The organism is Streptomyces sp. NPDC016640 (genome assembly GCF_043076215.1).
Classification (GTDB): domain Bacteria; phylum Actinomycetota; class Actinomycetes; order Streptomycetales; family Streptomycetaceae; genus Streptomyces.
In genome coordinates, this window is sequence record NZ_JBIBRG010000002.1 from 319,778 (window position 1) to 435,120 (window position 115,343).

The 115,343-nt window shown below is 72.7% G+C and carries 88 protein-coding genes, 2 tRNA genes and 1 pseudogene (2 of these 91 running past the window's edge); 61 read left to right on the plus strand and 30 right to left on the minus strand.

What is annotated here, in order from left to right:
* From ACF07S_RS05065 to ACF07S_RS05115, 11 genes are all read right to left on the minus strand, one after another.
* Window positions 1-1,169: the 5' portion of an FHA domain-containing protein gene (locus ACF07S_RS05065; protein ID WP_391973456.1), read on the minus strand. Its footprint begins 178 nt before the window's first position; only the first 1,169 of its 1,347 coding nucleotides appear in the window; its start codon is at window positions 1,167-1,169; its stop codon lies beyond the left edge, outside the window.
* An 83-nt stretch (window positions 1,170-1,252) separates the two neighbouring features.
* On the minus strand, window positions 1,253-2,599 hold the full coding sequence (locus tag ACF07S_RS05070; RefSeq protein WP_391962213.1) for a VWA domain-containing protein: 1,347 nt from the start codon (window positions 2,597-2,599) through the stop codon (window positions 1,253-1,255).
* Window positions 2,600-2,709: 110 nt separating this feature from the next.
* Window positions 2,710-4,323 (minus strand): PP2C family serine/threonine-protein phosphatase, encoded by a 1,614-nt coding sequence (locus ACF07S_RS05075; RefSeq protein WP_391973457.1) that lies wholly within the window; start codon window positions 4,321-4,323, stop codon window positions 2,710-2,712.
* A gap of 3 nt (window positions 4,324-4,326) precedes the next feature.
* On the minus strand, window positions 4,327-6,921 hold the full coding sequence (locus ACF07S_RS05080) for a tetratricopeptide repeat protein (protein ID WP_391973458.1): 2,595 nt from the start codon (window positions 6,919-6,921) through the stop codon (window positions 4,327-4,329).
* Entirely contained in the window at window positions 6,918-8,279 is a 1,362-nt protein-coding gene (locus ACF07S_RS05085) for a hypothetical protein (RefSeq protein ID WP_391973459.1), read from the minus strand. The genes ACF07S_RS05080 and ACF07S_RS05085 overlap by 4 nt, the downstream gene beginning before the upstream one ends.
* A 105-nt stretch (window positions 8,280-8,384) precedes the next feature.
* Entirely contained in the window at window positions 8,385-9,458 is a 1,074-nt protein-coding gene (locus tag ACF07S_RS05090) for a glutamate ABC transporter substrate-binding protein (protein WP_391973460.1), read from the minus strand.
* Window positions 9,459-9,493: 35 nt separating this feature from the next.
* Window positions 9,494-10,942, minus strand: a complete 1,449-nt coding sequence (locus ACF07S_RS05095) for a hypothetical protein (RefSeq protein ID WP_391973461.1) — start codon at window positions 10,940-10,942, stop codon at window positions 9,494-9,496.
* Between the two features lie 246 nt (window positions 10,943-11,188).
* A complete protein-coding gene (locus ACF07S_RS05100) occupies window positions 11,189-12,160 on the minus strand; it encodes an N-acetylglucosamine kinase (protein WP_391973462.1) in 972 nt (323 codons plus the stop codon).
* Window positions 12,151-13,416 (minus strand): 6-phospho-beta-glucosidase, encoded by a 1,266-nt coding sequence (locus ACF07S_RS05105; RefSeq protein ID WP_391962206.1) that lies wholly within the window; start codon window positions 13,414-13,416, stop codon window positions 12,151-12,153. Before ACF07S_RS05105 ends, ACF07S_RS05100 begins: the two co-directional genes overlap by 10 nt.
* A gap of 70 nt (window positions 13,417-13,486) precedes the next feature.
* Window positions 13,487-14,737 (minus strand): ROK family transcriptional regulator, encoded by a 1,251-nt coding sequence (locus ACF07S_RS05110; RefSeq protein WP_391973604.1) that lies wholly within the window; start codon window positions 14,735-14,737, stop codon window positions 13,487-13,489.
* A 301-nt stretch (window positions 14,738-15,038) separates the two neighbouring features.
* Window positions 15,039-16,124 (minus strand): mechanosensitive ion channel family protein, encoded by a 1,086-nt coding sequence (locus tag ACF07S_RS05115; protein WP_391973463.1) that lies wholly within the window; start codon window positions 16,122-16,124, stop codon window positions 15,039-15,041.
* A gap of 314 nt (window positions 16,125-16,438) precedes the next feature.
* On the opposite strand from ACF07S_RS05115, the gene ACF07S_RS05120 reads away from it, so the two are divergent.
* A complete protein-coding gene (locus tag ACF07S_RS05120) occupies window positions 16,439-16,975 on the plus strand; it encodes an HNH endonuclease (protein WP_391962203.1) in 537 nt (178 codons plus the stop codon).
* A gap of 399 nt (window positions 16,976-17,374) precedes the next feature.
* Here the strand turns inward: ACF07S_RS05120 and ACF07S_RS05125 are convergent, their stop codons facing one another.
* Window positions 17,375-20,326: a beta-N-acetylglucosaminidase domain-containing protein gene (locus ACF07S_RS05125; protein WP_391973464.1), complete on the minus strand. Its 2,952-nt coding sequence runs from the start codon at window positions 20,324-20,326 to the stop codon at window positions 17,375-17,377.
* 308 nt (window positions 20,327-20,634) lie between these two features.
* Here ACF07S_RS05125 and ACF07S_RS05130 point away from each other — a divergent pair, with 308 nt between their 5' ends.
* From ACF07S_RS05130 to ACF07S_RS05140, 3 genes are all read left to right on the plus strand, one after another.
* The gene (locus ACF07S_RS05130; protein WP_391962201.1) at window positions 20,635-20,910 is read left to right on the plus strand and encodes a hypothetical protein; all 276 of its coding nucleotides are present in this window, start codon (window positions 20,635-20,637) and stop codon (window positions 20,908-20,910) included.
* Between the two features lies 1 nt (window position 20,911).
* The gene (gene malQ / locus ACF07S_RS05135; RefSeq protein ID WP_391973465.1) at window positions 20,912-22,972 is read left to right on the plus strand and encodes a 4-alpha-glucanotransferase; all 2,061 of its coding nucleotides are present in this window, start codon (window positions 20,912-20,914) and stop codon (window positions 22,970-22,972) included.
* Window positions 22,973-23,066: 94 nt separating this feature from the next.
* Window positions 23,067-23,342, plus strand: coding sequence for a hypothetical protein (locus tag ACF07S_RS05140; protein ID WP_391962199.1), 276 nt, complete (start codon window positions 23,067-23,069; stop codon window positions 23,340-23,342).
* 113 nt (window positions 23,343-23,455) lie between these two features.
* Here the strand turns inward: ACF07S_RS05140 and ACF07S_RS05145 are convergent, their stop codons facing one another.
* The gene (locus ACF07S_RS05145) at window positions 23,456-23,965 is read right to left on the minus strand and encodes a MarR family winged helix-turn-helix transcriptional regulator (RefSeq protein ID WP_391962198.1); all 510 of its coding nucleotides are present in this window, start codon (window positions 23,963-23,965) and stop codon (window positions 23,456-23,458) included.
* Window positions 23,966-24,256: 291 nt separating this feature from the next.
* Between ACF07S_RS05145 and ACF07S_RS05150 the strand changes: the two genes are divergently transcribed.
* Window positions 24,257-25,786 (plus strand): PQQ-dependent sugar dehydrogenase, encoded by a 1,530-nt coding sequence (locus ACF07S_RS05150; protein ID WP_391973466.1) that lies wholly within the window; start codon window positions 24,257-24,259, stop codon window positions 25,784-25,786.
* A gap of 69 nt (window positions 25,787-25,855) precedes the next feature.
* Here ACF07S_RS05150 and ACF07S_RS05155 read toward each other — a convergent pair.
* Window positions 25,856-26,260: pseudogene (locus tag ACF07S_RS05155) on the minus strand (ATP-binding protein); the annotation flags it as partial.
* A 229-nt stretch (window positions 26,261-26,489) separates the two neighbouring features.
* Here ACF07S_RS05155 and ACF07S_RS05160 point away from each other — a divergent pair.
* Together ACF07S_RS05160 and ACF07S_RS05165 are read left to right on the plus strand one after the other, a co-directional pair.
* Window positions 26,490-27,341 carry a helix-turn-helix domain-containing protein gene (locus tag ACF07S_RS05160; protein ID WP_391973467.1) on the plus strand — a complete coding sequence of 284 codons (852 nt, stop codon included), beginning with the start codon at window positions 26,490-26,492 and terminating at the stop codon, window positions 27,339-27,341.
* 8 nt (window positions 27,342-27,349) lie between these two features.
* The gene (locus ACF07S_RS05165) at window positions 27,350-27,550 is read left to right on the plus strand and encodes a DUF397 domain-containing protein (RefSeq protein WP_391973468.1); all 201 of its coding nucleotides are present in this window, start codon (window positions 27,350-27,352) and stop codon (window positions 27,548-27,550) included.
* 31 nt (window positions 27,551-27,581) lie between these two features.
* On the opposite strand, the gene pepN (ACF07S_RS05170) is transcribed toward ACF07S_RS05165, so the two are convergent.
* Window positions 27,582-30,164 (minus strand): aminopeptidase N, encoded by a 2,583-nt coding sequence (gene pepN, locus ACF07S_RS05170; RefSeq protein WP_391973469.1) that lies wholly within the window; start codon window positions 30,162-30,164, stop codon window positions 27,582-27,584.
* Window positions 30,165-30,445: 281 nt separating this feature from the next.
* Between pepN (ACF07S_RS05170) and ACF07S_RS05175 the strand changes: the two genes are divergently transcribed.
* Window positions 30,446-30,676, plus strand: a complete 231-nt coding sequence (locus tag ACF07S_RS05175; RefSeq protein ID WP_391962193.1) for a ribbon-helix-helix domain-containing protein — start codon at window positions 30,446-30,448, stop codon at window positions 30,674-30,676.
* Window positions 30,663-31,010: a type II toxin-antitoxin system PemK/MazF family toxin gene (locus tag ACF07S_RS05180; RefSeq protein ID WP_391962192.1), complete on the plus strand. Its 348-nt coding sequence runs from the start codon at window positions 30,663-30,665 to the stop codon at window positions 31,008-31,010. The genes ACF07S_RS05175 and ACF07S_RS05180 overlap by 14 nt, the downstream gene beginning before the upstream one ends.
* 60 nt (window positions 31,011-31,070) lie before the next feature.
* On the opposite strand, the gene ACF07S_RS05185 is transcribed toward ACF07S_RS05180, so the two are convergent.
* A complete protein-coding gene (locus ACF07S_RS05185; RefSeq protein WP_391962191.1) occupies window positions 31,071-32,087 on the minus strand; it encodes an aspartate-semialdehyde dehydrogenase in 1,017 nt (338 codons plus the stop codon).
* Between the two features lie 335 nt (window positions 32,088-32,422).
* Between ACF07S_RS05185 and ACF07S_RS05190 the strand changes: the two genes are divergently transcribed.
* Window positions 32,423-32,956 carry an RNA polymerase sigma factor gene (locus tag ACF07S_RS05190; protein ID WP_391973470.1) on the plus strand — a complete coding sequence of 178 codons (534 nt, stop codon included), beginning with the start codon at window positions 32,423-32,425 and terminating at the stop codon, window positions 32,954-32,956.
* A 1-nt stretch (window position 32,957) separates the two neighbouring features.
* Complete coding sequence (locus ACF07S_RS05195) at window positions 32,958-33,824, plus strand: hypothetical protein (protein WP_391973471.1); 867 nt, start codon at window positions 32,958-32,960, stop codon at window positions 33,822-33,824.
* Between the two features lie 57 nt (window positions 33,825-33,881).
* Here the strand turns inward: ACF07S_RS05195 and ACF07S_RS05200 are convergent, their stop codons facing one another.
* Both ACF07S_RS05200 and ACF07S_RS05205 read right to left on the minus strand, forming a co-directional pair.
* Complete coding sequence (locus ACF07S_RS05200; protein WP_391973472.1) at window positions 33,882-37,184, minus strand: S8 family serine peptidase; 3,303 nt, start codon at window positions 37,182-37,184, stop codon at window positions 33,882-33,884.
* Window positions 37,185-37,538: 354 nt separating this feature from the next.
* Window positions 37,539-38,087 carry a CGNR zinc finger domain-containing protein gene (locus tag ACF07S_RS05205; protein WP_391973473.1) on the minus strand — a complete coding sequence of 183 codons (549 nt, stop codon included), beginning with the start codon at window positions 38,085-38,087 and terminating at the stop codon, window positions 37,539-37,541.
* Window positions 38,088-38,219: 132 nt separating this feature from the next.
* Here ACF07S_RS05205 and ACF07S_RS05210 point away from each other — a divergent pair, with 132 nt between their 5' ends.
* The 4 genes from ACF07S_RS05210 (at window position 38,220) to ACF07S_RS05225 (ending at window position 42,032) form a co-directional block, all read left to right on the plus strand.
* Window positions 38,220-38,663 (plus strand): VOC family protein, encoded by a 444-nt coding sequence (locus ACF07S_RS05210; RefSeq protein WP_391962187.1) that lies wholly within the window; start codon window positions 38,220-38,222, stop codon window positions 38,661-38,663.
* Window positions 38,664-38,665: 2 nt separating this feature from the next.
* Window positions 38,666-39,565, plus strand: a complete 900-nt coding sequence (locus tag ACF07S_RS05215; RefSeq protein WP_391962186.1) for a pyridoxamine 5'-phosphate oxidase family protein — start codon at window positions 38,666-38,668, stop codon at window positions 39,563-39,565.
* A 27-nt stretch (window positions 39,566-39,592) separates the two neighbouring features.
* Window positions 39,593-40,033, plus strand: coding sequence for an NUDIX hydrolase (locus tag ACF07S_RS05220; protein WP_391973474.1), 441 nt, complete (start codon window positions 39,593-39,595; stop codon window positions 40,031-40,033).
* Window positions 40,034-40,271: 238 nt separating this feature from the next.
* A complete protein-coding gene (locus tag ACF07S_RS05225) occupies window positions 40,272-42,032 on the plus strand; it encodes a TIGR03767 family metallophosphoesterase (protein WP_391973475.1) in 1,761 nt (586 codons plus the stop codon).
* Window positions 42,033-42,087: 55 nt separating this feature from the next.
* On the opposite strand, the gene ACF07S_RS05230 is transcribed toward ACF07S_RS05225, so the two are convergent.
* Both ACF07S_RS05230 and pepN (ACF07S_RS05235) read right to left on the minus strand, forming a co-directional pair.
* Window positions 42,088-43,137, minus strand: a complete 1,050-nt coding sequence (locus ACF07S_RS05230; protein WP_391973476.1) for a hypothetical protein — start codon at window positions 43,135-43,137, stop codon at window positions 42,088-42,090.
* 216 nt (window positions 43,138-43,353) lie between these two features.
* On the minus strand, window positions 43,354-45,930 hold the full coding sequence (gene pepN, locus ACF07S_RS05235; RefSeq protein ID WP_391973477.1) for an aminopeptidase N: 2,577 nt from the start codon (window positions 45,928-45,930) through the stop codon (window positions 43,354-43,356).
* Between the two features lie 137 nt (window positions 45,931-46,067).
* Between pepN (ACF07S_RS05235) and ACF07S_RS05240 the strand changes: the two genes are divergently transcribed.
* The gene (locus ACF07S_RS05240; RefSeq protein WP_391973478.1) at window positions 46,068-46,715 is read left to right on the plus strand and encodes a DsbA family protein; all 648 of its coding nucleotides are present in this window, start codon (window positions 46,068-46,070) and stop codon (window positions 46,713-46,715) included.
* A 3-nt stretch (window positions 46,716-46,718) separates the two neighbouring features.
* Here the strand turns inward: ACF07S_RS05240 and ACF07S_RS05245 are convergent, their stop codons facing one another.
* The gene (locus ACF07S_RS05245) at window positions 46,719-46,961 is read right to left on the minus strand and encodes a hypothetical protein (RefSeq protein WP_391973479.1); all 243 of its coding nucleotides are present in this window, start codon (window positions 46,959-46,961) and stop codon (window positions 46,719-46,721) included.
* 237 nt (window positions 46,962-47,198) lie between these two features.
* Window positions 47,199-48,578: an amino acid permease gene (locus ACF07S_RS05250; RefSeq protein ID WP_391973480.1), complete on the minus strand. Its 1,380-nt coding sequence runs from the start codon at window positions 48,576-48,578 to the stop codon at window positions 47,199-47,201.
* A gap of 374 nt (window positions 48,579-48,952) precedes the next feature.
* Between ACF07S_RS05250 and ACF07S_RS05255 the strand changes: the two genes are divergently transcribed.
* Window positions 48,953-49,537, plus strand: coding sequence for a biotin transporter BioY (locus ACF07S_RS05255; RefSeq protein ID WP_391962178.1), 585 nt, complete (start codon window positions 48,953-48,955; stop codon window positions 49,535-49,537).
* 275 nt (window positions 49,538-49,812) lie between these two features.
* On the opposite strand, the gene ACF07S_RS05260 is transcribed toward ACF07S_RS05255, so the two are convergent.
* Window positions 49,813-51,279 (minus strand): amino acid permease, encoded by a 1,467-nt coding sequence (locus ACF07S_RS05260; protein WP_391973481.1) that lies wholly within the window; start codon window positions 51,277-51,279, stop codon window positions 49,813-49,815.
* Window positions 51,280-51,494: 215 nt separating this feature from the next.
* Here ACF07S_RS05260 and ACF07S_RS05265 point away from each other — a divergent pair, with 215 nt between their 5' ends.
* From ACF07S_RS05265 to ACF07S_RS05285, 5 genes are all read left to right on the plus strand, one after another.
* The gene (locus ACF07S_RS05265) at window positions 51,495-51,980 is read left to right on the plus strand and encodes a ribose-5-phosphate isomerase (RefSeq protein ID WP_391962176.1); all 486 of its coding nucleotides are present in this window, start codon (window positions 51,495-51,497) and stop codon (window positions 51,978-51,980) included.
* 45 nt (window positions 51,981-52,025) lie between these two features.
* The gene (locus tag ACF07S_RS05270; protein WP_391962175.1) at window positions 52,026-52,871 is read left to right on the plus strand and encodes an Fpg/Nei family DNA glycosylase; all 846 of its coding nucleotides are present in this window, start codon (window positions 52,026-52,028) and stop codon (window positions 52,869-52,871) included.
* A 525-nt stretch (window positions 52,872-53,396) separates the two neighbouring features.
* Window positions 53,397-54,575 (plus strand): PP2C family protein-serine/threonine phosphatase, encoded by a 1,179-nt coding sequence (locus tag ACF07S_RS05275; RefSeq protein ID WP_391962174.1) that lies wholly within the window; start codon window positions 53,397-53,399, stop codon window positions 54,573-54,575.
* A 26-nt stretch (window positions 54,576-54,601) separates the two neighbouring features.
* Window positions 54,602-55,078, plus strand: a complete 477-nt coding sequence (locus ACF07S_RS05280; protein ID WP_391962173.1) for an HD domain-containing protein — start codon at window positions 54,602-54,604, stop codon at window positions 55,076-55,078.
* A 941-nt stretch (window positions 55,079-56,019) separates the two neighbouring features.
* Entirely contained in the window at window positions 56,020-56,214 is a 195-nt protein-coding gene (locus ACF07S_RS05285) for a hypothetical protein (protein ID WP_145869249.1), read from the plus strand.
* Between the two features lie 85 nt (window positions 56,215-56,299).
* On the opposite strand, the gene ACF07S_RS05290 is transcribed toward ACF07S_RS05285, so the two are convergent.
* Window positions 56,300-56,370, minus strand: a tRNA-Gly gene (locus tag ACF07S_RS05290).
* Window positions 56,371-56,536: 166 nt separating this feature from the next.
* Between ACF07S_RS05290 and ACF07S_RS05295 the strand changes: the two genes are divergently transcribed.
* The 5 genes from ACF07S_RS05295 (at window position 56,537) to clpX (ending at window position 61,403) form a co-directional block, all read left to right on the plus strand.
* Window positions 56,537-56,613, plus strand: a tRNA-Pro gene (locus tag ACF07S_RS05295).
* A gap of 169 nt (window positions 56,614-56,782) precedes the next feature.
* Complete coding sequence (gene tig / locus ACF07S_RS05300; RefSeq protein WP_391962162.1) at window positions 56,783-58,183, plus strand: trigger factor; 1,401 nt, start codon at window positions 56,783-56,785, stop codon at window positions 58,181-58,183.
* Between the two features lie 350 nt (window positions 58,184-58,533).
* Window positions 58,534-59,142, plus strand: a complete 609-nt coding sequence (locus tag ACF07S_RS05305) for an ATP-dependent Clp protease proteolytic subunit (RefSeq protein WP_391962479.1) — start codon at window positions 58,534-58,536, stop codon at window positions 59,140-59,142.
* Between the two features lie 111 nt (window positions 59,143-59,253).
* Complete coding sequence (locus tag ACF07S_RS05310; RefSeq protein ID WP_391962161.1) at window positions 59,254-59,934, plus strand: ATP-dependent Clp protease proteolytic subunit; 681 nt, start codon at window positions 59,254-59,256, stop codon at window positions 59,932-59,934.
* Between the two features lie 182 nt (window positions 59,935-60,116).
* Window positions 60,117-61,403 carry an ATP-dependent Clp protease ATP-binding subunit ClpX gene (clpX, locus tag ACF07S_RS05315; RefSeq protein ID WP_391962160.1) on the plus strand — a complete coding sequence of 429 codons (1,287 nt, stop codon included), beginning with the start codon at window positions 60,117-60,119 and terminating at the stop codon, window positions 61,401-61,403.
* A gap of 68 nt (window positions 61,404-61,471) precedes the next feature.
* On the opposite strand, the gene ACF07S_RS05320 is transcribed toward clpX, so the two are convergent.
* Window positions 61,472-62,425, minus strand: a complete 954-nt coding sequence (locus tag ACF07S_RS05320; protein ID WP_391973482.1) for a hypothetical protein — start codon at window positions 62,423-62,425, stop codon at window positions 61,472-61,474.
* Window positions 62,426-62,563: 138 nt separating this feature from the next.
* Between ACF07S_RS05320 and ACF07S_RS05325 the strand changes: the two genes are divergently transcribed.
* The 12 genes from ACF07S_RS05325 (at window position 62,564) to ACF07S_RS05380 (ending at window position 79,286) form a co-directional block, all read left to right on the plus strand.
* On the plus strand, window positions 62,564-65,188 hold the full coding sequence (locus tag ACF07S_RS05325; protein ID WP_391962158.1) for a valine--tRNA ligase: 2,625 nt from the start codon (window positions 62,564-62,566) through the stop codon (window positions 65,186-65,188).
* Between the two features lie 145 nt (window positions 65,189-65,333).
* Window positions 65,334-66,374 (plus strand): acyltransferase family protein, encoded by a 1,041-nt coding sequence (locus ACF07S_RS05330; protein WP_391973483.1) that lies wholly within the window; start codon window positions 65,334-65,336, stop codon window positions 66,372-66,374.
* Between the two features lie 55 nt (window positions 66,375-66,429).
* Entirely contained in the window at window positions 66,430-67,950 is a 1,521-nt protein-coding gene (locus ACF07S_RS05335; RefSeq protein WP_391973484.1) for a bifunctional folylpolyglutamate synthase/dihydrofolate synthase, read from the plus strand.
* Window positions 67,951-67,956: 6 nt separating this feature from the next.
* Window positions 67,957-68,307, plus strand: a complete 351-nt coding sequence (locus ACF07S_RS05340; RefSeq protein WP_391962155.1) for a DUF4233 domain-containing protein — start codon at window positions 67,957-67,959, stop codon at window positions 68,305-68,307.
* Between the two features lie 65 nt (window positions 68,308-68,372).
* Window positions 68,373-68,786 (plus strand): nucleoside-diphosphate kinase, encoded by a 414-nt coding sequence (ndk, locus tag ACF07S_RS05345; protein ID WP_391962154.1) that lies wholly within the window; start codon window positions 68,373-68,375, stop codon window positions 68,784-68,786.
* A gap of 306 nt (window positions 68,787-69,092) precedes the next feature.
* Entirely contained in the window at window positions 69,093-70,112 is a 1,020-nt protein-coding gene (locus ACF07S_RS05350; protein WP_391962153.1) for a rod shape-determining protein, read from the plus strand.
* A gap of 171 nt (window positions 70,113-70,283) precedes the next feature.
* Entirely contained in the window at window positions 70,284-71,225 is a 942-nt protein-coding gene (mreC, locus tag ACF07S_RS05355; protein WP_391973485.1) for a rod shape-determining protein MreC, read from the plus strand.
* A 14-nt stretch (window positions 71,226-71,239) separates the two neighbouring features.
* Window positions 71,240-71,908 (plus strand): rod shape-determining protein MreD, encoded by a 669-nt coding sequence (mreD, locus tag ACF07S_RS05360; protein ID WP_391962151.1) that lies wholly within the window; start codon window positions 71,240-71,242, stop codon window positions 71,906-71,908.
* A 115-nt stretch (window positions 71,909-72,023) separates the two neighbouring features.
* Window positions 72,024-74,360 (plus strand): penicillin-binding protein 2, encoded by a 2,337-nt coding sequence (gene mrdA, locus ACF07S_RS05365; RefSeq protein ID WP_391973486.1) that lies wholly within the window; start codon window positions 72,024-72,026, stop codon window positions 74,358-74,360.
* Window positions 74,357-75,559, plus strand: a complete 1,203-nt coding sequence (rodA, locus tag ACF07S_RS05370; protein ID WP_391962149.1) for a rod shape-determining protein RodA — start codon at window positions 74,357-74,359, stop codon at window positions 75,557-75,559. Before mrdA ends, rodA begins: the two co-directional genes overlap by 4 nt.
* Window positions 75,560-75,631: 72 nt before the next feature.
* Window positions 75,632-77,212, plus strand: coding sequence for a CHAD domain-containing protein (locus ACF07S_RS05375; protein ID WP_391962148.1), 1,581 nt, complete (start codon window positions 75,632-75,634; stop codon window positions 77,210-77,212).
* Window positions 77,213-77,312: 100 nt separating this feature from the next.
* Window positions 77,313-79,286, plus strand: a complete 1,974-nt coding sequence (locus tag ACF07S_RS05380) for a TIGR03960 family B12-binding radical SAM protein (protein WP_391973487.1) — start codon at window positions 77,313-77,315, stop codon at window positions 79,284-79,286.
* Between the two features lie 340 nt (window positions 79,287-79,626).
* On the opposite strand, the gene ACF07S_RS05385 is transcribed toward ACF07S_RS05380, so the two are convergent.
* Window positions 79,627-80,409 carry a DUF2637 domain-containing protein gene (locus ACF07S_RS05385; RefSeq protein WP_391962146.1) on the minus strand — a complete coding sequence of 261 codons (783 nt, stop codon included), beginning with the start codon at window positions 80,407-80,409 and terminating at the stop codon, window positions 79,627-79,629.
* 550 nt (window positions 80,410-80,959) lie between these two features.
* On the opposite strand from ACF07S_RS05385, the gene ACF07S_RS05390 reads away from it, so the two are divergent.
* The 8 genes from ACF07S_RS05390 to ACF07S_RS05425 all read left to right on the plus strand — a co-directional run bounded on the left by ACF07S_RS05390 (window position 80,960) and on the right by ACF07S_RS05425 (window position 93,806).
* Window positions 80,960-81,310 (plus strand): hypothetical protein, encoded by a 351-nt coding sequence (locus ACF07S_RS05390; RefSeq protein WP_391973488.1) that lies wholly within the window; start codon window positions 80,960-80,962, stop codon window positions 81,308-81,310.
* Between the two features lie 48 nt (window positions 81,311-81,358).
* Entirely contained in the window at window positions 81,359-82,135 is a 777-nt protein-coding gene (locus tag ACF07S_RS05395) for a TIGR03936 family radical SAM-associated protein (protein ID WP_391973489.1), read from the plus strand.
* A 261-nt stretch (window positions 82,136-82,396) separates the two neighbouring features.
* Window positions 82,397-86,683 (plus strand): Rne/Rng family ribonuclease, encoded by a 4,287-nt coding sequence (locus ACF07S_RS05400; RefSeq protein WP_391973490.1) that lies wholly within the window; start codon window positions 82,397-82,399, stop codon window positions 86,681-86,683.
* A gap of 494 nt (window positions 86,684-87,177) precedes the next feature.
* On the plus strand, window positions 87,178-88,293 hold the full coding sequence (locus ACF07S_RS05405; protein WP_391962142.1) for a DegT/DnrJ/EryC1/StrS family aminotransferase: 1,116 nt from the start codon (window positions 87,178-87,180) through the stop codon (window positions 88,291-88,293).
* Window positions 88,290-89,315, plus strand: a complete 1,026-nt coding sequence (locus ACF07S_RS05410) for a Gfo/Idh/MocA family protein (protein ID WP_391962141.1) — start codon at window positions 88,290-88,292, stop codon at window positions 89,313-89,315. Before ACF07S_RS05405 ends, ACF07S_RS05410 begins: the two co-directional genes overlap by 4 nt.
* Window positions 89,305-90,888 (plus strand): glycosyltransferase family 4 protein, encoded by a 1,584-nt coding sequence (locus ACF07S_RS05415; RefSeq protein WP_391962140.1) that lies wholly within the window; start codon window positions 89,305-89,307, stop codon window positions 90,886-90,888. Before ACF07S_RS05410 ends, ACF07S_RS05415 begins: the two co-directional genes overlap by 11 nt.
* Window positions 90,885-92,513 (plus strand): glycosyltransferase family 2 protein, encoded by a 1,629-nt coding sequence (locus tag ACF07S_RS05420; RefSeq protein WP_391962139.1) that lies wholly within the window; start codon window positions 90,885-90,887, stop codon window positions 92,511-92,513. The genes ACF07S_RS05415 and ACF07S_RS05420 overlap by 4 nt, the downstream gene beginning before the upstream one ends.
* Before the next feature lie 9 nt (window positions 92,514-92,522).
* Window positions 92,523-93,806 carry a nucleotide sugar dehydrogenase gene (locus tag ACF07S_RS05425; RefSeq protein ID WP_391973491.1) on the plus strand — a complete coding sequence of 428 codons (1,284 nt, stop codon included), beginning with the start codon at window positions 92,523-92,525 and terminating at the stop codon, window positions 93,804-93,806.
* Window positions 93,807-93,860: 54 nt separating this feature from the next.
* Here ACF07S_RS05425 and ACF07S_RS05430 read toward each other — a convergent pair whose 3' ends face one another.
* Entirely contained in the window at window positions 93,861-94,463 is a 603-nt protein-coding gene (locus ACF07S_RS05430; RefSeq protein WP_391962137.1) for an acyltransferase, read from the minus strand.
* A gap of 298 nt (window positions 94,464-94,761) precedes the next feature.
* Between ACF07S_RS05430 and rplU the strand changes: the two genes are divergently transcribed.
* The 7 genes from rplU to ACF07S_RS05465 all read left to right on the plus strand — a co-directional run bounded on the left by rplU (window position 94,762) and on the right by ACF07S_RS05465 (window position 104,554).
* A complete protein-coding gene (gene rplU / locus ACF07S_RS05435; protein ID WP_030217740.1) occupies window positions 94,762-95,082 on the plus strand; it encodes a 50S ribosomal protein L21 in 321 nt (106 codons plus the stop codon).
* A 14-nt stretch (window positions 95,083-95,096) separates the two neighbouring features.
* Window positions 95,097-95,351: a 50S ribosomal protein L27 gene (rpmA, locus tag ACF07S_RS05440; protein ID WP_356315084.1), complete on the plus strand. Its 255-nt coding sequence runs from the start codon at window positions 95,097-95,099 to the stop codon at window positions 95,349-95,351.
* Between the two features lie 112 nt (window positions 95,352-95,463).
* Window positions 95,464-96,900: a GTPase ObgE gene (gene obgE, locus ACF07S_RS05445; protein WP_391962136.1), complete on the plus strand. Its 1,437-nt coding sequence runs from the start codon at window positions 95,464-95,466 to the stop codon at window positions 96,898-96,900.
* A gap of 195 nt (window positions 96,901-97,095) precedes the next feature.
* A complete protein-coding gene (locus ACF07S_RS05450) occupies window positions 97,096-98,646 on the plus strand; it encodes an alkaline phosphatase D family protein (RefSeq protein ID WP_391973492.1) in 1,551 nt (516 codons plus the stop codon).
* A 708-nt stretch (window positions 98,647-99,354) separates the two neighbouring features.
* Window positions 99,355-100,851 carry a D-ribitol-5-phosphate cytidylyltransferase gene (locus ACF07S_RS05455; protein WP_391962134.1) on the plus strand — a complete coding sequence of 499 codons (1,497 nt, stop codon included), beginning with the start codon at window positions 99,355-99,357 and terminating at the stop codon, window positions 100,849-100,851.
* A 183-nt stretch (window positions 100,852-101,034) separates the two neighbouring features.
* Complete coding sequence (locus ACF07S_RS05460) at window positions 101,035-103,110, plus strand: hypothetical protein (protein ID WP_391973605.1); 2,076 nt, start codon at window positions 101,035-101,037, stop codon at window positions 103,108-103,110.
* Between the two features lie 217 nt (window positions 103,111-103,327).
* Window positions 103,328-104,554: a glycosyltransferase family 2 protein gene (locus tag ACF07S_RS05465; protein ID WP_391973493.1), complete on the plus strand. Its 1,227-nt coding sequence runs from the start codon at window positions 103,328-103,330 to the stop codon at window positions 104,552-104,554.
* Between the two features lie 80 nt (window positions 104,555-104,634).
* Here ACF07S_RS05465 and ACF07S_RS05470 read toward each other — a convergent pair whose 3' ends face one another.
* Window positions 104,635-106,680, minus strand: a complete 2,046-nt coding sequence (locus tag ACF07S_RS05470) for a hypothetical protein (RefSeq protein WP_391962477.1) — start codon at window positions 106,678-106,680, stop codon at window positions 104,635-104,637.
* A 101-nt stretch (window positions 106,681-106,781) separates the two neighbouring features.
* Window positions 106,782-108,209 carry a polysaccharide pyruvyl transferase family protein gene (locus ACF07S_RS05475; RefSeq protein WP_391962132.1) on the minus strand — a complete coding sequence of 476 codons (1,428 nt, stop codon included), beginning with the start codon at window positions 108,207-108,209 and terminating at the stop codon, window positions 106,782-106,784.
* 266 nt (window positions 108,210-108,475) lie between these two features.
* Between ACF07S_RS05475 and proB the strand changes: the two genes are divergently transcribed.
* The 5 genes from proB (at window position 108,476) to ACF07S_RS05500 (ending at window position 113,365) form a co-directional block, all read left to right on the plus strand.
* Window positions 108,476-109,582 (plus strand): glutamate 5-kinase, encoded by a 1,107-nt coding sequence (gene proB / locus ACF07S_RS05480; protein ID WP_391962476.1) that lies wholly within the window; start codon window positions 108,476-108,478, stop codon window positions 109,580-109,582.
* Window positions 109,583-109,727: 145 nt separating this feature from the next.
* On the plus strand, window positions 109,728-110,186 hold the full coding sequence (locus tag ACF07S_RS05485; protein ID WP_391973606.1) for a hypothetical protein: 459 nt from the start codon (window positions 109,728-109,730) through the stop codon (window positions 110,184-110,186).
* Window positions 110,187-110,257: 71 nt separating this feature from the next.
* The gene (locus ACF07S_RS05490; protein ID WP_391962131.1) at window positions 110,258-111,544 is read left to right on the plus strand and encodes a glutamate-5-semialdehyde dehydrogenase; all 1,287 of its coding nucleotides are present in this window, start codon (window positions 110,258-110,260) and stop codon (window positions 111,542-111,544) included.
* Window positions 111,545-111,616: 72 nt separating this feature from the next.
* The gene (locus ACF07S_RS05495) at window positions 111,617-112,207 is read left to right on the plus strand and encodes a hypothetical protein (protein ID WP_391962130.1); all 591 of its coding nucleotides are present in this window, start codon (window positions 111,617-111,619) and stop codon (window positions 112,205-112,207) included.
* Window positions 112,208-112,294: 87 nt separating this feature from the next.
* Window positions 112,295-113,365: a hypothetical protein gene (locus ACF07S_RS05500; RefSeq protein WP_391962129.1), complete on the plus strand. Its 1,071-nt coding sequence runs from the start codon at window positions 112,295-112,297 to the stop codon at window positions 113,363-113,365.
* 7 nt (window positions 113,366-113,372) lie between these two features.
* Here the strand turns inward: ACF07S_RS05500 and ACF07S_RS05505 are convergent, their stop codons facing one another.
* Complete coding sequence (locus ACF07S_RS05505; RefSeq protein WP_391962128.1) at window positions 113,373-114,497, minus strand: M48 family metallopeptidase; 1,125 nt, start codon at window positions 114,495-114,497, stop codon at window positions 113,373-113,375.
* A 361-nt stretch (window positions 114,498-114,858) separates the two neighbouring features.
* Between ACF07S_RS05505 and ACF07S_RS05510 the strand changes: the two genes are divergently transcribed.
* Both ACF07S_RS05510 and nadD read left to right on the plus strand, forming a co-directional pair.
* Window positions 114,859-115,023 (plus strand): hypothetical protein, encoded by a 165-nt coding sequence (locus tag ACF07S_RS05510; RefSeq protein WP_391962127.1) that lies wholly within the window; start codon window positions 114,859-114,861, stop codon window positions 115,021-115,023.
* A 62-nt stretch (window positions 115,024-115,085) separates the two neighbouring features.
* On the plus strand, window positions 115,086-115,343 hold the 5' portion of the coding sequence (nadD, locus tag ACF07S_RS05515; RefSeq protein ID WP_391962126.1) for a nicotinate-nucleotide adenylyltransferase. Its footprint extends 381 nt past the window's final position; the window shows 258 of its 639 coding nt (coding positions 1-258); the start codon lies at window positions 115,086-115,088; its stop codon lies off the right edge, out of view.

Sequence of the window (115,343 nt, forward strand, 5' to 3'; positions counted from 1 at the left end):
TGCTGGTGCGAGACGCCCGGGTCCTCCGGCGGTGTCGACAGATCGATGTCGGGGGTGTCGCCGGTGGAGTGGCGACGGCGGCCGATGGTGATCTGGTTGCCGGTGAGCGTGCGCTGATGCTCGGGCGAGTACGCGGGCAGGTTCAGGCCCGCGGCCTCGGGACCGGAGCGCTGCATCATCGCCATGAAGTACTCGCGGTCCGGACCGATGGTCGCGGTCCAGGTCACCGGGCCCTGGGGCCGAGGGGGCTGCTGGGGGAAACCGCCGGGTCCGGGCGGCGCCTGGGTCCCGCCGGGCTGCGGGTAGCCGTAACCGCCGCGCGGGCCGTGGCCGCCGGGTCCGCCGTGACCGCCCGGGCCACCGGACGGCGGGGAGATCACCCAGTCGTCGTCACCGCCGCCGAAGGCCGGGCCGCTCGGCTGCGGGCGGCCGGTGTCCTGCGGGAACCGGGGCGGGGCGGGCGGCCCGGGCTGGAACGCCTGCGGAGCACCGTGCGGCCCACCGTGACCGCCATGACTGCCGTGACTGCTGGGGCCACCGGGCCCACCGTGACCGCTGGGGCCGCCATGCCCACCGGGCGCACCATAACCACCGGGTCCACCGGGTCCACCAGGACTACTGGGCCCACCAGGCCCACCAGGACCGCCGAATCCCCCCGGTCGGCCGGGGCCGGGCGGCCCGGGCGGCGGCGGTACCGATCTCGAGAGGTCGCCGCCGAACCCGGGCGGGCCCGGCGGGATCGGCTCGGCGGGCCGGTTCACCTGCGAGGGGCGCGAGCTCTGGTAGCCGTAGGAGTCACCGTCGCCGTACGACGGGCCGGGCGGCTGCTGGAAGGGTCCGCCGGGACCGGGCGCCGGCGGACGCGGAGCCGCCGGGGTGTACGAGGTCGCCGTGTTCGTCAGGAAGTTCCACCGGCACTCCTCGCAGAACGGCGCCCCGCCCTCGCGGGGCGTACGGCACTGCGGGCACAGCTCCGGGGGACCGCCGAAACCGCCGGGGCCTCCCTGACCGCCGGCACCGGCGGGGCCGCCGGGCGGGGGGAATCCGTAGCCGCCGCCCGGCGGGGGCGGAGGGGGCGGAGGCGGGGGCACGGCACCCGCCATGCGGTGGCCGCACACCTCGCACCAGTCGTCGGAACCCGACTGGTGTCCGTTCGGGCAGGTCGGCATGTCGGCGCTTCCCCCTCTCCTGGTCCGGCCGCCTCCGGCCGGATTACTCCGGCCCCGAGGGGCCGGGCTCGTTCACTTCCGGGTCACTTCTTCACGCGAACGGTCTTGGTGGACCGAGTCTCGAGCGTCATCTCGTCGGCCTCCTCGACCTTCGCCTTCAGTCGCACAGTACCCGTCGCGGCGTCGACCACGTCCACCACCTTCGCAAGCAGTTTCGCAGTATCCGCGTTGCCGGACGCGCTCGCGAGCTGAACGGCACGACCCAGTTTGGCCGTCGCTCCATCGAAATCACCCTCTTTGCGCAGGTCGAGTCCCTGCTGGATGACCCGGGCCAGTTCGGCCTGCCCGGTGTAGTGGGCGACCTGGGGGTTGATCGACGTCGAGGCGGCCACGTCGTCCGTCCACACGGCCCGTACCAGCCCCTGCGCGCCGAGGCTCTGGGCGCTGCCCTCGGGCTGCGGGATCACCAGTGAGATCCGGGCCGCCAGCATCTCCTGGCCGACGCCGGCGGGCGGGACCTCCACACAGACGTGGTAGTCGCGGGACTCGTCCCCCCAGGAGCCCAGCGGGTAGTCGCCCGCGCGCGGGCCCGCCCCGGTGCGGCGCCCGGTCAGCTCCTCGACCGCCGGCGCGACCTGCTTGACGAACCGCACCGCCGTGCCGACTGGGGTCCACAGCCGCAGCGAGACGTCCGCGACCTCCTTGCCCATCGCCGTCTCCATCATCCGCGCGAAGTCGGCGGCGAGGCCGGCCGGGTCGGCGACGATGTCGGCGGTGCCCAGGAGGGCGGAGGCGACGGCTGTGACTTCTTTCACTTCCCAGTCGGTGCCCACGCCCCGGGCGTCGCAGGTGAAGCGTCCGGCGCAGGCGTCCAGGGCCGCCTTCAGGTCCTTCGCCGACTCGTGCTCGTTGCGGCCGTCGGTGAGCAGGATGCCGTGCCGGATCGCCACGTCCGCCGACGCCAGCAGCCGGTCGGCCAGCCGCAGCCAGGTGCCGATCGCCGTGCCCCCGCCCGCGCCCAGTCCGCGCAGCGCCTGCTTGGCCCGCTCGCGGGTGCCGGCGCCGGCGACCGCGAGGGCGCCGCCACCCGGGTACACCTCCTCGGCCAGGTGCGTGCCGCCGACCACCGCGAAGCGCACGCCGTCGCGCAGCGCGTCGATCGCGGCGGCCGTGGCGTCGCGGGCGTTGCGCATCTTGGCCGGCGGATAGTCCATCGAACCCGAGCAGTCGACCATGAGGACCACGGCCGCCGACGGTCCCTCACCGGGCGAGTACAGGTGGGGTGCCGTCACCGTGCTGCCGACGGTGCCGCCGCCGGTCGCGGTCACCGTGACGATGGCGTTGACCTCGCGGCCGCCCTCCGGCAGGTACTCGTTCTGGTACACGTCGACCGAGAACCGCGGCACGTTCGATTTCGATAAATTGGCCATGCCTGTTCGATCCCCCTTGGGTGCCCCGGCGGCGCGGGGCGACGACGGATGACGGACCGGTCCCCTCCGGTCCGTCGAGGCCTGCCCTCAGAGGATTCCCGTACGCGGCCTCAGGCCGATCCTGCCCCCTGCGGGACGGCGGGGAACGGTACGAGGGCCACTGTTACGTTGTCGTGGCCCCCGCCGTCGAGGGCGTGACCGACCAGGACCCGGGCGCTGTGCAGGGGCCGTGCGTCGGCGTCGGCCGGGACGGCCCGGGCCATCTCGTCGGCCGATTCCGCGTAGTTCCACAGGCCGTCCGTGCAGACCACGACCACCCCGGGCCGGTCCGGCTTGAAGGCCGCGGTGTGCGGTTCCAGGTCGTAGGCGTCGGCGCCGAGCCAGCCGGTGATCGCGTGCGCGCGCTGGTCGGCGTACGCCTCGGCCTCGCCCATCAGACCCGCGGCGACCATCTGCGCGGCCCACGAGTCGTCCTCGGTCAGCCGGGCCGCCGGGGCGGAGCGGTCGACCGGGATCCAGTAGGCGCGGCTGTCACCGACCCAGCCGACGACCAGCACACCGGCCGTCACCACCGCGCCGACGATCGTGCAGGCCGGGGCGTTCTGGTGCGGGGTGTGCTCACGGGCCGCGGCCGGCTCGTCGGCCAGCGCGTTGACCGCGTCGGCGGCGGCGAGGATCGCGTCGTGCATCGCCTGCTGCGGGTGGGTGCCGCGCGGCAGCGCGGCGAGCAGCGTCTCGCTCGCCGCGCGGGAGGCGGCCAGCGAGGCCTCGTCGGGGCGGGTCGCGGAGGAGACGCCGTCACAGACGATCGCCACGGAGGCGGGGGAGCCGTCCGGCAGCGTGGTGGTGCCGACGGCGAAGGCGTCCTCGTTGCGGTGGTGGCGCAGGCCGCGGTCGCTGACCGCGGCCATCGGGCCGCATTCCTGTTCCATGTGGTCCCGTTCGCGCGGCTGTGCGTGGCCGCAGTTCTCGCAGTAGCCGTCGTCGTCCACCCGGCCCGCGCGGCAGGCCACGCACACCGCCGTGCCGCCGGCGGCCGGCGCGGACTCGGCGGCCACGCGCGGGTCCGGCGCCTGGAGCGGGTACTCGTCGGACCGCGCGGGCGGTTGGACACCGCCGGGCCGCTGGGCGGGGGAGGGGGAAGGAGCCGTGGACGCGTCCGGCTGGGGGCGGCGGTCGAAGCGCACACCGGACGACGGGGCGGGGGGCGCCACCGGTGGCGGCGGTGGCGGCGGCACGGCCGCGCCCTGCGCCGGAGACGGCGGCGGTACCGGGGCCGCCGGGGCCTGAGCCCGGGCCGGAGACGGGGCCGAGGCGTGCGGCGGGACCGGGGCCTGGGGCGCGGCGGGGGTGTCCGCGGCCGGGTGGCGGGGCGCCGCGGGGGCCGGGTGCGCGGGCCCACCCGGCAGGGGGGAGCCGCCCGAGTCCGTGCCGGGCAGGTCCGTCGGCCGGTGTGCCGGGGGCGCGCCGGCGGGACCGTCCTGGCCGGGCGTGGGCCAGGACGGTGCGGCGGGCGGCGCCGACGGGGGCCGGGGGTGGGCGGGACCGGTTGAAGTCCGGTCCGGCGCCGAGCCGTTCATGGCGATCGTCGGCTCCTCCCGCGGCCGTGCGGGAACCACCGACAGGTCGTATCCGCAGGCACCGCAGAAGCGGTCACCCGACTCGAGGGGTTCCTCACAGCTCGGGCACTTCGACAGAGCGGCCTGCTGGGGCATCTGCGACATCAACTACACCCACGTCCGGGGGCGGTAACGATTGGCACGTTCCACCAGGTCGATCCTCTCCTCGCCGCTTGCCGCCAGCCGGGCCAGCGTGCGGTACGAACGCTCCAGGCCGAAGCGCAGACCCCGCTCGTCCAGGCCGCTGCCGAGCAGCGTCCGCCCCCCGGCGGCGGGAGGGGCGGAACCCTGGCCCCCGGAGAGTACCCAGTCCAGCGCGCAGCCGAGGACCTCGGTCGACAACAGCTCGCGCCGAGCCGGGTCCAGACCGTACGCCTCCAGGGCCTCGACCTGCCCCGCGGCCGCGACCAGGTCGTCCAGGAACGGTACGTCGGCGGCGGCAGCCGTGCGCCCGCGCAGCCGTGCCCTGACGGCCGCCACCCGCGCGGCCGTGCAGTGGACGGAGGACTCCGGCACCGACTCCAGCGTCCGCACGGCGCCGCGCCGGTCCCCGGCCGCCAACCGCACCCGGGCCAGCCCGAACGCGGCGCTCACGTAGCCCGGGTCGGTCGACCACACCAGGCGGTAGTACTCGGCCGCGTTGTCCAACTGGCCGAGCACCTCGGCACACAGAGCGAGCGCCAGCTTCGGCGCGATCTCCCCGGGGAACGCGTCGTAGATCGCGTCGAAGGCGAGCGCGGCGCCCTCGTGGTCGCCGGTGACGAGCGCCGCCACGCCCCGGCACCAGACCACCCGCCAGTCGTCGGGGTCCTGCTCCTCCAGTGCGCCCAGCGCCTCCAGCGCGGCGGCCCGCTCGCCGGTCTCCAGCCGGGCGCGGATCTGCCGCAGCCGGGTCTCGGTCGACGGGGCGGGCGTGGCGGCCAGCGCGTTGACCAGCTCACCCGGCGCGGACGCCAGCAGACCCGCGAGGAAACCGGCGTTGGGGTCGGAGGGGTCGACGTGCGGCACGGGGAGCGCGAACGCGGCGGCGGCGCAGTCGACGGGCCCGACGAGAGCGGCGGGCACGGCGGGGGAGCCGGCGGCGGGCGGCAGGGCGCGCGGTCCCGCCCTGCGGGGGCGCGGGGCCCGGGCGCCCAGGCGGGAGACCTCCCCGTTCAGCGCGGGGAACAACTCCGTGTCCGTCACCCGCAGTTCCGGGCCGAACAGCGGGGACAGCGCGGGCCGGGCCCGGCCCGACCGGAGGGAGACGACCTCGCGCAGCACACCGGTCAGCTGCTCGGTCATCTCCTGCGCCGAGGTGAACCTGCGGGCCGGGTCCGGGTCGGTGGCGCGCACCAGCAGGCGGTAGAACGACTCGTACTGCCGGAAGACCTCGATGGTGTCCGGGTCGGGCAGGGAGTCCGCGTAGACGTTCGTGTAGCCCTGGAAGTCGAACGTGAGGACGGCGAGCGTCCGGGCCACCGTGTACAGGTCGGACGCCACGGAGGGACCCACCTCGGCGACCTCGGGCGCCTGGTAGCCGACGGTGCCGTAGACGGCCGACTCCTCGTCGTCCATCCTGCGCACCGCGCCCATGTCGATCAGCTTGAGCTGGTCCTCGGTCTGGATCGCGTTGTCGACCTTGAAGTCGCAGTACAGCAGGTTCCGGCTGTGCAGGTGGCCGAGCGCCTCCAGCGCCTCGACGCCGTACGCGCACGCCTGCTCCACCGGCAGCGGGTCGCGCCTGCCCTGCGGGGTGCGCCGGGAGTTGGCGATCTCCTTCAGCGACTTGCCGCCCAGGTACTCCATGACGATGTAGCCGTCCAGGGAGCCGGTGCGCTGGTCGAGGTGCTCCACGAAGTTGTAGATCCGCACGATGTTGGCGTGCTCGATCTCCGCGAGGAAGCGCCGCTCGGAGATCGCCGCCGCCATCGCGTCCTGGTCGCCCGTGTCCAGCAGCCCTTTGAGCACCACCCAGCGGTCCGAGACCGCCCGGTCCACGGCGAGGTAGACCCAGCCCAGACCGCCGTGCGCCAGACAGCCGGCCACCTGGTACTGGCCGTGCACGACGTCACCGGTCCGCAGCTTCGGGACGAACGAGTACGGGTGACCGCACTTGGTGCAGAAGCCCTCCGTGCGCCCCGGCCGGCCGCTGCGGGCCCGGCCCACCGGCGCCCCGCAGTCCGAGCGCGAGCAGAAGCGCTTGCGCTCCGGCACCTCCGGGTCGCCCAGCACCATCGCCCGCGGGTCCGGGCGCGGGATCGGCGGTACGTCGACCAGTCCCGCGCCGAGCCGGCCCCGGCCGGAGGAAGCGGCGGCGGCGCCGGAGCCGCGCACCGACAGCGAGCGGCCCGTGGCCCGGCCCGAGAGCGAGCGGGAGAGCCGGCCCGAGACCGAGCGGCGGGACCGCGACGACTGCGACGACGTACGGGAACTGCGGCCGGAGGCACGGGAGTCGTGCGAGCCGGCGCCGCGCGGGCCCGCGCTGTCCGGGCCCCGCGGGTTCCTTCCGTGGACCGTGATGCCGGTCGGGGGCGAGCCCACCATGCCGGTCGGCGACACGACCGGGGCCAGACCGCACGTGTCGCAGTACAGCTCCCCGCCGCCGACGTCCTCGTACCCGCCGTCGCAGCCGGGGCGCTGACAGGCGGGCCGCGCCCGGCCGCCGCCCTGGTCCACCGGCCGGCTCCCGGTGCTCCCGGGCCGGCTCGCCGGCTCGCTCATGGTGCCGCCTCGCCCTCGTCGCCCATGCGCCCGGCCCCCCTCCGGTCGTCGGGAGCGCCCTGGCCCGGCACCCGCGGTGCGGTGCCGAGCAACTCCGCGACCGCGTGCTGGTAGCGCAGCACCGCCTGGCCGGCGGCGCGCAGGTCGCAGGGCGCGCTCCACAGCATGCGGCGCGCCTTCTCGTACCGCTCCACCAGTTCGGGATCCTCCGCGCAGCCGAGCCGGGCCGCCTTCGCCTTGTACGCGTCCAGCCGGCCGCGCAGTTCCGCGCGCACCGCGAGGGGCGCGGTCACCGCCGTCAACGACTCGCGGGCGCGCAGCAGTTCGTCCTCCGCCTTCTGCTCCAGCGACTCCAGCAGCGGGGACAGGCGGTGCCACTGGGCGTGCCTGCGGTACTCGGCGGCCGTCGACAGCTGCTCCTGCAGCACGGTCGGCGGACCACTGACCACCGGTACCTCCGTCGCGGCGATCTTCGCCAGCACCTCGCCGCGCGCCGTGCGGGCCTCGGCGAGCGTGCGGTCGGCGCGGGACAGGACGTCGCGCAGCCGCACGATGCGCTTCTCGGCGTCCTGGCGGACCGTCAGCACGGCGTCGATCTCCCGGCGCACGTCCTCCAGGGCCCGTGCCTCGCGGTCGTAGACCGTGGTGTCGGGCCTGCCGCCGCCCGGCGCCGAACTGCCCTCCGCCGGCTTCCAGAACGCCAGCGGATCGGACACCACCTGCTCGCGCAGCCTGGTCAGCGTGCGGGTGATCCGCTCCAGGTCGTCACCCGCCGGATGCTCTCCCGGGCGCACGCCCACGGAGTGCGCGAGCCGTCCGGTGCGCTGGAGTTCGGCCGCCAGTAAGTCGATCCGCGCGGGCAGCGCCGACCACACCGCGTCCGCGGCGACGACCATGTCCAGCGAGGACGCGTACAGCTCGTTCATCCGGTCGACGAGCGCGGCGAGCGAGCAGCGTTCGCCGAGTGTGCCGGGGGTGGCGGGGAGTGCCGGTGCGGGAGCGGCCGCCGTGGTGCTGCCGGCCAGGGTGACCGGCTCGCCGCGCAGCAGCTCCGTCAGCTCGGCCAGGTCCTCACGGCTGGACCAGCGGCGGCGGGCCCGGATGTCCCGGGCCGCGCGCAGCGCGTCCGAGTACGCGTCGAAGCACGCCCACAGCAGCGTGATCGACGCCTCCGTGGCCGCCCAGCGCCGCTCGGTGAGGCCGGTCAGGCGCGCGCCCTCCAGGAGTCTTCGGCCCGCGTGGTCCTGCAGGGCGAGGAGCGAGGTCTCGATCGCCTCGTGCTCCGCGCCGAGCCGCGCCAGCGCACGGTCCACCTCGTCCCGGTCCATCACCGGCCCGGTGGGATCCGTGTCGGCCATCGATCACCTCTCGCTGCGGGATGTGTGCGGTCGTGGTCGGTCGGTCGGTCGGTCGGTCGGCCGGTCGGTCTGCGGTTGCCCTGTCCGCCGCTTCGGGCGGCCGGGTCAGCTCTCGCGCTCGTACTCGGGGGGCGGCGGCTCCGACGGGGAGGAGTCGTCGCCCAGGGTCGCCGACAGCCACGTGGCGTACGAGGCCTCCCAGCCGTTCGCGGTGTCCTCGCGGAAGTCCACCAGGATCCGGTTCACCCGGCGGACCAGGTCGTCCGCGTCCTTCTTCATCGCCACGCCGTAGTACTCGGTCGTGAAGGCCTCGCCCTTGAGCTGGACCGTCGGATCCTGCGCGGCCTGGCTGGCCGCGAGGGCACCGTCGGTGACCACCGCGTCGACCTCGCCGAGCTGCAGCCGCACCAGGCAGTCCAGCTGGCTGGGGACGGTGGTGCGGATGTCGGCGGACCGGGGCAGCCGGCCCGCCTTCCTGTCCGCCGCCAGCTGCGAGTACGCGGTGGAGCCCGCCGCCGTGCAGATCTCCCGGTTCGCGAGGGTCTCGTCGTACCCCCGGACCGGTGAGGACCTCGGGGCCAGTACCTGCTGGCCGGTCTCGAAGTACGGTGCGGAGAACGCCACGTCCCGCATCCGCGCGCAGTTGATCGTCATCGTGCGGACGACCATGTCGACCCGGCCGGCCCGGATCGCCGGAATGCGCTGGTCGGTGGGGATCGCCTTGAACTGGACCGCGTCCGGGTCGCCGAGTATGTCCTCGGCGATGCGGTGCACCAGGTCGATGTCGAAGCCCTCGAGCGTGCCGCCCCCGTCGCCGTTGGGGTCGCGGTAGCCCCAGCGGTAGCTGTTCTGGTCGATGCCGACGATCAGCTTGCGCCTCTCGCCCTCACGGCTCTTGATCGCTTCGATGGTGGGACCGTCGGCGCCGGAGGGGGGCAGGGTCTGCTTCTCCGGGGCCGTGCAGGCTTCGGCCGCTTCCCGCGCCCGTGCCTCCGCCTCCGCCTCTGCCTCTGCCCGTGCCTGTGCCCGCGCGGTGTGGGAGGCGGGTTCGGTGGGGCCGGGTGCGGAGCCGGTGCAGGTCAGGAGCAGGGCGAAGACCACGGCCAGGGCACAGGCGGTGGCCATGGCGCCCACTCCGCCCCAGCCCCTCAGCCGGGCCCGCAGGTGTCGTGCCGTCATCGTCGTGGCCCCCTCCGGGTTCGGCGTGCGCCCGTTCACCGGTACTCCGACAGCCTGCGGCCGATGCCCAGTACGGCACCGGCCGCGCCCAGCACGGCGAGTACGGCCGCGCCGAGCGGCAGGCCCGTCAACGCGTCCCGGCCGTCGCCCGCCGCCCGCTCGAACTCGGTCTCCTCGTGCGCGAGCGCGGCGGCCAGGTCCCCGTCGACGTTGTCGAAGCACTCGACGGTCGCGCCCTCGCCGCCGATCACCATGTCCAGCGCCTGCTCGTAGTTGCCGTTCTCGTCCTGCGCGCGGGCGGCGGCGTGCCGCTTCTTCCACTCGGTCGTGTTGCCCACCGCCGAGGAGACCGGCCGCTCGCCGGTGTCGTCGTCCGCGAGTTCCTGCGCGCGGGCCAGGCCCTCGGTGAGGGCGTCCATGTCGCGGGCGAAGTCGTGGTCGTAGGCGTCGACGGTCTCGTCGCCGGCCTTCACCGTCTCGGCGCCCCGCGCCACCAGGGTCAGGTTCTCGTTGCCGCGGGCCTTCAGGGAGGCGATGCGGGCATCGTGCAGGACGTCGAGCGAGCGGACGCCGTGGTCGTAGGAGTCGTGGAGGTTCGAGCGGGCCAGGGTGTGGCCGACGGTCAGCCAGAGCAGGACCGCTGCCGCCGCCGCCGTGGCCGCGACCAGGCCGTGGTTGAGGACCCGGTTGGTGCGGAGGTAGGTGCGGCGCTGGGCCCAGGCGAGTGCGGCGAGAGTGAGGACGCCGAGGGCGATGGCGGGCCAGGGGTAGGGGGTCGCGTCCGCGTAGTCGGAGCGGAGGCGTCGGTTTTCCTCGGCGTAGAGGTCCTCCGCCGCCGGGAGCATCTCCTGCTGCATCTTCTCGTTCGCGTACCGCAGGTAGGCGCCGCCCACGGGGAATCCCTGGCGGTTGTAGGTGCGGGCGCGTTCCACCAGGCCCTTGTACTCGGGCAGCAGGCGGTTGAGTTCGGTGATGGTGGCCGCGGACGGGGAGCCGGGTGCGGAGTGGGCCGCGGCGTTGACGAGTTTGGCGGCGGCGGTGCGGATGTCCCGCTCGTAGCGGTCCCGGGAGGCGGCGGTCTCCTGACCGCCGGCGAGGAAACCGCTGGACGCCGCGGTGTTGGCGTCCGCGAGGGAGCGGTAGATGTCGGCGGCGTCGGAGGTGAGGGGCTGGCTGCTGGTGAGGACGTCGTCCGCGGCCGCGGCCCGGTCGGTCGTCTGCCAGGCGGTCACGGCGCCGAACGCGACGACGAACGCGGCGAGGAGCGCGCCGATGACGCGGAGGCGGCCGGGTTCCGTCGTGGCGGCCCTGCGGAGGCGGTCCGCGGTCTCGGCGAAGGCGCTGCGGCGGGCCTCCGGCGGTGGCGGGGCGGTGGGGACGGGCGTGGTCGCGGCGGGTGTGGCGGGGGCGGGGTGCGGGGGGACCGGAGGGAGCGGGGGTGCGGCGCTGTGCGGTGGTGCCGGGCTGTTCGGTGTGTGTGTCACGTGACCTCCCCCATGGTCATCCCTCGCGGCAAGTATCGCCGCCGGGACCGGCATCCGCACCGGCCTTGGCACGATCTTGGTCCGATTGCGCTCGATTGCGGCTCGATTACCGGGAGTTCCGTTCCTCCGCGTGCGGCCGCACCGCCCCCTGCCCACGAATACGCTCGAGGAGTGTGTTCGGTTCCCGTTCACGCCTGCGGGCGGTCGCCTCCCCCGGTGCCGGAACGGCCCCGACTCGTCCGGCCGTCAACCCCCGTAATGCCCGCGCAGCCGTACGTGGGCCTCCGGCGGGGCCGACAGGTGGTCCAGGCCCAGCAGCGCCGCCCCCAGGACCGGGCTCGCGGTGACCACCCGCGGGACCGCCTTGGGCGCCCGCTCACCGAGCAGGGAGCGCACCCGGTCGTCGAGCCGGGCATGCCGCGCGGCCAGCACGCTGCCGCCCAGGAGCACGGGTGTCTCCTCCCCGAGGAGGTCCAGCCGGGTCAGGGCGACCGTCACCATCGTGACGATCTCCTCGGCCTGACGGTCGATGACCGCCCGGGCCACGCCGTCGCCCTCGGCCGCCGTCGCGAAGAGGACCGGGGTCAGCTCGTGGCGGCGGGCCGGGGGTACGTGCCCGAAGTGCAGGGCCTCGATGAGGGCCGCCATGTCGGGGAGGCCGAAGTGGGCCGGGAGGGTGTGGGACAGGGCGGTGGCCGTGCCGCGGCCGTCCTGGGCGCGGGCGGCATGCCACAGCGCTTCCTCGGCCAGGTGCCAGCCCCCGCCCCAGTCACCTGAGATGCGGCCCAGCGCCGGGAAGCGGGCCGTGCGGCCGTCGGGGCGCATGCCGACGCAGTTGATGCCGGCGCCGCAGACGACCGCCACGCCCCGGGGTTCGGTGACCCCGGCGCGCAGGACGGCGAAGGTGTCGTTGCGGACCCGGGTGGTGGTGCCCCAGGCGCGGGAGCGCAGGGCTTCGGTCAGCTGTTCCTCCTCGCGGGGGAGGTCGGCGTTGGCCAGGCAGGCCGAGACGTGGGCGACGGCGGGGGCGCGGGCGGCGGTCAGGGCGTGGGTGACGGTGGTGGTGAGGGCGGTCATGGCTGTCTCCAGGCCCACGGCCGGCGGGCGGAAGCCCGCGCCCCGGGCCGTGGCGAGGACCGTGCCGTCGTGGGCGACCACCGCCACGTCCGTCTTGCTGTTGCCGGCGTCGATGGCGAGGACGCCTGCGGTCAGGCCCACGTGAGGTACTCCCGGTTGTGTGCGACGAGGGCGTCGGTGAGCTTGTCGGCGTACTCGTACTGGGCGATCAGGGGATGGGCGAGGAGGGCGCGGAAGACCCGGTCCCGACTGCCGTGCAGGGCCGCTTCCAGGGCCAGGTCCTCGTAGGCGGTCACGCCGGCCATCAGACCGGAGAAGAGGGGGTCCACGGGGGCGACGGGGAGGGGGGTCGCGCCCTTCGGGCCCACCGTCGCCTGGACTTCGACGACGGCGTCGTCGGGGAGGAAGGGGAGGGTGCCGTTGTTGAGGGTGTTGACCACCTGGTGGGGGGAGCCGGCGCCGCGCAGGAGGGCCGCCGCCAGGTCCACGGCGGCCTCCGAGTAGTAGGCGCCGCCCCGCTCCGACAGCAGGTCCGGCTTCTCGGCGAGGGCCGGGTCGGCGTAGAGGGCGAGCAGGCGGCGTTCCATGTCGGCCACCTCGGCGGCCCGGGAGGGCTTCGTGCGCTGGTCCCGTACGACTTCGTCGTGCGCGTAGAAGTAGCGCAGGTAGTAGGACGGGATCACGCCCAGGCGGTCCAGGAGGGGGCGGGGGAGGCGGAGGTCGGCGGCGATCGTGTCGCCGTGGGCGGAGAGCAGGCGGGGGAGGACGTCCTCGCCGTCCGGTCCGCCGCGGCGGACCGCCGTCTCCCAGGTGAGGTGGTTCAGGCCGATGTGGTCCAGGTGAAGGCCGCCCGGGTCGGTGCCGAGGAGGGCGGCGAACTTGCGCTGGAGTCCGATGGCCACGTTGCACAGGCCCAGGGCCTTGTGGCCGGCCCGGAGCAGCGCCCGGGTGACGATGCCGACGGGGTTGGTGAAGTCGATGATCCAGGCGTCGGGGGCGGTGCGGCGGACGCGGTCGGCGATGTCCAGGACGACCGGGACCGTGCGCAGTGCCTTGGCCAGGCCGCCGGCGCCGGTCGTCTCCTGGCCGACGCAGCCGCAGTCCAGGGGCCAGGTCTCGTCCTGCAGGCGGGCGGCCTGGCCGCCCACCCGGAGCTGGAGGAGGACCGCGTCGGCGCCGTCCACGGCCGCGTCCAGGCCGGCGGTGGTGACGATGGTGCCGGGGTGGCCCTGGCGGGCGAAGATGCGCCGGGAGAGGGCGCCGATCAGTTCCAGGCGGTCCGTCGCGGGGTCGGTGAGGACCAGCTCGGTGAGGGGGAGGGTGTCCCTCAGGCGGGCGAAGCCGTCGATGAGTTCGGGGGTGTAGGTCGAGCCTGCGCCGACCACGGTGAGTTTCATGGTTGTCCCTTGACTCCGGTGAGTGCGACGCCCCCGGCGAACGCCTTCTGCGCGAAGGAGGACACGAGGGTCACGGGGCGGTGGGGCGGTGGGGGAGGGGCGGCCGGCGGGAGGTGTCGAAGACCTCGTCGCGGGTGGTCGCCAGCGCGCTCTCCAGCGCGCCGCGCAGCACGGGGTGTTCGCGGACGTCGCCCACGACGAGGCGGGGGCGGGCAGCGGCCAGTTCCTCCAGTTCGGCCTGGACCAGGGCGCGCAGCACCTCGCCGCCGGAGGTGAGGCCGGTGCCGCTCAGGACGACGAGTTCGGGGTCGAGGACGGAGACCAGGGAGGCCAGGCCGGTGGCCAGGCGGGTGGCGTAGGCGCCGAGGAGGCGGCGGTGGGGCCCGTCGTCGTCCGGGGCCGCCGCGGCGCGCTCGACGAGGGTGGCGGCCACCTCCGTGTACGGGCCCTGCGGGATGTCCTCGACGCCGAGCTCGCGGGCCAGTCGCGGGACGGCCTGGGAGCCGGCCAGCTCCTGGTAGCCGCCGCTGTTGGCCTTGGTGACCTGCCGGACCAGGGGTGTGCCCGGCACCGGCAGGAAGCCGACCTCGCCGGCGCCTCCGGTCCAGCCCCGGTGCAGCCGGCCGCCGAGCACCAGGGCGGCGCCCAGGCCCTCCTGGTTCCACAGGAGGACGAAGTCGGTGTGATCGCGGGCCGCTCCGAGGCGCTGTTCGGCGACGGCGACCAGGTTGACGTCGTTCTCGTACTCGAACGGCATCGGCAGCGCGGCGGCGAGCTCGTCGAGCAGCGTCGGGGAGTGCCAGCCGGGCAGGTGGGAGGCGTAGCGCAGGCGGCCGGTGTTCGGGTCGAAGGCGCCCGGGGTGCCGATGACCAGGCGGTGGACGTCGGCCCGGGACAGTCCCGCCGCCTTCACCGCGCCGTCCAGCGCGTCGGTGACCTGCTGGACGACGGGGGTGCCGGAGCGGCGGGCGGGGGCGGGCAGTTCGTGGTGGCCGACGGTGCGGCCGGTGATGTCGGCGACGGCGGCGCGTATCCGCCGGGGGGTGACGTCGATCCCGGCGGCGTGGGCGGCGCCCGGGTTGACCTCGTACAGCTGGGCGTTGGGACCGGGACGGCCCTCGGTGGTGCCGGTGGCGAGGACCAGTCCGGCCGCTTCCAGACGGGCCAGGAGCTGGGAGGCGGTCGGCTTGGACAGGCCGGTGAGCCTGCCGATGCGGGTGCGGGACAGCGGGCCGTGCTCGAGGAGCAGGTCCAGGGCGGCGCGGTCGTTCATGGCGCGCAGCACGCGCGGGGTGCCCGGCGCACCGGCGGTTCCTCCCATGGGGTGCGTCACCCGCCCTCCGTCGGCCGGCCGGCTTCCCAGCGGCCGGTGCGGGACGTCCGTCCGGTCACTGTTAGGAAGGTTTCCTGTCGGACGGGGAGGAACGTAAGCCCGGCGCGCAGGGGGCGTCAAGAGGGAGGGGACCGGGGGAGCGGCCCGCCCGGAGGTGCAGAAGGGAGGCGGAGGGGCGTCGACGGGCAGCGGCAGGGGAGGCGGACGGGGTGCCGAGGGCCCCGCGAGGGGATACGGCGACGAGGGCGGCGCCCGGGGAGTTCCGGGTGCCGCCCTCGCCTGCCGGGGGCTACTTCGTGGTGCTGGGCGGGGGCAGGGGGGACGCCGTCATCGACTGCGGGGAGGCCGCGCTCGAGTAGACCGACGGGGGCGCGACGCCCGCCGTGGGGTCGGCGGCCTCCGGGGACCCGGGGAGCGGGGTTTCGCCGACGATGCGGATGCCGGTCGCGTCGAAGGCGCGCTTGATGCGCCAGCGCAGCTCCCGCTCCACGGTCAGGGCCTTGCCGGGCATGGTCTTCGCCGAGACGCGGACCACCATCGAGTCCAGCAGCACCGAGTCCAGGCCGAGCACCTCGATGGGGCTCCACAGGAGCTCGTTCCAGGGCTCCTCCTTGCCCGTCTTCTCGGCGACCTCGCTCAGCGTGGCCTTCACCCGGTCCAGGTCCTCGTCGGAACGGATCGTGACGTCGACGTTGGCGGTCGCCCATCCCTGCGAGAGGTTGCCGATGCGCTTGACCTCGCCGTTGCGGACGTACCAGATCTCGCCGTTGTCGCCGCGCAGCTTGGTCACCCGCAGCCCGACCTCGATCACCTCGCCGGAGGCCACGCCCGCGTCGACCGTGTCGCCGACCCCGTACTGGTCCTCCAGGATCATGAAGACGCCGGAGAGGAAGTCCGTGACCAGGTTGCGCGCGCCGAAACCGATCGCCACGCCGGCGACACCGGCCGACGCGAGCAGCGGGGCCAGGTTGATCTGGAAGGTGCCGAGGACCATCAGCGCGGCGGTGCCCATGATCACGAACGAGGCCACCGAGCGCAGCACCGAGCCGATCGCCTGCGAACGCTGACGGCGCCGCTCGGCGTTGACCAGCAGGCCGCCGAGCGCGGTGCCGTCCGCCGACTGACCGGTCCGGGACATGCGGTCGACCAGCTTGGTGATCGCCCGGCGCACCATGACGCGCAGCACCATCGCGATCACCAGGATGAGCAGCACTCTGAGCCCGATCGCGAGCCATGTCGACCAGTTCTCCTCCACCCAGCTGGCGGCGTTGGTGGCGCTCTCCTGGGCGTCCTCGAGCGAGGGCACCCGTGGTGTCCCGGACTCCGAGGGCGTCGGTGACGGATCGGCGGCCGACAGGACGGCGGGCAAGAACACGGCAGGTACCTCCAGGTGCACGTTCTGTCCCCGGTGCGGTGGTCAAGGCCGACAAGGTCACGAAAGGGTCACCGGTAGGGGCAGAACCACCACACTAACGGGGCATTGTGGGGGGATCGGCGCCCTGCGTGAAGAAGAGACAGGCCTCACCCGCGCTTGAACGGGCCATGATCCTGGGGATTAATCGGGTGTGGTCGAAAACACTCCCAGCCCGTTACGGGGACATAGTGGCGCTTCCACCAGGCCTGAGGGGAGACTGACTACGGATCGTCCCGGCGCGAGCCACGCGCCGCCGGCGTACAAGGAGGCCGTCCGTGCCGCATGTCCTGGTCCTCAACGCGTCGTACGAGCCGCTCGGCGTCGTACCGCTCCGCCGCGCGCTCGTGCTCGTCCTCGAGAACAAGGCAGTCTGCCTCGAGGAGACCGGCGCCCATCTGCACAGCGCGACCGTCACAGTCCCCGCACCCAGCGTGGTCCGGCTCAAGCGTTTCGTGCGGGTCCCCTACCGGGGGCCCGTTCCTCTCACCCGCCGGGCGCTGTTCGCCCGTGACGGGGGCCGGTGCATGTACTGCGGTGGCGTCGCAACCAGCGTCGACCACGTCATCCCGCGCAGCCGCGGGGGCAAGCACGTCTGGGACAACGTGGTGGCCTCCTGCCGCCGCTGCAACCACGTGAAGGCCGACCGTCACCTGTTCGAACTGGGCTGGCGACTGCGCCACAAACCCGCTCCGCCCACCGGCCTGGCCTGGCGCATCATCGGCACCGGCCACAGGGACCCGCGCTGGCTGCCGTACTTGCAGCCGTACGGCGCGGACGACGCCCTGGCCCGGATCGAGGGCATCTCCGCCTGACGGCGATCCGGGCCTTCGCGTCGGTACGGACGGCCCGGGTGCCGGGCGGCCGGAGTGGCCGGCCCGGGTGCTGTGTCCGTGCGGTGTGGTGCCGTGCCGTGTTCGTGCGGTGCCGCGCGGGTGCGAACGGGCGGCCGGGCCGCCCGTGGTGTGCCGCACCGGCTCGGTGAAGTGCGGTCCGGCCCCGGGGAGCCCCCTTCCGTCTCCCCGGAACCGGACGGTCTCAGGCGTACCGCAGCTCGGCCGGGCGGACCGTGCGGCGCAGCAGGGGCAGGGAGGGGGCCGCCGGCAGGCAGGCGGCGTGGGCGGCCGGGGCCACCAGCGGTGACGGATCACGCCGTGAGCGCCCGGAAACCGGCCGCCCGGCCCCGCCGGAGCGCCGGGCGGCCGCCGGGACGCTCAGTCCGCGACCGCGTACGCCTCCACCGACCACAGCGAGTAGCCGTAGCGCGTGGCCCGCTCCTCGCCCCGGACGCGGATGTGGCGGACGTCCCGCTCGTCCATGCGGACCGTCTCCCGCCCGCCCCGGCCGTCCGCCACCCGCGCCGCCGTGCGCCAGGAGCGGCCGTCCGCCGAGACCTCCACCCGGTACGCCGCCGGGTACGCGTCCTGCCAGTGCAGCGCCACCTTCCCCAGCCGCACCGGGCGCTCCAGCTCGACCTGCCACCAGGCGTCGTCCTCGACCGGGGACGACCAGCGCGTCTCCGGGTCGCCGTCGTTGGCCGCCGCGGCGGGGAAGTCGGGCGTCTCGTCCGCGGAGGAGCCCGCCCGGCCGGTGCGGGCCAGGTCGGGGCCCCCGGTGCGCGGCACCGCGTGCACCGTCAGCGTCCGGACCACGCCGCCGAAGCCGAGCCGGACGTCGTACGAGCCGGCCGGGGTGTCCCGTTCGACCGTCACCTCGACCGGCACCCGTACCGGTGTGCCGCGCGGAACGGTCAGCGCGTCCTTCGGCGCCCGGACCCTCAGCCCCTCGGGCGCCCGCACGGTCAGCCTGCCGCGCGCCTCACCGGGGCGCAGCGAGCCCAGCGTGGCGTCCAGCCGCAGGGTGCCGCCGATGTCGGCGTCCGCGCGGTCGTCCGGCAGCTCCAGGGAGGCGGCGGGCGTGTCCGCGTACCAGGGGAGGAGGTGCCGCACCCGGTCGGGCGCGGCGCCGGTCACCCGGACGGCGTCGGCCGGCTCGCCCCCGGCCGGCAGCTCGGTGGCGCCCGACGCGGACAGCGCGCCGAGGCGGCGCCACCCCGTGCCCGCCGAGCGGATCTCCACGCTCCCCCGCGTCCCGGGCTCGGTCAGCACCGTCACGGCGTCCAGGGCGCGGGCGCGCGGGAGGCGGAGCACCCCGTCGCCGTCGGCGCGCACCGGCGGTTCGCCGCCGATGCCCGCCCAGCTCTCGTACGCCTTCCGCGCCCGGTCGAGGAACGGGTCCAGCACGCCCTTGCCCACCGTCACCCGCGCCGGCTCCAGCGCGTCCCGCTGTCCGCCCAGCCTCCGGTACGCCGTCCAGGCGGCACCGGCGTCCCCGGCGCGCTGGGCCTCCAGCATGTCCAGGGCGGTCGTGCCGGCCTCGCCGTAACGGGCCAGCCGCTCGCTCCAGGGGGCGACCTCGGCGCCGAGCGGGGTGCCGGACAGCCGGTCCGGCAGCTCCCGCAGCACCGCGAAGGCGGCGCGCAGCCGGGCGGCGGCCGAGCCGTCCGCGCCCCGGGCGGCCGTGCCGCTCCCGGACGTCGCGCGGGTGCGCCAGAACTCCTCCATCAGCGGACGCAGGTACGCCGACTCCTCACCGCCCAGCACCGAGGACACGGCGTTGCCCGCGAGCGCGCTCAGGGCCCGCAGACGGCCGGCGTCGCCGCCGGCCAGGTCGGCGATCGCGGCCCGCCAGGACTCCTGGGGCCGGTAGTCGCGGGGGTTCCAGGCGAAGTCGGCGGCCGTGAACAGCGGGATGCGGGACGCCTCCGGCTGCTCCATCGCGTTGGCGAGCAGCGCGGCCGAACCGGAGGCCACGGCCGGCTCGCGGCCCTGGTAGGGGCCGAGGAAGATCCGGCCGGGGGCGTAGTCGTTCACCGGGTAGTTGTCCATGGTCACCAGCGGATGCCCGAACACCTGGCGTGCCTCGGCCAGTTCGCCGCCCGTGATGGTGCGCGGCACCACCCCGACCCCGGTCCACGCCACCTCGACGCCCGCGTCCAGGCCGTGCGCGAGAGCCCGCCGGTACGCGGTCGAGCCGTCCTCGTAGTACTCGGTCGGCATCAGGGACAGGGCGGCCGCCCCGGGGTGACGCTCCGCCAGGTGGCGGGCCACCGCGTTCGCCACCCGCGCCTGGGCACGGGCGGCGGCCCCGGGCCCCGAGCCGAACCGGCCGGCGTCCTCCCCGCAGTGCCACTCGCTGTAGCTGACGTCCTGGAACTGCAGCTGGAACGCGCGGAAGCCCAGCGCCCACATCGCGTCCAGCTTGCGGGTCAGCGCGCGCAGATCGTCGTCGGAGGCGAAGCACATCGCCTGGCCGGGCGCCACCGCCCAGCCGAGCGTGACGTGGTTGCGCCGCGCACGCTCGGCCAGCTCCCGGAACTCCGCGCGCCGCTCGGCCGGGTACGGCTCGCGCCAGCGGGCCTGCCGGTACAGGTCGTCGCCGGGCGCGTAGAGGTATCGGTTCTGCTTGGTGCGGCCCATGAAGTCGAGCTGGGCCAGCCGCTGCGCATGCGTCCACGGGGTGCCGTAGAAGCCCTCGGTGACGCCGCGCACGGCGGTGCCCGGCCAGTCGCGCACGACGGCGGCGGTGAGGCGGCCGTCCGGGCGCAGCAGCCGGCGCAGCGTCTGCACGGCGTGGAACTGGCCGTCGCCGTCCGCGCCGGTGAGGGCGACGCCGTCCCGGCCGGTGGTCAGCGTGTAGCCGCCGGCGGGAAGGGCGCGCCGGGGGTCGCCCGTAGCGTGTTCCCTGCCGACGCGCACCACGAGCGCCCCTTCGGGCACCGGTGCGCCGGGAGCGGTGAAGCGGCGCGCCCCGGCCTGCCGCAGCAGCGTCCGCAACGCGTCGAGGGCGTACGCGTCGGCCGTCGCGTCCGCGATCAGCGCGACCTCGTCGGTCACCTCGACCGGGGCGCCGTTGCCGCGCAGCGAGTGCGGGCGCGGCCACACGGAGGGGACCGCCGCCTCGGCCTTCTCGGACGCGGGGGACGCGTTCGTCCCGGGCGCGGGCGGCACCGCCGTCGCGGCGGGCGCGCTGCCCAGCGTCCCGGCGAGGACCGCGAACGCGAGGGCGGCCCTCCTGGCGGCCGCCGTCCTCCCGACCCGCAGCTGCACGAAGCCCTCCCGTTGCTCGACGCACCGCCCGCCCCGGTGACCGGCGGCCGTTTCCATTCCGTTACCTGAAAGCCATGAGCCCACCACTTCTGCGGTGAACGTGTCAATGAGGGTGGCCACTGTGGCGCATTTGTCCCACTGCGGAGGGAGGGAGGGGGAGGAGAATGTGACCAGGACCACGTTGTGCGGCTTTGCGCGTCTGGCCCCGCGCCCGCTGGGTAGGGCTGCGTGATGACCCGGCGACCACCGCACGACCACCGTGCGCCCCGCACGACCCGCACGACCCGCGCGACCACCGCGCGCTCCGCATGACCCGCCCGACCACCGCGCGATCCGCGAGGCCGTGCCCGACGAGGAGGCCATCCATGGCTGCACCGGCACACGTTTCTTCCCCGGACCTGTCCGGACCCGCGGCGGACGGCTCCGCCGACGAGACCCACGTCTGCGCCTTCGGCGCCGAGGGCCCCTGCGCCGAGCTCCCGCTGACCAGCGAACCCCCGCTGCCCGACGCCGAACCCCTCACCAGCGAACCGCCGCTCGCCGACGCGGCCCCCCTGACCAGTGAGTCCGACGCCTTCCCCGATCCCTCGGACTCCTCCGGACTCGACGCCTTCCCGGCCCAGTACCGCCCGGAGCCCTGAGGTGAGCGCGCCGCGGCCGGCCGAGCCCCCTTCCGAGGACCTGTCCCTGCTCGCCGCCCTGCACGGCGTGGCCACCTCCTACAGCCCCTCCCCGGACCGCGCGGTCGCCGCCTCGGCCACCGCCGTCACCCGCGCGCTGGCCGCCCTCGGCGTGGACGCGGGCACCGGACAGGCCGTCCGCAGCGCCCTCGCCGCCCGCGAACGGGAACTCGCCGAGCGGCTGCTGCCGCCGACCGTCGTCGTCTGGGGCGCCCGCACCCCCGCCGCGCTCGCCGCCCTCCCCGCGGGCACCCGCCTCGACATCCGCACCGAGCAGGGCGAGACCCACGCGGTGGCCGAGCACCTCCCGCCCGGGGTGCACGACATCACCGCCACCGCCCCCGACGGCCGCACCACGCGCGCCCACCTGATCGTCGCCCCGCCCGGCCTGCCCGCACCGCCCGCCCGCTCCTACGGGCTCCTGGTCCAGCTCTACTCCCTGCTCTCCCGCCGCTCCTGGGGCATGGGCGACCTCGCCGACCTCGGCGAACTCGCCGGCTGGGCCGGACGCGCCCTCGGCGCCGGCTTCGTCCAGGTCAACCCCCTGCACGCGACCGTCCCCGGCGCCCCGGCCGACCCCTCCCCCTACCGCCCCTCCTCACGCCGCTTCCCCGACCCCGTCCACCTGCGGATCGAGGACGTCCCCGAGTTCGCGTACGTCGAGGACCGCGAGCGGGTCCGCGCGCTGCTGGAGCGGGCCGGCGGGCTGCGCGAGGCGGTGCTCGGCAGGGGCGAGCTCATCGACCGGGACGCCGTGTGGGAGACCAAGCGGGAGGCGCTGGAACTGGTGCACGGGGTCCCGCTCGGACCCGGCCGCCGCGCCGCCTACGGCGACTTCCTCGCCGCACAGGGCCAGGCACTGGAGGACCACGCCACCTGGTGCGCGCTCGCCGAGCTCCACGGGCCCGACTGGCACCGCTGGCCCGCCGCGCTGCGCGACCCGCGCTCGCCCGCGACGGCCCGCGCCCGGCGCGAGCTGACGGACCGCGTCGACTTCCACTCCCGGCTCGTCTGGCTCACCGACGCCCAGCTCACCGCCGCCCAGCGGACCGCGCGCGAGGCGGGCATGCCGGTCGGGATCGTGCACGACCTCGCGGTCGGCGTCCACCCCGGCGGCGCCGACGCCTGGGCGCAGCAGGAGTACTTCGCGGCCGGCATGTCCGTCGGCGCGCCCCCGGACGCCTTCAACGCGCGGGGCCAGGACTGGGGGCTGCCGCCCTGGCGCCCCGACCGGCTCGCCGACTCCGGATACGCGCCCTTCCGCGCCCTGCTCAGGGCCCTGTTCCGGTACGCGGGCGCCCTGCGCATCGATCACGTCATGGGCCTGTTCCGGCTCTGGTGGGTCCCCGAGGGCCACCCGCCCACCGAGGGCACCTACGTCCGCTACGACGCCGAGGCCATGCTCGCCGTCCTCGTCCTGGAGGCCTCCCGGGCCGGGGCGGTCGTGATCGGCGAGGACCTGGGGACCGTCGAACCCGGCGTGCGCGAGGCGCTGCGCGAACGCGGCGTGTACGGCACCTCGGTGCTCTGGTTCGAACGGGACTGGGAGGGCGACCGCCGCCCGCTGCCGCCGGACGCCTGGCGCGCCGACTGCCTGGCCACCGCCACCACCCACGACCTGCCCCCCACCGCCTCCCGCCTCACCGGGGACCACGTCGACCTCCGCGACAGCCTCGGCCTGCTCACCCGCCCCCTGGCCGAGGAACGCGCGGAGGCCGCCGCCGACACCGCGGAGTGGCTGGACCTGCTGTCCCGGCTCGGCCTGCTGGGCGGCGCCGGCACCTCGGAGGAGGCCCGGATCCAGGCCGTCCACCGCTATCTGCTGCGCACCCCCGCCCGCATGATCGGCGTCTGGCTCCCCGACGGCATCGGCGACCGCCGCCCGCAGAACCTCCCCGGCACCTGGGACCAGTACCCGAACTGGCGCCTGCCGATCGCGGACGCGCGGGGGCGGCCGGTGACGCTGGAGGAACTGGCGGCGTCACCGAGACTGCGGGCCCTGATCGACGTGCTGAGGGAATGACACCGGACCCGCCGCCGTGGCCCGCCCGTGCCCGGCCGGTTCGTACGGCACCCCGGGCGCGCGGCCCCTCACCGCATTCGGTACTTTGGGGACCGTGGACAAGAAGAACGCCCTGCGCGCCGGCGCCCTGGCAGCCGGTACGACGCTGATGATGCTGCTCATGTCGTCCCCCGCGCTCGCGCTCACCCGCGACGACGGCGACGACCCCGGTCCGGGCCTCAGCGTCATCGAGACGCTGGGCCTCTACGTCGTGGCCCCGGTCGCGCTGTTCGTGATCATCGCCGTCCTGGTGATGGTGGGCGACAGGTCGCACCAGAAGAAGGACACGACGAGCTCCAACATCACCACCAGGGCCGACGCGAAGGCCTGAGCCGGGACTTCCCGGCAGGCCCCCGCGCGCTTCCCCGAGGGCGCCGTCCCCCCGCGTACGCGCATCCGCCGTACGCGCCGCGGACGGCGCCCTCGGTGTGTCCTGTCCGGGGATCACCTCTCGGTCGCGATCAGCAACTCCCTCAGCAGGTCGGCCAGTCGACCGGCCCGCTCCCCGTCCAGGGCGGACAGTGCCTCCGTCTGGACGGCGAGGCCCGCGCCGACCGCCTCGTCGGCCAGCCGCAGCCCCTCCCCGGTGAGCGTGACCTGCAGCCCGCGCCGGTCGTGCGGGTCGGGGGAGCGGCGCAGCAGCCCGGCCCGCTCCAGCTTGTCCAGGCGGCCCGTCATCCCGCCGGTGGTCAGCATCAGGGTGGCCGAGAGCTGCCGGGGCGAGAGGGTGTACGGCTCACCGGAGCGGCGCAGCGCGGCCAGCACGTCGAACTCCCCGCGCGCGATCCCGTACCCGGCGTACACCCTCTCCATCCGGTCGCCCATGGTGCGGGCGAGCCGGGAGACGCGTCCGAAGACCTCCATGGCGGTGGTGTCGAGGTCGGGCCGGACCTGCGCCCACTGCTCGACGACCGCGTCGACGGCGTCCTTGCGCGGCTCGCGGGATGCACTCATGGACAGGAGTATCCGCCCTGCCCGCCGGAGCGGTGCCTCCCGTGTTCGCCCGGCCGCTGCCGCGCGGCGCCCGGTGGTGGAGGGCGGCGCGGTGCTCGGCGCGGCGGTCTTTGAGCCACGAGGTGCGAATGTGGCGCGATCGCACATTGCCGCCCCGTCGTACGGCGAGCAGCCTGGAGTTCGCGGGAGCGCTCCCATGCTGCGTGTCGTCGCACCCCGCAGGGGAACGGTCGCGCCTGTTGCCCAGAGAAGCACCGCCGCCCTGCACGCGTCCTCGCCTCCGGAGCCGACATGTCACGACGCCGCTGGACCGGGCCCCTTCTGCTGGCCCTGCTGCTGACCGCCCTCGCCCCGGTGCCCGCCGCGGCGGACACCGCGCCGCCCGCCGCGGAAACGGCGGAGCACACCGCAGCCGTGCCCCTGCCGTCGCTCAGCGCCACCACCACCCAGGTCGCCTCGGGGCTGAGACGGCCCACCGCCCTCGCCGCACCCGACGACGGCACGGACCGGCTGTTCGTCACCGAGAAGCGCGGCACCGTCCGCGTCTACCACCCGGACTCCGGCCTGGCCGCGGCCCCGCTCGCCGACATCACCTCGGCCGTGGACGAGTCGGGCAACGAACGCGGACTGCTCGGCATCGCCCTCCCGCCCGACTTCGCCGACAGCCAGGATCTGTACCTGGCGTACACGGCACTGCCCGACGGAGCGGTCACGCTCGCCCGTTACCGGCTCGACGAGTCGCGCCTGGAGGTCCTGCTCTCCCAGGAGCACGCCGAGTTCAACAACCACAACGGCGGCCAGCTCGCCTTCGGTCCCGACGGCCACCTGTACTGGAGCATCGGCGACGGCGGCGGCTCGGGGGATCCCTTCCGGGCCGGGCAGCGCCTCGACACCCTCCTGGGCAAGATCCTGCGCGTCGACGTCAGCCGCGCCTGCGGCCCGCTTCCCTACTGCGTCCCCGCCGACAACCCCTTCGTGGACACGGCCGGCGCGCGCGAGGAGATCTGGCTGTACGGGCTGCGCAACCCGTGGCGGTTCTCCTTCGACGAGGCCGACGGCTCGATGTGGATCGGTGACGTCGGCCAGGGCCGCTGGGAGGAGATCGACCACATCGCTCCCGGCCGGGGCGGGCTGAACCTCGGCTGGTCCTGCTACGAGGGACTGGAGAAGTTCGCGGGCGGCGACTGCGCGCCCGGCGAGACGTACACCGGACCTGTCTTCACCTACTCCCCGTACACCGGCGGCTGTTCGGTCATCGGCGGCCACGTCTACCGGGGCGAGCGGTACGCGGACCTGGTCGGCGGCACGTACATCGCCACCGACTACTGCTCCTCCACGGTCTGGGCGCTGCGTCCGGACGGCGCGGGGGGCTACGAGCAGGCGGAGATCGGGAAGATGCCCACCCAGGTGACGTCCGTCGGCACGACCGCGGACGGGGAGTTCTACGTCGTCAACGACCTGCCCGGCGGCCTGCACAGGGTGTCGTTCGCGCAGGAGGAGCCCACCTGCAGGGTGGACCGCAAGGTGACGGCCTGGGGCACCGGGACGACGGTCGACCTCACCGTCACCAACACCGGCAGCGCCGCCGTGAACGGCTGGACGCTGGAGTTCCCGCTGGCCCCCGGACAGACCGTCGTCTCCGACTGGAACACGAACCTGACCCAGTTGAGCAACACGATCACGGCGACCGACGCCTCCCACAACGCCACGATCGCTCCGGGTGCGAGCGTCACCCTCGGCTACCTCGCCGACCACACCGGTGACACGTCACCGCCGCGACGGTTCATGCTGAACGGGGATGCCTGCGCGGTCGGCCGCTGAGGGGGCGGGGTCCGTGTGACCGGTGTGTTCCGGTGGCCCCACGGCCACCTCGCCAACGCCTCCGGCAACAGCACCCAGTTCGCACCACACGTACTTGCCCCGGTTGCCCTCCTTGGCCAGCGGCTGCCAACCCCATACGTCGGCGCAGGCCCGCACCAGTGCCAGGCCCCGGCCGTCCTCGCGGTCCGGGGCCTGGGCGAAGGGCTGCGGCGGCTCGGGCGGCGAGGGGTCCGCGTCCCACGCCCCGATGCGCAGTACGCCCGCCTCCGACCAGCGCACCCGCATCATCGCCGGACTCTTCGTGTGGCGTACGGCGTTGGAGACCAGCTCCGTGGCGAGGAGTTCCGCGACGTCGACCAGGCGGATCAGGCCGTGCATCGTGAGGATCAGGCGGAGGGTGCGGCGGCAGATCGTGACGGCTCGGGGGTCGTTCGGGATGTAGAGGGAGTACTCCCACGGTTCGGTTTCGGACATGCGAACTCCGTTTGTGTGGAGAAGGGCTGGGGTGCATCGCGGTGGTGGACGACGGTGTCGTTGCCGCTCCGGCGAGGCAGGACGGGGCGGTGCGCTTCCGGCGTCCGCCGATGCACGGTGTGTTCCATCCGTCACCGACGGTAGGTCATAAATTTATTACTCAGCAAGCTCGTCGCGTAATCTGGCCCCGAACGAGTGGATCCGTCACGGCCGTTCAAAGGGGAAGGTCATGCCGCCCAGACGGCAGCCCTCGGCACGCCAGGAGCGTCTGGGTGCCGAACTGCGAAAACTGAGAGAGGCCGCCGGGCTGAAGGCGACCGAAGCGGCAAGTCTGCTCGGGGTGAACTCCGTACAGATGAGCCAGATCGAGTCCGGTGTCGCAGGAGTGAGTGAGGAGCGCCTGCGGCGGCTCACCGCCCACTACGCCTGTACCGACGAAGAGTTGGTCTCGGCACTGGTGGTCATGGCCACTGACCGGACGCGTGGCTGGTGGGAGGAGTACCGGGGCTCACTGCCCAACCGCTTCCTGGATCTCTCGGAACTGGAACACCACGCCCGCTTCCGGTGGGACGTGGACTTCCTGCACGTCCCAGGGCTTTTGCAGACCGAGGACTACGCCCGCGCTCTCTTCTCCTACGTGAACCCCGAGTTCCCGGAGAAGGAGGTGGACCGTTGGGTGGAGCACCGCATGCGGCGTCAGGTCATCATCGAGAGACCGGACCCGATTCCGTACGAGACGGTGGTCCATGAAGCCGCCCTGCGAATCAAGGTCGGAGACCGTGCCCAGGCGAGAGCTCAGCTACGGCGAATCCTGGAGTTCTCCGAGGCGGATCACGTCAGCGTGCGCGTCATTCCCTTCGACGTGAACGGCTTCGGTGGGGCCGGGAGTGCCATGGTGTACGCAGGCGGTGCCGTCCCCGCTCTGGACACCGTTGTGCGCGACGGACCGCACGGGACGGTGTTCATCGACGCCGAAGCTCAACTCCTCCGCTTTCGAACCCTCTTCCGTAGGGTTGGGTCGGTGGCGCTCCGGGCCGGGCGTTCCCGTGAGTTCATTCACCAACTGGCGAAGGAGCTGTGAGGTCTGCGATGACCACCCCTGACATCTGGAAGAAGTCGTCCTACTCCGGCGGTGGCGAAGGTAACGCCTGTGTCGAAGTGGCCACCTGTCACCCCCGCATAGCCATCCGCGACTCGAAGCACCCCTCCCGCACCCCCCTCTCCGTTCCCGCCCCCGCCTTCACCGCCTTCGTCGAGGCTCTGAAGGAACGCCGGGGGCGCCCGGCGTAACCGCGCCGGGCGCCCCTCTGCGTACCGGACGCTACTGAGCGGCCGCCGCCGCGTCCGCCGTCTGGGCGCGCAGGGCGCGTTCCACACCCGCGCGGGATTCCGAGACCAGGCGGCGCAGGGCCGCGCCGGGGTGGGCGGAGGCCAGCCAGCTGTCCGTCTTGTCCAGCGTTTCGCCGGAGACCTGGACGGTCGGGTAGAGGCCGACCGCGATCTGCTGGGCCATCTCGTGCGAGCGGGACTCCCAGACGTCCGCCAGCACCTCGAAGTACCGGTCCGTGTACGGCGCCAGCAGCTCGCGCTGGTCGGTCTGGACGAAGCCGGCGATGACCGCCTCCTGGACGGCGTTCGGCAGCGTGTCGGACCCGACGACCGACTCCCACGCCTCCGCCTTGGCCTCCGGCGTCGGGCGGGCGGCACGGGCGGTGGCGGCGTGGCGCTCGCCGGCCGCCGTCCTGTCCCGCTCGTACTCGGCCGCGATCTCCGCCTCGCCGAACCGGCCCACCGCCGCCAGCCGCTGCACGAACGACCAGCGCAGCTCCGTGTCCACGGCCAGGCCCTCGATGGTCCGGGCGCCGCCGAGCAGGGCCTCCAGCAGGTCCAGCTGCTCGGGGGTGCGGGCCGTCGCCGCGAACGCCCGTGCCCACGCCAGCTGGTGGTCGCCGGCCGGCTCCGCGGACCGCAGGTGGGCCAGCGTGGCGTCGGTCCAGCGGGACAGCAGGGTCTCGCGGGCGGCGGGGTCGGCGTACAGGTCGATCGCCAGCTTCACCTGGCGCTGCAGCGACTGCACCACACCGATGTCGGACTCCTTGCCGACGCCCGACAGGACCAGGGAGAGGTAGTCGCGGGCGGCGAGTTCCGCGTCCCGGGTCATGTCCCAGGCGGACGCCCAGCACAGGGCGCGGGGGAGGGACTCCGCGAAGTCGCCGAGGTGCTCCGTCACGGTGGCCAGGGACTGCTCGTCCAGGCGGACCTTGGCGTAGGACAGGTCGTCGTCGTTGAGCAGCAGCACCGCCGGACGGGGCCTGCCCACGAACTGCGGTACGGCCGTCAGCTCGCCGTCGACGTCCAGCTCGACGCGCTCGCCGCGCACCAGCTTGCCGCCGGCGTCGAGGTCGTAGCCGCCGACCGCGATCCGGTGCGGGCGCAGCGTCGGCTCGCCCTTCGCGCCGGCGGGCAGCGCGGGCGCCTCCTGGCGGATGGCGAAGGAGGTGATCACGCCGTCGGCGTCCGTCTCGATCTCCGGGCGCAGGACGTTGATGCCGGCCGTCTCCAGCCACTGCTTCGACCAGGTCCTCAGGTCGCGTCCGGAGGTCTCCTCCAGGGCGCCCAGCAGGTCCGACAGGCGCGTGTTGCCGTACGCGTGGGCCTTGAAGTACGCCTGCACGCCCTGGAAGAACGCGTCCTCGCCGACGTAGGCGACGAGCTGCTTGAGCACGGACGCGCCCTTGGCGTACGTGATGCCGTCGAAGTTGACCAGCACGTCGTCCAGGTCGCGGATGTCCGCCATGATCGGGTGCGTGGACGGCAGCTGGTCCTGGCGGTAGGCCCAGGTCTTCATGGAGTTCGCGAACGTCGTCCACGAGTGCGGCCAGCGCGAGCCGGGCGCGGCGGCCTGGCAGGCGATCGAGGTGTACGTGGCGAACGACTCGTTCAGCCACAGGTCGTTCCACCACTCCATGGTGACCAGGTCGCCGAACCACATGTGGGCCAGCTCGTGCAGGATGGTCTCCGCGCGCACCTCGTACGCCGCGTCCGTCACCTTGGAGCGGAAGACGTACTGGTCGCGGATGGTCACCGCGCCCGCGTTCTCCATCGCGCCCGCGTTGAACTCCGGCACGAACAGCTGGTCGTACTTCTCGAACGGGTACGCGTAGTCGAACTTCTCCTGGAACCAGTCGAAGCCCTGCCGGGTGACCTCGAAGATCGCGTCCGAGTCCAGGTACTCGGCGAGTGAGGGGCGGCAGTAGATGCCGAGCGGGACGGACTGGCCGTCCTTCTCGTACACGCTGTGGACGCTGTGGTACGGGCCGACGATCAGGGCCGTGACGTACGACGAGATGCGCGGCGTCGGCTCGAACACCCAGACGTGGCCCTGGGGCTCCGGCGTCGGCGAGTTGGAGATGACGGTCCAGCCCTGCGGCGCCTTCACCGTGAACTGGAAGGTCGCCTTGAGGTCCGGCTGCTCGAAGCTCGCGAACACGCGACGGGCGTCCGGCACCTCGAACTGGGTGTACAGGTAGGCCTGGTCGTCGACCGGGTCGACGAAGCGGTGCAGGCCCTCACCCGTGTTGGTGTACGCGCAGTCGGCGCTGACCCGGAGCACGTTGCGGCCCGTCAGCAGGCCGGGCAGGGCGATGCGGGAGTCCGCGAAGACCTCGGCGGGGTCGAGGGAGTCCCCGTTGAGGATCACCTCGTGCACGGTGGGAGCCACCAGGTCGATGAAGGACTCCGCGCCGCCGCCGTCCTCGGCGACGTCGAAACGCACCGTGGTCACGGACCGGTAGGTGCCGCCCTCCTGAGCGCCGGAGAGATCGAGATCGATCTCGTACGAGTCAACGGTCAGCAGCTTCGCCCGCCGCTGCGCCTCTTCGCGAGTCAGGTTTGTGCCAGGCACGCGGTCATCTCCTCGATTTGTGTGGGTTGCGTCATCCTTCCACGGGAGCCCGGGATCAGGCGATGACGGAGCCGGACCATGGGGATACCCCTGTATCCCCGTGTGCGCGGACGCGCCGGAGGGGAGGGCACGAGGTCCGGAATCCGCCGGTGGGCCGGGGCGGCGGGCGCGGCCCCGCCGGGGCATGCACCCGCCTCCCGTACGGCGGTGGCGGGGCCTTGACCGGGATGGCGCGGACCGTGGGTGGCCAAGGGGTTCATACCCCGAGTAGCATCAGAGGTATGAAGATCAGTGTGAGTCTTCCGCAGGAGGATGTCGCCTTCGTCGACGAATACGCCTCCCGTACCGAGGCCACTTCCCGGTCGTCCGTGATACACGCCGCCATCGAACTGCTGCGGCAGACGCAACTGGAACAGCAGTACGTGGAGGCCTTCGCCGAGTGGGACGGCAGTGAGGACGCGCGGTTCTGGGACCGCTTCGCGGGGGACGGACTGACCGATGAGGCGCGGTGACATCTATCTGGTCGACTACGAGCCGGCCCGGGGCAGTGAGGCCAACAAGGCACGTCCGGGCGTGATCGTCTCGAACGACGCTGCCAACGCGGCCGTGGAGCGGGCCGGGCGGGGGGTGATCACGCTGGTGCCGCTGACGACGAACACATCCCGCGTCCACCCGTTCCAGGTGCTGCTGCCCGCGGGGGAAAGCGGCCTCCGGAAGGACTCCAAGGCGCAGTGCGAGCAGGTTCGTGCGCTGACCCCGGAGAGGCTGCTGCGGCCGATCGGTGTGGTCCCGCGGCAGCGCATGGCCGAGATCGACGCGGCCCTGCGGCGGCACTTGGCGTTGTGAACACGCCGAGGGACGGTCACCGGGCCCGGTGACCGCCCCTCGTGCCCATGACCGCCCGGCTCAGCCCTCGAGCTCGTCCGCCACCAGCTCCGCGATCTGTACGGCGTTCAGCGCCGCGCCCTTGCGGAGGTTGTCGCTGGAGACGAACAGCGCGAGGCCGTTGTCCACCGTCTCGTCGGAGCGGATGCGGCCGACGTAGGACGGGTCCTGACCGGCGGCCTGGAGCGGGGTGGGGATGTCGGTGAGGACGACCCCGGGGGCCTCCGCCAGCAGCTCCGCCGCGCGCTCGGGGCTGATCGGGCGGGCGAACCGGGCGTTGACCTGGAGGGAGTGCCCGGAGAAGACCGGGACGCGGACACAGGTGCCGGAGACCTTCAGGTCCGGGATCCCCAGGATCTTCCGGGACTCGTTGCGCAGCTTCTGCTCCTCGTCCGTCTCGTGCCGGCCGTCGTCGACGAGGTTGCCGGCGAAGGGCAGCACGTTGAAGGCGATGGGGCGCTTGTAGACGCCGGGCTCGGGGAAGTCGACCGCCGAGCCGTCGTGCGTCAGCTTCTCCGCCTCGTCGACCACCTTGGCGGTCTGGCCGTGCAGCTCCGCCACGCCCGCGAGACCGGAACCCGACACCGCCTGGTACGTGGCGACGACCAGGGCCTGGAGGCCCGCCTCGGCGTGCAGCGGACGCAGCACCGGCATCGCGGCCATCGTGGTGCAGTTCGGGTTGGCGATGATGCCCTTGGGGCGGTCCGCGATGGCGTGCGGGTTGACCTCGGAGACGACGAGGGGGACCTCGGGGTCCTTGCGCCAGGCGGAGGAGTTGTCGATCACGACCGCGCCCTGCGAGGCGACCTTCTCGGCCAGCGCCTTCGAGGTCGCGCCGCCCGCCGAGAACAGCACGATGTCCAGGCCGGTGTAGTCGGCGGTGGACGCGTCCTCCACCGTCACGCCGTCCAGCTCCGTGCCCGCCGAACGGGCCGAGGCGAACAGGCGCAGCTCCGTGACCGGAAAGTCCCGCTCCTTGAGGATCCTGCGCATGACCGTACCCACCTGACCGGTGGCTCCGACGATTCCGACCCTCACGGTGACTCCCTACTGCGGCTGTGTGCTCTTCCGGTGTGCCTGGCCGAGGCTCTTCCATCATGCGGCCGACCACGGCCCGCCTGTCCAGTTCTTTGCCGCCCCGCCCGCCCAGTGGGACGGCCGGGCAGCGACCACCGGTTGCGGACCTTCGGTCGGCACCACTTTGAACTGCAGGAATTCAGCCACCGGGGGGCGCGGACCGCAAGGTCCCCTGCCCGGGACCGGGTCCGGCCACACGAAGGTGTGACGTACGCCTCGACGGGATCCGGAAAACCCGGTCGAACGTTCCGGGCGGGAGCGGCGTCGTAGGGGAAACAGGGTGAGGGGGGTGGCCGGTGCTGCGCGGAAGGACCCGGCGCGGCCGGGGGTCGTACGTCGCCGACGACGACCCGCTGGACGCGACGCAGGAACGCCGGGTGCGGGCGGTGCTCGCCCTCGGCGGGGTACCGCAGGCGGACCTGCCGGACGGGGTGCAGCAGGTCCGCCTGCGGCTGCTGGAACGCGCCGCGGACGGGCGGGAGGCACCGCGGGACGTCTCGGCGTGGGCGGCGGTGGTCGCCTCCAACCTCGCCATGGACTGGCACCGCGCCAAGCGCCGCCAGGAGCGGCTGGGCGAGCGCCTCGCCGCGCTGCGCCCGGCGGAGCTCCCCTCCGGCGAGGAGACCAGCGTGCTCTCCCTCGCCGTCGCGCGCGGCCTGGACCAGCTCCCCGACGCCCAGCGCCAGGTCGTCGTGCTGCGCTTCTACGCCGACCTCCCGGTGCGCTCCATCGCCGAACAGCTCGGCGTTCCCGAGGGCACGGTCAAGAGCAGGCTGCACACGGCGGTACGGGCCCTGCGCGCCCGCCTGCACGAGGACGAGGTGGTGTGACATGACCGCCCACGACGAGCACCGGGACCCGGGGAACGACGGCGACGCGTACGACGGCCAGGACGACGGCACGGACGCCTTGATGGCCGCCCTCCTCGGCGAGCCGCCGTCCGCGCGGGCCCGGCGGGACCCCGCGTTCACGGCCGCGCACGACGCCGCCGCCGCCGACCTGACGGTGCTGCGGGAGCAGCTGACGCTGATCGGCGACGCGCTCGCCGCTCCGGCCGCCACGGGAGCGGGCCCCGGGGACGCTCCGGCGTCCGCGGGCGCCGGCCGGGGACGGCAGGCCGGTCGCCTACGGGCGGGACGACCGGGCGCGGGCCCGCCCGGCACCGACGGCGGTTCCCGGAGCCCCGGCCGCGACCGCCGCCGGCGGTTCGGGGCCGCCCTCGGCGCGCTGGCCGCCGCTGCCGCCGCCACGCTGGTCGTCGGCACGGGCTGGCTGGTCACACGGCCCGGGGGAGCGTCCGAGACGTCGGCGGACAGGGCCGCCGCGGCGGATTCCCAGGGAGCGGGCTCCCGGGCGGAGGGCGGAGTCGCCTTCGGCAGCCCGCGGTACCTCGCCTGCGCGCGGCTGGTCGCCGAGGGCACCGTGCTGGCGGTGGAGCCGGTGCCGGGCGCCGCCGGCACGGAACGCGTCACCCTGGGCGCGAGCCGTGTCTACAAGGGCGACGGCGACCGGGAGGTCGTGTTCCTCCGGGACACGGCGGGCGACCCCCCGCTGCACCCGGGCGTCCGCGTCATGGTCGGCCTGCCCCGGAGCGGTGACCACCCGGACACGGTGGTCGCCGGCGAGGCGGACATCGCCCCCGAACGGGCGGTGATCACCGCCTCGCTTCCCGAGTCGCGCACCCTGACCTGCGGTTGAGCACGGCGAAGGGGCGGGCGCCCGTACGGACGCCCGCCCCTTCGGTGCCGGGGGTGCTTACGGGACGACCTTCTCGATCGCCACGTTGCCGACGCCCGCGACCGTGCCGCGCGCGTTGACGAGCTGGACCCGTCCGAAGAACGCACGGCCCTCGGGAGCCGCCGCGGCGACGGTGACGTCACCGGTGACGGTGGCCGTGCCGCCCGTGCCGAGCTTCACCGGCGCGGAGTCCGCGACGGTGACGGAGCCGAGCGTGGCCGCGAAGAACACGTCGCGGTAGTCGTACTCCGTGGAACCGGCCGGGACCGCGTAGCCGACGACCTCGACGGTGTACGTGCCGGCCGCCGGGGAGGCGATGGAGACGGACTCCTCCGAGTCGCCGTCGGCGGACTGGCCGACCTGCCTGCCGTTCTCGTCCCTGACCGTCAGGTCCAGGTCGGCGGAGGCGTCGGAGACGTCGCCGATGGCGACGTCGAGCGCCGTGGCGCCCGCGGGCACCTCGATCGTGGTGGAGTGCGTCTCACCGGTCGCGATGGACGGCCGTTCGGTCCTGGACGAGCCGAGCGGGCCGCCGACGAGCTTGCCCTCCAGGGCGGCGAACTCGTTCGTCACCTTCCAGGAGGCGGCGGTCGGCGTGCCGACCTTCGCCTCGGGCACGGTCACGGTCTCCGGGTCGAAGGCCGCGCCGAGGACGGCGACGTCGAGCGTGTACGGGTTGTCGAGCAGCGGCGAGGTGCGGCGCGACTCGACCTCGACCTCCCACACGCCCGGCTGCGGGTTCTCGTACGAACGCGCGTCGGGCCGGCAGGTGTTGGCCGGGTTGGTGTAGTTCGCGTAGCAGTTGACCGTCGACGTCGGGTCGGCCGGGACACCGTACGGGTGCAGGGCGATGAACCGGGTCTGGCTCTTGTCCCGCAGCCCGCCCAGCGCGATCTCCAGCGTCTTCGCGCCCTCGGGCACGGTGACGAAGTAGGAGGTGCTGCTGTTGCGCTGGGCCGTGCCGGACGCGGAGAAGGTGTGCTCCAGCGGCGCGGAGACGACCACGGTGTTCAGGATCTGCCGGTCGACGCCCTCGGTGCGCGGGTCGTCGACCTCCAGGATGGCGCTCTTGAGGCCGGCCGAGCCGGGCGCCGCCTGGACCTTCACGGTCACCGGCTTGTTCAGCGGCAGCGTGACGTCGTCGTCGCCGAGGATGCGGAAGGTGCGGCCCGCGTTGTTCTCGATGTCGAGCTCGTGGCGGATCGCGCGGTCGGGACCGGACGTACGGGTGACGGTGATGTCGTACGTCTTCTTCTGGCCGGCCTTCAGGCCGCCCTCGCGGTCGTGGAGACCGGTGCCGAAGCCGGGCGTCCTCAGGAGCTGGTCCATCGCGGTGTCGACCGGCGCCTTCACCGCGTACGTGTGCGCGGTGGCGCCGTCGCGGACGGCGTCCCAGGCGTCCTCGATGTCGATGAGGCCGGCGCCCTCCTCGTAGGCCTGCACACCCTTGATGTGCTCGGCGGTGGAGGTCAGCGCGGTGCGCAGGTCCGCGGGGGTCAGGTCGATGCGCTTCTGCTTCGCGGCGGACAGCAGCAGCGCGGCGGCGCCGGTGGCCTGCGGGGAGGCCATCGAGGTGCCCTGGAGCATGCCGTAGCCGGCCGGGAGGGCGTAGCCCGCCTCGGCGACCGGGGCGCCCGGCGCCCAGGTCTGGATGGTGTTGATCGCGGCACCGGGCGCGACCAGGGTCGGCGTGAAGCCGCCGTCCTCACGCGGGCCGCGCGAGGAGAACGGCATCATGGCGTACTCCTTCTCCACCACGGAGCCGTAGTTGGCGGCCCAGGTCTCCCTGGAGGCGGACGCGCCGACCGAGATGACCTTGTCGGCCAGCGACGGGTCACCGATGGTGTTGGCGCCGGGGCCGGAGTTGCCCGCGGAGATCACCAGCTGGACGCCGTACTCGTCGATCAGGCGGGTGTAGAGCGCGGCGCGGACGTTGTCGCCGTCGTTGAGTGCCGGCAGGCCGCCGATGGACATGTTGACGATGTCGACACCGCGCTCGGTGACGAGGTCGATCATGCCCTCGGTGAGCGCCACGTTGGTGCAGCCGCCGGACCAGGTGCAGGCGCGGGAGGAGACGAGCTTCGCGCCGGGGGCGGCGCCGTCCATCCGCCCGCCGAACAGGCCGTTGGCGGCGGTGATGCCGGCCACGTGCGAGCCGTGCGAACCCTCGATGACGCCGATGTTGACGAAGTCGGCCGTCTTGCCGACCCAGCTGCCGCCGTAGGGGTCCATCGGGACGTCCTCGCGGATCTCCACGACGAACGGCTGGCGCTCGGCGACGTCGGTCCTCGGGTCGTCGGTGCCGAAGTACCCGACCTGGAAGCCGTCCTTGTACGGCTTCATCGGGGTGTCGTCGGCGAAGTCCTGGTTGTCGTTCAGGTCGACGCGGACCGTGCCGGCGGCGGCGTCGTAGAGCACGCCCCAGGAGTCGGTGGTGTCGCCGTCGCGGTTGGCGTCACCGGCCGCGTCGCCGCCGGTGGTGTACGACTCCAGGAAGGTGCTGATGCGGTAGTCGCCGGCCGGGGCCCGCCAGGTCCTGCCGTTGTGGGTGAAGCTCGTTCCGGAGACCGGGGAGACCATCGGGCGCCAGGTCAGGTCGCTGTCGACGATCGGGTCGGTGGCCGTCACCCAGTCGACGATCTTGCGCTCGCCGGTGCTGGTCCTCTGCAGCGCCGGGTGGCCGAGGTCGACGCCCGAGTCGAGGATGCCGATGGTGACCCCGCGGCCGTCCGCCTTCGGGTTGTCCTCGACGAACTCGACGGCACCGGTCTCGAAGGACGGGTTGTACGGGTTCTCGGCGGGGGTGCGCCGGTCGGGGGCCGGGTAGGTGGTGGTGCCCCGGCTGCCGGCCTGCTCGGCGGTGTCCGCGCCCGGCGTCGGGTCGTCCAGCGGGATCTCCTCGCGCAGGTCGACGCCGTGCACGGAGGAGAGCTCGGCGGCGGCGGCGATGGCCGCGTCCGCCCTGCCGGTGGGGACGGTGGCGCGGACGTAGCCGAGCCCGTCGTGGGTCCGGCCGACCGAACCGCCCTTGACCGCGTCCAGCTGCTCGGCGACCTGCTCGGTCTTCCCGGGAGCGGTGGCGATCATCATCGTGACGTTCTTGGCGCCGTCGGCCTTGGCCTCGGCGAGCAGCTCCGCGTCGTCCGAACCGAGTTTGCGCGGCGCCGACTTCACATCGGTGTCGGCGGGCGGCGCGTCGGCGGCGAGGGCCGCGGGTATCGGCCCGGCGGCGGAGAGCGCGGCCACGAGACCGGCGGCCACGGCGATGCGGGCCACGCGTCTCGCACCCGATATCGGGTCGCGCTGGGAGGAGTGGGTCATCGGCATCCCTTGTGCGTAAGGAACGATCGTGGAGCGACCGGAGCCGATCGACCCAGGCCGCGCTCGTCCGGAAATGCGGGTCCGGACGAGCGTTGAGCCTTACGCAAGGGCCTGTTGTTTGGCGAGGGTTGGCCGGATCGAAATGGAGGTATGGGGAAAACCCCCGGTGCACTTATGGGGAAGAGGCGTGTCGAAAGCGACAAGTCGCCCTTGCGGACGGTGTGTCGGGTGCCTTCGTGTGCGAGGGGTGCCGCTTCGGGGGCCTTTGTGCACGAGGGGCGGTGCGGCGGGGTTCTTCGCGCGTGCCAGGGTCTTCGCGTGTGCCGGGCGCCTTCGTGCGTGAGAGGCGGCGTGTCAGGCGTCCTTCGCGCGCGCGTAGTGCCGGGACGCCTTCGCCCGGTTGCCGCAGACCGCCATGGAGCACCAGCGGCGGGTGCCGTTGCGCGAGGTGTCGAAGAAGTGCAGGATGCACGCCTCGTGGGCGCAGCCGCGGATCCGGTCGGGCGCGGTGGCCAGCAGCCGCAGGTAGTCGCGGGCGGCGAGCCAGGCCGGCCCCCAGGAGGTGTCGTCGAACTCGGGCCGCTCGCCCGGCCCGTCCGCGGTGAGCGTGGCCCGGATCCGCCCGTGTTCGAGCACGGCGTCGACCGCCTCCGCCCCCTCGCCCGCCGCGCCGTCCACCGCGCCCTTCAGGGCGTCCCGCGCCCGGAGCGCGTGCCGCAGGGTCGCCGTGTCGGCGGCGAACTGCCCGTCCAGCCCGTTGGCGTCGAGCCACACCGCGAGCCCGTCGGTGTCGGCGAGCAGGTCCCGTACGGCCCCCTCGCTCATCCACCGCGTGTTGAGCAGGTCGAGCGCGAGCGGCTCGCCGGTGAGCGGCCGCGGGTCCACGCGGTCCCGGTCGGACATGGGGGCTCCCTTCCCTGCTAACCACTCAAGGGTACGTGACCGGTTGACGCGGAGGATCTCTAACCCTTAATCTCATTTTCACTGGTTAGTTTGCGTCCCGTGCGCGCCGCGGGATCCGACGAAGGGACTCCCATGACCCCGCGCCCCGGCCACACCGGCCTGAACGTCACCGACCTCGACCGCTCGCTCGCCTTCTACCGCGACGTGCTGGGCTTCGTCCCGGTCGGCGAGGGCGAGGAGGAGGGCCGGCGGTACGCGTTCCTGGGGGACGGCGAGCGACTCGTCCTCACCCTCTGGCAGCAGGCGGGGCAGCCCTACGACGGCACCCGCGCCGGGCTGCACCACCTCGCCTTCGAGGTGGACTCGATCGAGCGGATCAGGGAGTACGAGAGCGCCCTGCGCGCCCACGGCACCGACTTCGCCCACGAGGGCGTGGTCGCCCACGGCGAGGGCGCCGCCTCCGGCGGCATCTTCTTCCACGACCCGGACGGCACCCGGCTGGAGATCTCGGCACCGACCGGTGCCGAGGACGCCCCCGCGCCGCACGGCTCCGCCCCGACCTGCGGGTTCTTCTAGCCGTGGAGACGACCCCAGAGGTGTACCACGCGGGCTCGCGCGCCGTTCAGGACCGCGTGGGCGTCCGCGGGAGCGCCGACCACGTCGGCCGGTCCGTCGGGCGGCACATCAAACCGGTGGCCGCCGCATTCCTGGAACTCCAGCCGCTGCTGGTGGTCGGCGCCGCCGCCCCGGACACCGGCAGGGTGTGGGCCTCCCCGCTCACCGGCGCCCCCGGCTTCGTCCGCGCCACCGGCCCGCGGCAGATGTCGGTCACCGGCGGACCGCGTCCGGCCGACCCGCTCACCTCCGCCCTCGCCACCGCGGGAACCCGGGTCGGCACCCTCGCCCTGGACCCGCGCACCCGCCGCCGCATGCGCCTGAACGGCCGGTCCCGCCCCACCCCCCGGGGCTTCGCCGTCGAGGCCGGCCAGGTGTTCGCCAACTGCCCCAAGTACCTGCAGAAGCGGGAGTCGTACGACACGGTCGCCGGCCGCCGGCCGGGCGTCACCCGGCACGGCCGCCACCTCACGGACGAACAGCGGGCGTTCGTGGAGGCGGCCGACACCCTCTTCATCGCCACCGTGCACCCGGGCGGAGCGGACGCCGGCCACCGCGGCGGCGACCCCGGCTTCGTCCGCACCACCTCAGCGACCGGACTGAGCTGGCGCGACTACCCGGGCAACGCCATGTTCCTCACCCTCGGCAACCTGGCCACCGACCCCCGGGCGGGTCTGCTCCTGCTCGACTGGACGACGGGAAGGTCGCTCCAGCTCACCGGCGAGGCCCGCACCGAGTTCACCGCCGACGGGGAGCGCCGGGTCCACTTCACCGTCGCGGAGGCCGAGGACACCCCGGGCGCCGTGCCGTTGCGCTGGTCGGCCCCCGCGTACTCACCTGCCAATCCGCGGCCGCCGGGATAACGTCCCCGGATGCGAAGGAAGTTGAGGGTGGCGGCCTACGCCGTGGTGGTGCGTGACGGACAGTTCCTGCTCGCCCGGTCCCCGGGCCCCGGGGGCGTGCCCGAGTGGGTGCTGCCGGGCGGGGGCATGGAACACGGCGAGGATCCCCACGACACCGTGCGCCGGGAGGTCGAGGAGGAGACCGGCTATCTCGTCGAGGTCACCGGACTGCTCGGCGTGCACTCCCTGCGCCGCACCTTCCCCGGGCGCCTCGGCCGCGGCGTCGACCACCACGGCCTGCGGCTGGTCTACGAGGGCCGGATCACCGGCGGTGAACTGCGCGACGAGATCGGCGGGACCACCGAACTCGCCGCCTGGCAGCCCCTCGACGCCGTGCCCGGACTGGTCCGGGTACCCCTCGTCGACATCGCGCTGCGGCTGTGGCGGGAGCGCCCGGCGGACGGGCGGGTGGAGACCGCCGGGGGGTAGCCGGGCGGTCCCCGCCCCGTGAGGTGAACGCGGCGTGACCGGCCCGGGGCGGGTGGGGGAGCGGCCGTCGACGACCGTGGCGGTGCGGGATCCACGTACGGCGATCGGCGTTGCGCGTTGCCGTCCCGTTCACGCGCAGGCCATTCCCGGTGCCAAGCATCCAGTACGAGCGGGGCGCTCGCCAGGCGGGCGCCCCGCGACCACTGCCGACGCGTTCGCACCCGGGGAGACAAGCGCCATGTCGCGCACACGCTCAGCCGCCGGCTCCACTGGACTCCACCGTCGTTCCCTCCTCGCCGTCCCCGGAGCGGTGGCCCTCTCCGCCGGCGCCGGCTACGCCCTGCGGCCCGGCGACGTCGCCGCCGCCGCGGCCACCGGTGCCGGCTCCGAGGAGGCCGCGCCCGCCTCCCCCCGGCAGACACCGCCCGCCCCGCCCGCGCCGTACACGCGCGGCACCACCGTCGCAGGCACGGCGGCCCCGCGCGGCGGCGGCCCGGGCTACCGGCGCCTCGCCGACGGCCCGGGCTGGGACCGGGTGGTGCGCGGCGAGCTGGCCGCCGCCCGCCCCGGCCGGGCCGGCCGCCGTACCGCGCTCGCCGCGTTCGTGCAGCTCACCGACCTGCACCTCATCGACGCCCAGCACCCGCTGCGCCTGGAGTACCTGCGCCCGGCCGACGTGCACGCCTGGCGGCCGCAGGAGGCGCTGACCGTGCAGGGCGCGGTCGCCCTCGTGGAGCGGATCAACGCGCTGCGCGGCGCCCCCGTCACCGGCTCCCCGCTGGACTTCGCGATGACCACCGGCGACAACACCGACAACAACTGCCGCTCCGAGCTGGAGTGGTTCCTGACGGTGATGAGCGGGGGCCGGATCACCCCCAACACGGGCGACCCACGCCACTACGAAGGTGTCCAGAACAGTGGCCTGAAGCAGTACTGGCAGCCGGACTCCGCCGTCCGCGACGCCGACAAACGGCTCGGCTTCCCGCACCTGGACGGCTTCCTCGCGGCGGCCGTCCGCGAGGTGAACAGCCCCGGCCTCGACCTGCCCTGGTACTCCACCGTCGGCAACCACGACTCGATGCCGCTCGGCTGCTACGCCTCCCACGGCGACCCCCGCCTCACCGAACTCGCGGTCGGTGGACGCAAGCTGATGGAGGTACCGGCGGCCGAGGCCCGCCGGCTCCGGCAGACGATCAAGAAGGCCACGGACCCCAGGGGCGTGCGGTACGGCGACTTCCTGAGGGCGCACGCCCGGGCCGCGCGCCCCGTCACCCCGGACGAGAAACGCGCCCCCTTCACCCCCGCCGAGTACCTGCGGGCCCACCTGGACCCGGCGTACCGCGGTCCGGGCCCGGCCGGCCACGGCTACTCCGCCGCCAACCTCGACGCGGGCACCCAGTACTACTCCTTCCGCGTCGCCGGCGACGTCCTCGGCATCAGCCTCGACACCACCGACCCGGGCGGCCACTACACCGGCTCCCTCGGCACCGCCCAGCTGCGCTGGCTGGAGCGGACCCTGCGGGACAACCGGGACTCCCACGTCATCGTCTTCAGCCACCACACCAGCACGAGCATGAACAACACGCACCGCGACCCGGCACGCCCCGGGGAACGGCGCCACGACGGCGAGGAGGTCACCGCCCTCCTCGGCCGGTACGGCAACGTGGTGGCCTGGGTCAACGGCCACATCCACCGCAACGCCATCACCCCGCACACCGGTTCCGGCGGCTCCTTCTGGGAGATCTCCACCGCCTCCCACGTCGACTTCCCCCAGCTCGCCCGGATCGTCGAGCTGGTCGACAACAAGGACGGCACACTCTCGCTCCTCACCACGCTCGTCGAGTCCGCGGCCCCGGCCCGCACGGACTTCGCCGACCTCTCCCAGACGGGCCTCGCCGCCCTCTACCGCGAACTCTCCCTCAACGCCCCGGGAGCCCGCACGGACCTGGCCGGCGCCGCGCGGGACCGCAACACCGAGCTGGTGCTGAGGAAGCGCTGAGGACGGCCCGCACCCGGGCGCGGGAAGGGGGCCGCCGGCGGCCCCGCCTCCCCGTCTACCGGGGAAGGACCACGACGTACGCCGCCGGATCGCGGTCGGCCGCCGCCATCAGGGCCGTACGCACCACCGCCGCCTGCTGTTCCGCCAGGTCCCGGAGCTTGCGCGGGGTGATGTGGACGACCGTGACGCCGAGGCGTTCCAGGTGCTCGCGCCTGCGGGCGTACTCCGACCACTCCGCCTCGTCCTCGGGCCGCCGGCCCGGGCGCGGCGCGCGGGTGTCCAGCTCCACCGCCACCGCCTGCTCCGGCCAGTACGCGTCCAGGCCGCCGAGGCGGGGACCGCCCGGCAGCCGCAGGTCGACGTTCCAGCACGGCTCCGGCAGGCCGTGGTCGCGCACCATCCGGTACAGCCGCCCCTCCGCCAGTGCCCGGCCCTCGGCCAGCAGCGAGTCCACCGCGTCCACCACGTGCGGCCGGTTCAGCAGCTTCGCGGCGGTCAGTTCCCGCACCGCCGCCGCCGGTTCGCAGTGGCCGCCCCGTACCGCCTCCGTCAGCAGCCGGCGCACCGCGACCGCGTCCTCCAGCCGTGCCACGGCGTCGGCCAGCGCACGCGCGACCGGCGCCACCGGCACACCCGTGACCTGCTCCGGGGCGGGCAGGGAGGAGGTGCGGACGACGCGCGCGCAGCCCGTCGACCGCAGCCGGCGCAGCCGCGGCACCAGGACGTCGAGGACCTCCAGGGAGGCCGGCGGGGGAGCGGAGGCGAAGCCGTGCAGGGCCAGCGCGGCCAGCCCGGTGATCATCGCCTCCCCGGCGGGGGACGCGGGCGGCCGGTCCGCACCGGGCTGCGCGGGAACGCTCCCGGTCCGCTCCCGCGCCGCGTACAGCAGCACCGCGTGCAGCCGCTCGTCGCCGGTCGGCGGGCCGGGGTGGAGCAGGACGACGCCCGGCAGGAGCTGCTGCCAGGGCCCGCCGGGGCGGCACCGCTCGCCGGCCTCCGCGGCCGAGACGCCCCGGGCGCGCAGCTGGGCGTGGGTGAGCACCCGGCGCGCGCCGTCGGCGATCCGGTGCGGGGAGCGGGGAGAGAGGGGGGTGTTGTGGGTCATGCCCGGCAATTTCCCGCTTGCGGCCCGCCCGTGAACCCCTGTTACGACTCCGTCGACAAACGCGGACAAACGCGCATCCGGGGAAGCGTGTTCGGATGCCGGAAACCCCTGGTCCGTTCGGGCGGGGACCAGGGGTTACGGCTCGATTGCCCGCGTTCCGTAACGACTCCCCGGACGCCACCACGGGGAGCCGCGGCGGCGGACCCGGGGCACGGTTCAGCCGGCCGCCGCGTCGCAGCGCCGGCCGCGCAGTGCGCGGGCCAGGTCGTCACGGGCCTCCAGGACCAGTCGGCGCAGTGCCGGTGCCGCGTCCTCGTGGGCCGTGAGCCACGCGTCGGTCGCCTCCAGCGTCGCCTGCGGGTCCTGGTGCGCGGGGAACAGCCCCCGCACCACGTCCATGCCGATCTGGATCGACCGCTCGGTCCACACCCGCTCGATCACCGCGAAGTACTTCCGCGCGTACGGCGCGAGCAACTCCCGCTGGGACGCCTGCGCGAAGCCCGAGATCGTCGCCTCCACCAGCGCGTTGGACAGGGCGTCCGACTCCACGACCCGCGCCCAGCACTGCGCCTTCACCGCCGCCGACGGCCGGGCGGCCAGACAGCGGACGTGGTGCCGCTTGCCGGAGGCGGTGTCGTCCCGGGCCAGCTCCTCGTCCAGCGCCTTCTCGTCCGCCACCCCGTGCGCGGCCAGCGGCTCCAGGAACGCCCAGCGCAGTTCCTGGTCCACCTCGAGCCCCGGCAGGGCCACCGTGCCGTCCATCAGCGAGGTCAGCAGCTCGAAGTGGGCCGGGGCCTCGGCGACGTGCGCGAAGAACCGCGCCCACGCGAGCTGGTGCTCGCTGCCCGGCTCGGCGGCGTGCAGCAGCGCCGAGGCGCCCTCGGCGAGCCGGCGGCCGGTCTCCTCCCGCCGCTCGGGCGCGGTGTAGTGCACGGCGGCCGACTCCGCCCACGCGTGCAGCATCTGCAGCACGCCGATGTCGGACTCCCGGCCCGCGAACTCCAGCACCAGGCCGATGAACTCCCGGGCCGGCAGCAGCGCGTCCCGCGTCATGTTCCACAGCGCCGACCAGCACAGCGCGCGGGCGAGCGGGTCGGTGATGTCGCCCAGGTGCGCGCCGAGCGTGGCCAGCGAGGTCGCGTCGAAACGGGTCTTGCAGTACGTCAGGTCGTCGTCGTTGACCAGCACCAGCTCCGGGGCGTCGGCGCCGGCCAGCTCCGTCACCACCGTGCGCGCGCCGTCGACGTCCGTCTCGGCCTGCGCGTACCGCTCCAGGGTGCCGCCGTCGGTGCGCCGGTACAGGCCCACCGCGACCCGGTGCGGGCGCAGTTCGGGGTGGGACTCGGCGGCCTCCTGCAGGACCGCCAGCTCCTCGATCCTGCCCTCGGTGTCCAGCAGCACCTGAGGCGTCAGGGAGTTGACGCCGGCCGTCTGCAGCCACGCCCGGGACCAGGCGGCCATGTCCCGCCCGCTGGTCTCCTCGAGCACCGACAGCAGGTCACCGAGGCGGGTGTTGCCGTACGCGTGCCGCTTGAAGTAGCGCCGGGCGCCCTCGAGGAACGCGTCCTGCCCGACGTACGCCACGAGCTGCTTCAGTACCGAGGCGCCCTTCGCGTACGTGATGCCGTCGAAGTTGAGCTTGGCGTCCTGCAGGTCGCGGATGTCGGCGGTGACCGGGTGCGTGGAGGGCAGCTGGTCCGCCCGGTACGCCCACGCCTTGCGGCGGTTGGCGAAGGTGATCCAGCCGTCGGTGAAGCGGGTCGCGCCGACCAGCGAGAACGCGCCCATGAAGTCCGCGAAGGACTCCTTCAGCCACAGGTCGTCCCACCACTCCATGGTGACCAGGTCGCCGAACCACATGTGGGCCATCTCGTGCAGGATCACGTTCGCGCGGGCCTCGTAGGACGCCCGCGTGACCTTGCCCCGGAAGATGAACTCCTCCCGGAAGGTGACCATCCCCGGGTTCTCCATCGCGCCCAGGTTGTACTCGGGCACGAACGCCTGGTCGTACTTCCCGAAGGGGTACGGGTAGTCGAAGTGGTCGTGGAAGAAGTCCAGGCCCTGCTTGGTCACCAGGAAGACGTCGTCGGCGTCGAAGTGCGGGGCGAGACCCTTGCGGCACATCGCGCCGAGCGGGATCTCCAGCCGCGTGCCGTCCTCGAGGACGCGCTCGTAGCTGTCCGTCACGTAGTGGTAGGGGCCCGCCACCACACACGTGATGTACGTCGCGATCGGCTTGGTCTCCGCGAACCGCCACACGCCGTCGGTGAGTTCACCGGCGCCGTTGCTCCACACCGTCCAGCCCTCGGGCGCGCGCACCTCGAAGCGGTAGGGCGCCTTGAGGTCGGGCTGCTCGAAGCCCGCGAAGACCCGGCGGGAGTCGGCCGGCTCGTACTGGGTGTAGAGGTAGACCTCGCCGTCCTCGGGGTCGACGAAGCGGTGCAGGCCCTCGCCGGTGCGGGAGTAGGCGCACCGCGCGTCGACGACGAGCTCGTTGTCGGCGGCGAGGTCCTCCAGCAGGATCCGGGAGCCGTCGAAGACCCGGCCGGGGTCGAGGTCCCGCCCGTTGAGCGAGACGGCCGTCACGCTCGGCGCGATCAGGTCCGCGAAGCTGCTCGCCCCCGGCTCGGCGCAGCGGAACCGGACGGTGGTGACGGACCGGAAGGTGCGCGGGCCCTCCCCGTCGCTGTCGCCGACCGCCGACCGCAGGTCGAGGGACACCTCGTACCCGTCGACGGACAGCAGGGCTGCCCGCTCCCGGGCCTCGTCGCGGGTCAGGTTCTCACCGGGCACGGGCGGCACTCCTCAGGCGTCGTCGACAGGGATGAACAGGACCGATCCTGCCATGTGCCCCTGACGGCGGTCAGCCGGGAATGGTCGGGAGCGGACGCCGCGTTGTCCCGGGAAAGACCGTCTTCACAAGGAGCGACATGTCGGACACCTCTCCCGCCACGCCCGTCGACTTCTGGTTCGACCCGCTGTGCCCCTGGGCCTGGATGACCTCCCGCTGGGTGCTGGAGGTCGAGAAGGTGCGGGACATCGAGGTCCGCTGGCACCTCATGAGCCTCGCCGTCCTCAACGAGGACAAGCTCGACGAGCTGCCCGCGGAGTACCGCGACCTGCTCGAGACCAAGGCGTGGGGGCCGGTCCGGGTGGTGATCGCGGCCCGGCAGGAGCACGGCCCCGAGGTGCTCGGCGACCTCTACACCGCGCTCGGCACCCGCATCCACAACAAGGACGAGGGTCCGGGCAGGGAGACGGTCGCCGCCGCCCTGACGGACGTCGGCCTGCCCGAGTCCCTCATGGAGCACTGGGACTTCACCCCCTACGAGGACGAGCTGCGCGCCTCCCACAAGGAGGGCATCGACAAGGTCGGCCAGGAGGTCGGCACCCCGGTCATCGCGGTCCCCGGCCCCGGCGGCGAGGAGATCGCCTTCTTCGGCCCCGTCGTCACCCCCGCCCCCAAGGGCGAGGAGGCCGCCCGCCTGTGGGACGGCACCCTCGCGGTGGCCTCCGTCCCCGGCTTCTACGAGATCAAGCGGACGCGGACGAAGGGGCCGGACTTCAGCAACCTGTGACGGTCACTCCAGCACGGGTGCCTTGATCGGCTCGGCGAACGGCTTCTTGTTGAAGCCCGTGCGCAGGTTGCGGCACTGCCTGCCGGTGTCGGGGTCGAGCACGTTCACGCAGAGCCAGAACTCGCCGACCCCGGACCGGCCCAGCCGTTCCTTGAGCCAGTCCTCCTCCTTCTTGTCCAGCCGGCGGTGCCGCTGGTACCCGCCGCAGGTCATGCAATAGTCGTTCATCGTCCTCTGTGTCGCCATTGCGCAACGATGACCCGGATTGCCGCATACGGGAAGCCCCCGCGAGTCACGTCCTCGCGGGGGCTTCCGTCTTTCCGCCTGCCGGGTGAACGGTGAGAAGACGATCACGAGGCAGGACGCTTATTGCAAATATATTGCAACTGCACGTTAGCAGCAGAAAGGTGTACGTGCCCCCGGACGCGCGAAACGGCCCCCGCGCGTCCACGCGGGGGCCGTTTCGCGGAAGGGCGGGGCCGGTCAGCTCCGGGAGCGCGCCCGCTGCCGGACGTATCCCGCCGCCGCCAGGGCCAGCGTCATCCCGCCCGTCGAGTACAGCTGCGCGCGCGTGCCCGGCTCCCGGGCCATGAGGACGAGGACCGCCGCCATCCCGGCCAGCGCCACCCACGTCAGCCACGGGTACGCCCACATCAGCACCGCCGGTTTCCCCTCCGCCTCCCGCTCCAGCCGGCGGCGCAGCCGCAGCTGGGAGACGGCGATGAAGATCCAGACGACCAGGATCACCGCGCCGATCATGTTCAGCAGCCAGGAGAAGACGTCGTCGGGCCGCCAGTAGCTCAGCAGCACGCACAGGAAGCCGAAGACGCAGGAGGCCAGCACGGCGATCCGCGGCACCCCGCCCGACACCCGGCCAAGGGCCTTCGGCCCCTGCCCCCGCTCCACCAGCGAGTAGCCGATGCGCGAGGCGCCGTAGATGTTGGCGTTCATCGCGGACAGCAGCGCCACCAGCACCACGACGTTCATCAGCTCGCCGGCGCCCGGGATGCCGAGGCGGTCCAGGGCGGCCACGTAGGGGCCGTCCTCGACGACCGCCGGGGAGTCCCACGGGACCAGCGTGACGATGACCGCCATGGAGCCGACGTAGAACAGCGCGATCCGCCACATCGCCGTACGGACCGCGCTCGCCACGCCCTTGACCGGGTCCTCCGACTCGGCCGCCGCGATCGTCACCGTCTCCAGTCCGCCGTACGCGAAGACGGAGGCGAGCAGTCCGATCACCAGGCCCTCGCCGCCGTTGGGCAGGAAGTCGGTGAGGTGGGAGGTGCCGGGGGAGTCCGTGCCCGGCAGCACCCCCGCGACGGCCAGCACGCCGAGTCCCAGGAACAGCGTGATCGCGCCGACCTTGAGCGCCGCGAACCAGAACTCGAACTCGCCGAAGTTCCGCACCGCGGCGAGGTTGGTCCCGCAGAAGACCACCATGAAGAGCGCCACCCACGCCCACTCGGGCGTGCCCGGCAGCCAGCCGGTGACGATCTTCGCCGCGCCGATCCCCTCCAGCCCGACCGCCGTGCACAGCAGCACCCAGTACGACCAGCCCGCCGTGAACCCGGCCCACGGGCCGATCGCCCGCTCCGCGTGCGCCGAGAAGGAGCCCGACGAGGGACGGGCGGCGGACATCTCGCCCAGCATCCGCATCACCAGCATCACCAGGAGGCCGGAGAGGGCGTAGGCGAGGACGATGGAGGGCCCGGCGGCGGCGATCCCCGCGCCGGAGCCGACGAACAGCCCGGCGCCGATCACCCCACCGAGGGCGATCATCGACAGATGGCGCTGCTTCAGGCCGTGCGAGAGGGAGGCGCCGTCCGCCTTCGGGGGCGTCTCGACCGTGGTACTGGGCATGGGCGCGGCTGGTCCAATGCGGGAGACGACAAAAACGCCGTCCATTCTGGTCGGCCCTCCCGCGCCCGCGGAGGGGGTGCCCGGCATGTGGACACGCTCCACGCGCAGGGTGACGTGCCGGTCACCGATTGCCGGTCGCCGTCCGCCGCACCGCTCCGGCGGTTCCCCACAGCCGCGCTTCCACCCGGAGCCGCCGGTCAAACCACCTCACCCCCGTGACCGGTGTCACCTCGTACCGCTTGTCACCTTCGCCCTTTGTCCGGAGCCCACCACGCCGGTGTTCACGCCTTTGTCGGGCGCTGACGGTGATCGGCGCGCGGGCGCCGGTATAGCGTCGCCGTGTCCTCAACTGCCCTCACCCCGCGGAGACCTCCATGAGCACCGCTGCCGTCACGTCCGCCCGATCCGGACAGGTCCTCGCGGACCTCATCCCGGCCTCCCGTGTCCGCGACGCCGCGCTCGTGCTCGGCGGTGCCGCGCTCACCGGCCTCGCCGCCCAGATCGCGGTGCCCGTCCCCGGCTCCCCGGTGCCGGTGACCGGCCAGACCTTCGCGGCGCTGCTCGTCGGCACCGCCCTCGGCGCCCGCCGCGGCTTCGCCTCGCTCGCGGTGTACGCGCTGGTGGGCATGGCCGGGGTGCCGTGGTTCGCGGAGGGCGGGTCCGGGACGTCCATGCCGTCCTTCGGCTACATCCTCGGCATGCTGCTGGCCTCCGTCGTCGTCGGCGCCCTGGCCCGCCGCGGCGCCGACCGCTCCGCCTGGCGGATGGCCGGCACCATGGTGCTCGGCTCGGCGATCATCTACGCCGTCGGCGTGCCCTACCTCGCCCTGGCCACCGGTATGTCCGCCTCCGCCGCGATCGCGGCCGGCCTCACCCCGTTCCTCATCGGGGACGCCCTGAAGGCGGCCCTGGCGATGGGCGTGCTGCCCACGGCCTGGAAGCTCGCCGACCGCCGCTGACGAGCGGACGCCCCGCACGCCGGGACCGGGACCCGCAGGACGGGGGCCCGGACCAGCACAGCGGGGCCGCCGCCCCGCATGGCAGGACGGCGGCCCCGTACAGGGCCGCGGGCCGCACGACGGGGCCGGCGCCCGCATCGACAGGGCCACGGGCCACATGACAGGGCCGGGGGGGGCCGGCCCCCGGCCCCCGGCCCCCCCCCCCCCGCGGGGGGGGGGGGGCCGGGGGCCGGGGGCCGCGGCCCCCCGGCCCTGTCACGGAGCGGAGCGCGGCGTCAGCCGGCCCGGACCTCGTCCCGCGGCTCGGCGTCCGGGGCCCCGCGCCCCGCCATGCGCTGCCGCACGACGGCGATCGCGAGGACGACGGCGGCGACCAGCAGCGACAGCAGCACCGTGGTGCGCCCGTCGTGCTCCGTGTCGGTCAGCATGTAGCCCAGCACGAACACGATCAGCGCCGCGCTGGCCCACGTCAGGTACGGGTACAGCCACATCCGCACGACCAGCTTCTCCGGCGCCTCCGCCTGGATGATCTTCCGCATGCGCAGCTGCGAGAAGCAGATCACCAGCCAGACGAACAGGGCGACCGCACCGGAGGAGTTGACCAGGAAGAGGAAGACGGAGTCCGGGAACCTGTAGTTGAAGAAGACGGCGACGAAGCCGAACACGACCGACGCGATGATCGCGGTCCGTGGCACGCCCCGGTCGGTGGTCCGGGCGAACGCCTTCGGCGCGTCCCCGCGCTCACCGAGTGAGAAGGCCATCCGGGAGGCGGTGTAGAGCCCGGAGTTGAGGCAGGACAGCACGGACGTCAGGACGATGAAGTTCATGATCTGACCGGCGTGCGCGATACCGAGGGAGTCCAGGGCGGCCACGTACGAGCCGTCCTCGGCGATCGACTCGCTGTCCCAGGGCAGCAGACAGATCACGACGAAGATCGAGCCGAGGTAGAAGACGCCGATCCGCCAGATGATGCTGTTGGTCGCCTTGGTGACGGCCCGCTGCGGGTCCTCCGACTCGCCGGCGGCCAGGGTGGCGATCTCGCTGCCCATGAAGGAGAAGACGACGAGCAGGATGCCGGTGAGGATGGCGCCGGCGCCGTTGGGCAGGAAGCCGCCGTGCTCGGTGAGGTTGGCCAGGCCCGCCTGGTCGCTGTCGACGCCGGGCAGCAGACCGAAGACGGCCAGTCCGCCGATGACGATGAAGGCGCCGATGGCGACGACCTTGATGCCGGCGAACCAGAACTCGAACTCGCCGTAGGAGCCGACGGACACCAGGTTGGTGGCGGTCAGCACCACCATCACGATGAGCGCCCAGCCCCACTGGGGAACGGCCGGGATCCATCCCTCGAGGATCGCGGCGCCGGCGGTCGCCTCCACCGCCAGCACCACGACCCAGAAGAACCAGTACAGCCAGCCGATGGTGAATCCGGCCCACGGGCCGAGCGCACGGTCGGCGTGCGCGGAGAAGGAGCCGGAGGTCGGGTTGGCCGCCGACATCTCACCGAGCATCCGCATCACCAGCACCACGAGCGTGCCGACGAGGGCGTACGACAGGAGGATGCCGGGGCCGGCGGTCGCGATGCCGGTGCTGGAACCGACGAACAGGCCGGCGCCGATGACACCGCCGATGGCGATCATCGACAGGTGCCGGTTCTTGAGTCCGGCCTGGAGCCCGGATCCTCCCGGGGCCCCGTGGCCGCCGGGGCCGTCCTCGGCCTTGGACAGGGTCGGCTGCGAAGTCATGGGGTGGTCTTCCTTTGCGCCGTTGAGCGGTCCCCGTACAGCGACGTACGAGCCGGACCAGTGAAACGGAGGCGAACGTGTAGGGGAACCTTTGATTTCGGATTGTTACTTGAGCTTTCCCTGAGCTTCTATGAATTTACTTAGAGTTCTTACGCGATGCGTCCCGCGCCCCACCCCGCGCCGCCACGTGCCGGCGCGCATGTCACACTCGACGCATGCGCGTGTATCTCGGCTCGGACCATGCGGGCTACGAACTCAAGAACCACCTCGTCGAGTGGCTCCAGGCGGCGGGACACGAGCCCGTCGACTGCGGCCCGCACATCTTCGACGCCCAGGACGACTACCCGCCCTTCTGCCTCCGCGCCGCCGAGCGGACCGCCGCGGACCCCGGCGCCCTCGGCATCGTGATCGGCGGCTCCGGCAACGGTGAGCAGATCGCCGCGAACAAGGTCAAGGGCGTACGGGCGGCCCTGGCGTGGAGCGAGGAGACGGCCGCACTGGGCCGCACGCACAACAACGCCAACGTGATCGCGATGGGCTCGCGCATGCACACCCAGGACGAGGCGACGAAGTTCGTCGAGATCTTCGTGAGCACCCCCTTCTCGGAGGACGAGCGGCACATCCGCCGCATCGACATGCTCGACGCCTACGAGGCCACCGGCGACCTCCCCCCGATCCCGGCCCACCACCCCCAGCGCTAGCACCCCGGACGAGACGGACGAGGAGAGCGAGGGGGAGGCCGACCCGTGCCCGAGGGCCACACGATCCACCGGCTGGCCGAGGACTGCGCCGCGGTCTTCCGGGCCGGCGCCCCCCTCCGCGTCACCAGCCCCCAGGGCAAGTTCGCCGACGCCGCCGCCCTCCTCGACCGCACGCCGCTGCACACCACCGACGCCCACGGCAAGCACCTCTTCCTCGGCTTCCTCGGCTTCGGAGACCCCGGCCCCGAGCACACCGACTGGGTCCACATCCACCTCGGCCTCTTCGGCAAGGTCACCTTCGGTCCGGCCCCGGCGCCCCCGCCCACCGACACCGTGCGCCTGCGGCTCGCCGACGACACCGCGTACGTCGATCTGCGCGGCCCCACCACCTGCGCCCTGATCACGGACGGGGAGAAGCGGGCGGTGCACGAGCGCCTGGGACCCGATCCCCTGCGCCCGGACGCCGACCCGGCCCTCGCCTACCGCCGGATCGGCCGCAGCCGTACGACGATCGCCGCGCTCCTGATGGACCAGAAGGTCATCGCGGGCGTGGGGAACGTCTACCGGGCCGAGGTCCTCTTCCGGCACCGGATCGACCCCTACCGCGCGGGCCGGGACATCACCCCGGCCGAGTGGGACGCCCTCTGGAGCGACCTGGTCGCCCTGATGCGCGAGGGCGTCCGCAACAACCGCATCGACACCGTCCGCCCGGAGCACACGCCGGAGGCGACGGGCCGCCCGCCGCGCGTCGACGACCACGGCGGCGAGGTGTACGTCTACCGCAGGGCCGGCCTGCCCTGCCACATCTGTGGCGGCGAGATCCGCACCGCCGACCTCGCCGCCCGCAACCTCTTCTGGTGCCCCGCCTGCCAGCGGCGGGCGGGGCGTTAGCTCCGAGGAACGGTTCCCCGGAACCCGTGCGGCAGCCACGGCGCCGGGCCCCCGCTGCCGAACGCCGGGGACGCCTCCGCCGGCGCGCCGGGCCGCGGTGCGCGTCCCCGCCCGGCCGTCGGCGCCCCGTGTTCCAGGGGCGGGAGGCGTCCTCCACCGCCAACTCGCCCCCCCAGGCGCCCGGCACCGTCCCAGGTGGCCAGAAAACGGTCGAACCCGGTGAGTGCGTGCCACAGTTGACGTTCTTCTTCCGCCTCTGGGTTCCCACTGAAGGCACGGCTCAGGTTTGCGTACCACTTGTCCCGTTCATCCGGCCGCAGTACCCGAATTCCGGCCGTGGGGTCCGCCTGCCCGGTCGCCATGGGCCGTGTCTGCCGGGACCCCGTGGGACGGGCCGGAGATTTTCCTCCGCTCGGGCCCCACGGCGCCGCTCCGTGAAGTTCACTGTGAAGTCGGTCCCCGACAGGGGGACAACCAGGACCTCCCGTGCCAAGCGGCCGGTCCGATGGATAGGGTCCCGAACTAATGGCAGCAGGACGAGAGCGGCGCGCGGCAGCCGACACGTTCACGGCCCGGTTGAAGAAGCAGTGGCACCGGGCCCGCGTCGGCATGCGCCGATCCGCCGTCGACTACTTCCGCGGGGACGGCTCGGACTGGGTCGCCCTGGCCGGACTGCTCCTCACCGTCCCGCTCATCGCGGCCGGGACCCTCGCCAACTCCGTCTGGTGCGCGCCCTCCGCACTGGTCCTCCCGATCGTCGCGGGCGGCCTGCTGCTGCGCCCGGCGAGCCTGCTCGGCCTGTACGCGGCGGCCGCGACCGCGCTGATCGTGGAGTCGGTGCAACTCGGCCCGTACACCGAGGGCGCGGCCCGGGTCACCCCCGGTGTGGTCCTCACCGTCGCCGCCTGCGGCTTCTTCGGGCTGCTCGTCGCCCAGTTCCGCAGCCGTGTCGGCGTGCCCTGGCGGCGCGGCGGCACCATGCTGTTCGACCTGCGCGAACGCATCCGCGTGCAGAGCAAGCTGCCGAAGCTGCCGGCCGGCTGGCACCGGGAGATGGCGCTGCGCCCGGCGGGCGGACAGTCCTTCTCGGGCGACTTCGTGGTCGCGGCCCGCACCAACGGCGGACGCACGCTGGAGGTCGTGCTGACCGACGTCTCCGGCAAGGGCATGGACGCCGGCTCGCGGGCCCTGCTGCTCTCCGGCGCCTTCGGCGGACTCCTCGGCAGCCTCCCCCCGCACGCCTTCCTGCCGGCCGCCAACGGCTATCTGCTCCGCCAGGACTGGGACGAGGGCTTCGCCACCTCCATCCACCTGGTGCTCGACCTCGACTCCGGCGACTACGAGCTGTACTCCGCCGGACACCCGCCGGGCCTCCAGCTCAGCATGGGCAGCGGCCGCTGGGAGGAGAAGGTCGCCGACGGCCCCCTGCTGGGCGTGTACGACGGCGCCCGGTTCGACCCGGTGAAGGGCTCGCTGCGCCCAGGCGACGTGCTGATGCTGTTCACCGACGGTCTGGTGGAGACCTCCGAGCGGGACATCGTCGAAGGCATCGACCGCCTCACGGGCGAGGCCGACCGCTATGTCGCCGGCGGTTTCCACGGAGCCGCCTGGCACCTCATCGAGGCGGTCGCCAAGGACGTCAACGACGACCGGGCCCTGCTGCTGATCTGCCGGGAGGGCCCCACGGCCGCCGCGTCCCGCTGACCGGCCCCGCACGGCACACTGGGCGGGTGACCGAGACACCGCGCACCCCGCTGACCCCGGCCCAGGTCGAGGCCACCGCCCGGGCCGCGCACGCCGGGCAGACCGACAAGGCGGGCCGGCCCTACGCCGAACACCTGCGGGCCGTCGCCGAGGGCGTACGGGCCCGCGGCGGCGACGAGGAGCAGATCGCGGCGGCCTGGCTGCACGACGCCGTGGAGGACGACCGGCTGACCCGGCAGTGGCTGCACGAGGCCGCGCTGACCCGGCGGACCAAGGACATCGTCCTCGCGGTCACCAAACGGCCGGGGGAGCCGCCCGAGGCGTACGCGGCCCGCGTCCTGGCCACTCCCGGCGCGCTCCTGGTGAAGGAGGCGGACCTGGCGCACAACGCCGACCCGGCCCGTCTCGCCGTCCTGGACGAGGCGACCCGCACACGGCTGACCGGGAAGTACGCGCGGATGCGCGCACTCCTCGGTCTGGCGGCGGAGGAAGGCGGGCCGTAGCGCCACGCGGAGACCTTCTCGCGGGTCTCCGCCTTCGCCTGCCGTTCGCGTGCGCGGGCCGGCCCGAACCGGCCCAGGCAGATGACGAAGGCCGGCATGCGGAACGCGTGCACGACCGTGTACGCCGCTTCCAGGACCCGGCTGTCGCCCTTGAGCGGCTCCCCGGCGTGACCGACCGCCACCAGCACGATCGCCGGGTACCCGGCATTGCCGGAGAACGCGTCGCGCCGTCTGCCGGACGCCGCCGGCGACCGGGCCGGGGGAAGCCGGGCCCCGGGGTCGCCGTGCGGTCGCCGCGAACTCGTCACGGCCCCTCCCGGCGGGAACCCGGGGAGACGCTCGGCGAACCCGCCGCGCCTGTGGGGGACGAGGCGGCGTGGAACATCCGGGGCACCCCGGCGTCGTCCGCGACATTCCGTGGAACGCCCCACGTCATTCCCGGTCATGCGGACCGAAGGCCCGTCAATGAGCCCGGGAACGGGAGAAAAACGCGCCGCCTGACGTGATGGTCAACACGGTGGTCGACCAAGGGTCCCACTGGACGCAGTGGAGGTCTTGCCGTGACGATTCCCGGCCAACCCCCACATAGGAGTACAGGAGACTCGGGTCAAATGCCCTGTTCCGGCTGCCTGCTGGACGCTGCCTCCCCGTCGGCGGGGTGCGTGCGACGGTCATCCGGGCCGGCTGCGAAAGCGTTGTGTGGACACGGAAACGATCCGGTTCGAATTCCCCGCACGGGTGTTTCCTCGAATTGGCGTACGGTACAAGGGTGTCGGCCCGCGCGGGCCGGTGCGGGCGTGCGGGGCCGGCCGCCGCGGGACGGATGATGCGTCAGCCACCGCACAGCCCGGCCGGGTTGGTGGCACGATGGTCCTGGCGGGGTGCGCGTGGTCGCGTCGCCCGGGCCGGGGAAGCCGAACCGACCAAGGGTGTGATCAGTTGTGGCCATTTCACTGTCTGTGGTGCTGCTGTTGGCGATCATCCTGGTGGTGTTGATAAGAGGCGGCTCCCTGAAGGCCGGGCCGGCGGTCGTCGCCGTCCTCTTCGGCTTCTTCCTCGCCTCCACCGGCATGGCCGACGACATCCAGAGGTTCCTGGACTCGGTGGCCGGGATGATCAACTCGATCAGCTTCTGACCCCGCCCCGCCCTGCGCGCGGACCCACGGAAACGACCGGGGCCGGGTCGAGGAGAAGTCCTCGACCCGGCCCCGGGCCGTACAGAGCGGGCGACGGGAATCGAACCCGCGTAGCTAGTTTGGAAGACTAGGGCTCTACCATTGAGCTACGCCCGCACGGTGCGCGCCGCGCGTCGGACGGCCGCGGCACTGACAGGCATCGTAGCGGGTCGTGGGCCCTCGTCGCACACCCCGTTCCCGGGGTGCCGCCGACGCCGCACCGCGCCCGGGAAAAGCGGCGGCCGTTCCGCCCGGGTGCATGTACCCTACGTGTCGCACCAGACGGGGTGTGGCGCAGCTTGGTAGCGCGTCCGCTTTGGGAGCGGAAGGCCGTGGGTTCAAATCCCGCCACCCCGACCAGCCACCTGCTTCACGCACCGGTGATCGCTTTTGGGTGCCGTAGCCGCTGCCGTTACTATGCAAGCTGCACGCCCGTGTGTCTCATCGTCTGAAGTCCTCCGGGCGGCGAATCGGCCGGACCGCTCTGGTCCCGGCAGAACCGAGAAGTCAGCCACAAGGAGACCGAACCGTGAAGAGCGCCGTGGAGACCCTGAACCCGACCCGGGTTCGGCTCACTGTCGAGGTGCCCTTCGAGGAGCTCAAGGACAGCCTCGACGCGGCGTACAAGAAGATCAACCAGCAGGTCACGGTGAAGGGCTTCCGCAAGGGCAAGGTCCCGGCCCGGGTCATCGACCAGCGGTTCGGTCGCGGTGCCGTCCTGGAGGAGGCGGTCAACGACGCCCTCCCGAAGTTCTACACCGACGCCGTCAACGAGGCCGAGCTGAGCCCGCTGGGCCAGCCCGAGGTCGATATCACGGAGCTGAAGGACGGCGAGACGCTGAACTTCACCGCCGAGGTCGACATCCGCCCGGCCATCGAGATCCCGGACTACTCCGGCATCGAGGTCGAGGTCGACGCCGTCGAGGTCACCGACGAGGACATCGAGAAGTCGGTCGAGCAGCTCCGCGAGCGCTTCGCCTCCACCTCCCCGGTGGAGCGCGCCGCCGAGGAGGGCGACGTCGTCACCATCGACCTGGAGGCCAAGGTCGACGGCGAGGTCCTGGAGGACGGCGTCGCCAGCGGCGTGTCCTACACCATCGGCTCCGGTGAGCTGCTGGACGGCATCGACGACGCCGTGAAGGGCCTGGAGACCGGTGGCGAGGCCACCTTCACCTCCGAGCTGAAGGGCGGCTCCGCGGCCGGCAAGGAGGCCGAGGTCACCGTCAAGGTCACCCAGGTCGCCGCCCGTGAGCTGCCCGAGCTGGACGACGAGTTCGCACAGCTCGCCTCCGAGTTCGACACCCTCGAGGAGCTGAGGGCGGACAGCCGCAAGCGCCTGGAGAACATGAAGCAGTACGACCAGGCCACGCAGGCCCAGGAGCGCGTCCTGGAGAAGCTGCTCGAGCTGGTCGAGGTCCCGGTCCCCGAGAAGCTGCTCGAGGACGAGATCAACACCCGCAAGCACAACCTCGAGCACCACCAGCTCGGCCAGATGGGCCTCGACCTCGCGAAGTACCTGGAGATCCAGGGCAAGACCGAGGAGGAGTTCGAGACCGAGACCCGCGAGGCCGCGGTCAAGGGCATCAAGACCCAGTTCGTGCTCGACGAGCTGGTCAAGCAGGAGAAGCTCAACGTCAACCAGGAGGAGCTCACCGAGCACCTCATGCGCCGCGCCGCCTCCTCCGGCATGTCCCCCGACCAGTTCGCGCAGGCCGTCGTCGAGCAGGGCCAGGTCCCGCTGCTCGTCGGCGAGGTCGCCCGCGGCAAGGCCCTGGCCGTCGTGGTCGAGAAGGCCACGGTCAAGGACACCAACGGCGAGGTCGTCGACCTCGACGACGAGGAGGACGAGGCGGAGACCGCCGAGGCCGCCACCGAGTCGCCCGAGGCCGAGGCCGGCGAGACCGCCGCCGAGGAGAAGACCGAGGGCTGAGCCTCGCGTCACCTCCGAAAGAGCATGTGACGGGCCCCGGGTACGTTTGTGACCCGGGGCCCGTTCCTCACCCCAGGGGCGCGGGGAACCGCGCGACCGGCCTCCCCCGGGCCGCAGCCGCCCACGCCCCGGCGGACCCGCGAGGAGAAGGCGCCCCGGGTGTCCCGCGGAGCACACCGCGCTACGCCCCCGGCGAACACCCCCGTTACCGGGATTCTCCGGCGCAGCCACCGCGTTAGGGTCCATGAATACGAGGGCAGTGGAGTCCCCGAACGGCTCCCGCCCCGCAGGGAAACGTGAGACGGCCCGGCGCCGTCGTAAGACGAGCAGGTGGATACGTGACGAATCTGATGCCCTCAGCCGCCGGCGAGCCTTCTATCGGTGGTGGCCTCGGCGACCAGGTCTACAACCGGCTGCTCAACGAGCGGATCATCTTCCTCGGCCAGCCGGTCGACGACGACATCGCAAACAAGATCACCGCACAGCTGCTGCTCCTTGCCGCCGACCCGGACAAGGACATCTACCTGTACATCAACAGCCCCGGCGGTTCCATCACCGCCGGCATGGCGATCTACGACACCATGCAGTTCATCAAGAACGACGTGGTGACGATCGCCATGGGCCTGGCGGCCTCCATGGGGCAGTTCCTGCTGAGTGCCGGCACGCCCGGCAAGCGTTTCGCGCTGCCCAACGCCGAGATCCTGATCCACCAGCCGTCCGCCGGTCTGGCCGGCTCGGCCTCGGACATCAAGATCCACGCCGAGCGGCTGCTGCACACCAAGAAGCGCATGGCCGAGCTGACCTCCCAGCACACCGGCCAGACGGTCGAGCAGATCACCCGCGACTCCGACCGGGACCGCTGGTTCGACGCCTTCGAGGCCAAGGAGTACGGCCTCATCGACGACGTCATCCCCACGGCCGCCGGTATGCCGGGCGGCGGCGGCACCGGGGCGGCCTGAGCGGCTCCAGGGAGCCCCTGCGGCCCCGTGGACGCCACCCGGCCCGCCCAGGGCCGGTGACCAGCCCCAGCAGCCCCAGCCGACCGCCTCAGCCCCTTTCCAGGAGACACTGTGAACGACTTCCCCGGCAGCGGCCTGTACGACCGTACGCGCGCCGAGTACACCGGCCCCGCGGCCGAGTCCCGCTACGTGATCCCGCGCTTCGTCGAGCGCACCTCCCAGGGCATCCGCGAGTACGACCCGTACGCGAAGCTCTTCGAGGAGCGCGTGATCTTCCTCGGGGTCCAGATCGACGACGCCTCCGCCAACGACGTCATGGCGCAGCTGCTGTGCCTGGAGTCGATGGACCCCGACCGGGACATCTCGGTCTACATCAACAGCCCCGGCGGCTCCTTCACGGCACTCACCGCGATCTACGACACGATGCAGTACGTGAAGCCGGACATCCAGACGGTGTGCATGGGCCAGGCGGCCTCCGCCGCCGCCATCCTGCTGGCCGCCGGCACGCCCGGCAAGCGCATGGCCCTGCCGAACGCCCGCGTGCTGATCCACCAGCCCTACAGCGAGACGGGCCGCGGTCAGGTCTCCGACCTGGAGATCGCCGCCAACGAGATCCTCCGCATGCGCACGCAGCTGGAGGACATGCTGGCCAAGCACTCCACCCGGCCGATCGACAAGATCCGCGAGGACATCGAGCGCGACAAGATCCTCACGGCCGAGGACGCGCTGCAGTACGGCCTGATCGACCAGATCATCAGCACCCGCAAGATGGACAACTCCAGCCTGCGCTGAGGCGGGGCGGAGAGTGAGGTCTGCCGCCTCTTGGCACGGTTTGGCACGGTCCACGTCAAAGTGAACCGTGCCAAGGGGGGCCCGGACGGGGGGCTCGGCAAGGTACCGTCGGACATAAGGCAGCACCAGGAGCCGCAGGGCGTTCGCGTCCAGGCGGCTCCCAGGCGAAGGGGAAGCACACCGTGGCACGCATCGGTGACGGCGGCGATCTGCTCAAGTGCTCGTTCTGCGGCAAGAGCCAGAAGCAGGTCAAGAAGCTCATCGCAGGGCCCGGTGTGTACATCTGCGACGAGTGCATCGATCTCTGCAACGAGATCATCGAGGAAGAACTCGCCGAGACCAGCGAGGTCCGCTGGGAGGAACTGCCCAAGCCGCGCGAGATCTACGAGTTCCTCGAGGGCTACGTGGTGGGGCAGGAGGCGGCCAAGAAGGCCCTCTCCGTCGCCGTGTACAACCACTACAAGCGCGTCCAGGCCGGTGAGAACGGCGGCGCCGCAAGCCGGGACGACGCCATCGAGCTGGCGAAGTCCAACATCCTCCTGCTGGGCCCCACGGGTTCCGGCAAGACCCTGCTGGCGCAGACCCTCGCCCGCATGCTGAACGTCCCCTTCGCGATCGCCGACGCCACGGCGCTCACGGAGGCGGGATACGTCGGCGAGGACGTCGAGAACATCCTGCTGAAGCTGATCCAGGCGGCCGACTACGACGTCAAGAAGGCCGAGACCGGGATCATCTACATCGACGAGATCGACAAGGTCGCCCGCAAGAGTGAAAACCCGTCGATCACCCGTGACGTCAGCGGCGAGGGCGTCCAGCAGGCCCTGCTGAAGATCCTCGAGGGCACCACGGCCTCGGTGCCCCCGCAGGGCGGCCGCAAGCACCCGCACCAGGAGTTCATCCAGATCGACACGACGAACGTGCTGTTCATCGTGGGCGGTGCCTTCGCGGGCCTGGAGAAGATCATCGAGGGCCGGGCGGGTGCCAAGGGCATCGGCTTCGGCGCGACGATCCGCTCCAAGCGGGAGATCGAGTCCAAGGACCAGTTCGAGCAGGTCATGCCGGAGGACCTGGTCAAGTTCGGCATGATCCCCGAGTTCATCGGCCGGCTGCCGGTCATCACCTCGGTCCACAACCTCGACCGCGAGGCACTGCTCCAGATCCTGGTCGAGCCGCGCAACGCGCTGGTCAAGCAGTACCAGCGCCTCTTCGAACTCGACGGCGTGGAGCTGGACTTCGAGCGCGAGGCGCTGGAGGCCATCGCCGACCAGGCCATCCTCCGCCAGACCGGCGCCCGCGGCCTGCGCGCCATCATGGAGGAAGTCCTCCAGGGCGTCATGTACGAGGTCCCGTCCCGCAAGGACGTCGCCCGCGTGGTCATCACGGCGGACGTGGTCCTGTCCAACGTCAACCCCACGCTGATCCCGCGCGACGCGCGCGGCCGGGGCTCGGGGGAGCAGAAGACGGCGTGACCGCCGCGGCGGCGGCGAGGTGAAGGGGGCCCCGGTCGACCGGGGCCCCCTTCACCTCGCCGGAGTCGTCAGGCCTTCACACGGACCTCGTCGCGGAGCTTGGTGGTGATGTCCGCGGCGGCGTCCTTGGTGATGTCCTTGGTGTTGTCACCGGGGGAGACGATCGCGATGGTGCTGTAGTCGGCCCAGGCGCAGAACCAGTTGGTCGTTTCCTTCTGGGTGAGGTCGTTGGTGCCCTTGCCCGCCTGGCACTTCATGACCGCGCCGTCCATGTCGACCGACTCCGGCTCGCCGACCAGTTCGGACATGAGCCCGTTGCCCGAACTCTTGCCGGTCTCCTTCTTGATGGAGGCGAAGATCTTGTCGAGCGCCGCCTCCGGGTCCTCGACCTCACCGTAGGCGCCCATGAGCGACACCCCCTTGGCCGCCAGCAGCTCGGCCTGGTCGGGGAGGGTGGTGGGGTCCTGCGGGTCGTAGCCGCTGAAGTCGGCCGTGGAGTACTGGACACCGACGGACTTGCCGTTCTTGACGCCGCCCTCGGCGAGGTCGTCCACGGTGCTGGAACTGGAGTCCTCGCCCGCCTCGCCGACGCGGGTGTACTCGCCGAGCACCTTCTGCGGCGCCGACAGCTTGTGCGCCCCGTCGTCCTCCAGGCCGCCGCCCGCGCCGCCGCCCCCGCCGATCACGAAGTACGCGCCCACGCCGATCGCGGCCACGACCGCCACCGCGCCGATGATGATCCCGGCCTTCTTGCCGCCGCCCGACGCCGGGGGCTGGGGCGGCATGCCGTACGGGGGCTGACCGTAGGGCGGCTGCTGGCCGTACGGCGCCTGCTGCGGCGGGACGCCGGGGCCGGGCTGCTGCGGGTAGCCGTAACCGGGCTGGCCGGGCGGGGGAGCCTGCTGCGGGTAGCCGTAGCCGGGCTGCGGAGCCTGCGGCTGCTGACCGTAAGGACCCGGCTGGCCGTACGGCCCGGGCTGCTGGGGCTGCCCGCCGTACGGGCCCGGCTGGTTGTAGCTCATTACGGGGTTCCCCCTCCAGATGCCTGTGTACTGCTGACATCCTGACCCAGGCATGACGGGTCCCGGCCACCGGGTGCCGCACCGTTACAAAGCAAACGCGTTTCGGGACCGGGTGGTGACACCTCTAAACTGACCCCCGTGACCGAGAACACTCAGCAGCCGCAAGCAGCGCCCACGACCGAACTGCCGACCCAGTACGCGCCGGCCGACGTAGAGGGGCCGCTGTACGAGCGCTGGGTGGAGCGGGGTTACTTCGAGGCCGACGCCAGGAGCGACAAGCCCCCGTACACCGTCGTCATCCCGCCGCCGAACGTCACGGGCAGCCTGCACCTCGGGCACGCCTTCGAGCACACCCTCATCGACGCCCTGACCCGCCGCAAGCGCATGCAGGGCTTCGAGACGCTGTGGCAGCCCGGCATGGACCACGCCGGCATCGCCACGCAGAACGTCGTCGAGCGGGAGCTGGGCAAGGAGGGCAAGTCCCGGCACGACCTCGGCCGCGAGGCGTTCGTCGAGCGGGTCTGGCGGTGGAAGGGCGAGTCCGGCGGGCAGATCGGCGGGCAGATGCGGCGCCTGGGCGACGGCGTCGCCTGGTCGCGTGAGCGCTTCACCATGGACGAGGGCCTGTCGAAGGCCGTCCAGACCATCTTCAAGCGGCTCTACGACGACGAGCTGATCTACCGCGCCGAGCGCATCATCAACTGGTGCCCGCGCTGTCTGACCGCGATCTCCGACATCGAGGTCGACTACCAGGACGACGACGGCGAGCTCGTCTCCATGAAGTACGGCGACGGGGACGAGACCATCGTCGTCGCCACCACCCGCGCCGAGACGATGCTCGGTGACACGGCCGTCGCCGTCCACCCCGAGGACGAGCGCTACCGGCACCTCGTCGGCAGGCTCGTCAAGCTGCCGCTGACGGACCGTTCCATCCCGGTCGTCGCCGACGAGCACGTCGACCCCGAGTTCGGCACGGGCGCGGTCAAGGTGACCCCGGCCCACGACCCGAACGACTTCGAGATCGGCCGGCGCCACGACCTGCCGTCCCTCACGGTGATGGACGAGCACGCCGTCATCACCGCCCACGGCCCCTTCCAGGGCCTGGACCGCCTCGAGGCGCGCTCCGCCATCGTCGCCGCGCTGCGCGCCGAGGGCCGGATCGTCGCCGAGAAGCGGCCCTACGTCCACTCCGTCGGCCACTGCTCGCGCTGCAAGACCACCATCGAGCCGCGCCTGTCCATGCAGTGGTGGGTCAAGGTCGGCCCGCTGGCGAAGGCCGCCGGTGACGCGGTCCGTGACGGCCGGGTCAAGATCCACCCGCAGGAGATGGAGAAGCGGTACTTCGACTGGGTCGACAACCTCCACGACTGGTGCATCTCGCGGCAGTTGTGGTGGGGCCACCGCATCCCGGTCTGGTACGGCCCGGACGGCGAGGTCGTCTGCGTCGGACCGGACGACGAGGCCCCCGTCGGGGAGGGCTGGCACCAGGACACCGACGTCCTGGACACCTGGTTCTCCTCCGGCCTGTGGCCGTTCTCCACGCTCGGCTGGCCCGAGCGGACGGAGTCGCTCGCGAAGTTCTACCCGAACTCCGTCCTGGTCACCGGCTACGACATCCTCTTCTTCTGGGTCGCCCGGATGATGATGTTCGGCCTGTACGCGATGGACGGCACCCCGCCGTTCGGCACGATCGTGCTGCACGGCATGGTCCGCGACCAGTTCGGCAAGAAGATGTCGAAGTCCTTCGGCAACGCGGTCAACCCGCTGGACTGGATGGACGAGTACGGCTCCGACGCCCTGCGCTTCACGCTCGCGCGCGGCGCCAACCCGGGCGTCGACGTGCCGATCGGCGAGGACTGGGTCCAGGGCTCGCGCAACTTCGCCAACAAGGTCTGGAACGCCACCCGCTTCGCGCTGATGAACGGCGCGACGGTCCGGGGCCCGCTGCCGGACGCGTCGGCGATGTCGTCCACCGACCGCTGGATCCTGTCCCGGCTGAACTCCGTCGTCGCCGAAGTCGACGCGTACTACGAGGACTTCCAGTTCGCCAAGCTGTCGGACGCGCTGTTCCACTTCGCCTGGGACGAGGTGTTCGACTGGTACGTCGAGCTGTCCAAGACGACGTTCCAGGCGGGCGGCGAGCCGGCCGAGGTCAGCAAGCGGGTCCTCGGCGAGGTCCTCGACGTCACGCTGCGGCTGCTGCACCCGGTGGTCCCGTTCGTCACCGAGACGCTGTGGACGACGCTGACCGGCGGCGAGTCGGTGGTCGTCGCGGACTGGCCGCAGGACAGTGGCTTCCGGGACGCCGGTGCCGAGCGGGAGATCGAGACGCTCCAGTCGGTGATCACCGAGGTCCGCCGGTTCCGCGCCGACCAGGGTCTGCAGCCCGGTCAGCGGGTCCCGGCCCGGCTGGCGCTCGGCGCCACGGCGCTGGCCCCGCACGAGCCGGCGATCCGGCAGCTGCTGCGGCTGCAGCCGGAGGGCGACGCGTTCACGGCCACGGCGACGCTGCCGGTGGGCGGTGCCGAGGTCGCGCTGGACCTGTCCGGCGTGATCGACGTGGCCGCGGAGCGCAAGCGGCTCGCCAAGGATCTCGCCGCCGCCGAGAAGGAGAAGGCGCAGGCGACGGCGAAGCTCGGCAACGAGGCGTTCCTGGCGAAGGCGCCGGACCACGTCGTGGACAAGATCCGCACCCGCCTGGCCAAGGCGGAGGAGGACATCGTCCGCATCGGGACCCAGCTGGAGCGCCTGCCCAGCGCCTGAGGGCCGGCACCGCCACCCCGCGGCCCCCGACCGGAGACCTCCCGGCCGGGGGCCGTTCACGTCGCGGTGGGCAGCGCGTAACCCGCCCGCGTCATCCTGCGGCTTTGCCCACCGCCAGGCCCATGCCGTCAGGAGCACCCCCACGATGCCCCGAACCGCGACCCCGACCGCCGCTCAGCCCGCCGCGCGGGGCGGACCAGGCCGGGAGCGGCGGTACGACATCGACCTGCTGCGCGTCGTCTGCACCGCCGCCGTCGTGCTGGTGCACGCCTCCGCCGAGTTCATCGACGCCGGCCACCGCACGACCGGTGTCCTCGGCGACTCGGTCAGCCGGTTCGCCGTGCCCGCGTTCTTCGCGATGGCCGGGTGGGCGGCCCTCGCCGGTTCGCCGGTGCGCGGCGACGCCCAGCTCCTCACCCGGCTCGCCCGGATCCTGCGCCCGATGGCGGTGTGGACGGCGCTCTACCTCCTGTGGCAGTACGTGTCCGGGCCGTCCCCGAACGGCGGCGCCGAGGAGGCGGTACGGGCTCTCTTCGGCTCCGTGGAGGCCGCCTTCCATCTCTGGTACCTCTACGCCTACGTGCCGCTCCTCCTGCTCCTCGGCGTCGCCGCGCTCGTCCTCCAGCGCCACGCCACGCCCCGCCGTTCGCTGCTGCTGCTCGCCGCGTTCGCCGTCGCGCCGGCGGTCGTCGGGGACGCGCGGACCCTCACCGGGCTGCCGCTGCCCGGGTGGGACTGGAGCGTGTCGCTGTCCTCGCTGGGTTACGCGGTGGCGGGCGCCGCCCTGCTCGCCGCCCGGCGGCGCGGCCCGCGCCCGCTGTGGGCCGCGGGTGTGGCGGTCGCGCTCGTCGCCCTCACCCTGTACCAGTTCACCGTGCGGCACCCCGCCGCGTACGGGAGCGTGGCGGTGGCCGCGCTGACCTTCACCGTGCTCGGCGCGGTGGGAGGGGTGCGGGTGCCGGAGAGGGCGCGGGCGGTGCTGGGACGGCTGTCGGACGCGTCGTTCGGCACGTACCTGGTGCATCTGCTGTTCGTGATGCTGCTGGTCAGGCCCGTGGCGGAGAGGGTGCCGCACGGGTTCGCGGCGCCCGTGGCGCTGGCCGTGACGGCAGTGGCCGCCGCCGCGCTGTCCTTCGCCGCGAGCGTCCTGTGGGGGCGGCTGGGGATGCGGAGATGGCTCGGCTGACGCCCGGCCCGGGGCCTGCCGGGCGCCGCCCCGGCCGCTCCGTAGACTGGGTGCCGTGAGCAAGCGCCCAGAATCACCAGGTCCCGATCCGGACGACACCTTCGACGAGTTCGCGGAGCTCGTCGAGGAGGAGACCCGACGCGACCCCGACCTGGCGGTGATCGAGGCCGGCAGCCGCACCCTGCGCACGCAGGGCGGGCCGCCGCGGGGGGACGTGCCCGCGCGCCCCGAGGACCCCGAGGTCGACAAGGCCCTGCGCGAGGTCGAGGCGGAGCTCGCCGGCCGCTGGGGCGAGACCAAGCTGGAGCCCTCGGTCGGCCGCATCGCCGCGCTGATGGACGTGCTGGGCGAGCCGCAGCGCACGTACCCCTCGATCCACATCACCGGCACCAACGGCAAGACCTCCACGGCCCGCATGATCGAGGCGCTGCTCGGCGCCTTCGATCTGCGCACCGGCCGGTACACCTCGCCGCACGTGCAGTCGGTCACCGAGCGCATCAGCCTGGACGGCGCCCCGGTCTCCGCCGAGCGGTTCGTCGAGACGTACCGCGACATCAAGCCCTACGTCGAGCTGGTCGACTCCCGGCAGGAGTACCGGCTGTCCTTCTTCGAGGTGCTGACCGCCATGGCGTACGCCGCCTTCGCCGACGCGCCCGCGGACGTGGCCGTCGTCGAGGTCGGCATGGGCGGCAGCTGGGACGCGACCAACGTGATCGACGCGGGTGTCGCCGTGGTGACGCCCATCGACCTCGACCACACCGACCGGCTCGGCACCACGCCCGCCGAGATCGCCACCGAGAAAGCCGGCATCATCAAGCGGGGCGCGACGGTGGTCATGGCCCAGCAGCCGGTGGACGCGGCGCAGGTGCTGCTGAAGAAGGCCGTCGAGACGGATGCGACGGTGGCCCGGGAGGGTCTGGAGTTCGGCGTCGTCGCCCGGCAGGTCGCGGTCGGCGGCCAGTTGGTGACGCTGCGCGGACTCGGCGGCGAGTACGAGGAGGTGTACCTCCCGCTGCACGGCGCCCACCAGGCACACAACGCGGCCGTGGCGCTCGCCGCCGTGGAGGCGTTCTTCGGCGTCGGCGCGCAGCGCGACGGGAAGCTCGACATCGACATGGTGCGCAAGGCCTTCGCCGCCGTCTCCTCCCCGGGCCGGCTGGAGGTCGTCCGGCGTTCGCCGACCGTCGTCCTGGACGCCGCCCACAACCCGGCGGGCGCGCGGGCGGCGGCCGAGGCGGTCGGGGAGGCGTTCCAGTTCAGCCGGCTCATCGGCGTCGTCGGCGCGAGCGGCGACAAGGACGTGCGCGGGCTGCTGGAGGCGTTCGAGCCGGTCTTCGCCGAGATCGTCGTCACCCGCAACTCCAGCCACCGCGCGATGGACGCCGACGAGCTCGCCGCGGTCGCCGTCGAGGTGTTCGGCGAGGACCGGGTCCAGGTCGAACCGCGGCTGCCCGACGCCCTGGAGGCCGCGATCACGCTGGCCGAGGAGGAGGGCGAGTTCGCCGGCGGCGGTGTGCTCGTCACCGGGTCCGTCATCACCGTCGGCGAGGCCCGACTGCTGCTGGGGAAGGGCTGAGATCCCGTGCGTACGCTCTGCGCCTCGACGCTGATCGGCGAGTTCTTCATCATCGGTTTCGCCGGGCTGGTCGCCATGAAGGACCCGGACATGTCCACCGGCACGGTGTGGACGGTCTGCGGCGTCGCGATGTTCCTGTGCGTGGCCCTGTGCGGGGTGATCACGCGGCCCGGCGGTGTCGCCCTCGGCTGGGCGCTGCAGATCGCCCTCGTCGCCTCCGGTGTCTTCGTGCCGATGATGTTCTTCATGGGCGTGGTCTTCGCGCTGCTGTGGTGGGCATCGGTGCACTTCGGGCGGAAGGTGGACGAAGCCAAGGCCCGTTTCGCCGCTCGGGCCGACCAGCCTGACAGTGCGTGACAGGTGCCCCGACACGCCCGGTAACCTCGTGTCCCCGCACCACTTCACGCACAAGGAGCCCCGTCGTGACCCAGCGCACCCTCGTCCTGCTCAAGCCCGACGCGGTCCGTCGCGGCCTGACCGGCGAGATCATCGGCCGTATCGAGCGCAAGGCCGGCTGGCGGATCACCGCGCTGGAGCTGCGCACCCTGGACCAGGACACGCTGGAGCAGCACTACGGCGAGCACAAGGGCAAGCCGTTCTACGAGCCGCTGGTGGAGTTCATGGCCTCCGGCCCGGTCGTGGCGATGATCGTCGAGGGTGAGCGGGTCATCGAGGGACTGCGCCAACTGGCCGGTCCCACCGACCCGATCGCCGCCGCGCCGGGTTCGATCCGCGGTGACTTCGGGGTGATCGTCCGGGAGAACCTGATCCACGCCTCGGACTCCGAGGAGTCCGCCGGACGCGAGGTGAAGATCTTCTTCCCGGGGCGCGCGTAAACTCGCGCATAACGATCACGTCGCGGCCGCGTACAGCGCCTTTGGCCGCCATCTCGGATGGTCTGGGGGCTTTGCCCCCGGACCATTTTTGACATATGCGTGTCGTTCGGGGGAACGGATGCCCCCGATTGCCCGTCTCCACAAGCAGCGGGACACGCCGTCTGATGACAATGGCGAAGACCCTCGCGCGGTGTTCGCGACGGCGCGTCTACGATGGAAGCCATCACGTCACCGCACCCACCTCGCCGACCTGAAAAGCCCTCAAAAGCTCGTGGGAAGGCCAGACGAATCTCGATGGGGAACTCAATGTCGTTCATCGGCCGTGACATGGCTGTCGACCTCGGGACCGCCAACACGCTGGTGTACGTCAGGGGTCGCGGGATCGTGCTCAACGAGCCGTCCGTCGTGGCGATCAACACCAACACCGGCGGCATCCTCGCGGTCGGCGCCGAGGCGAAGAAGATGATCGGGCGCACGCCCGGCAACATCGTCGCCGTGCGCCCGCTGAAGGACGGCGTGATCGCCGACTTCGAGATCACCGAGCGGATGCTCCGCTACTTCATCCTGAAGATCCACAAGCGGCGGTACCTGGCCCGCCCGCGGGTCGTCGTCTGTGTGCCCTCGGGCATCACCGGAGTGGAGCGCCGCGCCGTCATCGAGGCGTCGTCCCAGGCCGGCGCCCGCCAGGTGCACATCATCGAGGAGCCCATGGCGGCGGCCATCGGCTCCGGCCTGCCGGTCCACGAGGCCACCGGCAACATGGTGGTGGACATCGGCGGCGGCACCACGGAGGTCGCGGTCATCTCCCTCGGCGGCATCGTCACCGCCCAGTCCATCCGCGTCGCGGGTGACGAGCTGGACAACGCGATCATCCAGCACATCAAGAAGGAGTACTCCCTCCTGCTGGGTGAGCGCTCCGCCGAGCAGATCAAGATCACGATCGGTTCGGCGTACGACCTGGAGTCCGACGAGCACACCGAGATCCGCGGGCGGGACCTCGTCTCCGGACTGCCCAAGACGGTGGTCATCTCCGCAGCCGAGGTGCGCAAGGCGATCGAGGAGCCCGTCAACGCCATCGTGGACGCCGTCAAGACGACCCTCGACAAGTGCCCGCCGGAGCTGTCCGGCGACATCATGGACCGGGGAATCGTTCTGACCGGCGGCGGAGCCCTGCTGCGCGGACTCGACGAGCGGCTGCGCCGGGAGACGGGCATGCCGATCCACATCGCCGAGGACCCGCTGGACAGCGTGGCGCTCGGCTCCGGCAAGTGCGTCGAGGAGTTCGAGGCGCTCCAGCAGGTGCTGGACGCCCAGCCGCGCAGATGACACGACTCCCCGACTCCGCCGTACGGGACGTTCTCCTCCCGTACGGCGGATCGCTGGTATCGGGACACAGGCTCTCCCGTACCATCCCGGAAACCCGGCGCACACCGCCGGACAACCGAACACACCGATAGCTCGTATCCGTTCTCGACGAGGAAGGCACGGCCGCCGCACGTGAGGGACACACGAGAGAGCCGGCTGCTCCTGGTGCTGCTGATCGCCATCGCGTTCGCACTGATCACGGTGGACATCCGCGGCGGGGAGGACTCACCGGTCGACGGTGCCCGGCAGGCCGCGGCGACCGTCTTCGGCCCGATCGAGAACGGCGTGTCCGGCGCGGTCGACCCGATCGGCAACGCCGTCACCGCGGTCCGCGAATCCGGCGAGCGGCACGACCGGCTCGCCGAGCTGGAACGGCAGAACGCCGCGCTCAAGGCCGAACTCGGCAGCGACGACCGCAACCGCAGCCGGCTGACACAGCTCGACAAGATGCTGAGAATCGCCGGCGGGGGCCAGTACGGCATCAAGGGCGCCCAGGTCATCGCCATAGGAGCGGCCCAGGGCTTCTCCTGGACCATCACCATCGACGCCGGCGCCGACGACGGCATCGAGCGCGACATGACCGTCCTCAACGGCGACGGCCTCGTCGGCCGCGTCACCACCGTCGGCCCGGACACCGCCACCGTGCTGCTCGCCACCGACCCCGACTTCACCGTCGGCACCCGCATGGAGGCCGGCGACGAACTCGGCTTCGCCTCCGGCCAGGGCGACCGCCCGCTGCGCGTCGAACTGCTCAACGGCAAGGCCGAGGTCAAGAAGGGCGACCGGCTCGTCACCTTCGGCTCGCAGGCCGACAAGCCGTTCGTGCCCGGCGTCCCCGTCGGCATCGTCTCCCGCGTCGACCCCTCCGGCGGCGACCTCACCCGCACCCTCTACGTCACGCCCTACGTCGGCTTCAGCAAGCTCGACATCGTCGGCGTCGTCGTCCGGACCCCCGAGAAGGACCCGCGCGACACGGTGCTGCCCAGGAAGCCCGAGCCGACTCCCGCCCCGACCGTGACGGTGACCGTCACCCCCTCCGCCCCTGCCGACGGCCAGTACCAGCAAGAGCAGTAGGAGCTGTCACTTCCATGCGCGTCAACCGGATCCTGCTCTCCAGCTCGCTGATCGTCGTCGCCCTCGTGGTCCAGGTGAGCGTTCTCGCCCGCCTCCACCTCCCGGGCGCCGTCCCCGATCTGCTGCTGCTCACCGTCCTCGGCCTCGCCCTGGTCTACGGCCATGTCGGCGGCGCCCTCGTCGGGTTCGCCGCCGGACTCCTCGCCGACCTCGCCCCGCCCGCCGACCACGCCGCCGGCCGCTACGCCCTCGTGCTGTGCGTCATCGGCTACCTCGCCGGACTCGTCAAACCCGAGAGCGGACAGGTCAGGTCGGCCACCGGCCCCATGGTCGTGGTGGTCGCCGCCGCCCTGGGATCCACCCTGCTCTACGCCGGTGTCGGCGCCCTCGTCGGTGACACCGCCGCCCGCCATGTCGGCCTCGGCGGACTGCTGTTCACCGCAGCCCTGTACGACCTGCTGCTCGCCCCGTTCGTCGTCCCCGCCGTCATGGCCTTGGCCCGGCGCGCCGAGAACGATCCGCTCGCCGAGACCAACTCCGCCGGCTCCGGCGACATCTCCTCCGGCTGGCTCTCCGGCGGCACCGGACTGCGCGTCGGCGGCCGGCGCAACGGACTGCGGGTGAAGGCGGCCCGGGCCCGGGTGGCCCGCGCCGGACGCATCAAGGGGGTCAAGCGCCTGTGACCCTCCACAACTTCACCGGAACGAGTGAACGACGCCGGAACCCCGGCCCACCGACCGGCCGTTCCCCACGCGTACCCGCATACGCGCACGCACTCCGAGAGGGGGAGGAAACCGCGTGACCAACATCCCCGAGACCGGCCGCAGTCCACGCGTCCAGATCCGGCTCGTCGTCATCCAGGTCCTCGTCGTCTCCCTCCTCGGCACCCTCGGCGGACGCCTGTGGTACCTCCAGATCCGCGAGGGCGACCACTACGCGAAGGAAGCCTCCGGCAACCACGTCCAGCAGGTCGTCCAGCCCGCCGTCCGCGGCTCCATCCTGGACGCCCGCGGCGTGGCCCTCGCCGACAACGAGACCCGCCTGGTCGTCTCCGCCTCCCGCACCGACCTCCTGAAGATGAAGGACGACGGCAAGGCGGTCCTCACCAAGCTCGCCGGAGTCCTCGGCATGACCCCCACGGAGGTCATGCAGAAGGTCCGGCTGTGCGACGCCGAGACCCCCCAGCCCTGCTGGAACGGCTCGCCGTACCAGCCCATCCCCATCACCGACGAGGCCACCGCCAAACAGGCCCTGCAGATCCGCGAACGCGCCGAGGACTTCCCCGGCATCACCGCCGAGCCCCAGGCCCTGCGCCGCTACGCGAGCCCCGGCAAGGCCAACACCGCCCAGGTCCTCGGCTACCTCTCACCCGTCACCGACGAGGAGATCCAGCAGGCCCAGGACACCAGTTCGCCCTACCTGCGCTCCGACATGGTCGGCCGCTCCGGACTGGAGCGCCAGTACGACAAGCAGCTGCGCGGCAAGGCAGGCGTCACCCGCTACGAGGTCGACAACCTCGGCCGCGTCATCGGCAAGGCCGAGGACGACCCCGCCCGGCCCGGAGCCAACCTCGTCACCAGCATCGACTCCCGCGTCCAGCGCATCGCCGAGTACGAGCTGAACGAGGCGATGAAGGCCGCCCGCAAGGAACACGACCGCAACACCAACCGCACCTACGAGGCCGACTCCGGCGCCGTCGTCGTCATGGAGTCCAGGACCGGCCGCGTCGTCGCCATGGCCTCCAACCCGACCTACGACCCCAACGCCTGGGTCGGCGGCATCTCCGCCAAGGACTACGCCCGCCTCACCGGCAAGAAGTCCAACTACCCGCTGCTCAACCGCGCCATCCAGGGCCAGTCCGCACCCGGCTCCATCTTCAAGGTCATCCCGACGGCCGCCGCCATCAACGCCGGATACTCCTTCGAGGGCCCCTACAACTGCTCCAGCTCGTACTCCATCGGCGGGCAGGTCTTCAAGAACTTCGAGTCGCAGAACCACGGCCCGATCAGCCTCGGCCGCGCCCTGGAGGTCTCCTGCGACACCGTCTTCTACAGCCTCTCCCACCAGGAATGGAAGCGCGACGGAGGCAACAAGCCGAAGAAGAACGCCAACGACTGGTTCTACAGGACCGCCCACCAGTTCGGCCTCGGCGAGGAAACCGGCATCGACCTGCCCAACGAGGTCACCGGCCGCGTCCCCGACCGCCAGTGGAAGCGGGACTACTGGACGGCCAACAAGGACGCCTGGTGCAAGTCCGGCAAGAAGGACGGCAGCTACGTCGAGCGCATCGCCTACGAGAACTGCCTCGAAGGCAACCGGCTGCGCGCCGGTGACTCCGTCAACTACTCCATCGGCCAGGGCGACACCCTCGTCACCCCCATCCAGATGGCCACCATCTACGCGGCCATCTCCAACGGCGGCACCCTCTACGACCCCACCGTCGGCAAGGCCGTCATCAGCCCCGACGGCAGGACGGTCACCGAGATCGAACCCCGGTCGCACGGCAAACTGCCCATGTCGAAGAAGACCCTCGGCCAGATAGACGCAGCCCTCGAAGGAGTCGCCACCCGCGGTACGGCCGCGTGGCGGTTCGGGGGCTGGCCACAGGACGAGATCCCGATGCACGCCAAGACCGGTACCGCCGAGGTCCACGGCAAGCAGACCACCTCATGGTTCGCCACCTACACCGAGGACTACTCGATCGTCATGACGATCTCCCAGGGCGGCACCGGCTCCGGCGCCTCGGGCCCCGCCGTGCGCAACATCTACAACGCCCTGTACGGCGTCTCCGCGGAGGGCGAGATCGACAGGAAGAAGGCGCTGCTGCCCACGCCGCAGAAGAACCTTCCCCAGGTCCGCGCGGACGGCACCATCAAGTCCCCCAAGGTCTCCAAGGACCCCGTCAAGGACCGGGCGACCCCCTCACCCGACGCGGGGGCCACCGCCCCCCAGGACGGCCGGGACGCCCCCGCCGACCCCCAGCAGACGGGCACGGCCCCCTCACCGGAGACCGGCGACCGCGACACCCGCCGCCGCGAGCGACGACGGGGCGGCGGACCACGCCACGACGAGGGCCGGCCCCGCCGCGCCCACCGCCGGCGCGGCGGCACCGGCACCCGGAGGACCGCGTCATGACCGGCGGCGTCAACAGCTTCCAGGTCTCCGGATACGGACCGGAACGGGCCGGCTGGACCCGGGTCTTCGCCCGCGACTCCCTGGCCCGCCGACTCGACTGGCCGATACTGCTCTCGGCCATCGCCCTGTCCCTGCTGGGCTCGCTCCTGGTCTACTCGGCCACCCGCAACCGCACCGAACTCAACCAGGGGGACCCCTACTACTTCCTGGTCCGGCACTGGCTGAACACCGGCATCGGACTGGTCCTGATGATCGGCGCCGTCTGGCTCGGCCACCGCGTCCTGCGCACGGCCGTCCCCCTCCTCTACGGCGCCTCCGTCCTCCTGATCCTGCTGGTGCTGACCCCCCTGGGCTCCACCATCAACGGCGCCCACTCCTGGATCAAACTCCCCGGCGGCTTCTCCCTCCAGCCCTCGGAGTTCGTGAAACTCACGATCATCCTCGGCATGGCCGTGCTGCTCGCCGCCCGGGTCGACGCGGGCGACAAGCCCTACCCCGACCACCGCACCGTCCTGCAGGCCCTCGGGCTGGCCGTGGTCCCCATGCTGATCGTGATGCTCATGCCCGACCTCGGATCGGTCATGGTCATGGTCGTCATCGTGCTCGGCGTGCTGCTCGCCTCCGGCGCCTCCAACCGCTGGGTCTTCGGCCTCCTCGGCGCCGGCGCGGCCGGCGCGATCACCGTCTGGCAGCTCGGCATCCTCGACGAATACCAGATCAACCGCTTCGCCGCCTTCGCCAACCCCGAACTCGACCCCGCCGGCGTCGGCTACAACACCAACCAGGCCCGCATCGCCATCGGCTCCGGCGGACTGACCGGCTCCGGCCTCTTCCACGGCTCCCAGACCACCGGCCAGTTCGTGCCCGAGCAGCAGACCGACTTCGTCTTCACCGTCGCCGGCGAGGAACTCGGCTTCATCGGCGGCGCACTGATCATCACCCTGCTCGGCGTCATCCTCTGGCGCGCCTGCCGCATCGCCCGCGACACCACCGACCTGTACGGCACCGTCGTCGCCGCCGGCATCGTCGCCTGGTTCGCCTTCCAGGCCTTCGAGAACATCGGCATGACCCTCGGCATCATGCCGGTCACCGGCCTGCCCCTGCCCTTCGTGTCCTACGGAGGCTCGTCGATGTTCGCCGTATGGCTCGCGGTGGGCCTGCTGCAGTCCATCCGGGTACAGCGGCCGATGTCCGCCTGACCACCCCGCCGAACCGCACCGGTGCGGAGCGACCCCCTGCCGCTCCGCACCCCGCCCGGCTAGATTCGGGTCATGGCGGACATCAAGCGAGAGATCGAGCGAAAGTACGAGTCCGAGGAGAACGGGCTGCCGGACCTGACCGGCGTCCCCGGCGTCGCGTCCATCCGCGACCGGGGAGTCGCCCACCTCGACGCCACCTACTACGACACCGCCGACGAGCGGCTCGCCGCGGCGTCCCTCACCCTGCGCCGCCGCACCGGAGGCTCCGACGCCGGCTGGCATCTGAAATTCCCCGTCGCACCGGGCGTACGGGACGAGATCCGGGAACCGCTCTCCGACACCGTCCCCGGCCGCCTCGCCGCGCTCGTCCGCTCCCGCGTCCGCGACAGGGACCTCCAGCCCGTCGTCCGGCTGCGCTCCGAACGCGACGTACGCCACCTGGTCGACACCGACGGGGGCCTGCTCGCCGAGATCAGCGTCGACACCGTGGACGCCGAACGGCTCACCGGTGACGGCGGCACGGCCCGGTGGACCGAGATCGAGGTCGAACTCGCCGACGGCGGCGACCCCGCCTTCCTCGACACGGTGGACGAACACCTGCGCGAGGCCGGGCTGCGCCCGTCGAAGTCGGCGTCGAAACTGGCCCGGGCCCTGGCCGAGACCGCACCGGACACCACCCGCGCCCACGGACGGGCGGCCCACGGACCGGCGGCCCCCGCACCGGCGACCGCACCCGCCGCCGCGCCGAAGAAGAAGCGCACGACACGAGCGGTCGGCACCCCCGTCACCGCCGGCGACCACGTCCTCGCCTACGTCCGTGCCCAGCGGGACGCCCTCGTCGAACTCGACCCCGCCGTCCGCCAGGACGTACCCGACTCCGTACACCGCATGCGGGTCGCCACCCGCCGCCTGCGCAGCACCTTCCGCTCCTTCGGCACCGTCCTCGCCCGCGCCACGACCGACCCGGTCGGCGCCGACCTGAAATGGCTGGCCGCCGAGCTGGGCCGGGACCGCGACCAGGAGGTACTCGCCCACCGCCTCGGCTCGGCCCTGGACGACCTGCCCGCAGCCCTCGTCTCCGGCCCCGTCGCCGGCCGGCTCACCGCCTGGTCCGACGCCGGACACAGGGGCGCACACAGCCGCCTCAACGGCATCCTCGACTCCCGCCGCTACCTCACCCTGCTCGACACCCTGGACGCCCTGCTGGCCGACCCGCCGCTGCGCGGGAAAGCCTCGGCCGACCCCGCGGGACCGCTCGCCAAGGCCGTACGCAAGGACTTCGGCAAGGTCGCCGACCTCGTCGGCCAGGCCCTCGACCTCCCGCCCGGCCGGAACCGCGACATCGCCCTGCACGAGGCCCGCAAGAAGGCCAAGCGCACCCGGTACGCGGCCGAGGCCGCCGCCCCCGCCCTCGGCAAACCCGCCAAGGCACTGATCAAGTCCATGCAGTCGCTGCAGAGCCTGCTCGGCGACCACCAGGACAGCGTCATGGCCCGCCTGACCCTGCGCGAGCTGGCCGCCGTCGCCCACGCGGCGGGCGAGAGCGCCTTCACCTACGGAGTCCTCCACGGCCGTGAGGAACGCCGCGCGGAACTCGCCGAGGCCGCTCTCCCCAAGGCCTGGACCACGATCAGGAAGGACACCGCCCTCTGATCGGCGTACGGGGAACCCGTTCGGCCGCGTTAGTCTGGATGGTCACCCGCCCCCAGCCATCGGCCGGGGGACCTCCAGCCAGCACACGAAGGTGCGCGAGATGCCTGCCGAAGCCGCCGAGTCTGTGAAATCTGTCTTTCCGCAGCTCGAAGCTCTGCTCCCGCATGTGCAGAAGCCGATCCAGTACGTCGGCGGAGAGCTCAACTCCACGGTCAAGCCGTGGGACAGCTGCGACGTCCGCTGGGCGCTCATGTACCCCGACGCGTACGAGGTCGGACTGCCCAACCAGGGCGTCATGATCCTCTACGAGGTCCTCAACGAGCAGGACGGCGTCCTCGCCGAGCGCACCTACAGCGTCTGGCCGGACCTCGAGGCGCTGATGCGGGAGCACCGCGTCCCGCAGTTCACGGTCGACAGCCACCGCCCGGTGAAGGCCTTCGACGTCTTCGGCCTGAGCTTCTCCACCGAGCTCGGCTACACCAACATGCTCACCGCCCTGGACCTGGCCGGAATCCCGCTGGAGGCCAGGGACCGCGGCCTGGACGACCCGATCGTCATCGCCGGCGGCCACGCCGCCTTCAACCCCGAGCCGGTCGCCGACTTCATCGACTGCGCGATCGTCGGCGACGGCGAGCAGGCCGTGCTGGAGGTCACCCGGATCATCCGCGCCTGGAAGGAGGAGGGCCGCCCCGGCGGCCGCGAGGAACTCCTTCTGCGCCTGGCCAGGACCGGCGGGGTGTACGTCCCCGGCTTCTACGACGTCGAGTACCTCCCCGACGGCCGTATCGCCCGCGTCGTGCCGAACCGGTCGGGCGTGCCGTGGCGCGTCTCCAAGCACACGGTGATGGACCTCGACGAGTGGCCCTACCCCAAGCAGCCCCTCGTCCCGCTCGCCGAGACGGTCCACGAGCGCATGTCGGTGGAGATCTTCCGCGGCTGCACCCGCGGCTGCCGCTTCTGCCAGGCGGGCATGATCACCCGCCCGGTGCGCGAGCGTTCGATCACCGGCATCGGCGAGATGGTCGACAAGGGCCTGAAGGCGACCGGCTTCGAGGAGGTCGGCCTCCTCTCCCTCTCCTCCGCCGACCACTCGGAGATCGGCGACATCGCCAAGGGCCTGGCCGACCGCTACACGGAGGACAAGGTCGGCCTCTCCCTCCCCTCCACCCGCGTCGACGCCTTCAACATCGACCTGGCCAACGAGCTGACCCGCAACGGCCGCCGCTCCGGCCTGACCTTCGCCCCGGAGGGCGGCTCGGAGCGCATCCGCAAGGTCATCAACAAGATGGTCTCCGAGGACGACCTCATCCGGACCGTCTCCACCGCCTACGGCAACGGCTGGCGCCAGGTGAAGCTGTACTTCATGTGCGGCCTGCCCACCGAGACCGACGACGACGTCCTGCAGATCGCCGACATGGCCACCCGGGTGATCGCCAAGGGCCGCGAGGTCTCCGGCTCCAACGACATCCGCTGCACGGTCTCCATCGGCGGCTTCGTCCCCAAGCCGCACACCCCCTTCCAGTGGGCGCCGCAGCTGAGCGCCGAGGAGACCGACGCCCGCCTCGCCAAGCTGCGCGACAAGATCCGCGGCGACAAGAAGTACGGCCGCTCCATCGGCTTCCGCTACCACGACGGCAAGCCCGGCATCGTCGAGGGACTGCTCTCCCGCGGCGACCGCCGCATCGGCGCGGTCATCCGCGCCGTCTACGAGGACGGCGGCCGTTTCGACGGCTGGCGCGAGCACTTCTCCTACGACCGCTGGATGGACTGCGCCGACAAGGCCCTCGCCCAGTTCGGCGTCGACGTCGACTGGTACACCACCCGCGAGCGCACCTACGAGGAGGTCCTCCCCTGGGACCACCTCGACTCGGGCCTCGACAAGGACTGGCTCTGGGAGGACTGGCAGGACGCCCTCGACGAGACGGAGGTCGAGGACTGCCGCTGGACCCCGTGCTTCGATTGCGGCGTGTGCCCTCAGCTGGACACCTCCATCCAGATCGGCCCGACCGGCAAGAAGCTGCTGCCCCTGACGGTCAAGGACGCGGCGCCGGCGCCGAGCGGCCACGCGCACTGACACCGGAGCGGGTCCGGGAGGCGGTTCCGGACCCGCGCCCGGCTCGCGGCCCGGTCGCCCGGCCCTGCCGGACGGGGGTCACGGCGTGCTGGTCCTCCGGTGTCCCGGGACCGGGGCAGCCGCCGTCGTCACCACGCCGGCCCCGGTCGGTTGCGCTGCACAACGAAGCGGAGAAGCGGGGGCGCCCCCGGGCGGGGGGGGGGGGCGGGGGGGGGGGCGGGGGGGCCCCGGGGGGGGGCCCCCCGCGGGCGGGGGGGGGGGCCCGCCCCCCCCCCCCCCCCCCCCCCCCCCCCCGCGGGGGGGCCCCCCGCTTCTCCGTCGCGGCGCCGTGACGCCGGGGCTAGGGGACCTCGCGGCGGTAGGGGTGGACACGGTGGCGGGGGGCGGTGCGGCGGGGTGGGCGGGTCAGGGTGATCTGGCGGACCAGTTGCTGGAAGCACGCCAGGGCGGCGACTCCCGGGAGCGCGGCGGCGGCCGTGTCGGTGGGGGTCCGGGGGGCCTGGGCGACGCACAGCAGGACCGCGACGGTCGAGAACAGCAGGACGACGAACCAGGAGTGCAGGGCGCGTCGTTGGTGCAGTGCGGCGCGGAGGACGGACAGCGAGCCCGCCAGCCAGGGACCGTAGACCAGTACGGGCCACCAGGCCGACGAACTGCCGCTGCTGTGCGCCGTGGTGACGACGAGCAGCGGTTCGTAGGTGACGACGCCGCTGAAGACGCTGACCATCGACATGGTGACCGCTGCCAGGGCGGCGAGGACGTAACTGGCCAGGCGCGCGACGTCGGGGCGTTTGCGCGGGCTGAGTCTCCGGTGACCGCGCGGGGCCGGGTGCAGGGGAGGCAGTTCGGCTGTGATCTCCTGCAGATGGTCCATGGGGCTGCCGGCGGGAGGGGCGGTGACCGAGGCCTCCTCCCGGGGGTGCGGGACGGTCCTGCCGTATTCCTCGCTGCGGGCTTCCTGGAGCAGGTAGGCGAGTTCCTCGGCCGGGTCCCAGGGCGGGACGGCCGGGTCCATGGGATCCGCGTAGGCGGCTCCCGCCCGGTGCCGTCCGGTGCCCGCTCCGTCGAATTGGCCCGAGCCGTCGGCGCTGTACCAGAGAGGATCGTAGCGTTCATCATTCATGTCACGGTTGATTCATCGGGTTGGCGTGCGGATCGCCCGAGTGGGTTTTCTTGTTGTTCAGTTGAAGTGGCCCTGACCTGCTTGCCTTCGTCATATAGCGACTAACGGCGGGTGTTTCGCTTGGATACGTGGCAAATGAGTGAACGGCCGTAGGGAAAAGCGCTTTATACAAGTCCCGCAATTCCTTTTGTTGGATGGGCGTTCAGCATATGAAGGGCACGGTGCCGGGGTGCGGGATCCGGACGGGCCGCCCGCGCGTCCGTGCCGGTGCGGATGGCGTGGGACGCGCTGGTCGTCCTTGTGGCCCTGGCGCTCCACCTCCATGTGCCGGCTCCGTCCGGCCGTGCGCCCGCCCGGCCGGACGCGCGTGTGCCGACGCCGTTCGGGCATGTGCTCGCCGTGATGGGGGCAGGAGTGTGGACGGGGCCGGTACGGCCGGTGCGGTATGCGGTCGTCGTGCCCTCGGCGTGGTCGCACAGGTGTTCTCGCACCGGCCGGGCACGCGGTCGTCCGGTGCGGCAGGGGGGTGGTGTGGTGCGGGAAGGACGTCGTGCGGGTGGTGACGGTGGTCGTCACCGGGATCGGCGCGACGCTGTACCGGATCACCCGGATCCTGCTGGTGCCGTCCGCGCCGGCGGTGCGGCGCCGGGTCCCGGGGCCCGTCGTGCGGGTGCTCGCCGTGGCCGTGCGCGTGGTGGGCCGGGCGAGCGGGCAGGCCCTCGCCGCCGCCCGTACGCCGGTCCGGCGGACACGCGCGGACCGCCGCCGGACGCCGTTCGGGGAACCGGCCGGCGAACACGCCGGTGAACCGGCGAAACCGCGGCTCGCGCCCCGGCGGGAACCTACCGGCCGGGAGACACGTACTCTTGGTAGCAGTACGACCGCTCTCACGAAGGACTGAAGAACACTGGGCAAGCGACAGCCCGAAGGCCCGCCGCCCGCACCCGCGGTGCAGCGCATCCGACTGCGTTACACCAAGCGCGGCCGCCTCCGGTTCACCAGCCACCGTGACTTCCAGCGCGCCTTCGAGCGTGCGTTGCGCCGTGCCGAGGTGCCGATGGCGTACTCGGCGGGGTTCACGCCCCACCCGAAGGTGTCGTACGCCAATGCCGCACCCACCGGCACGGGCAGTGAGGCGGAGTATCTGGAGATCGCGCTCACCGAGGCGCGCGACCCCGAGCGGCTCCGGGTCCTCCTCGACGCGTCGATGCCCGCCGGGCTCGACATCGTCGAGGCGGTCGAGGCCCGCGCATCGGGGCTCGCCGACCGGCTGACGGCCTCCGTGTGGGAGCTGCGGCTGGACGGTGTCGCCCCCGAGGACGCCCGCCGTGCGGCGGACGCCTTCAACGCGGCCGGAACCGTCGAGGTCCAGCGCATGACCAAGAACGGCGTCCGTACCTTCGACGCCCGCTCGGCGGTCGTGGCGCTCCGGAGCGTGGAGACGCACTCGTCCCTGGCCGATAGGCCGACCGGTCGGCCCTGTGCGATACTGCGGCTGGTTGTTCGGCACGTGACGCCTGCCGTACGACCCGACGACGTCCTGTCCGGTCTCCGCGCCGTGGCCGACCTGGCGCCGCCGGTCCCCGTAGCGGTGACCAGGCTGGCGCAGGGGCTGTTCGATGCAGAGACCGGCACGGTGACCGACCCGCTCGCGCCCGACCGCGAGGCAGCAGCGACCGAGCCGCATCCGGCCGGCGCCACTGCCGCCGCGACGGCGTCGGCGTAAGGAAGGTCCCGCGTAGGGACGGACGTCGTAAGCGCCGCCCTCGACCTCAGGAGCCACCTGGGTCGGGCAGCGCACCGATCACAAGACTTTCGCCAGGCCGTGCGCATTCGGCGTACGGAACCGGCGAGACAGGACACAGAGAGCTCCCGTGCGGCGCCCGCGCCCCGGACGGCGGCAGCCGCGCACCGCGCGAGCCGCGGACGTCACCGGCATCGCCGGTCCGGGTGCGGCGCCCGGGAGCCTGACGGGAGAAACGCCCGCATGCTCGAACCGATCGAGCCCACCGAGGGCTCCGAACCGAACAGCCCCAGCGACACCCTGCCGCCGAGGCGGCGGCGCCGTGCCGCGTCCCGTCCGGCGGGCCCGCCCGCCGCGACGGCAGAGAACGCCGAGAACGCCGAGAACGCCGAGAACGCCGAGAACGCGGACGGCACGACGGCCGAGATCGTCGCGCCGGCCATACCCGCCGCGGAGGCGGAGGGGTCCGTGGAGGCTCCCGAGCCCGCCGCGCCCCGGCGCCGTCGTGTGGTCCGCCGCGCGGCCGCGCCCGCAGGGGCACCGGCGTCGGTGGAGGCCGCCGAGACCGTGGTACCGGCGTCGCAGGTCGCGCCCGGGACCGTTCCGGCTCCCGAGTCGGCCGCCGTCGCCGCCGACACGACCGAGGACGCCGCTCCCCGGCGTACGCGGCGCCGCGCGACGCGCAGCGTGACCTCGGCGACGGCGACCGCCGAGGCGACCGGAACCCCCGAGGCCGTCGTCGCCGGGACGGCCGCGACTCCCGCCGAGGCAGCCGAGGCGCCCGAGGTCCAGGCGCCCGCCCAGGACGTCGCCCCGCGCCGCACCCGGCGCCGCGCGACGCGCACCGCGACCTCGCCGACGGCGACCGCCGCCGCCGAGAGCGCGGAGAGCGCCGCAGCGTCCGGGCCCGCGGCGTCGGCCGCGGACGCGGGGACCGCCGAAACCGCCGTCACCGGCGAAACCGCCGGATCCACCGAAACCGCCGGTGCGCCCGAGGACGCCGCCCCGCGCCGTACCCGGCGTCGTGCCTCGCGTCGTGCCTCCGCGCCCGCCGGTGCGCCGGTGGCCGCCGAGCCGGCTGAGGACGCGGCGGGCGAGGCGGACGAGGCAGGCGAAGCGGACCGGTCCGCACGGACCGCCCAGGCCGCCGAGGAGGCCCCGGCTGCCGAGGAAGCCCCGGTGACCGAGGCCGAGCAGGCGCCCGAGGGCACCGAGGCCCCCGCGGAGGACGCCGCCCCGCGGCGTCGTCGCCGGGTGGTCCGCAAGGCCGCCGCCGGATTCGCCGAGCCCGCGCGTTCCGCCCGGGCCGCCGGGTCCGAGGAGGCCGAGACCTCGTCGCGGCGTCCCGCGCGTCCGGCCGTCGCGGTGTTCCAGCCGCCGGTGTTCACCGAGCCGCGCTTCCAGACCCCGGAGCGGGCCGCCGCCGAGGCGGCGGCCGAGGTCGCCGAACCGGTGGAGCCGGAGGAGACCGAGGAGTTCCCGGAGGAGCAGCCCGCCCCCTCCCGCCGCCGTCGTCGGCGCCGGGGTGCGGGCGATGAGGCCGAGGCCCCGGCGGCCGGGACGACCGTGTCCGAGGCGATCGTGACCGAGGACGAGGCGGAGGAGGACGAGGAACCGGCCGAGGACCACGCCGACGCCGACGACCAGGACGAGAGCGAGGGCTCCGGTTCGCGCCGGCGCCGTCGCCGCGGTGGCCGGCGCCGCCGGCGCGGTGAGTCCGCCGAGACCGACGCCGAGGGCGGTGAGGACGCGGACGCCGACACCGAGCGCGTCTCCGCCGAACAGGCCGCCCAGGACGCGGAGGACACCGCCGAGCAGGCCGAGGAGGACGACGAGGAGTCCGAGGACTCCGGCGCCGGCTCCAGCAGCCGTCGTCGCCGGCGTCGGCGCCGCCGGGCCGGTGACAGCGGTGGCGAGGCCGAGCCGTCCACCGACGACCCCGAGCGCACCGTGGTGAAGGTCCGCGAGCCGCGCAAGGCGGCCGAGCCGTCGGACGAGGTGCAGTCCATCAAGGGCTCCACGCGTCTGGAGGCGAAGAAGCAGCGCCGTCGCGAAGGCCGTGAGCAGGGCCGCCGCCGGGTGCCGATCATCACCGAGGCCGAGTTCCTGGCCCGCCGCGAGGCCGTCGAGCGCGTCATGGTGGTCCGCCAGTACGGCGACCGTACGCAGATCGGCGTCCTGGAGGACGGCGTGCTCGTCGAGCACTACGTCAACAAGGAGCAGGCGACCTCGTACGTCGGCAACGTCTACCTCGGCAAGGTGCAGAACGTGCTGCCGTCGATGGAGGCCGCCTTCATCGACATCGGCAAGGGCCGCAACGCCGTGCTCTACGCCGGTGAGGTCAACTTCGAGGCGCTGGGCATGTCGGGTGGCCCGCGCCGCATCGAGTCCGCGCTGAAGTCGGGCCAGCCGGTCCTGGTGCAGGTGACCAAGGACCCGATCGGCCACAAGGGCGCCCGCCTCACCAGTCAGGTCTCGCTCCCGGGCCGCTACCTCGTGTACGTCCCCGAGGGCTCGATGACCGGCATCAGCCGCAAGCTGCCCGACACCGAGCGGGCCCGGCTGAAGACCATCCTCAAGAAGGTCGTCCCCGAGGACGCGGGCGTCATCGTGCGCACCGCCGCCGAGGGCGCGAGCGAGGACGAGCTGCGCCGGGACGTCGAGCGGCTGCAGGCGCAGTGGGAAGAGATCAAGAAGAACTCCCGGAACGGCGGCGGCAGCGCGCCGACGCTCCTGTACGGCGAGCCGGACATGACCGTCCGGGTCGTGCGGGACATCTTCAACGAGGACTTCACCAAGGTCGTCGTCAGCGGTGACGACGCCTGGGAGACCATCCACGGCTACGTCTCCCACGTCGCGCCCGACCTGGCCGGCCGGCTGCAGCGCTGGACCAGCGAGGTCGACGTCTTCGCCACGTACCGGATCGACGAGCAGCTCGCCAAGGCGCTGGACCGCAAGGTCTGGCTGCCCAGCGGCGGTTCGCTGGTGATCGACCGGACCGAGGCGATGGTCGTCATCGACGTCAACACCGGCAAGTTCACCGGTCAGGGCGGCAACCTCGAGGAGACGGTCACCAGGAACAACCTGGAGGCGGCCGAGGAGATCGTGCGTCAGCTGCGGCTGCGCGACCTCGGCGGCATCATCGTGATCGACTTCATCGACATGGTGCTGGAGTCCAACCGGGACCTGGTGCTGCGGCGCCTCCTCGAGTGCCTGGGCCGTGACCGTACGAAGCACCAGGTCGCCGAGGTGACCTCGCTGGGCCTGGTGCAGATGACCCGCAAGCGGGTCGGCCAGGGCCTGCTGGAGTCGTTCTCGGAGACCTGCGTCCACTGCAACGGGCGCGGTGTCATCGTCCACCTGGACCAGCCGGCCGCCGTCGGCGGTGGCGGCAAGCGCAGGAAGCGGGCGCGGGCCGGTGCGGCCGAGCAGCCGCACGAGCACGAGACCGCCGCGAGCGTCGAGACGGCCGAGGAGGAAGCGGAGGCGGAGGCGGAAACGGTGGCCGAGGTCGCCGCCGAGGCCGCCGAGCCGGTCGCGCTCCCGGCGCCGGAGTTCGTCCCGGACGAGGAGCTGTACAGCAGCGCCGCCGAGGCGGAGGCCGCGGCCACCCGTGGGCGTACGCGCCGCCGGGCGAGCCGGCGGGTGTCGGCACCGGCGGGCGCGCCGAAGCGGGAGAGCGCCGGGGCCGGCCGGCAGCGGGCCGAGAGGACCGGGGCGGACGAGGAGGCGGAGCCCGCGGTGACGGCCGGGGAGGCCGTGACGGCCGTGGCCGAGGTCCCGACGGCGCAGGATGTGACGGCGGCCGAGGAGGCCGCCCGCCCGGTGCGGCCGGAGCCGGCAGCCGAGGCGCTGGCCGAGCCCGCGGCCGTCGAGGACGCGGTGGTCCCCGAGCCGGTGACCGAGGTCCCGGCCGCCGAGGAGGCCGCGCCCAAGGGCCGTACGCGGCGCCGGGCCACCCGCAAGGCGTCCGCGCCGGCCGGTTCCCCGGCGGGGGCCGAGACCGCGGTGGTGACGGTCGCGGAGCCCGCGGCCCCGGTCGCCGAGGTGCCCGAGCCGCAGCCCGCGGAGCCGGTCGCCGAGGCACCGGCCGAGTCCGAGGCCCCGGCCCGTCCGCGCCGTCGCGCGGTGCGCAAGCCGACCACGTCCACCGCGTCCGAGGAGACGGCCGTCGTGGTCGTCCCGTCGGCCCCGGCGGAGGAGCCCGCGCCCGCCGCGGAGCCTGCGGAGGCCGGGGAGGCCGGGGAGGCCGGGGAGGCCGCGGAGCCGGCGGAGGCCGCGGAGGCCGAGGCCGCTCCGGCCAAGAAGACCGCCCGCAAGGCGGTCAAGAAGGCCACGGCGAAGAAGGCCGCCACGAAGAAGACGACGGCCAAGAAGACCGTCGCCAAGAAGACGACGGCCAAGAAGACGACGGCGAAGACCGCCAAGTCGGCCGCCGCCAAGACGACCGCCAAGAAGGCGACGTCGAAGAAGACCGCGGCCGCAGCCCAGCAGCCGTCGTCGTCGGTGACGGCCTCGGCGCAGGAGTGACCGGTCCGCCCCTCGGGGCGGGCCCGCATCCAGGAGCGCGGGACACCGGAAGCCACCGGTGTCCCGCGCTCCGTCGTGACCTCCCGCCCTCTTGCCGTGGCCCCGACCAGGGCATGTCACCCGGTCGGCGCGACGGATCAGCGCGGGTGCCGGGAGCTGTCGCGGCCCGGCAGGCGGAACATCTCTCTGTGGTAACTCCGCGGATACTTCCTGCAAATGTGCTGGTAACGTAAATGCGGTCCCGACCGCTGATCTTGCGCTCGTCGTGGACCGCAGCCGACTGCTTCGGCCGAACCTTCCGCCCCGCGGACGGCGGCCGCCTTCCGCGGGTGGCTCTCCGGGGGGCGGAGCCCGCGCGGGAACCGTTCGGCACCGACAGCAGCCTGCGAACTTCCGAAGACACGGGCACGGACCGCCCCCCTCACGGGGCCGGTCCCATCCCGGTCCACATCGTGGTGGGCCGCAGAGGTCGCCGAACGAGGAGGGGGACGTCGATGACCGACGCCCATGAGCTGATACCGGCCGCCAGGCCCGTCATCGACGAGGAGGAGATCGAGGCCGCGGTACGCGTCCTGCGCAGCGGACGGGTCGTACAGGGTCCGGAAGTGGCCGCCTTCGAGGAGGAGTTCGCCGGACTCGTCGCCGGCCGGCACTGCGTCGCCGTCAACTCCGGCACCTCCGCGCTGCACCTGGCACTGCTCGCCCTGGGCATCGGCCCCGGGGACGAGGTCGTCGTGCCGTCGTTCTCCTTCGCCGCCTCCGCCAACGCCGTACGGCTCGTCGGCGCCGACGTGGTCTTCGCCGACATCGAGGCCGGCAGCTTCTGCCTGGACCCGGCGGCCGTCGAGGCCGCCCTCACCCCGCGCACCGCCGCGATCATGCCCGTCCACCTGTACGGCCACCCGGCCGCCATGGACCGGATCACGGCCATCGCGCAACGGCACGGGCTGGCCGTCGTCGAGGACGCCTGCCAGGCCCACGCCGCCGCGCTGCACGGCACACCGGTCGGGGCGTTCGGCGATGCCGGAACGTTCAGTTTCTACCCGACCAAGAACATGCACAGCCTCGAGGGCGGCATGGTCAGCACCGCCGACGCGGAGCTCGCCCGCACCCTGCGCCTGCTGCGCAACCAGGGCATGGAACAGCGCTACGCCAACGAGATCGTGGGCGCCAACGTCCGGATGACCGACGTCTCCGCCGCGATCGGCCGGGTGCAGCGCGCCAAGCTGGACGGCTGGACCGAGCGGCGCATCGCCAACGCCGCCTACCTCACGGAGCACATCACCGCGCCGAACGTGGTCACCCCGACGGTCGCCGAGGGCGCCCGGCACGTCTACCACCAGTACACCGTGCGCGTCCGGGGCGACCGCGACGCCGCCATGGCCCGCCTCACCGAGGCCGGCATCGGCAACGCCGTGTACTACCCGACCCCCATCCACCGGCTGAAGCCGTACTGGGAACCGGACCGCAAGGCGGGCCGCGTCTGGGACCTGCCCGAGACCGAGCGCGCGGCGGCCGAGGTCGTCTCGCTGCCCGTCCACCCCGGCCTGTCCGCGGGCGACCTGGAACGCGTCGTGGCCGCCGTGAACGACCTGGGGGAGCGGGAATGAGCACCGCGAGACGACTGCGGGCCGGACTCGTCGGCCTCGGATCCATGGGGCGCCACCACGCCCGCGTCCTGTCCGGCCTGGAGGGCGTCGACCTCGTCGGCGTCGTCGACCCGATGGGCGACAGGAACGGCGCCGCGCAGGGCGCGCCCGTCCTGGCCACCGTCGAGGAACTCCTCGGCCTGGACCTCGACTACGCGGTGGTCGCCTGCCCCACGGCCCTGCACGAGGAGGTCGGCCTGCAGCTCGCCGCGGCCGGCGTCTGCGCGCTGATCGAGAAGCCGGTCGCCGACACGGTGGCCGGGGCGCGCCGTCTGGTCGAGGCCTTCGAGACGCGGGGCCTGGTGGCCGGAGTCGGCCACATCGAGCGGTGCAACCCCGCGCTGCGTTCGCTGCGGACCCGGCTGGAGGCCGGTGAACTCGGTGAGGTCTTCCAGGTGGTCACCCGCCGGCAGGGCCCCTTCCCGCACCGCATCGCGGACGTCGGTGTGGTCAAGGACCTCGCCACCCACGACATCGACCTCACCGGCTGGGTCACCGGCCGCGAGTACGTCTCCATCGCCGCGCACACCGTGTCCAAGAGCGGCCGTCCGCACGAGGACATGGTGTCCGCGGTCGGCCGCCTCGACGACGGCACCATGGTCAACCACCTGGTCAACTGGCTGAGCCCGCTCAAGGAGCGCTTCACCTCGGTCACCGGCGAGCGCGGCTGCTTCATCGCCGACACCCTCACCGCGGACCTGACCTTCCACTCCAACTCGGCCGTGGCCACCGAGTGGGAGGCCCTCCAGGCCTTCCGCGGCGTCGCCGAGGGCGACATGATCCGTTACGCCATACCCAAGCGCGAGCCGCTCCTCGTCGAGCACGAGCTCTTCCGCGACGCGGTGCTCGGCAAGCCCGCCGACATCTGCACGCTCCGCCAGGGCCTGCGCACGGTCGAGGTCGCGGCCGCTGTACTGCAATCCGCGGCGGACAACCGCAGCGTCTCGCTCGAGTCGGAGGACCTGACGACCCATGCCTGCTGAGAACCGCACGGCGCCCGCCCGGCCCACCCGCGGCCGGATCCTGATGCTCGTCGACAACGGGGTCAACGGCGATTCACGGGTGCAGAAGGAGGCCCGCTCGGCCGCCGAGGCGGGCTGGGACGTCGTCCTGCTGGGCCGGACCAAGGGCAAGAAGGAACAGCGCTGGCGGATCGGGGAGGCCGAGGTCCGGCTGCTGCACGTGCCCGGGCCGCTGTTCCGCCGCCGCCACGAGTACCGGCGGGCGGTGCTGCGCTCCCCGCTCGCCTACCGGCCCGGCCCGCTGGCGGCGTACCGCCGGCAGAAGGTCAAGGCCTGGCGCGCCGACCTCAACATCCGGCTGATCCTCGCCCGGCAGCAGGGTTCGGCGCTCGGCCGGCTGCGGCTGCTGCCCGCCCGGCTCGCCGCCCGGCTGACGCAGTCCTGGGTCACCCTGCGGTACGCCAGGACCCAGGCGCTGGAGAAGCGGCGCAAGAGCATGGACTCGGCGCTGGACCGCTTCACCACCGCCTTCTGGCGCAGGACCATGGGCGACCGCGCCTGGCGCAGGCTCGACCCGCACCTGTGGGACTTCGAGCTGGCGTACGGCAAGGTCGTCGACGAGCTGAAGCCGGACCTCATCCACGCCAACGACTTCCGGATGCTCGGGGTCGGCGCCCGCGCCGCGCTGCGCGCCCGCGCCAAGGGCCGGGACGTCAAACTCGTCTGGGACGCCCACGAGTTCCTGCCCGGCATCAAGCCGTGGAACCCGCACCCGCGCTGGCACGTCGCCCAGTGCGCGCACGAGAGCGAGTACGCCCGCCACGCCGACGCCGTCGTGACGGTGTCGGACACGCTCGCCGGGATGCTCCAGGAACGGCACCGGCTGGCGGAGCGCCCCGGCGTCGTGCTCAACGCCCCCGACGGGGAGATCTCGCCCGAGCAGGCCGCCGAACCGGTGCCGGACCTGCGGGAGCTGTGCGGTGTCGGGCCCGAGGTGCCGCTCGCCGTCTACAGCGGTTCCGCCGCCCCGCAGCGCGGACTCGACATCATGGTCGAGTCCCTGCCGCACCTGCCCGAGGTGCACACCGTGTTCGTCGTGCTCAACACCGAGTCCGACTACATGAGGACGCTGCGCGCGCGTGCCGAGGAGCTGAACGTCGGCGACCGGCTGCACATCCTGCCGTACGTGCCGCACTACCAGGTGGCGCGCTTCCTCGCGACGGCCGACGTCGGTGTCATCCCGATCCACCACTGGCCGAACCACGAGATCGCCCTCATCACCAAGTTCTTCGAGTACTCCCACGCCCGGCTGCCGCTGGTGGTCAGCGATGTGAAGACGATGGGCGCGATGGTCGAACAGACCGGCCAGGGCGAGGTGTTCCGGGCCGAGGACCTGGAGGACTACGCCCGTGCGCTGAAGACGGTCCTCGGTGACACCGGCCGGTACCGCGCCGCGTACGACGCGAGCGGACTGCTCGACCAGTGGACGTGGGAGGCACAGGCCGAGCGGCTGGACGCGGTCTACTCGCGGCTGCTGCCCGGCAGGGGGGACCGGCCCGCGGCCGGACGCGGAGAGGCGGAGACGCAGGCATGAGCGGCGCACCCGACGTCAGTGTGATCGTCGCGGTCTACAACACGATGCCCTATCTGACGGAGTGCCTGAACTCCCTCGTGGGGCAGAGCATCGGACGGGAGCGCCTGGAGATCGTCGCGGTCGACGACGGCTCCACCGACGACAGCGGCGCCGAACTCGACCGCTTCGCCGAGCGGTACCCGGGCACCGTCAAGGTGATCCACCAGGAGAACTCCGGCGGTCCCGCGGCCCCCAGCAACCGGGCGCTGGACATCGCCACCGGCCGGTACGTCTACTTCGTCGGCTCCGACGACCACCTCGGCGAGGAGGCGCTGGAGCGGATGGTGGCCTGCGCCGACGAGCACGGCTCGGACGTCGTCGCCGGCAAGATGGTCGGCACCAACGGCCGGTACGTCCACCAGGCGCTGTACAAGAAGAACGACCCGGACATCGGGCTCACCGGCTCCGCGCTGCCGTGGACCCTGGCCAACACCAAGCTGTTCCGGCGCGACCTGGTCGAGCGGCACAAGCTGCGCTTCCCCGAGCACCTGCCCGTGGGCAGCGACCAGCCCTTCACCATCGAGGCGTGCGTGCGCGCCCGGAAGATCTCGGTGGTGGCCGACTACACCTGCTACTACGCGGTGAAGCGGGGCGACGCCGGCAACATCACCTACCGGGCCGACCACCTGTCCCGGCTGCGGTGCACGGCGGAGATCATGGAGTTCACCGCCGGGCTCCTCGAGCCGGGCCCGGAGCGGGACGCCGTCCTGCGCCGGCACTTCACCTGGGAGCTGGCCAAGCTCGTCCAGGACGACTTCCCGGCCCTGGACCCCGAGCTCCGGCGCGAGCTCTGCGCGGGCATCGCGCGGCTGGCCGACGCCTACTTCACGGACGCCGTCCGGGACGCGATGGACGTCAAGCGCCGGGTGCGCATCTGCCTGGCCCGGGCCGGCGCGGTCGACGAGCTGTGCGAGGCGATCACCTCCGAGAAGCTGCACGGGGCACCGCCGTTCGTCGTCGAGGGCGACCGCGCCTACGCCCGCTACCCCGGCTTCCGCGATCCCCGGATCGGGCTGCCCGACCGCTGCTACGAGCTCGTCGGGGAGGCGGTCCCGGGCCGGCTCGCCCAGGGCACCGAACTGCTCGCCTCCGGCTGGGAGCAGGAGGGCGAGCGGATCGCCTACACCGCCTCGGTCCGGGTGGGCGTCCTCGGCGACCTGGACGGCGCGGCCCTGCGGCTGGTCCACGGAGCCATGCCCGCGAAGGCGGACAAGCCCGGCGCCAGGAAACTGCCGGACGGGCACGCCCTCCCGGCACCGGCCGGCGACATCACCGCCGAGCCCGCCGGGGACGGCGCCGCCACGGTGCTGCACGCCCGTGTCCCGCTGGAGCCGCGCGACGTCAAGCTGGGCGTCCGGCTCTACGTGGACGTCGCCGGGTCGACGTACGAGATTCCCGTGCGCGGCAAGGACAAGCCCATGCCGCTGGCCCGCCGCTGGGGCCGCCACGAGGATCCCTACCGGGCCGCCGCCCTGGTCAACGACAAGGGCCGCGTGGTGATCGCCACGGCGCGGATGTACCCGCCGAAGAAGTCCCTGGCCTCCCGGGTGAAGGCCACTCTCGTCCGCGGTTCCAAGAGGAAGTAACGACCGACCATGAACATCTGTGTAGTAGCGCTCGGCAAGATCGGGCTTCCGCTGGCCGTGCAGTTCGCCGCCAAGGGCCACCGGGTCATCGGCGCGGACGTCAACGAGAAGGTCGTGGAGCTGGTCAACGCCGGCGTCGAGCCCTTCCCGGGCGAGCACGACCTGGACGTGAAGCTGAAGCGGGCCGTCGACGCCGGCCTGCTGAGCGCGACGACGGACACGGCCGCCGCGGTGGCCGTGTCCGACGCGGTCGTCGTGGTCGTCCCGCTGTTCGTCGACGCCGAGGGCGTGCCGGACTTCGGCTGGATGGACTCCGCCACGAAGGCGATCGCGCAGGGGCTCAGGCCCGGCACCCTCGTCTCGTACGAGACCACGCTGCCGGTCGGCACCACCCGTACCCGCTGGGCGCCGATGCTCGCCGAGGGCTCCGGGCTGACCGCGGGCGAGGACTTCCACCTGGTCTTCTCGCCCGAGCGCGTCCTCACCGGCCGGGTCTTCGCCGACCTGCGCCGCTACCCGAAGCTGGTCGGCGGCATCGACGAGGCGTCGGCGGCCCGCGGTGTGGAGTTCTACGAGGCGGTCCTCGACTTCGAGGTCCGCGAGGACCTGCCGCGCCCGAACGGGGTCTGGGACCTGGGCACGGCGGAGGCGTCGGAGCTGGCCAAGCTCGCCGAGACCACCTACCGGGACGTCAACATCGGCCTGGCCAACCAGTTCGCGCGGTTCGCCGACAGCAACGGCATCGACGTCAAGAAGGTCATCGAGGCCTGCAACTCGCAGCCCTACAGCCACATCCACCAGCCGGGCATCGCCGTCGGCGGCCACTGCATCCCGATCTACCCGCGGATGTACCTGTGGAACGACCCGGCCGCGACCGTCGTGCGCTCCGCCCGCGAGGCGAACGCCGCGATGCCCGAGTACGCCGTCGACCTGCTCGCGGCCGCGTACGGCGACCTGACCGGCGTGAACGTCCTGGTGCTGGGCGCGGCCTACCGAGGGGGAGTGAAGGAGACGGCGTTCTCCGGCGTCTTCCCGACGGTGGCGGCCCTGGAGGCGCGCGGCGCCGTCGCGTACGTCTCCGACCCCCTGTACACGGCCGGGGAACTGTCCGCCCTGGGCCTGACCCCGCACGCCGGGGAGAAGGTCACCGCCGCGATCCTCCAGGCCGACCACGCCGAGTACCGCGCGCTCACCCCCGCCGACCTGCCGGACGTCACGGTCCTGGTCGACGGGCGCCGCACCACCGACCCGGAGGCCTGGAAGGGCGTCCGCAGGGTCGTCATCGGCGGCTGACCGCCGCTGCCGGGACCGCCCGCACCGGGCGGTCCCGGCAGCCGTGCGGGGCGCTCAGGCGCCGCGCTCGACGAGCACGCCGTCCCTCTCGTCGTACAGGCTGCCGCTCTGCGGGCACTCCCAGGTGCCCGGCTCGGCCTCCCGCTCCACCAGCCGCACCCCGGTCCGGCCCACCCAGCCCACCCGGCGGGCCGGAACACCGACCACCAGGGCGAAGTCGGGCACGTCCCTGGTGACCACGGCGCCGGCCGCGACCATCGCCCAGCGCCCGATCCGCACCGGAGCCACGCACACCGACCGCGCGCCGATCGAGGCCCCGTCGGCGATGTGCACGCCCACGGCCTCCCAGTCGCCGCCGCGCTTCTGCTTGCCCTCGGGGGTCACCGACCGCGGATTGTGGTCGTTGGTGAGCACCACGGCGGGGCCGATGAAGACCCCGTCGCCGAGCTCGGCCGGTTCGTAGACGAGGGCGTAGTTCTGCACCTTGCAGTTGTCGCCCATCCGCACACCCGAGCCGATGTACGCGCCGCGCCCGATGACACAGTTCTCGCCCAGCCGCGCCCCCTCCCGGATCTGCACGAGCTCCCACACACTGCTTCCCCCGCCGATCTCGGCACTCGCGTCGACCTGCGCGCTGGGCTGGACCCTGTAGTTCACGTTCTCGCCTTCCCCTGTCTCACTCGGCCCGGTGAGCATACGGGGGGAGGACGGGGGCGCTCGGTGGCGCCGTGGGGGCGTCGCGGCCGACCGCCCGCCCGCCGGCACCGGGCGGGGCCCGGTTTGACCCCTCAGGCCCGGCCCCGTAACCTTGACTGTCGGCGTGTCCATCGGGGCCGCCACATCCCCGTAAACCTCTTCCTTCCGGGTGCCGCGGTGCCTGGGAGAGGTCGTCCGTGTTCTCGGCCGGGCGGCTGGCCTGCGGGGGTGCCGTTCTTCGAGTGAGAGTGAGACCCGCGTGTACGCCATCGTGCGCAGCGGTGGCCGCCAGCACAAGGTTGCTGTCGGTGACATCGTTGAGGTTGACAAGATTTCCACCGCCAAGGTCGGCGACACGGTCGAGCTCTCGACCCTGCTCGTGGTCGACGGCGAGGCCGTGACCAGCGACCCGTGGGTGCTGGCCGGGATCAAGGTCCAGGCCGAGGTCGTGGACCACCACAAGGGCCAGAAGATCGACATTCTGCGCTACAAGAACAAGACCGGCTACCGCCGTCGTCAGGGCCACCGCCAGCAGTACACGGCGATCAAGGTCACTGAGATCCCCGCGGCTGCGAAGTAAGGGACTGAGGAGAGATGGCACACAAGAAGGGCGCATCGTCCACCCGGAACGGTCGTGACTCCAACGCTCAGCGCCTCGGCGTGAAGCGCTTCGGCGGTCAGGTCGTCAACGCGGGTGAGATCCTGGTCCGCCAGCGCGGCACCCACTTCCACCCGGGCGCCGGTGTGGGCCGTGGCGGCGACGACACGCTGTTCGCGCTGCAGGCCGGTGCGGTGGAGTTCGGCAAGAGCCGTGGCCGCAAGGTCGTGAACATCGTTCCGGTCGCCTGATCGGAAGCTTTCGCGAGGCGGACCTCACTTCCCCGGTGGGAAGGCGGGTCCGCCTTTCGCGTGTTGGACCGACAACAGATCCGTACGTTCTCGTAGTGCTGGAGGCACCCCCATGACCACCTTCGTGGACCGCGTCGAGCTGCACGTCGCCGCGGGTAGCGGAGGCCACGGCTGTGCCTCCGTCCACCGTGAGAAGTTCAAGCCGCTGGGCGGCCCCGACGGCGGCAACGGCGGACGCGGCGGCGACGTGATCCTCACCGTCGACCAGTCCGTCACCACCCTGCTGGACTACCACCACTCCCCGCACCGCAAGGCCACCAACGGCAAGCCCGGCGAAGGCGGCAACCGCAGCGGCAAGGACGGCCAGGACCTGGTCCTGCCCGTGCCGGACGGCACCGTCGTCCTCGACAAGGCGGGCAACGTCCTCGCCGATCTCGTGGGGCACGGGACGTCCTACATCGCCGCCCAGGGCGGCCGGGGCGGGCTCGGCAACGCCGCCCTCGCCTCCGCGCGGCGCAAGGCGCCCGGGTTCGCGCTGCTCGGCGAGCCGGGGGACCTGCGGGACATCGTCCTGGAGCTCAAGACCGTCGCCGACGTGGCGCTGGTGGGGTACCCGAGCGCCGGCAAGTCGTCGCTGATCTCCGTGCTCAGCGCCGCCAAGCCGAAGATCGCCGACTACCCGTTCACCACCCTCGTGCCGAACCTCGGGGTCGTCACCGCCGGGTCGACCGTGTACACCATCGCCGACGTGCCGGGTCTGATCCCGGGGGCCAGCCAGGGCAAGGGTCTCGGGCTGGAGTTCCTGCGGCACGTCGAGCGGTGCAGCGTGCTGGTGCACGTGCTGGACACCGCCACGCTGGAGTCCGACCGCGACCCCCTCTCCGACCTCGACATCATCGAGGAGGAGCTGCGGCAGTACGGCGGCCTCGGCGACCGTCCGCGCGTCGTCGTCCTCAACAAGACCGACGTGCCGGACGGCAAGGACCTCGCCGAGATGGTGCGGCCCGACCTGGAGGCGCGCGGCTACCGCGTCTTCGAGGTGTCGGCCGTCGCCCATCTGGGCCTGCGGGAGCTGTCGTTCGCGCTCGCCGAACTGGTGGCCGGGGCGCGGGCCGCCAGGCCGAAGGAGGAGGCGACGCGGATCGTCATCCGGCCCAAGGCCGTGGACGACGCCGGGTTCACCGTCACCCAGGAGGACGAGGGGCTGTACCGCGTGCGCGGCGAGAAGCCCGAACGCTGGGTCCGCCAGACCGACTTCAACAACGACGAGGCCGTCGGCTACCTCGCCGACCGGCTCAACCGCCTCGGTGTCGAGGCGGAGCTGGTGAAGGCCGGGGCCCGCTCCGGCGACGGCGTCGCCATCGGTCCCGAGGACAACGCGGTCGTCTTCGACTGGGAGCCGTCCCTGACGTCCGGCGCGGAGATGCTCGGCCGGCGCGGCGAGGACCACCGCTTCGAGGCACCCCGCCCGGCGGCGCAGCGGCGACGCGACCGGCAGGCCGAGCGGGACGAGGCGGACCGGGAGTACGACGACTTCGAACCCTTCTAGGCCGGTCCGGCCCGGGCCGTCGCCCGGCGCTCACCTGGCCGACCCGTCGCGGCAACGGGGCGTTCCCGTGCCGCGGCGGGTTTTCTGTTGTCTCTCTCCTTGTCATGCACGCGATCCGCCGTGTTCAGCGGGCGGACCGCCCGGACGGCGAGCTTCCCAGTGTCCGAGAGACATCAGAGGCAGGGGAGTTCGCCGATGACCGGAGCAGTTCAGCCCGACCGCCGCCGCGTACTGACCGCAGGCGCCGCCGTGCTCGGCGCCGCGGCCTCCGCCCACCTGTGGCTGCCGACCAGTGCCCACGCGGCCGAAAGACCGCTGCCCGACGGCGTGTTCAGCCTGGGCGTCGCCTCCGGCGACCCGCTGCCGGACGGGATCGTGCTGTGGACCCGGCTCGCCCCGGACCCGCTCAACGGCGGCGGCATGCCCGACCGCACCGTCACCGTGCGGTGGCAGATCGCCCAGGACGCCCGCTTCAGGAAGGTCGTCCGCGAGGGCACCGCCCAGGCCCGCCCCGCCTACGGACACAGCGTCCACGTGGACGTGCGCGGACTGCGCCCGGACACCACGTACTACTTCCGCTTCCGCGCCGGCGGGCAGCTCTCGCGCGTCGGCCGCACCCGTACCGCGCCCGCCGCGCACAGCTCCGGCGGCACCCTGCGGGTCGCGCTCGCCTCCTGCCAGAACTGGCAGCACGGCTACTTCACCCCGTACGCCGACATGCTGGAACAGGACCCGGACGTCGTGGTGTTCGTCGGCGACTACATCTACGAGTCGGCGCCGTCGGCCACCGGCGTACGGCGCCACGAGGGCACCGCCGAGCCGTACGGAATCACCCAGTACCGCAACCGGTACGCCCAGTACCGCTCCGACCCGCACCTCGCGGCGATGCACGCGAACGCCCCCTTCGTGGTCACCTTCGACGACCACGAGGTCGACAACGACTTCGCCGGCGAGATCCCGCAGGACCCCGGCAAGCAGCCGCACGACGCGTTCGTGAAGCGGCTGACGGCGGCCTACCAGGCGTACTACGAGCACATGCCGGTACGCGCCACCGCCGTCCCCGACGGTCCGCACATCCGCATGCACCGCCGCCTGGACTTCGGCCGCCTGGCCCGGCTCAACGTGCTGGACACCCGCCAGTACCGCAGCGACCAGGCCACCAGCCAGGAAGGCGCCCAGGACCCCTCGCTGACCATGCTCGGCGCCGAGCAGAAGCGCTGGCTGATCAGCGGGCTGCGCCTCTCGCCCGCCCGCTGGAACCTGATCGCCTCCCAGATCATGATGGCCGAGACGGACCTCCAGGTGGGCGAGGGCAAGCTCTGGTACTACGACGCCTGGGACGGCTACCAGGCCGAACGCAACGCCCTGATGAGGGAGTTCCGGCGGGTCAGCAACCCCGTCGTGCTCACCGGCGACCGCCATCTGACGATGGTCAGCGACCTCAAGGCGGACTTCGCCGACCCCGGGTCCGCCGTCGTGGGCGCCGAGTTCGTCGGCACGTCCATCTCCAGCGGCGGCGACCGCGACCATGCCGCCTTCCGCACGCAGTGGGACCCGCGGCGCGCGGACAACCCGCACTGGAAGCTGCTCGACGCCCACTGCGGCTACCACCTGTTCGACATCCGCCGCGACGCCATCGACGCGCGCGTGCGGGTGGTCGACACGGTGGTGAAGCCGCGGGCCACGCCGAGCACGCTGGCCAGGCTGCGGGTCGAGGCCGGCCGGCCCGGCGTCCACCTGGTCTGAGCCGCGCCCGACGGGAGGAGCCCGGCACCCGGTCGAGGCCGTCCTCGCCGCCTGCGCCCGCCCGTGACGACGGGGGACCCCGTCGTCACGGGCCGGGCGCAGGCGGCAGCGGTTCCCGGACCGGGGGAACGCCCCGCGGTCACCGCGAACCGTTCCCCGGCTCCCGCCGGGACCGGGACGCCGCGGAATCCCGATAAGGAATTCCGCGGCAATGATCTTCCGGAGAAGTCGTATTCGCGGCTCGTGCGGCACGGCGCGATCGCGCATATGGAGAACTCGTGCAGTCCCGCCCCGCAGGACGTGAAGACCCATACGCCGCAATGGGCGCTCGAGGCCGCCGCCGGGACCGGCGCCGGGACGGCCGCGCGGACCGGCGGCACGGGGTGCGCGCCCGGCGGCCCCGGCCTGCCGCCCGCCGTACCGGACGCCCCGGCGCCCGCGGGTGAGCCGCGGCTCACCCCCGAAACGGCTGGGCCCGCGCTGGAGGCGCCCGCGTGTCACCGGTGTCACACACGGCAATGACATAACTCCTGTGGAGTTACTCACAGCAATTCGCGGAGTGTCCGGGGAACCGTCACCAAGCCCCATGGGATCTCAGGTGAATGACAGGTTGCGCGCACATATGCGGCGGAGGTCGCTCACCTTGCACTGCGGTAACCACAAGTGGGACCATTTCCAGGTTCCCTGACGCCCCGAGGTAGGTCACCCGTGTCCCAGCACATAGCCAAGCCCCGTACCACCGCAGTGATCCTGGCCGGTGGCACCGGTCAGCGGGTGGGTCTGTCGATCCCCAAGCAGCTGCTGAAGATCGCCGGCAAGGCAGTCATCGAGCACACCCTGGCCACCTTCGAGAAGGCCGGCTCGATCGACGACATCATCGTGCTGATGGCGCCGGGATACGTGCCCGACGTGGAGAAGATCGTCGCCAAGGCCGGTTTCACGAAGGTCACGCGCGTCATCGAGGGCGGCTCCACGCGCAACGAGACCACGGAGCGGGCCATCGCCGCGCTCGGCGAGGGACTGGCCGAGGGCGAGGACCGCAACGTCCTCTTCCACGACGCCGTGCGCCCCCTGCTGTCGCAGCGCGTCATCGACGACTGCGTGACCGCGCTGGAGCGCTACCAGGCCGTCGACGTGGCCATCCCGTCCGCGGACACCATCATCGTCACGCGCACGCACGGCGAGGACGGCGAGTTCATCACCGAGATCCCGGACCGCTCCCGGCTGCGCCGCGGCCAGACCCCGCAGGCCTTCAAGCTGTCGACCGTCCGCCGCGCCTACGAGGTCGCCGCCGGAGACCCCAACTTCCAGGCCACGGACGACTGTTCGGTCGTGCTCAAGTACCTGCCGGACGTGCCGATCCACGTCGTCGCGGGCGACGAGTACAACATGAAGGTCACCCAGCCCGTCGACGTCTTCATCGCCGACAAGCTCTTCCAGCTCGCCTCCACCGCCACGCCCGAGCAGAAGGGGGAGGCGGCCTACCGCGAACTGCTCACCGGCAAGACCATGGTCGTCTTCGGCGGTTCGTACGGCATCGGCCAGGACATCGCCGCCCTCGCCGAGTCCTACGGCGCCACCGTCTACGCGCTGGGCCGCTCCACCACCGGCACCCACGTGGAGAACCCGGAGGAGGTCGACGACGCCCTGTCCAAGGCGTACGCCGAGACCGGCCGCATCGACTACGTCGTCAACACCGCGGGCGTGCTGCGCATCGGCAAGCTGGCCGAGACCGACAACGCCACCATCGAGGAGGCGCTGAAGGTCAACTACCTGGCCCCGGTGCAGATCGCCCGGTCCGCGTACAAGTACCTGGCCGAGACCAAGGGGCAGCTGCTGCTGTACACCTCCAGCAGCTACACCCGCGGGCGCGCCGAGTACAGCCTGTACTCCTCGACCAAGGCCGCGATGGTGAACCTCACCCAGGCGCTGTCCGACGAGTGGGCCGGTGACGCCGTCCGGGTGAACTGCATCAACCCGGAGCGCACCGCCACACCGATGCGCACCAAGGCTTTCGGCCAGGAGCCCGCAGGCAGCCTGCTCTCCTCCGAGGCGGTGGCCCGTACGTCGCTGGACGTGCTGTTGTCCGAGCTCACCGGCCATGTCATCGACGTACGCCAGCAGGACCCGACGGCGGGCGCGGCGCGCGCCTCGGGGTTCGAGCAGGCGCTGGCCTCGGTGCTGGACCGTCAGGACGGCGTGTAATAATCGGCGTCAAATAGCCTCCGGTAATTCAGGCCTCCGCGGTCTCCCGTTAACGCAGTCCAGCGACGGGACTTCGTGGGGGCCTGAATCCGTACCTCCCGGATTACCCGTAGGCGAAAAAACCGGCACTCTCCCTCCAAGAGCAGGTTCTCCGTGATATCCACCGCTATTCGCGTCGCCCGGGTGGGCAGCGCGGCCGAGCTGGCCGCGGCGGTCCTCATGATGCTGGGCTTCCCCTGCCTCATGCTGGCCGCGCTCGTCCCGAGCGTTCCCGCCTTCGCGGCGGCGGCCGCCGTGACGTACCTGGCGGACCACTATCTGCACCGCAAGGGCAGCTACCTGGTCAACCGCCTCAGCAAGGTGCGGGCCGGCCTGTCGATCCGCTTCCTGATCCGACAGCTGCTGCTGATCCTGCTGCTGGCCCGCCTGTCCCTCGCGGACAACCTGATCTACTACGGGGCGATCGCCTGCTTCATCGTCTTCTACGGTCTTCAGGCCCCGCACGGCGCGCTCACCACCCTGATCCGCAACCGCCGCCGGATGCCGGTCGCCACCCGCAACGTCGACCTGGCCTCCCGGATCCGCATCCCGGACGCCCCGCCGCACGCGCTGCTGAACCGCGCCGCGGAGAAGATGCTCCACCTCGACCTCGCGGCGGTCGTCGGCATACTCGTCGGCGCGCAGCTGGAGTCGGCCGCCGCCGGTTACGCCGGCATCGGCGTCACGCTGGCCCTGAGCACCCTGTACGTCGCCGTCCTGGTGCCCTACGTGCGCGGCCGGAAGATCCCGCCGAACGCCGACAGGGTGCTGGAGGCGGTCGACGTCTGGCTGCGCGAGTACCGCCCGGAGACCGTGCTGTACTTCTCCGGCTCCAAGGACTCCGCCTACCAGGTCAACATGTGGCTCGACACCATGGCGCAGCTGGACACCCGTCCGCTGGTCATCCTGCGCGAGCGGGTCATCCTGGAGAAGCTGGCGCCCACCACGGTCCCCGTCGTCTGCGTGCCCGGAGGGGTGCACCTGATGAACATGGACCTGTCCACGGTGCGGGTCGCGCTGTACGCGGCGAACGTGGGCAAGAACATCCACCTGCTGCGCGTGCCCACCATGAAGCACGTCTTCATCGGCCACGGCGACAGCGACAAGCTGGCCAGCGTCAACCCGTTCAGCAAGGTCTACGACGAGGTGTGGACGGCCGGCCGCGCGGGCCGCGACCGCTACGCCATCGCCGACGTCGGTGTCCGCGACGACGACATCGTCGAGGTCGGCCGCCCGCAGCTGGCCCCGATCCAGACCTGGCAGGGCGTGCCGGACGACCGCATGCCCACGGTCCTGTACGCCCCCACCTGGGAGGGCTGGGACGACAACCCGGGCAACACCTCGATCCTGCTGGCCGGCGAGAACATCGTGAGGAGGCTGGTCGAGGCGGACCCGGCGGTACGCGTCCTGTACAAGCCGCACCCCTTCACCGGCACCCGCAGCGCCCAGGCGAAGGCCGCCCACCAGCGGATCACCGCGCTGATCGAGAAGGCCGCCGCAGAGCGCGCCGCCGACCCCCGCTTCACCGCGGACACCGCCGCCCAGGCCGGGGCCGGGGCCGAACTGGCGCGCATCGAGGCCCGGCTGGCCGAGCTGGCCGTCGGCACCGACAAGGGCGACGAGGCCGAGGCGACCCGCGACGGACTGGTCGACGTCACCCGGTTCGAGGAGGCCGCACGGCTGCGCGTCGAGTGGAACGCCGCGTACTGGCGTTCCTTCCCCGACTGGGAGCACCGCGTCATCACCGGTGCCCGGCCGCTGCTGTACGACTGCTTCAACGTCTCCGACGCGATGGTCTCCGACATCTCCAGCGTGGTGTCCGACTTCATCGCCAGTGGCAAGCCCTACGCCGTCACGGACTCCGCCGAGCTGGGCGCGGAGGAGTTCAAGCGGCAGAACACGGCGGTGCGTGCCGCGGTGATCCTCTCCAACGGCGCGGCTGAGCTGGGCGCACTGCTCGACGCGGTCCGCGTCCCGGCCGCCGACCCGCTGGCCGAGGACCGCAGGGAACTCAAGCGCTACCTGCTCGGTCCGGACGAACCCTCCTCCATCGTCCAGTTCAACGCGGCGGTCGCGCAGCTCGCGCTGAAGGCCGAGACGCGCAACCTCGGTCAGGAGTCCCGCATCACGGTCGGCGGACCCGGCGTGGAGCTGGCGGACGCGGTGCCCGTGCAGCGGGCGTCGGCGCCCGGCGAGACGGACGGCATAAACGCGGGCTGACCGGTCCCGTAAGCCCAACAGGGCCCGGCCCCCGAAGAGTTGGTTCTTCGGGGGCCGGGCCCTTTCGGATGTCCGGCGGCACGCGGGACCGAGCGGGCCTCGCCTGTGACGTGACCCACTAAAGCGGCGGGGCCGGGCAACCCCTCACCTCGAACACCCGTCTATCAAGTAGCGAATGAGGCGATACAGGATGAATATCCCGTAACGAGGGGGAAACGTGACCGTGACGCAGCCTGATGTCACCGTCGTCATCGGGGCGTACGAAGCGATGCCGTATCTGGTCGAGTGCCTCGCCTCCGTCGAGGCGCAGACCATCGACCCGGAGCGCATCGAGGTCATCGCGGTCGACGACGGCTCGACCGATGGCACGGGGGAGTACCTGACGGAGTTCGCGGACCGCGCGCCGATGCCGGTCACCGTGCTCCGGCAGGAGAACTCGGGCGGCCCCAGCGGCCCGCGCAACGTGGGCCTGGACAAGGCCGCCGGGCGCTACGTCTTCTTCCTGGACGCCGACGACCGGCTGGGCCCCGAGGCCCTGGAGCGGATGGTCGCCATGGCCGACCGCGCGGGCACCGACGTCGTGCTGGGCCGGGTGGAAGGCGTCAACCGCAACGCGCCGAAGTCCATGTGGGGCGAGACGCTGGAGCGCACCGACGTCTTCTCCTCCCCCATCAAGTTCACGCTCAGCGCGCAGAAACTGTTCCGCCGTGACCTGCTGGACCGGCACGGCATACGGTTCGACGAGTCCCTGTACACCGGCGAGGACGCGCTGTTCACCATGGAGGCGTACCTGCGGGCGGACGGCGTCTCCGTGATCGCCGATTACACCTGCTACTACCTGGTGGGCCGCGACGACGGCAAACACGTCACCAAGAGCGGCGGCTACACCCTGCGGTTCGACTCCGCCCGCGCCCTGATGAACCTCATCGCCGCCCTCGTCCCCGCGGGCCCCCGGCGCGACCAGCTCATGGTGCGGCCCTTCACGGTCACCCTGCTGCCGCAGTTCGGCCCCCGCTTCCTCAAGGACGGCGACGACGTCCGGCGGCACAAACTCCTGCTCGCCCGGCCGCTGATGGACGCCCACTGGACCGAAGGCGTCGCCGAACGGCTGAAGGTCGAGGAGCGGCTGCGGCTGCACCTGGTGGCCGAGCGGCGGCTGGAACTCCTCACGGACGTCCTGGAGTTCGTACGGGCGGGGAAGCGGGCACCGGTCCTGCTGGAGCGGCGGGGCCGCCGCGTCTACCTCGCCTACCCGCACTTCCGCGACCGGGCGGCGGGCATCCCCGACTCCGTCTACCTCGCCGCCCCCCGCGAGGCCCGCGCCCACCCCGGCTACCGCGAGGGCGGCATCGGCTCCCTCCTGCGCCGCGCCGCCCGCAAGGCCCGCCGCGCACTGACCCCGCCCCGCAAGGACACCCGGGGCGGGACAGCCGCCCCGGCCTGACCGCGCGGCGCCCCGCCACGGACCGCGGCCGTCCGCGCCTCCGGGTCCCGGCTCCGTACGGGCCCGGCCGGCCGCCCGGGTCAGGCCCGGCGGCCGGTGCCCGCCCGCGCGGCGGCCTCCCGGCGCTGGCCGGGGACTTCCGTGGTGAGGCGGTGCGCGGTGCGGGCGCGGTGTTCCCCCGCCGCCGTGCACAGCGCGCGCACGGCCCCGGCGAAGCGCCGCTGGGACGGCGGCTCCGCCGGGCCCAGCAGGCGGAGCTTCAACTGTGCCCGGGCCGAAGCCAGTTCGTCCTTCTCCGGGTGCCGTACCGACTCCAGCAGGGCCGGCACCCCGGCCGCGTCCGGCGTCAGGACGGTCGCCGCCGCCACCGTCGGGAACGCCGCGCGGAACGCCTCCTCGGACAGCCCGCTGGTGTTCGCCACCGCGTACGGCTTCCCGCCGGCGAGGAAGTCGCTGACCACACTCGACACATCGCTGATCAGCACGTCGGCGACGTTGAAGCAGGCGTACAGGGCGGGACGGGCGTCCTCGACGACCTGGTGCTCCCACTCCGGCAGCGACGCCCAGTACGCCTCCTCCCAGGCCGCCGCCGCCCGCGCCACCGCCTGGGCGCGGCCCGGCTCGGGCGCGGACTGCGCGAGCATCCGCTCGGCCTGGTCGGCGCCCGCCCGGACCACGGCCCGGGTGAGCCGGTCCAACTCCGCTGTGCACCGTGCCAGTTCGTCCGACGGCGCCGGGCGCGGACCGGACCGCTCCCGGTTCGCCGCCCGGATCAGCTCCCGGATGCGGCGGTCGGCGGCGCCCGCCCGCGGCTCCACCGAGCCGGTCAGCGGGTGCGGCTTGTACAGCAGCCGCACCCCCGGGTCCGCGAGCAGCGCCCGCACCAGGTTCTCACCGGCCGCGATCACCGACGTGTTGCCCGGATGGCCGTCCCAGCCCTCCCAGGTCGGCGCGTACAGGACCGTGACCGGCCCGGCCGGCGGGCCCGCGTACGGCCGTACGCCGTCCAGCTGCGGGCGGCCGATCTCCACCACGTCCTTGTCCTCGACCCCGACCTCAGCCAGCGCGTACCGTTCGCGCGCCGCCGGACCGGCCACCCACACCTCGTCGTAGGCCTTCGCGTAGGGGTTGCAGGACGACAGCTTGTCGCTCTCGCCGTGGTTGACGAAGGCGTGCTTGATCGTGGGGATGCGCAGCACCTGGGAGGTCTTGCCGGAGTTCGACGGGTGGATGAGGACCTGGAGGGTGGAGTGCTCCAGCCGCATCAGCGTGGACACCTTCGGCAGGCACACCACGGGGATGTCGGTCGCCGCGATCCGCGGCACCATGAACCGCTCGCGCAGGATGATCACCGGCCGGCCGCCGGCCCCGGCCAGCGGTTCCAGCCACATGTTCGCCTGGTAGGCGGAGGAGGGACCGCCGGAGAAGTACAGACCGACCGTGGGCCGGTACTCGGCCAGCCAGGCGTCGAACCACTCGAGCACCTCCCGCTCGCCCGCCGGACGCCGGCCGGGCAGCAGCCGCAGCAGCAGGGCGCCGAGCCCCGCGGAGGTGAGCAGCAGGGCCAGCGCGACACCGGCCGCCGCGCACCGGGCGTCGTCGGTGACCGCCGTGGCCGTCAGGCCGGCCGTCGCGGGCAGGCCGAAGAGCAGCAGCCGATGGCCGGGGCGGCGCAGCAGAGCGGCCGGGGCGGGGGACAGGCGCAGCGCGGAGGCGTCGATGTTCCGGGTCAGCACGGGCAGCGTGCGGGTGCGCCGGACCAGGACGGACACCGCCTGGACCGCGCAGTGCAGCGCGTAGAAGGCCAGCAGGCCGGCGACGAGCGGGGCGTACTGGGGCTCCCGGTGCTGTTCGCCGAGCCGCAGCAGGCCCACCACCAGCAGCAGATCGCGCAGCACATGGCGGACCGTGATGTCCGCGTGCGTCTTGGCGAACAGCGACAGCATCCCGGGCTGCCACCGGTACAGCACGCCCTCGACCGCCAGGGACACGGCGGTCGAGGCGAGCAGCAGCGGCACGTGCGGGCGCAGCGCGGCGACGGCCTGCGCGACGAAGGCCGCCGCCAGGACGGCGAGGAGGAGCAAGGAGGCGGCGGGCAGCCGCCGTCGGGGCGAGGGTTCGGGCACTGCGGTCACTCCAGGGTCGACGCAGAACGGGCGCCCGGGTTAACGCGCGTCGACCTCCGGACGACACGCGCGTGTCCGGACCCTGGAGTGAACGGGCCGTGCTATACGGCTCCGCTGCCCTTCGGCGAGGGCTGCCGCCCCGGCTGCAGCGCCCGCCGCAGCGGGCCGCCCACCACGCGCCGCGCACGGCGGTAGACCGAGGACTTCACGGCCGGCGCGGCCGCCTTGACGGTGGTCTTGGTCCCGGACCTGGCCCGGGCCAGCTCGCGCTTCAGCTTGGCGTTGTCCGCGGACAGCTGGGACACGCGGCCGTACATCCAGCTGAACCGCGCGGTGAGCGAGGCGGGGTCGTTGTCGATCCAGGGGCGGATGCCCGCGGGGAAGGACAGGGACCTGAGCTTCTCGTCGAACGCCGCGCCGCCGTCGCCGTGCGTGAAGGTGTTCTGCAGCCCGTTCTTGTCGAGGAACGCGGTGAACCGGTCGAAACGCTCACGGTGGTTGCCGGTCAGGGCGCTGAAGTCGGCCTTCTCGTACAGCTCGGCCGGGTCGGTGTCCGGGGGCGTCCGGTCCAGCTGCTGGTGCGGTATCTCGAAGTACCGGCACAGCTCCAGCGTGCGCGAGTCGAAGGTCAGCACCGTCGCGGGCGTGCCCGCCAGCAGCGCGGCGATGTTGCCGTGGATGCGCGAACCGAAGGAGTAGTCGAACTCCCGCAGGTCGTCGAACCAGGTCTGCGGGTCGATGTACACGCGGACCTTGTCCTCCCGGTACATCGGGTGGTCCGGGTGCGTCGGCATCATCGTGACCCGGCCGGCCGGGGAGTTCACGTCCCGCCAGTGCAACTGCTTGGCGTCGGTGAGGTTCTGGCCGATGTAGCGCAGGTGCGGATAGCGCGCGTGGGTGCGGCCGACGATCTCGTGCAGGCCGCCGCGCATCGCCGAGTGGGAGCCGTTGACGGCGATCCGCGACTCGGTGGTCAGCCGCTGCGCCTTCTTCTCCACGGTGAGCTTGTCGCCGTGCAGGAACATCGACGGGCAGCCGATGACCTCCACGTCCCTGAAGCCCATCTCGTTGAGGTACCGCTCGGTGAACTCGCCGCGCACGCCGATCGTCGCGCTGTGGTCCAGCACCGCCGAGCAGAAGGCGCGCACGGTCGGCTCCATGGCCTTCAGCCGCGCCGCGTCGTACGACACCCCGCTCTGCGCGCCGACGCCGAGCACCACGACCGGGATCCTCAGCTTCTTGATCAGCCGGGTCAGGCGTTCCAGCGAGCCCTCGAACGACGGCCGGAAGGCGTTGGCCAGGGGCACCACGAACGCGTCGTACTCCTCGTTGATCCGCCCGGCCGCGGTGAGGTCCGTCTGTATGCCGTTCGAGACGACCTCGGTGTCCCGGGCCGTGAGGATCTTGTGCGCGGCGTCACTGAAGATCAGGTTGCCCGAGTTGGTGGCTATGACGTCCCGGTGAAGGGCTTCTTCCACGGGTACGACATCGAACGGGTCCTTGCCCGAACGAAGCAGGATGCGTCTCACAGGGCGCCCTTCACGATCTTGAGATGACTCAGACGTTCACATTAAGTTGCACAGTTCTTTAATTTCTATAGGCAATTAATACAACCTTTTGGCCGCATGCGGTATGTGTTCGAACAATCACCCGGCACCTGTCCGGAGACTGGACCGCCGGGCGCCGTCCGGCCCGCTTCGCGTAGATTGCCTGACGGGGCGGGCGACCGACGACATGACGTGACGTGACGTGATGAGAGGGGACGGGCGGCAGGGTGGCAGGCGCAAGGCAGGCCGTGGGCGAGGCGCGCAGGATCGTCGTCAAGGTCGGCTCCTCGTCGCTGACCACCGCGGCGGGCGGACTGGACGCCGACCGTGTGGACGCCCTCGTGGACGTGCTCGCGAAGGTGCGCAGCGGCGGCGAGCGGGAGATCGTCCTCGTCTCCTCCGGTGCCATCGCCGCCGGTCTCGCGCCGCTGGGCCTGCGCCGCCGCCCCACGGACCTCGCCCGGCAGCAGGCCGCCGCCAGCGTCGGCCAGGGGCTGCTGATGGCCCGCTACACCGCCTCCTTCGCCCGCTACGGCGTCCGGGCCGGGCAGGTGCTGCTGACCAGCGACGACATGAGCCGCCGCGCCCACCACCGCAACGCCTCCCGCACCCTCGACGAGCTGCTGGCGATGGGTGCCTTCCCGGTCGTCAACGAGAACGACACCGTCGCCACCGACGAGATCCGCTTCGGCGACAACGACCGGCTCGCCGCCCTCGTCGCCCACCTGGTCCACGCCGACCTGCTGGTGCTGCTGTCCGACGTGGACGGCGTCTACGACGGGGACCCCGCCCGGCCCGGCACCTCGCGGATAGCGGAGGTCAGGGGCCCGGAGGACCTCGCCCACGTGGAGATCGGCAGCGCGGGCAGGGCGGGCGTCGGCACCGGCGGCATGGTGACCAAGGTCGAGGCCGCCCGGATCGCCGCCGCCGCCGGCATCCGGGTGGTGCTGACCAGCGCGGTCCACGCGGCCGACGCCCTCACCGGCGGTGACACCGGCACCTACTTCCACCCCACCGGCCGCCGCTCCGCCGACCGCCTGCTGTGGCTCCAGCACGCCTCCACCCCGCAGGGCTCGCTCACCCTGGACGACGGTGCGGTGCGCGCGGTCGTCCAGGGCCGCAAGTCGCTGCTGCCCGCCGGGATCGCGGGCGTCGAGGGCGAGTTCAGCGCGGGCGACCCGGTCGAGCTGCGGGACCGCGAGGGGCGGGCGGTGGCCCGCGGCCTGGTCAACTTCGACGCCAGGGAGATCCCCCTCCTGATCGGCCGCTCGACCCGTGAACTCGCCCGCGATCTCGGCCCGGAGTACGAACGCGAGGTCGTACACAGGGACGATCTGGTGATCCTGCATCCGTAATGCGCCGAAACTTCCGCCCTCGGTGGTGGACGTTCCGCGAAAGTGCCCCGCGATCCCCCGGTGGCCTGCTCAACTTTGTGGCGAGGACACATCCGCCCGACCACCGGGTGGGTCCGCGCGCGTGAAGGAGGCCGTCGTGAGACGAGTGCGCCCGGGGACGACGTCGTCCCGCGGTGGTACCGGCTTCCGCGCGGCCGGCGACGAGCGCTCCCTGACCAGCGTCCCGGCCGGGGGCCGGTTCCCCGGCGGCGAACCTCGCGACCTCCCGCGCCTGTGGCACGTCACCCTCAGCGTCTCCGGCGTACGGGCCCCGGTCACGGAGGTCCGGCGGGCCCTGGAACAACTCGCCCACGACCATCCCTTCCTGCTGACCAGCCGCTACGCCGACGACCACGCGGAGATCCGCTACTGGGAGGAGGCCCGCGACCTGCACGACGCGGCCGCCGTGGCGCTGCGCCTGTGGGGCGAGCACCGGCAGACCGCGGGCCTGCCGCCCTGGGAGATCGTCGGCCTGGAGGTCATCGACCGGCCCACCTACCACCAGCGCGTCGCCGCGGGGTACGGACCGGTCCTGGCCACCCCCATGGGAGTGCACCCCTTTTAGGACAAAGCCCCCCGTCTCGGGGTTCGGGACGAATGCCGACGTACCCGGCCACCCGCACTACCCTTCCCTACATGACCACGCTCTCGTCGTACGACTCGATGTCCCCGGTCGGCCAGGCCGCCCACCGGGCCAAGGGGGCCGCCGCCGCCCTCGCGCCGCTGCCGCGCGCCGTCAAGGACGACGCACTGCTCGCCATCGCGGACGCGCTGGAGGCCCGCGCGGGCGAGATCGTCGAGGCCAACGCCCAGGACGTGGCCAGGGCCCGCGAGGCCGGTGTCGGCGAGGGAATGATCGACCGGCTCACGCTCACCCCGGAGCGGGTGCGCGCGATCGCCGCCGACGTGCGGGACGTGGCCGCGCTGCCCGACCCGGTCGGCGAGGTCGTCCGCGGCTCCACGCTGCCCAACGGCATCGACCTGCGCCAGGTCCGGGTGCCGCTCGGCGTCGTCGGGATCATCTACGAGGGCCGGCCGAACGTGACGGTCGACGCCGCCGCCCTGTGCCTGAAGTCCGGGAACGCGGTGCTGCTGCGCGGCTCCTCCTCCGCCTATCGTTCGAACACCGCGCTGGTACGGGTGCTGCGGGACGCCGTGCACGGCGCCGGGCTTCCCGCCGACGCCGTACAGCTGGTGCCCGGTGAGAGCCGGGACAGCGTGCGCGAGCTGATGCGCGCCCGGGGCCTGGTCGACGTGCTCATCCCGCGCGGCGGCGCCTCCCTGATCAACACGGTCGTCCAGGAGTCGGTCGTCCCGGTCATCGAGACCGGCACCGGCAACTGCCACGTCTACGTCGACGCGGCCGCCGACCTCGACATGGCGGTGGAGATCCTGGTCAACTCCAAGGCCCAGCGGGTCGGCGTCTGCAACGCCGCCGAGACCCTGCTGGTCCACCAGGACGTCGCCGCCGAGTTCCTGCCGCGCGCCCTGGACGCCCTGGCCGACGCGGGGGTCACCGTGCACGCCGACGAACGCGTGATGGCGTACGGCAAGGACTCCCGGGCCACCGTCGTGGAGGCCACCACGGAGGACTGGGAGACCGAGTACCTCTCCCTCGACATCGCCGCCGCCGTCGTCGACTCCCTCGACCGGGCCGTGGAGCACATCCGGCTGTGGACCTCCGGCCACACCGAGGCCATCGTCACCACCTCGCAGCAGGCCGCGCGCCGGTTCACCCGGCTGGTCGACTCCACCACGGTCGCGGTGAACGCCTCGACCCGTTTCACCGACGGCGGCCAGTTCGGCTTCGGCGCCGAGATCGGCATCTCGACGCAGAAGCTGCACGCCCGGGGCCCGATGGGGCTGCCCGAGCTGACCAGCACGAAGTACATCGTCACCGGCGACGGCCACGTACGGAGCTGATCCGGACACGGTGCGCGAGGGCCGGCGCGGCGGTCCCGGCGGCCGGATGAATTTCCATACCGTCTGCCCAAATTGACCCCCCAGGTCTACTCTGGACCCGTGCCGGAGGACGTGGGGGGCACGCCGTTCCCTGACGGCTGGGAGCCCGACGACGACCACGACCGCGGGGTGTCGGACGAAGAGTTCGCCTCCGTGGTCCTCGACGAGGCCTTCGTCCGCGCGGCCGAGGTGCACGAGCCGACCGCGGTCGAACGCCTCCTGGCGGCCGCACAGGCCAGGGCCGAGGCCTTCGAGGCCGAGGCCCACCGCCCCCCTGCGCGCGGCGAGCGGTACGACGGGTACGGCGGCCACCGGGGCGGCCCCGGCCACGACGACCCGGACGACGGGCCGGGCTCCCTGGACGACGACTACGGCTTCCCGGGCCCGTACGGCAGGCGGGCGCGCTGGCACCGCCCCGTCGCCTGGCTGCTCGCCCTGGTGATGGGCGTCGGCATGGTCGCGCTCGCCTTCTCGGCCGTCTACCGGGGCGCCTCCCCCGACCGCGAGGAGCAGGTTCCGCCGCCCGCCTCGACCGGCCTGGAACAGGGCGGTTCGGCGGCCCCCTCCGCGTCGGCCGACTACTCCCGGCCGACCGTCCCGGTGATCCCGCGCGGCTCCCCCTGAGACCGTCCACCCGCTTGGTGAGTACCTGCCAAAAGTTGTGGCGCGGGCGGGCGTGTACCGGGCCTTCGCCGGACCTACCCTGAAGACATGGGAGGGCCTTCGGACCCACCCGAGGGGACGCCCGAGGGAGTCCCCGGGGGTGGAGAGGACGAGTACAGGTCCGTCGTCTTCGACGAGTCCTTCGTCCGCGCTGCCCAACTCCAGGAGTACTCCGCGCAGGAGCGCATCACCGACCACGCGCCCGCCGTACGCCGCCGCCCGCCCCCGCGCCGGGGCCTGTCCCGGCAGGCGCTGGCGCTGGTCGTCCTGATCGCGGTGGCCTTCGGCACCGCCCTCTACATGGGCGTGCGCAGCCCCTACCGGAGTCCCGTCGCCGAGAAACCCGCCGAGCCCCTGCGGATGACCGTCATCCCGCTCGTCCCGCGGAACGAGGTGCCGGGCGACACCGACGTCGAACGGCTGTACGCGCGCAGTCCGGCGGCGCAGTTCCGTACCGGCGCCGAAGGGGTGACGCTGCCCGCCGCGCGGCGCACCGCGCACTTCTCCGACGGCCAGGTCGTGAGCGCGCTGATCACCGCGAAGGACTACCTCGTGCGGTCCTCCCTCGACCCGGGCGTGCTCACCGGCGGCCGGACCCGCCCCGTACGGGTGCTGCTCGACTCCGGCCAGCTCGACCAGTTCGACCGGAGCTTCACCCGGCCCACCGCCGACGGACGGCACGCCCCCACGGGGTGGCTGGTCCGCTTCGACCCCGCCCGGGTGGAACTGGCCGACCGCGGGATCCGGGTCCGGGGCACCATGCAGGCCGCCGAGACCGACTCCGCCACCCTCGAGGTCACCACCGACCACACCTTCGTCTACGCCCTGCGGCCGGCCGGCGCGGGCCGGGACGCGGCGGCGTCGCTGTTCACCGTCCGCCGCGAACTGCACTTCCGCTTCGACCGCGACGACCTGCGCCTGCACCAGGCCGAGCTCGCCGTCGCCCACGTCCAGGCCGGACCGCTGTCCTGCGCGGAGGACTCCGCCGGACGGCTGCGCCCGCTGCTCGCCGGCCGGACGGCCGAGGAGGGCGGCCCCGCCGGCACCGATCCCTACGCCACCGGCAGCGCCCCCGCGCTGTGCGGCTCCCTGGCCGAGGGCGCGCAGCCGGACGTCTGAGCGGGCCTCACGCGCCGTCGCGCGGCGGTTCCCCGCCGTCCCGGCCCGACGGCTCTCCCGGCTCCCGGGGGTCGCGCGGGGGCCGCGGCGCCGAGGACGTGAAGCCGCCGAAGCCGCGGCGGACCCGGCCACCCAGGTCACCGGCACCGCCCGCGATGTCGTTGACCAGCTTCATCAGCGGGTCCTTGGAGGTCCTCACCTCATCGGCGTAGCCGCTCGCCGACTCCCGCCACGACTCCCGCACCGACGCGTCCTTGTCCTCGTCGCGGCGCGGGTAGTGGCCGTCCATGATCCGCTGGTGGTCCCGGGACGCCGCCCACTTCTTCAGCTCGGCCGCCCGCACGGTGGTGAACGGGTGCGAGCGGGGCAGCACGTTGAGGATCTTCAGCACGGAGTCGCGCAGATCGCCCCCGGCCTCGTACTCGTCGGCCTGCTCCAGGAACGCGTCCACGTTCATCTCGTGCAGGTGGTCGCCGCCCGCGATCTTCATCAGTCCGCGCATCGACGCCTGGATGTCCTGGCCGACCAGCAGCCCCGCGCGGTCCGCGGACAGCTCCGACTTGCGGAACCACTCGCGCAGCGCGGTCACGATCGCCATGATCGCGAAGTTGCCCAGCGGGATCCAGGCGACCCGTACCGCCAGCGACGTCAGGAACAGCAGGATCGTCCGGTACACCGCGTGCCCGGACAGCGCGTGCCCGACCTCGTGCCCGACGACCGCCCGCATCTCCTCCTCGTCGAGCAGCTCCACCAGGCCCGTGGTCACCACGATGATCGGCTCGTCCAGGCCGACGCACATCGCGTTCGGGTTCGGGTCCTGGTTGACGTACATCGGCGGGACCTTCTCCAGGTCCAGGATGTGGCAGGCGTCCCGCAGCATGTCGTGGAGGTGCGCGAACTGCCGGTCGGAGACCCGCACCGAGTCGGACAGGAACAGCAGCCGCAGACTGCGCTCGGGCAGCAGGCCGCTCAGGGCCTTGAAGACCGTGTCGAAACCGCTCAGCCTGCGCAGCGCCACCAGCGCGGAGCGGTCGGCCGGATGTTCGTACGCACGCGAGGAGATCCCGGGGAAGCGCCTGCGCTGCCTGCCCGGCACGCTCTCGTGTCCGTTGTGCGGATGGCCGTCGGACATGTTTCCCCCAGGTGCGTCTGAGTGACCCGTCGCGGTCCCTTGTGCGGTCCTTCGCTGCCCCGCGGCGCTGCCCAGCCTAGGCGGAGTCACCGTGGACGGGGCAGTGCGGACGGCGGTACGGCCGAGGAGGCGGGGATCCTGCTCCGGGTCTCGTTCCGGTCGTGATGGTGGTGGGCTGTGTGCTCACCGCGTGGTTCCTGTCGCGCGGCTACAGGCGGAAGGACGACTGAGGCACCGGGAAGGTTGCCCGGTGAGCGGCCCCGCGCCCGCAACGGCGGAGTCGGCGTGATCGCTGCCGGGGCGCCCGCTTACCATGAGCCGACGTCTTTATCCCGCCCACACGCGATAGGTCCTGCCGAAGATGAGCTTCCCCAGCACCGCTGCCCAGTTGGTCACCCTCGCCGCCGGGGGCGGAGAGCACAGCGGCAACCACGAGAGCCTCAACCCCTACGTCACCGGCGGCGGCGCCCTGCTGGGCCTGCTGCTCCTGCTGTGGATCACCACCCGCTTCAACCGCGACCGCTGAACCCGCCGCGGGCCCGCCCTGCCCGCCGGGGCTCTCGGGCCGGGCCGGTAGGGTCTGCACGCATGGGAGAGCAGGACACGCCTACCGGCCCCGGCAGTGACCCGGCCGGGCGGGGCAAGCGCCGTCTCGGCGTCATGGGCGGCACTTTCGACCCGATCCACCACGGGCACCTGGTGGCGGCCAGCGAGGTCGCCGCGCAGTTCCACCTCGACGAGGTCGTCTTCGTCCCCACCGGCCAGCCGTGGCAGAAGAGCCACCGCGCGGTCTCCGCGGCCGAGGACCGCTATCTGATGACGGTCATCGCGACCGCCGAGAACCCG

Excerpts from the sequence above, each read along its gene's own strand:
- ACF07S_RS05330 (WP_391973483.1), top strand. The coding sequence starts at position 65,334 with ATGCCCCGAACCGCGACCCCGACCGCCGCTCAGCCCGCCGCGCGGGGC.
- ACF07S_RS05250 (WP_391973480.1), bottom strand. The coding sequence starts at position 48,578 with ATGCCCAGTACCACGGTCGAGACGCCCCCGAAGGCGGACGGCGCCTCC.
- ACF07S_RS05160 (WP_391973467.1), top strand. The coding sequence starts at position 26,490 with ATGCCGCCCAGACGGCAGCCCTCGGCACGCCAGGAGCGTCTGGGTGCC.
- ACF07S_RS05375 (WP_391962148.1), top strand. The coding sequence starts at position 75,632 with ATGGCGGACATCAAGCGAGAGATCGAGCGAAAGTACGAGTCCGAGGAG.
- ACF07S_RS05130 (WP_391962201.1), top strand. The coding sequence starts at position 20,635 with ATGGCTGCACCGGCACACGTTTCTTCCCCGGACCTGTCCGGACCCGCG.
- ACF07S_RS05105 (WP_391962206.1), bottom strand. The coding sequence starts at position 13,416 with ATGAAACTCACCGTGGTCGGCGCAGGCTCGACCTACACCCCCGAACTC.
- ACF07S_RS05110 (WP_391973604.1), bottom strand. The coding sequence starts at position 14,737 with ATGGGAGGAACCGCCGGTGCGCCGGGCACCCCGCGCGTGCTGCGCGCC.
- ACF07S_RS05210 (WP_391962187.1), top strand. The coding sequence starts at position 38,220 with ATGACCCCGCGCCCCGGCCACACCGGCCTGAACGTCACCGACCTCGAC.
- ACF07S_RS05145 (WP_391962198.1), bottom strand. The coding sequence starts at position 23,965 with ATGAGTGCATCCCGCGAGCCGCGCAAGGACGCCGTCGACGCGGTCGTC.
- ACF07S_RS05400 (WP_391973490.1), top strand. The coding sequence starts at position 82,397 with ATGCTCGAACCGATCGAGCCCACCGAGGGCTCCGAACCGAACAGCCCC.
- ACF07S_RS05320 (WP_391973482.1), bottom strand. The coding sequence starts at position 62,425 with ATGAGCTACAACCAGCCGGGCCCGTACGGCGGGCAGCCCCAGCAGCCC.
- ACF07S_RS05165 (WP_391973468.1), top strand. The coding sequence starts at position 27,350 with ATGACCACCCCTGACATCTGGAAGAAGTCGTCCTACTCCGGCGGTGGC.
- ACF07S_RS05415 (WP_391962140.1), top strand. The coding sequence starts at position 89,305 with ATGCCTGCTGAGAACCGCACGGCGCCCGCCCGGCCCACCCGCGGCCGG.
- ACF07S_RS05510 (WP_391962127.1), top strand. The coding sequence starts at position 114,859 with ATGAGCTTCCCCAGCACCGCTGCCCAGTTGGTCACCCTCGCCGCCGGG.
- ACF07S_RS05275 (WP_391962174.1), top strand. The coding sequence starts at position 53,397 with ATGGCAGCAGGACGAGAGCGGCGCGCGGCAGCCGACACGTTCACGGCC.
- ACF07S_RS05260 (WP_391973481.1), bottom strand. The coding sequence starts at position 51,279 with ATGACTTCGCAGCCGACCCTGTCCAAGGCCGAGGACGGCCCCGGCGGC.
- ACF07S_RS05505 (WP_391962128.1), bottom strand. The coding sequence starts at position 114,497 with ATGTCCGACGGCCATCCGCACAACGGACACGAGAGCGTGCCGGGCAGG.
- ACF07S_RS05070 (WP_391962213.1), bottom strand. The coding sequence starts at position 2,599 with ATGGCCAATTTATCGAAATCGAACGTGCCGCGGTTCTCGGTCGACGTG.
- mreD (WP_391962151.1), top strand. The coding sequence starts at position 71,240 with ATGCGCGTCAACCGGATCCTGCTCTCCAGCTCGCTGATCGTCGTCGCC.
- ACF07S_RS05180 (WP_391962192.1), top strand. The coding sequence starts at position 30,663 with ATGAGGCGCGGTGACATCTATCTGGTCGACTACGAGCCGGCCCGGGGC.
- rodA (WP_391962149.1), top strand. The coding sequence starts at position 74,357 with ATGACCGGCGGCGTCAACAGCTTCCAGGTCTCCGGATACGGACCGGAA.
- ACF07S_RS05490 (WP_391962131.1), top strand. The coding sequence starts at position 110,258 with ATGACCACGCTCTCGTCGTACGACTCGATGTCCCCGGTCGGCCAGGCC.
- ACF07S_RS05255 (WP_391962178.1), top strand. The coding sequence starts at position 48,953 with ATGAGCACCGCTGCCGTCACGTCCGCCCGATCCGGACAGGTCCTCGCG.
- ACF07S_RS05080 (WP_391973458.1), bottom strand. The coding sequence starts at position 6,921 with ATGAGCGAGCCGGCGAGCCGGCCCGGGAGCACCGGGAGCCGGCCGGTG.
- ACF07S_RS05385 (WP_391962146.1), bottom strand. The coding sequence starts at position 80,409 with ATGAATGATGAACGCTACGATCCTCTCTGGTACAGCGCCGACGGCTCG.
- ACF07S_RS05200 (WP_391973472.1), bottom strand. The coding sequence starts at position 37,184 with ATGACCCACTCCTCCCAGCGCGACCCGATATCGGGTGCGAGACGCGTG.
- ACF07S_RS05450 (WP_391973492.1), top strand. The coding sequence starts at position 97,096 with ATGACCGGAGCAGTTCAGCCCGACCGCCGCCGCGTACTGACCGCAGGC.
- ACF07S_RS05195 (WP_391973471.1), top strand. The coding sequence starts at position 32,958 with ATGACCGCCCACGACGAGCACCGGGACCCGGGGAACGACGGCGACGCG.
- ACF07S_RS05420 (WP_391962139.1), top strand. The coding sequence starts at position 90,885 with ATGAGCGGCGCACCCGACGTCAGTGTGATCGTCGCGGTCTACAACACG.
- rpmA (WP_356315084.1), top strand. The coding sequence starts at position 95,097 with ATGGCACACAAGAAGGGCGCATCGTCCACCCGGAACGGTCGTGACTCC.
- ACF07S_RS05150 (WP_391973466.1), top strand. The coding sequence starts at position 24,257 with ATGTCACGACGCCGCTGGACCGGGCCCCTTCTGCTGGCCCTGCTGCTG.
- ACF07S_RS05410 (WP_391962141.1), top strand. The coding sequence starts at position 88,290 with ATGAGCACCGCGAGACGACTGCGGGCCGGACTCGTCGGCCTCGGATCC.
- obgE (WP_391962136.1), top strand. The coding sequence starts at position 95,464 with ATGACCACCTTCGTGGACCGCGTCGAGCTGCACGTCGCCGCGGGTAGC.
- ACF07S_RS05265 (WP_391962176.1), top strand. The coding sequence starts at position 51,495 with ATGCGCGTGTATCTCGGCTCGGACCATGCGGGCTACGAACTCAAGAAC.
- ACF07S_RS05225 (WP_391973475.1), top strand. The coding sequence starts at position 40,272 with ATGTCGCGCACACGCTCAGCCGCCGGCTCCACTGGACTCCACCGTCGT.
- ACF07S_RS05405 (WP_391962142.1), top strand. The coding sequence starts at position 87,178 with ATGACCGACGCCCATGAGCTGATACCGGCCGCCAGGCCCGTCATCGAC.
- ACF07S_RS05500 (WP_391962129.1), top strand. The coding sequence starts at position 112,295 with ATGGGAGGGCCTTCGGACCCACCCGAGGGGACGCCCGAGGGAGTCCCC.
- ACF07S_RS05230 (WP_391973476.1), bottom strand. The coding sequence starts at position 43,137 with ATGACCCACAACACCCCCCTCTCTCCCCGCTCCCCGCACCGGATCGCC.
- ACF07S_RS05085 (WP_391973459.1), bottom strand. The coding sequence starts at position 8,279 with ATGGCCGACACGGATCCCACCGGGCCGGTGATGGACCGGGACGAGGTG.
- ACF07S_RS05305 (WP_391962479.1), top strand. The coding sequence starts at position 58,534 with ATGCCCTCAGCCGCCGGCGAGCCTTCTATCGGTGGTGGCCTCGGCGAC.
- ACF07S_RS05175 (WP_391962193.1), top strand. The coding sequence starts at position 30,446 with ATGAAGATCAGTGTGAGTCTTCCGCAGGAGGATGTCGCCTTCGTCGAC.
- ACF07S_RS05240 (WP_391973478.1), top strand. The coding sequence starts at position 46,068 with ATGTCGGACACCTCTCCCGCCACGCCCGTCGACTTCTGGTTCGACCCG.
- ACF07S_RS05090 (WP_391973460.1), bottom strand. The coding sequence starts at position 9,458 with ATGACGGCACGACACCTGCGGGCCCGGCTGAGGGGCTGGGGCGGAGTG.
- ACF07S_RS05350 (WP_391962153.1), top strand. The coding sequence starts at position 69,093 with ATGTCGTTCATCGGCCGTGACATGGCTGTCGACCTCGGGACCGCCAAC.
- ACF07S_RS05205 (WP_391973473.1), bottom strand. The coding sequence starts at position 38,087 with ATGTCCGACCGGGACCGCGTGGACCCGCGGCCGCTCACCGGCGAGCCG.
- ACF07S_RS05425 (WP_391973491.1), top strand. The coding sequence starts at position 92,523 with ATGAACATCTGTGTAGTAGCGCTCGGCAAGATCGGGCTTCCGCTGGCC.
- ACF07S_RS05245 (WP_391973479.1), bottom strand. The coding sequence starts at position 46,961 with ATGGCGACACAGAGGACGATGAACGACTATTGCATGACCTGCGGCGGG.
- ACF07S_RS05125 (WP_391973464.1), bottom strand. The coding sequence starts at position 20,326 with ATGGAAACGGCCGCCGGTCACCGGGGCGGGCGGTGCGTCGAGCAACGG.
- ACF07S_RS05380 (WP_391973487.1), top strand. The coding sequence starts at position 77,313 with ATGCCTGCCGAAGCCGCCGAGTCTGTGAAATCTGTCTTTCCGCAGCTC.
- ACF07S_RS05075 (WP_391973457.1), bottom strand. The coding sequence starts at position 4,323 with ATGTCGCAGATGCCCCAGCAGGCCGCTCTGTCGAAGTGCCCGAGCTGT.